98 protein-coding genes and 1 tRNA gene (1 of these 99 cut by a window edge) are annotated in these 114,829 nt (G+C 65.8%); 51 read left to right on the top strand and 48 right to left on the bottom strand.

Going from position 1 to position 114,829, the window contains the following annotated elements; genetic code table 11:
- A protein-coding gene (panB, locus tag KBW95_RS00495; protein WP_211523563.1) for a 3-methyl-2-oxobutanoate hydroxymethyltransferase crosses the window boundary here: on the bottom strand, positions 1-245 show its start. The gene continues 601 nt to the left of window position 1, outside the view; only the first 245 of its 846 coding nucleotides appear in the window; it begins with the start codon at positions 243-245; its stop codon lies off the left edge, out of view.
- A gap of 161 nt (positions 246-406) precedes the next feature.
- On the bottom strand, positions 407-769 hold the full coding sequence (locus KBW95_RS00490) for a hypothetical protein (protein WP_211523562.1): 363 nt from the start codon (positions 767-769) through the stop codon (positions 407-409).
- Positions 770-872: 103 nt separating this feature from the next.
- Here KBW95_RS00490 and KBW95_RS00485 point away from each other — a divergent pair, with 103 nt between their 5' ends.
- Entirely contained in the window at positions 873-1,208 is a 336-nt protein-coding gene (locus KBW95_RS00485) for a DMT family protein (protein WP_211523561.1), read from the top strand.
- A gap of 53 nt (positions 1,209-1,261) precedes the next feature.
- Here KBW95_RS00485 and folK read toward each other — a convergent pair whose 3' ends face one another.
- Genes folK through KBW95_RS00460 form a run of 5 tightly spaced genes read right to left on the bottom strand, consistent with a single transcriptional unit; the run spans position 1,262 to position 5,615 of the window.
- On the bottom strand, positions 1,262-1,735 hold the full coding sequence (gene folK, locus KBW95_RS00480) for a 2-amino-4-hydroxy-6-hydroxymethyldihydropteridine diphosphokinase (protein ID WP_211527239.1): 474 nt from the start codon (positions 1,733-1,735) through the stop codon (positions 1,262-1,264).
- Positions 1,732-3,114, bottom strand: coding sequence for a polynucleotide adenylyltransferase PcnB (gene pcnB / locus KBW95_RS00475; RefSeq protein ID WP_211523559.1), 1,383 nt, complete (start codon positions 3,112-3,114; stop codon positions 1,732-1,734). The genes folK and pcnB overlap by 4 nt, the downstream gene beginning before the upstream one ends.
- Positions 3,107-3,781, bottom strand: a complete 675-nt coding sequence (locus KBW95_RS00470; protein ID WP_211527238.1) for an HAD family phosphatase — start codon at positions 3,779-3,781, stop codon at positions 3,107-3,109. Before KBW95_RS00470 ends, pcnB begins: the two co-directional genes overlap by 8 nt.
- On the bottom strand, positions 3,778-4,461 hold the full coding sequence (hda, locus tag KBW95_RS00465) for a DnaA regulatory inactivator Hda (RefSeq protein ID WP_211523557.1): 684 nt from the start codon (positions 4,459-4,461) through the stop codon (positions 3,778-3,780). Before hda ends, KBW95_RS00470 begins: the two co-directional genes overlap by 4 nt.
- 56 nt (positions 4,462-4,517) lie before the next feature.
- Positions 4,518-5,615 carry an AI-2E family transporter gene (locus KBW95_RS00460; RefSeq protein ID WP_211523556.1) on the bottom strand — a complete coding sequence of 366 codons (1,098 nt, stop codon included), beginning with the start codon at positions 5,613-5,615 and terminating at the stop codon, positions 4,518-4,520.
- 113 nt (positions 5,616-5,728) lie between these two features.
- On the opposite strand from KBW95_RS00460, the gene purM reads away from it, so the two are divergent.
- The gene (gene purM / locus KBW95_RS00455) at positions 5,729-6,772 is read left to right on the top strand and encodes a phosphoribosylformylglycinamidine cyclo-ligase (RefSeq protein WP_211523555.1); all 1,044 of its coding nucleotides are present in this window, start codon (positions 5,729-5,731) and stop codon (positions 6,770-6,772) included.
- A gap of 86 nt (positions 6,773-6,858) precedes the next feature.
- On the opposite strand, the gene KBW95_RS00450 is transcribed toward purM, so the two are convergent.
- The 4 genes from KBW95_RS00450 to KBW95_RS00435 are packed head-to-tail and all read right to left on the bottom strand — an operon-like array spanning position 6,859 to position 11,459.
- Complete coding sequence (locus KBW95_RS00450; RefSeq protein ID WP_211527237.1) at positions 6,859-8,907, bottom strand: sodium:solute symporter family protein; 2,049 nt, start codon at positions 8,905-8,907, stop codon at positions 6,859-6,861.
- Entirely contained in the window at positions 8,904-9,227 is a 324-nt protein-coding gene (locus tag KBW95_RS00445; protein WP_211523553.1) for a DUF4212 domain-containing protein, read from the bottom strand. Before KBW95_RS00445 ends, KBW95_RS00450 begins: the two co-directional genes overlap by 4 nt.
- Positions 9,205-10,746 (bottom strand): sensor histidine kinase, encoded by a 1,542-nt coding sequence (locus tag KBW95_RS00440; protein ID WP_373888732.1) that lies wholly within the window; start codon positions 10,744-10,746, stop codon positions 9,205-9,207. Before KBW95_RS00440 ends, KBW95_RS00445 begins: the two co-directional genes overlap by 23 nt.
- Entirely contained in the window at positions 10,743-11,459 is a 717-nt protein-coding gene (locus KBW95_RS00435; RefSeq protein WP_211523552.1) for a response regulator transcription factor, read from the bottom strand. Before KBW95_RS00435 ends, KBW95_RS00440 begins: the two co-directional genes overlap by 4 nt.
- Positions 11,460-11,662: 203 nt before the next feature.
- On the opposite strand from KBW95_RS00435, the gene recA reads away from it, so the two are divergent.
- From recA to KBW95_RS00405, 6 genes are all read left to right on the top strand, one after another.
- Complete coding sequence (recA, locus tag KBW95_RS00430; RefSeq protein ID WP_211523551.1) at positions 11,663-12,739, top strand: recombinase RecA; 1,077 nt, start codon at positions 11,663-11,665, stop codon at positions 12,737-12,739.
- Between the two features lie 55 nt (positions 12,740-12,794).
- Positions 12,795-13,253, top strand: a complete 459-nt coding sequence (gene recX / locus KBW95_RS00425) for a recombination regulator RecX (RefSeq protein ID WP_211523550.1) — start codon at positions 12,795-12,797, stop codon at positions 13,251-13,253.
- 601 nt (positions 13,254-13,854) lie between these two features.
- A complete protein-coding gene (locus tag KBW95_RS00420) occupies positions 13,855-14,418 on the top strand; it encodes a DUF2889 domain-containing protein (protein WP_211523549.1) in 564 nt (187 codons plus the stop codon).
- A 72-nt stretch (positions 14,419-14,490) separates the two neighbouring features.
- Entirely contained in the window at positions 14,491-15,660 is a 1,170-nt protein-coding gene (gene sucC / locus KBW95_RS00415; protein ID WP_211523548.1) for an ADP-forming succinate--CoA ligase subunit beta, read from the top strand.
- An 18-nt stretch (positions 15,661-15,678) separates the two neighbouring features.
- Positions 15,679-16,560, top strand: a complete 882-nt coding sequence (gene sucD, locus KBW95_RS00410; RefSeq protein WP_209587196.1) for a succinate--CoA ligase subunit alpha — start codon at positions 15,679-15,681, stop codon at positions 16,558-16,560.
- A 319-nt stretch (positions 16,561-16,879) separates the two neighbouring features.
- A complete protein-coding gene (locus KBW95_RS00405) occupies positions 16,880-17,335 on the top strand; it encodes a prepilin-type N-terminal cleavage/methylation domain-containing protein (protein WP_373888737.1) in 456 nt (151 codons plus the stop codon).
- Between the two features lie 83 nt (positions 17,336-17,418).
- Here the strand turns inward: KBW95_RS00405 and KBW95_RS00400 are convergent, their stop codons facing one another.
- Together KBW95_RS00400 and KBW95_RS00395 are read right to left on the bottom strand one after the other, a co-directional pair.
- Complete coding sequence (locus KBW95_RS00400) at positions 17,419-19,473, bottom strand: S9 family peptidase (protein WP_211527235.1); 2,055 nt, start codon at positions 19,471-19,473, stop codon at positions 17,419-17,421.
- A gap of 168 nt (positions 19,474-19,641) precedes the next feature.
- Complete coding sequence (locus KBW95_RS00395) at positions 19,642-20,094, bottom strand: fasciclin domain-containing protein (protein ID WP_211527234.1); 453 nt, start codon at positions 20,092-20,094, stop codon at positions 19,642-19,644.
- A 129-nt stretch (positions 20,095-20,223) separates the two neighbouring features.
- Between KBW95_RS00395 and KBW95_RS00390 the strand changes: the two genes are divergently transcribed.
- Positions 20,224-21,183 carry a MerR family transcriptional regulator gene (locus KBW95_RS00390; RefSeq protein ID WP_229429458.1) on the top strand — a complete coding sequence of 320 codons (960 nt, stop codon included), beginning with the start codon at positions 20,224-20,226 and terminating at the stop codon, positions 21,181-21,183.
- Between the two features lie 275 nt (positions 21,184-21,458).
- Here the strand turns inward: KBW95_RS00390 and KBW95_RS00385 are convergent, their stop codons facing one another.
- From KBW95_RS00385 to moaC, 3 genes are all read right to left on the bottom strand, one after another.
- A complete protein-coding gene (locus KBW95_RS00385) occupies positions 21,459-21,881 on the bottom strand; it encodes a hypothetical protein (protein ID WP_211527233.1) in 423 nt (140 codons plus the stop codon).
- 11 nt (positions 21,882-21,892) lie between these two features.
- Positions 21,893-22,384 (bottom strand): type VI secretion system tube protein Hcp, encoded by a 492-nt coding sequence (locus KBW95_RS00380; RefSeq protein WP_211527232.1) that lies wholly within the window; start codon positions 22,382-22,384, stop codon positions 21,893-21,895.
- Between the two features lie 405 nt (positions 22,385-22,789).
- Complete coding sequence (gene moaC, locus KBW95_RS00375) at positions 22,790-23,296, bottom strand: cyclic pyranopterin monophosphate synthase MoaC (RefSeq protein ID WP_211527231.1); 507 nt, start codon at positions 23,294-23,296, stop codon at positions 22,790-22,792.
- Positions 23,297-23,421: 125 nt separating this feature from the next.
- Between moaC and KBW95_RS00370 the strand changes: the two genes are divergently transcribed.
- Positions 23,422-24,963, top strand: coding sequence for a M48 family metalloprotease (locus tag KBW95_RS00370; protein WP_211523543.1), 1,542 nt, complete (start codon positions 23,422-23,424; stop codon positions 24,961-24,963).
- 2 nt (positions 24,964-24,965) lie between these two features.
- Here the strand turns inward: KBW95_RS00370 and KBW95_RS00365 are convergent, their stop codons facing one another.
- The 3 genes from KBW95_RS00365 to KBW95_RS00355 are packed head-to-tail and all read right to left on the bottom strand — an operon-like array spanning position 24,966 to position 26,767.
- Entirely contained in the window at positions 24,966-25,553 is a 588-nt protein-coding gene (locus tag KBW95_RS00365; RefSeq protein WP_211523623.1) for a DUF2946 family protein, read from the bottom strand.
- A gap of 4 nt (positions 25,554-25,557) precedes the next feature.
- Positions 25,558-26,541, bottom strand: a complete 984-nt coding sequence (locus KBW95_RS00360; RefSeq protein WP_211527230.1) for a YheT family hydrolase — start codon at positions 26,539-26,541, stop codon at positions 25,558-25,560.
- A 31-nt stretch (positions 26,542-26,572) separates the two neighbouring features.
- Positions 26,573-26,767, bottom strand: a complete 195-nt coding sequence (locus KBW95_RS00355; RefSeq protein ID WP_020651840.1) for a zinc-finger domain-containing protein — start codon at positions 26,765-26,767, stop codon at positions 26,573-26,575.
- Positions 26,768-27,097: 330 nt separating this feature from the next.
- Between KBW95_RS00355 and KBW95_RS00350 the strand changes: the two genes are divergently transcribed.
- The 11 genes from KBW95_RS00350 (at position 27,098) to KBW95_RS00300 (ending at position 38,370) form a co-directional block, all read left to right on the top strand.
- On the top strand, positions 27,098-27,847 hold the full coding sequence (locus KBW95_RS00350; RefSeq protein ID WP_211527229.1) for an AzlC family ABC transporter permease: 750 nt from the start codon (positions 27,098-27,100) through the stop codon (positions 27,845-27,847).
- A complete protein-coding gene (locus tag KBW95_RS00345) occupies positions 27,840-28,184 on the top strand; it encodes an AzlD domain-containing protein (RefSeq protein WP_211523540.1) in 345 nt (114 codons plus the stop codon). Before KBW95_RS00350 ends, KBW95_RS00345 begins: the two co-directional genes overlap by 8 nt.
- Positions 28,185-28,222: 38 nt before the next feature.
- Positions 28,223-29,428: a phosphoglycerate kinase gene (locus KBW95_RS00340; protein ID WP_229429457.1), complete on the top strand. Its 1,206-nt coding sequence runs from the start codon at positions 28,223-28,225 to the stop codon at positions 29,426-29,428.
- A gap of 74 nt (positions 29,429-29,502) precedes the next feature.
- Positions 29,503-30,963: a pyruvate kinase gene (pyk, locus tag KBW95_RS00335; RefSeq protein ID WP_211523621.1), complete on the top strand. Its 1,461-nt coding sequence runs from the start codon at positions 29,503-29,505 to the stop codon at positions 30,961-30,963.
- A gap of 18 nt (positions 30,964-30,981) precedes the next feature.
- Positions 30,982-32,046 carry a class II fructose-bisphosphate aldolase gene (gene fba, locus KBW95_RS00330; RefSeq protein WP_211527228.1) on the top strand — a complete coding sequence of 355 codons (1,065 nt, stop codon included), beginning with the start codon at positions 30,982-30,984 and terminating at the stop codon, positions 32,044-32,046.
- Between the two features lie 323 nt (positions 32,047-32,369).
- Positions 32,370-33,266: a phosphoribosylaminoimidazolesuccinocarboxamide synthase gene (locus KBW95_RS00325; RefSeq protein ID WP_211527227.1), complete on the top strand. Its 897-nt coding sequence runs from the start codon at positions 32,370-32,372 to the stop codon at positions 33,264-33,266.
- Positions 33,267-33,269: 3 nt separating this feature from the next.
- Complete coding sequence (purE, locus tag KBW95_RS00320) at positions 33,270-33,767, top strand: 5-(carboxyamino)imidazole ribonucleotide mutase (protein ID WP_211527226.1); 498 nt, start codon at positions 33,270-33,272, stop codon at positions 33,765-33,767.
- Between the two features lie 2 nt (positions 33,768-33,769).
- Positions 33,770-34,966, top strand: a complete 1,197-nt coding sequence (locus KBW95_RS00315; RefSeq protein WP_211527225.1) for a 5-(carboxyamino)imidazole ribonucleotide synthase — start codon at positions 33,770-33,772, stop codon at positions 34,964-34,966.
- Between the two features lie 2 nt (positions 34,967-34,968).
- Positions 34,969-35,997: an L-threonylcarbamoyladenylate synthase gene (locus KBW95_RS00310; RefSeq protein ID WP_211523535.1), complete on the top strand. Its 1,029-nt coding sequence runs from the start codon at positions 34,969-34,971 to the stop codon at positions 35,995-35,997.
- A 271-nt stretch (positions 35,998-36,268) separates the two neighbouring features.
- A complete protein-coding gene (locus KBW95_RS00305) occupies positions 36,269-37,627 on the top strand; it encodes an SGNH/GDSL hydrolase family protein (protein ID WP_211523534.1) in 1,359 nt (452 codons plus the stop codon).
- A gap of 59 nt (positions 37,628-37,686) precedes the next feature.
- Positions 37,687-38,370: an OmpW family protein gene (locus KBW95_RS00300; protein WP_211523533.1), complete on the top strand. Its 684-nt coding sequence runs from the start codon at positions 37,687-37,689 to the stop codon at positions 38,368-38,370.
- A gap of 197 nt (positions 38,371-38,567) precedes the next feature.
- Here the strand turns inward: KBW95_RS00300 and KBW95_RS24775 are convergent, their stop codons facing one another.
- Complete coding sequence (locus KBW95_RS24775; protein ID WP_307727496.1) at positions 38,568-40,598, bottom strand: bifunctional diguanylate cyclase/phosphodiesterase; 2,031 nt, start codon at positions 40,596-40,598, stop codon at positions 38,568-38,570.
- 405 nt (positions 40,599-41,003) lie between these two features.
- Between KBW95_RS24775 and KBW95_RS00290 the strand changes: the two genes are divergently transcribed.
- A complete protein-coding gene (locus KBW95_RS00290) occupies positions 41,004-43,268 on the top strand; it encodes a hypothetical protein (RefSeq protein WP_211527224.1) in 2,265 nt (754 codons plus the stop codon).
- Positions 43,269-43,299: 31 nt separating this feature from the next.
- Here KBW95_RS00290 and KBW95_RS00285 read toward each other — a convergent pair whose 3' ends face one another.
- The 3 genes from KBW95_RS00285 to KBW95_RS00275 all read right to left on the bottom strand — a co-directional run bounded on the left by KBW95_RS00285 (position 43,300) and on the right by KBW95_RS00275 (position 46,045).
- Complete coding sequence (locus tag KBW95_RS00285; protein ID WP_211527223.1) at positions 43,300-44,088, bottom strand: nucleotidyltransferase domain-containing protein; 789 nt, start codon at positions 44,086-44,088, stop codon at positions 43,300-43,302.
- 98 nt (positions 44,089-44,186) lie between these two features.
- On the bottom strand, positions 44,187-45,386 hold the full coding sequence (locus KBW95_RS00280) for an acyl-CoA dehydrogenase (RefSeq protein WP_211523530.1): 1,200 nt from the start codon (positions 45,384-45,386) through the stop codon (positions 44,187-44,189).
- Positions 45,387-45,535: 149 nt separating this feature from the next.
- Positions 45,536-46,045, bottom strand: coding sequence for a flavin reductase family protein (locus KBW95_RS00275; RefSeq protein WP_211523529.1), 510 nt, complete (start codon positions 46,043-46,045; stop codon positions 45,536-45,538).
- Positions 46,046-46,250: 205 nt separating this feature from the next.
- On the opposite strand from KBW95_RS00275, the gene msrA reads away from it, so the two are divergent.
- Positions 46,251-46,793 carry a peptide-methionine (S)-S-oxide reductase MsrA gene (msrA, locus tag KBW95_RS00270; RefSeq protein ID WP_211523528.1) on the top strand — a complete coding sequence of 181 codons (543 nt, stop codon included), beginning with the start codon at positions 46,251-46,253 and terminating at the stop codon, positions 46,791-46,793.
- Between the two features lie 100 nt (positions 46,794-46,893).
- On the opposite strand, the gene KBW95_RS00265 is transcribed toward msrA, so the two are convergent.
- Complete coding sequence (locus KBW95_RS00265) at positions 46,894-48,105, bottom strand: cyclopropane-fatty-acyl-phospholipid synthase family protein (protein ID WP_211523527.1); 1,212 nt, start codon at positions 48,103-48,105, stop codon at positions 46,894-46,896.
- Positions 48,106-48,146: 41 nt separating this feature from the next.
- Complete coding sequence (gene pdxH / locus KBW95_RS00260) at positions 48,147-49,340, bottom strand: pyridoxamine 5'-phosphate oxidase (RefSeq protein ID WP_211527222.1); 1,194 nt, start codon at positions 49,338-49,340, stop codon at positions 48,147-48,149.
- Between the two features lie 89 nt (positions 49,341-49,429).
- Here pdxH and tcdA point away from each other — a divergent pair, with 89 nt between their 5' ends.
- From tcdA to cysK, 3 genes are read left to right on the top strand one after another with little or no spacing between them, the layout of a single operon-like run.
- Entirely contained in the window at positions 49,430-50,317 is an 888-nt protein-coding gene (tcdA, locus tag KBW95_RS00255) for a tRNA cyclic N6-threonylcarbamoyladenosine(37) synthase TcdA (RefSeq protein ID WP_211523525.1), read from the top strand.
- Between the two features lie 32 nt (positions 50,318-50,349).
- Positions 50,350-50,931 (top strand): FKBP-type peptidyl-prolyl cis-trans isomerase, encoded by a 582-nt coding sequence (locus tag KBW95_RS00250; RefSeq protein ID WP_211527221.1) that lies wholly within the window; start codon positions 50,350-50,352, stop codon positions 50,929-50,931.
- A gap of 32 nt (positions 50,932-50,963) precedes the next feature.
- A complete protein-coding gene (gene cysK / locus KBW95_RS00245; RefSeq protein WP_211523523.1) occupies positions 50,964-51,896 on the top strand; it encodes a cysteine synthase A in 933 nt (310 codons plus the stop codon).
- A 155-nt stretch (positions 51,897-52,051) separates the two neighbouring features.
- Here the strand turns inward: cysK and KBW95_RS00240 are convergent, their stop codons facing one another.
- Positions 52,052-53,032: a cation diffusion facilitator family transporter gene (locus tag KBW95_RS00240; RefSeq protein ID WP_211523522.1), complete on the bottom strand. Its 981-nt coding sequence runs from the start codon at positions 53,030-53,032 to the stop codon at positions 52,052-52,054.
- Entirely contained in the window at positions 53,029-53,376 is a 348-nt protein-coding gene (locus KBW95_RS00235; RefSeq protein WP_211523521.1) for a helix-turn-helix transcriptional regulator, read from the bottom strand. The genes KBW95_RS00240 and KBW95_RS00235 overlap by 4 nt, the downstream gene beginning before the upstream one ends.
- Positions 53,377-53,508: 132 nt before the next feature.
- On the opposite strand from KBW95_RS00235, the gene senA reads away from it, so the two are divergent.
- Positions 53,509-54,681 (top strand): selenoneine synthase SenA, encoded by a 1,173-nt coding sequence (gene senA / locus KBW95_RS00230; RefSeq protein ID WP_211527220.1) that lies wholly within the window; start codon positions 53,509-53,511, stop codon positions 54,679-54,681.
- On the opposite strand, the gene KBW95_RS00225 is transcribed toward senA, so the two are convergent.
- From KBW95_RS00225 to KBW95_RS00200, 6 genes are all read right to left on the bottom strand, one after another.
- The gene (locus KBW95_RS00225; RefSeq protein ID WP_211527219.1) at positions 54,678-55,430 is read right to left on the bottom strand and encodes an SDR family NAD(P)-dependent oxidoreductase; all 753 of its coding nucleotides are present in this window, start codon (positions 55,428-55,430) and stop codon (positions 54,678-54,680) included. The genes senA and KBW95_RS00225 overlap by 4 nt on opposite strands.
- 2 nt (positions 55,431-55,432) lie before the next feature.
- Positions 55,433-56,635 carry a family 1 glycosylhydrolase gene (locus KBW95_RS00220; protein ID WP_211523518.1) on the bottom strand — a complete coding sequence of 401 codons (1,203 nt, stop codon included), beginning with the start codon at positions 56,633-56,635 and terminating at the stop codon, positions 55,433-55,435.
- A 92-nt stretch (positions 56,636-56,727) separates the two neighbouring features.
- Positions 56,728-57,930: a family 1 glycosylhydrolase gene (locus KBW95_RS00215; protein ID WP_211523517.1), complete on the bottom strand. Its 1,203-nt coding sequence runs from the start codon at positions 57,928-57,930 to the stop codon at positions 56,728-56,730.
- Between the two features lie 134 nt (positions 57,931-58,064).
- Entirely contained in the window at positions 58,065-60,869 is a 2,805-nt protein-coding gene (locus KBW95_RS00210; RefSeq protein WP_211527218.1) for a pitrilysin family protein, read from the bottom strand.
- Between the two features lie 257 nt (positions 60,870-61,126).
- Complete coding sequence (locus KBW95_RS00205) at positions 61,127-62,023, bottom strand: metallophosphoesterase (RefSeq protein ID WP_211523515.1); 897 nt, start codon at positions 62,021-62,023, stop codon at positions 61,127-61,129.
- Positions 62,024-62,033: 10 nt separating this feature from the next.
- Positions 62,034-62,516, bottom strand: coding sequence for a CinA family protein (locus tag KBW95_RS00200; protein ID WP_211523514.1), 483 nt, complete (start codon positions 62,514-62,516; stop codon positions 62,034-62,036).
- A gap of 402 nt (positions 62,517-62,918) precedes the next feature.
- Here KBW95_RS00200 and KBW95_RS00195 point away from each other — a divergent pair, with 402 nt between their 5' ends.
- Both KBW95_RS00195 and KBW95_RS00190 read left to right on the top strand, forming a co-directional pair.
- On the top strand, positions 62,919-64,952 hold the full coding sequence (locus KBW95_RS00195) for an ATP-binding protein (protein WP_211527217.1): 2,034 nt from the start codon (positions 62,919-62,921) through the stop codon (positions 64,950-64,952).
- Positions 64,952-67,534: an EAL domain-containing protein gene (locus tag KBW95_RS00190; RefSeq protein WP_211523512.1), complete on the top strand. Its 2,583-nt coding sequence runs from the start codon at positions 64,952-64,954 to the stop codon at positions 67,532-67,534. The genes KBW95_RS00195 and KBW95_RS00190 overlap by 1 nt, the downstream gene beginning before the upstream one ends.
- A 59-nt stretch (positions 67,535-67,593) precedes the next feature.
- Here the strand turns inward: KBW95_RS00190 and thiL are convergent, their stop codons facing one another.
- Complete coding sequence (gene thiL, locus KBW95_RS00185) at positions 67,594-68,574, bottom strand: thiamine-phosphate kinase (protein ID WP_211527216.1); 981 nt, start codon at positions 68,572-68,574, stop codon at positions 67,594-67,596.
- Between the two features lie 220 nt (positions 68,575-68,794).
- Here thiL and KBW95_RS00180 point away from each other — a divergent pair, with 220 nt between their 5' ends.
- From KBW95_RS00180 to KBW95_RS00160, 5 genes are all read left to right on the top strand, one after another.
- Positions 68,795-71,107 carry an NADP-dependent malic enzyme gene (locus tag KBW95_RS00180; protein WP_211527215.1) on the top strand — a complete coding sequence of 771 codons (2,313 nt, stop codon included), beginning with the start codon at positions 68,795-68,797 and terminating at the stop codon, positions 71,105-71,107.
- 434 nt (positions 71,108-71,541) lie between these two features.
- On the top strand, positions 71,542-72,585 hold the full coding sequence (gene gmd, locus KBW95_RS00175; RefSeq protein ID WP_211527214.1) for a GDP-mannose 4,6-dehydratase: 1,044 nt from the start codon (positions 71,542-71,544) through the stop codon (positions 72,583-72,585).
- Position 72,586: 1 nt separating this feature from the next.
- Positions 72,587-73,528, top strand: a complete 942-nt coding sequence (locus tag KBW95_RS00170; RefSeq protein WP_211527213.1) for a GDP-mannose 4,6-dehydratase — start codon at positions 72,587-72,589, stop codon at positions 73,526-73,528.
- The gene (locus tag KBW95_RS00165; protein WP_373888731.1) at positions 73,495-74,679 is read left to right on the top strand and encodes a glycosyltransferase family 4 protein; all 1,185 of its coding nucleotides are present in this window, start codon (positions 73,495-73,497) and stop codon (positions 74,677-74,679) included. Before KBW95_RS00170 ends, KBW95_RS00165 begins: the two co-directional genes overlap by 34 nt.
- Positions 74,680-74,699: 20 nt before the next feature.
- The gene (locus KBW95_RS00160; RefSeq protein WP_211527212.1) at positions 74,700-75,845 is read left to right on the top strand and encodes a glycosyltransferase family 4 protein; all 1,146 of its coding nucleotides are present in this window, start codon (positions 74,700-74,702) and stop codon (positions 75,843-75,845) included.
- 119 nt (positions 75,846-75,964) lie between these two features.
- Here the strand turns inward: KBW95_RS00160 and KBW95_RS00155 are convergent, their stop codons facing one another.
- Positions 75,965-76,960: a two-component system response regulator gene (locus KBW95_RS00155; protein ID WP_211523506.1), complete on the bottom strand. Its 996-nt coding sequence runs from the start codon at positions 76,958-76,960 to the stop codon at positions 75,965-75,967.
- Between the two features lie 21 nt (positions 76,961-76,981).
- The gene (locus KBW95_RS00150; RefSeq protein ID WP_211527211.1) at positions 76,982-80,308 is read right to left on the bottom strand and encodes an MHYT domain-containing protein; all 3,327 of its coding nucleotides are present in this window, start codon (positions 80,306-80,308) and stop codon (positions 76,982-76,984) included.
- A 214-nt stretch (positions 80,309-80,522) separates the two neighbouring features.
- Between KBW95_RS00150 and KBW95_RS00145 the strand changes: the two genes are divergently transcribed.
- Together KBW95_RS00145 and KBW95_RS00140 are read left to right on the top strand one after the other, a co-directional pair.
- A complete protein-coding gene (locus KBW95_RS00145) occupies positions 80,523-81,326 on the top strand; it encodes an ABC transporter substrate-binding protein (RefSeq protein ID WP_229429456.1) in 804 nt (267 codons plus the stop codon).
- A gap of 408 nt (positions 81,327-81,734) precedes the next feature.
- A complete protein-coding gene (locus KBW95_RS00140) occupies positions 81,735-84,632 on the top strand; it encodes an EAL domain-containing protein (protein WP_229429454.1) in 2,898 nt (965 codons plus the stop codon).
- A 142-nt stretch (positions 84,633-84,774) separates the two neighbouring features.
- On the opposite strand, the gene KBW95_RS00135 is transcribed toward KBW95_RS00140, so the two are convergent.
- From KBW95_RS00135 to hutC, 8 genes are all read right to left on the bottom strand, one after another.
- Positions 84,775-84,859: transfer RNA gene (locus tag KBW95_RS00135), tRNA-Leu, on the bottom strand.
- A 143-nt stretch (positions 84,860-85,002) separates the two neighbouring features.
- The gene (locus tag KBW95_RS00130; protein WP_211523504.1) at positions 85,003-85,470 is read right to left on the bottom strand and encodes a hypothetical protein; all 468 of its coding nucleotides are present in this window, start codon (positions 85,468-85,470) and stop codon (positions 85,003-85,005) included.
- 247 nt (positions 85,471-85,717) lie between these two features.
- Positions 85,718-87,457 carry a glycosyltransferase family 39 protein gene (locus KBW95_RS00125; RefSeq protein WP_211523503.1) on the bottom strand — a complete coding sequence of 580 codons (1,740 nt, stop codon included), beginning with the start codon at positions 87,455-87,457 and terminating at the stop codon, positions 85,718-85,720.
- A 116-nt stretch (positions 87,458-87,573) separates the two neighbouring features.
- Positions 87,574-87,843, bottom strand: coding sequence for a type B 50S ribosomal protein L31 (locus KBW95_RS00120; protein WP_211523502.1), 270 nt, complete (start codon positions 87,841-87,843; stop codon positions 87,574-87,576).
- Between the two features lie 420 nt (positions 87,844-88,263).
- On the bottom strand, positions 88,264-89,526 hold the full coding sequence (gene rho, locus KBW95_RS00115; RefSeq protein ID WP_211518437.1) for a transcription termination factor Rho: 1,263 nt from the start codon (positions 89,524-89,526) through the stop codon (positions 88,264-88,266).
- A gap of 144 nt (positions 89,527-89,670) precedes the next feature.
- Positions 89,671-89,997 carry a thioredoxin TrxA gene (gene trxA / locus KBW95_RS00110; RefSeq protein WP_211523501.1) on the bottom strand — a complete coding sequence of 109 codons (327 nt, stop codon included), beginning with the start codon at positions 89,995-89,997 and terminating at the stop codon, positions 89,671-89,673.
- A gap of 221 nt (positions 89,998-90,218) precedes the next feature.
- Positions 90,219-90,620 carry a response regulator gene (locus KBW95_RS00105; RefSeq protein WP_211527210.1) on the bottom strand — a complete coding sequence of 134 codons (402 nt, stop codon included), beginning with the start codon at positions 90,618-90,620 and terminating at the stop codon, positions 90,219-90,221.
- Between the two features lie 90 nt (positions 90,621-90,710).
- Entirely contained in the window at positions 90,711-91,427 is a 717-nt protein-coding gene (gene hutC / locus KBW95_RS00100; protein WP_211523499.1) for a histidine utilization repressor, read from the bottom strand.
- A gap of 142 nt (positions 91,428-91,569) precedes the next feature.
- Between hutC and ada the strand changes: the two genes are divergently transcribed.
- The 9 genes from ada (at position 91,570) to hutI (ending at position 102,540) form a co-directional block, all read left to right on the top strand.
- The gene (ada, locus tag KBW95_RS00095; RefSeq protein WP_211527209.1) at positions 91,570-92,640 is read left to right on the top strand and encodes a bifunctional DNA-binding transcriptional regulator/O6-methylguanine-DNA methyltransferase Ada; all 1,071 of its coding nucleotides are present in this window, start codon (positions 91,570-91,572) and stop codon (positions 92,638-92,640) included.
- The gene (locus KBW95_RS00090; protein WP_211523616.1) at positions 92,640-93,326 is read left to right on the top strand and encodes a 2OG-Fe(II) oxygenase; all 687 of its coding nucleotides are present in this window, start codon (positions 92,640-92,642) and stop codon (positions 93,324-93,326) included. The genes ada and KBW95_RS00090 overlap by 1 nt, the downstream gene beginning before the upstream one ends.
- 69 nt (positions 93,327-93,395) lie before the next feature.
- Positions 93,396-95,054 carry an amidohydrolase gene (locus KBW95_RS00085; protein ID WP_211527208.1) on the top strand — a complete coding sequence of 553 codons (1,659 nt, stop codon included), beginning with the start codon at positions 93,396-93,398 and terminating at the stop codon, positions 95,052-95,054.
- A 231-nt stretch (positions 95,055-95,285) separates the two neighbouring features.
- A complete protein-coding gene (gene hutU, locus KBW95_RS00080; RefSeq protein ID WP_211523496.1) occupies positions 95,286-97,004 on the top strand; it encodes a urocanate hydratase in 1,719 nt (572 codons plus the stop codon).
- 11 nt (positions 97,005-97,015) lie between these two features.
- Positions 97,016-98,557: a histidine ammonia-lyase gene (hutH, locus tag KBW95_RS00075; protein WP_211527207.1), complete on the top strand. Its 1,542-nt coding sequence runs from the start codon at positions 97,016-97,018 to the stop codon at positions 98,555-98,557.
- Positions 98,558-98,578: 21 nt separating this feature from the next.
- Positions 98,579-99,379 carry an N-formylglutamate deformylase gene (gene hutG, locus KBW95_RS00070; protein ID WP_211527206.1) on the top strand — a complete coding sequence of 267 codons (801 nt, stop codon included), beginning with the start codon at positions 98,579-98,581 and terminating at the stop codon, positions 99,377-99,379.
- Positions 99,376-100,743, top strand: coding sequence for a formimidoylglutamate deiminase (locus KBW95_RS00065; RefSeq protein ID WP_211527205.1), 1,368 nt, complete (start codon positions 99,376-99,378; stop codon positions 100,741-100,743). Before hutG ends, KBW95_RS00065 begins: the two co-directional genes overlap by 4 nt.
- Positions 100,740-101,345 (top strand): HutD family protein, encoded by a 606-nt coding sequence (locus KBW95_RS00060; protein WP_211523492.1) that lies wholly within the window; start codon positions 100,740-100,742, stop codon positions 101,343-101,345. The genes KBW95_RS00065 and KBW95_RS00060 overlap by 4 nt, the downstream gene beginning before the upstream one ends.
- The gene (gene hutI, locus KBW95_RS00055) at positions 101,338-102,540 is read left to right on the top strand and encodes an imidazolonepropionase (RefSeq protein ID WP_211527204.1); all 1,203 of its coding nucleotides are present in this window, start codon (positions 101,338-101,340) and stop codon (positions 102,538-102,540) included. Before KBW95_RS00060 ends, hutI begins: the two co-directional genes overlap by 8 nt.
- 268 nt (positions 102,541-102,808) lie before the next feature.
- Here hutI and KBW95_RS00050 read toward each other — a convergent pair whose 3' ends face one another.
- The 4 genes from KBW95_RS00050 to KBW95_RS00035 all read right to left on the bottom strand — a co-directional run bounded on the left by KBW95_RS00050 (position 102,809) and on the right by KBW95_RS00035 (position 105,784).
- Positions 102,809-103,303 (bottom strand): GNAT family N-acetyltransferase, encoded by a 495-nt coding sequence (locus KBW95_RS00050; RefSeq protein WP_211527203.1) that lies wholly within the window; start codon positions 103,301-103,303, stop codon positions 102,809-102,811.
- Positions 103,300-104,238 (bottom strand): DMT family transporter, encoded by a 939-nt coding sequence (locus tag KBW95_RS00045; protein WP_211523489.1) that lies wholly within the window; start codon positions 104,236-104,238, stop codon positions 103,300-103,302. Before KBW95_RS00045 ends, KBW95_RS00050 begins: the two co-directional genes overlap by 4 nt.
- Before the next feature lie 88 nt (positions 104,239-104,326).
- Positions 104,327-104,773: a DUF962 domain-containing protein gene (locus KBW95_RS00040; RefSeq protein ID WP_211523488.1), complete on the bottom strand. Its 447-nt coding sequence runs from the start codon at positions 104,771-104,773 to the stop codon at positions 104,327-104,329.
- Between the two features lie 33 nt (positions 104,774-104,806).
- Positions 104,807-105,784 carry a LysR family transcriptional regulator gene (locus tag KBW95_RS00035; RefSeq protein ID WP_211523487.1) on the bottom strand — a complete coding sequence of 326 codons (978 nt, stop codon included), beginning with the start codon at positions 105,782-105,784 and terminating at the stop codon, positions 104,807-104,809.
- A 145-nt stretch (positions 105,785-105,929) separates the two neighbouring features.
- On the opposite strand from KBW95_RS00035, the gene KBW95_RS00030 reads away from it, so the two are divergent.
- From KBW95_RS00030 to KBW95_RS00005, 6 genes are all read left to right on the top strand, one after another.
- A complete protein-coding gene (locus KBW95_RS00030; RefSeq protein ID WP_211523486.1) occupies positions 105,930-106,145 on the top strand; it encodes a hypothetical protein in 216 nt (71 codons plus the stop codon).
- On the top strand, positions 106,142-106,987 hold the full coding sequence (locus KBW95_RS00025) for an alpha/beta hydrolase (RefSeq protein ID WP_211523485.1): 846 nt from the start codon (positions 106,142-106,144) through the stop codon (positions 106,985-106,987). The genes KBW95_RS00030 and KBW95_RS00025 overlap by 4 nt, the downstream gene beginning before the upstream one ends.
- Positions 106,988-107,289: 302 nt before the next feature.
- The gene (locus KBW95_RS00020; protein WP_211527202.1) at positions 107,290-108,498 is read left to right on the top strand and encodes an efflux RND transporter periplasmic adaptor subunit; all 1,209 of its coding nucleotides are present in this window, start codon (positions 107,290-107,292) and stop codon (positions 108,496-108,498) included.
- 3 nt (positions 108,499-108,501) lie between these two features.
- Positions 108,502-111,681, top strand: coding sequence for an efflux RND transporter permease subunit (locus KBW95_RS00015; protein ID WP_211527201.1), 3,180 nt, complete (start codon positions 108,502-108,504; stop codon positions 111,679-111,681).
- A gap of 1 nt (position 111,682) precedes the next feature.
- Positions 111,683-113,176, top strand: coding sequence for an efflux transporter outer membrane subunit (locus tag KBW95_RS00010; RefSeq protein ID WP_211527200.1), 1,494 nt, complete (start codon positions 111,683-111,685; stop codon positions 113,174-113,176).
- Positions 113,177-113,470: 294 nt separating this feature from the next.
- Positions 113,471-114,745, top strand: coding sequence for a glucan 1,4-alpha-maltotetraohydrolase domain-containing protein (locus KBW95_RS00005; RefSeq protein WP_211523481.1), 1,275 nt, complete (start codon positions 113,471-113,473; stop codon positions 114,743-114,745).
- Positions 114,746-114,829: the final 84 nt, after the last annotated feature.

Here is a 114,829-nt window from a genome sequence, read left to right as displayed (position 1 = left end):
TCGGCCACCGTCACCGGCAGGGTGGAGTCGAAGCCGGCGCAGACCATGCCCAGCGAATCGCCGATGAGCAGGACTTCGACGCCGCAGCGGTCCATCAGGGATGCGAAGCTGGCGTCATAGGCGGTCAGCATCGCGATCTTGTTGCCGGCTGCGCGCATGGCGAGCAGGGAGGGAACGGTCACGGCCTTGGCGACAGGCTTCGGCGTAACCGGGGCCTCGTTGCCACCCCCGAGATAAGCGCTCATAGATATCCTTTTGAAAACGAAACGTCCAGGCCGCGTAGTGTAATACCACGGACGCGAATGCGCAGGAAAGGTTCTAGAAAGAGGGTTCTAGGAATGGGAGATGACGCCGATAGGTGCCGGGGGTAAAGGGCTGTCAAGGCTTCGCCTCGCCACAAGAAGCGCTACTTGTACCCACGCGATTTCTGCACATTGGTGTCGCATGCCGAGCAGAGGAGCCGGGTGTTTGCTGGGGTATAGCCGCCCATGGCTTCCAATCGATCAAGCACAACGTACTTATCGGGAAGTGTGGTCATACACAAGGGGCAGGTGTTTTCTTGCTCGCTTCTTTTTAGTTCTTTCAGCTTGCGTCGATGCATAGGCTTGCCGCGCTCGTCGTAGGAAAGCTCCTTGTAGAGTTTTCTTCGCAGCGCCCATTGCAAGTCAATATCGCCACCACTCCGTGAAGCGAGGCTCTGCCGGACCTCCGCAATCAGCGGTGCAAAAAGACGTTCGAGTTCGTCTGAAGAGAGCTGCCTGTTTGCCATTTCTATCTCACGTGAAGATCACCAGGGTATATGCCGCGTGCGAGCTTCGCTCGTCTGCAATAATGTTGGTTCTTACCGACCCGTTGCTGTTAATTCAACTTTCATGCAAACCTTCCTGCTCCTTGCCGCCTCCAATATTTTCATGACCATCGCGTGGTACTGGCATCTCAAGGGAGGGATGCACAAGCCGCTGTTCACAGTGATTCTTGTAAGCTGGGGAATCGCGTTTGTCGAATACTGTCTTGCGGTGCCGGCGAACCGAATAGGCTTTGCAAGCGGATGGAGTGCCGGACAGCTCAAAGTGGTTCAGGAGGCTATCGCGCTTGTGGTCTTTGGCGTGTTCATGGTTACCGTCCTAGGTGAGCCCATCCATTGGCGACATCTTGCAGCGTTTGGCTGCATCATGGCGGCAGTGGGCTTCTTGTTTGTTGGACGTTAGCGTAAATCGCATCGTGCGAGCCCGTTGAAGGGCGCGGACGCGAAGCCGCATGCTCAGGCTATCCGGGTGATGAACTGGTCCGCCACCTGCGGCACGAAGCCGGCGGCTGGCCCGCGGCCGGGAATGGCCACGCTAGGAGCGATTTCCAGCAGCGGCGCCAGCACGAAGGCGCGTTCGTGCATGCGCGGATGAGGAACGCTCAAGGTCCCGGTGGCGATGGTCTCGTCGCCGTACAGCAGCAGGTCCAGGTCGAGCGTGCGCGGCGCGTTGCGGTGGGGCCGCTCGCGGCCGTGCGCCAGCTCGATCTCCTGCAGGGCTTCCAGCAAGGCTTGCGGCGCCAGCGTGGTGTCGATGCTGGCCACCGCATTGACGTAGTCGTCGCCGCTCGAATCGATCGGCGCGGTGCGGTACAGGCTGGAGCTGCCGAGCAGGGTGGCGCCCGGCAGGGCTTTCAAGCGCGCGATCGCGTCCAGGACGTTCGCCTGCGCATCGCCCAGGTTGGCCCCGATCCCGATGAAAGCGATCATTCCTCGCCGCCGCCCGCACTTTGCGCGGCTGCCGGCGCGCCTTCGCCACTGTTCTTGCGCGGGCCGCGGCGCGGACGGCGCTTCTTGGGCGCGCCGCCTTCGCGGTCGCGGTTGTTGGCCTCGGCCACCAGGCGTTCGCGCTCGCCGCCTTCGGCGTCGTAGAACTCGGTCCACCATTCGCCGATCTCGGCCGGCAGTTCGCCGGAGGCGCAGCGCAGCAGCAGGAAGTCGTAGCCGGCGCGGAAGCGCGGGTGTTCCAGCAGCTTGTACGGCGCGCGGCCGGTGCGGCGCTCGAAGCGCGGCTGCATGGCCCAGATGTCGCGCATGTCGGTGGCGATGCGGCGCTGCAGGGCCAGGTTCTCGGTCTGGGTCTCCAGCACGTCGTCGGCCGCCAGGTGCAGGGCCGGGATCGGCGATTCGCCGGCGGCGCGGTAGGCGTTCCACTTTTCCAGCACCTGGTGCCACAGCAGGGAAGCGAACAGGAAGCCCGGTGAGACGCCCTTGCCGGCCTTGACGCGGCCGTCGGTCGATTCCAGCGCCAGGGTGACGAACTTCATGCCGATCGGCTGCTCCAGCACCACGTCCAGCAGCGGCAGCAGGCCATGGTGCAGGCCGGCCGAACGCAGCTCCTTCAGGCAGGCCAGCGCGTGGCCCGACAGCAGCAGCTTGAGCATCTCGTCGAACACGCGCGCGGCCGGCACGTTGTCGATCAGCGGGGCCATCACGGGGATCGGGGCACGGGTGGTCGGCTCGATGGTGAAGCCCAGCTTGGCCGCGAAGCGGACCACGCGCAGCATGCGCACCGGGTCTTCGCGGTAGCGCGCTTCCGGCATGCCGATGATGCGCAGCAGCTTGGCGCGGATGTCCTCGATGCCGCCGTGGTAATCCAGCACGCTCTGCGTGGCCGGGTCGTAGTACATCGCGTTGATGGTGAAGTCGCGGCGCGCCGCGTCCTCGTGCTGCGGACCGAAGTTATTGTCGCGCAGGACGCGGCCATGCTCGTCCTTGGGCGCGTTGTCGCTGCCGTTGCCGCGGAAGGTGGTCACTTCCAGCAGGTCCTGGCCGAACATCACGTGCACGATCTGGAAGCGGCGGCCGATGATGAAGGCGCGCCGGAACAGGCGCTTGACCTGCTCGGGCGTGGCGTCGGTGGCGATGTCGAAATCCTTGGGCTTCACGCCCAGCAGCAGGTCGCGCACCGCGCCGCCCACCACGAAGGCCTTGAAGCCCGCTTCCTGCAGGGTCTGGGTCACCCGGACCGCATTCGCCGAGACGTTCTTCGGGTCGATCTTGTGCTCTTCCGGCCCCAGGATCACCGGTTCGGTCGGATTGCGCTCGTCTTTGACGCCGAGGATTTTGCGGATGAATTTTTTAATCATTGAATAGGCGAATGGTTGGCCAGCCCTGCGCCTGCGCATGGCTTGCGAGCGCGCTGCTCGGGTTGGTGGCGATCGGGTGGGAGACGATAGCCAGCAGCGGCAGGTCGTTGTGCGAATCGCTGTAGAAATGGCTGCGCTCGAAGCTTTCGAACGGACGGCCCATGCGCTCCAGCCAGGCGTGCATGTGGTGGATCTTGCCTGCGCCCGAGGTCGGGGTGCCGGCCAGCTTGCCCGTCAGGCGCCCTTGCGCATCGACTTCCGGCATGGCGGCGATGTGGTGCTCGACGCCGAAGGCGCGCGCGATCGGGGCGGTGATGTAGTGGTTGGTGGCGGTGATGATGGCCACCAGGTCGCCCGCCTCGATGTGCTCGCGCACCAGCTTCACGGCCTGTGGCAGGATGGCGGGCTCGATCACTTCGCGCATGTACTGGGCGCGCAGGGCGTCGAGGCGCTCGCGCGGGAAGCTCGCCAGGGTGCCGAGGGCGAATTCCAGGTACTCGACCGGGTCGAGCACGCCGGCCTGGTATTGGGCGAAGAACTCGTCGTTGCGCTGGCGGAAGGCGGCTTCGTCGACCGCGCCGACGCGCACCAGGAACTCGCCCCACTCGTAGTCCGAGTCGATCGGCAACAAGGTGTGGTCGAGATCGAAGATGGTAAGGTTTTTCATTCTTTCGTATCCGGCTGCTGGTTTTCCTGCAGCAATAAATCGCGCAACAAAGGCACGGTCACCGGGCGCTGGGTCTCGAGCGAATATTGGTCGAGGGCGTCCAGCATGGTCGCCAGGGAGCGCATGTCGCGCTTGAAATGCGACAACAAATAGGGTAACACGCTGGCCGACAAGGTCAAACCGCGCGCTTCCGCGGCCTGGGTCAGGGCGGCGATCTTCTCGTCGTCCGACAGGCCGTGGATCTGGTAGACCAGGCCCCAGCCCATGCGCGTGCGCAGGTCTTCGCGCACCTGCAGCAGGGCCGGCGGCACCGGGCCGGTGCAGACCATGTAGGCGCCGTGCTCGCGGATCTGGTTGAACAGGGCGAAGGCGTCGATCTGGCGCTGCGGGCTCAATTGGTCGCAATCGTCCAGCAGATAAAGGCTGATCTCCGGGGTGAAGACGAACTGGTCTTCCGGCGCGTCGGCCGCGATGTAGCGCGAGCCCGGGCTGGCGGCCAGGGCTTGCAGCAGGTGGGTCTTGCCCGTGCCGGTGTCGGCCCACAGGTAGGCGAAATGCTCGCGCGACGCGCGCTGCGCGAACTGGTGCATCAGGTGCGCCATTTCCGCGTTTTCTCCCACCTGGAAGGTGTCCAGGCTGTGCACCGGTTCGGCGCCCAGGTCAAGCACCAGCTGTTTCATGGTGTTGGTTGTTTGCAAACACAATCGAATGCGCACTATCTGCGCTGTTATAGTCGTCAAGCATTATAGAAGCTGCTGCGCAGGTAGTGGCTGCGCACGTGGCGGAAACCGACCATCAGCACGGCCGATGCCGGGAGCGCCAGCAGCACGCCGGCGAAGCCGAACAGCTCGCCGAAGGCCATCAGGGCGAAGATCACGGCCAGCGGATGCAGGCCGATGCGCTCGCCCACCAGGCGCGGGGTCAGGATGAAACTCTCGAGCAGCTGGCCGACCGTATAGATGATGGCCACCCAGATCACGGCGCTCCAGCCGGCGAACTGCAGCAGGGCCGCCACCAGGGCCAGCAGCATGCCCAGGCCGAAGCCGAGATAAGGCACGAAGCCCAGCACCCCGGTCAGTACGCCCACCGGCAGCGCCACATCCAGCCCGATCAGGGCCAGGGCCGCCGAGTAGTACACGGCCAGCACGATCATCACCAGCAGTTGGCCGCGCAGGTACTGGGCCAGCAGTTCGTCGCTCTCGCGCGCCATGCCGGTCACCTTGGGCAGGAAGCGGCGCGGGATGGCGCCCTGGATGCGCGCCAGCAGCTGGTGCCAGTCGAGCAGCAGGTAGAACACCACCACCGGCACCAGGGTGAGGGTGGCGATCCAGCCCAGCAGGGCGCTGCCGCCCACGCGCACCTTGGCCAGCACCGTGGCCCAGACGTCGTCGCCGCTGGCGGCCACCTGGCGGGTGAGGAGTTCGCGCAGGCCTTCGCTGTCGAGCTTTACATGGATGCCGTACTGGGCCAGCCAGGGCGAGAACATGGCGTCGAGCTTGGTGAAGAAGGCGGGGATCTTCGCCTGCAGCAGGGGAATCTCGGCGCGCAGCACCGGCACCACGATCAGCACCAGGGCCAGCACGCCCAGCACGAAGGCGGTCAGCACGATCGAGACCGCGACCACGCGCGGCATCAGGGGTTTGCTCAAGCCGCGTTTGCCCATCCGGGCGCTGCTCAGGCGGTCGACGGCGCCGCCCAGCATGTAGGCGAGGATGGCGGATGCGATGAAGGGCGAAAGGATCGGCCCCAGGGTGTACAGCAACAGCGCCAGTGCCAGCCAGAGCGCCAACCAGAATGCCGATTGTTTCTGCTCTGGAGTAAGGAAAAAGGGCATGCGGTGTTGTGATTATTCGTTAAACGGGTTGGATGGGGGCCGTTTTGTTAAAATAGCGGATTGACCAATTCTGGTCTGCGCCTTCTATTTTACCGCCTCCGCTGCCAAATACCATGAGCCAACCATCTAATGTTTCTCTCTCCTACCGCGACGCAGGTGTCGATATCGACGCCGGCGACGCCCTGGTCGAAGCAATCAAGCCGTTCGCCAAGCGCACCATGCGCGAGGGCGTACTGGGCGGCATCGGCGGCTTCGGCGCGCTGTTCGAGATCAGCAAGAAGTACAAGGAACCGGTCCTGGTATCGGGCACCGACGGCGTCGGCACCAAGCTGAAGCTGGCCTTCGAGCTGAATCGCCACGACACGGTCGGCATCGACCTGGTCGCCATGAGCGTGAACGACATCCTGGTGCAGGGCGCCGAGCCGCTGTTCTTCCTCGACTACTTCGCCTGCGGCAAGCTGGACGTGCCGACCGCCACCGATGTGGTGAAGGGCATCGCCCAGGGCTGCGAACAGGCCGGCTGCGCCCTCATCGGCGGCGAGACCGCCGAGATGCCGAGCATGTACCCGGACGGCGAATACGACCTGGCCGGCTTCGCCGTCGGCGCGGTCGAGAAGTCGCAGATCATCGACGGCAGCAAGATCGCACCTAGCGATGTGGTGCTGGGCCTGGCCTCGTCGGGCGCGCACTCGAACGGCTACTCGCTGGTGCGCAAGATCATCGAAGTCGCCAAGCCGGACCTGGAAGCCGACTTCCACGGCCGCAAGCTGGCCGACGTGCTGATGGCCCCGACCCGCATCTACGTCAAGCCGCTGCTGGCGCTGATGGCCTCGATGGAAGTGAAGGGCCTGGTGCACATCACCGGCGGCGGCCTGGTCGAGAACATCCCGCGCGTGCTGGGCGACCACCTGACCGCTGTCCTGGACGGCAAGTCGTGGACCCTGCCGCCGCTGTTCCAGTGGCTGCAGCAGCACGGCGGCGTGGCGGATGCGGAGATGCACCGCGTGTTCAACTGCGGTATCGGCATGACCGTGATCGTCTCGAAAGAGAACGCGGATGCGGCGATGGCGCAGCTGCAGGCGGCTGGCGAGACCGTGTACCGCATCGGCGAGATCCGTGCGCGCGCTGAAGGCCAGGCGCAGACGATCGTCGAATAAGCTGTTCTTCGGCTGATGAAAAACGGGCGCCTTGAGGGCGCCCGTTTTGTTTTGTTCGCGTCTTCGCACACCAATAACGCCCGCAATCACTCCGGCGTCCGAATGTAGTCCACCATCCCCTCGCTATTCCTGCTCGGCGCTGGCGTCATCAAGCTCACCACCACAATGGTCAGCAGCCCCGCCGGCACCCCGAACACCCCCGCCGCCATCGGCATGACCCCGAGCCAGGCCGCATCCACGCTGCCCCCCAATGTCGGGCTGGCGCGGAACATGTAATACAAACAGACCGCGAACCCCGCCGCCATCCCCGCGATCGCCCCGGTATGGTTGGCCCGCTTCCAGAACACCCCCAGCACCAGCACCGGGAACAAGGTCGAGCCGGCCAGCGAGAAGGCCGCGCCCACCAGCGACAGGATGTCGGCCGGCTTCTGCGAAGCCGCGTAAGCCGCGATGAAAGCCACCGCCAGCAGCAGCAGCTTGGAAATCGTCACCCGCTTCTGGGTCGACGCGCCCGGTTCCACGATCTTGTAATACACATCGTGCGACAGCGCATTGGAAATCGCCAGCAGCAGCCCGTCCGCCGTCGACAGCGCCGCCGCCAGCCCGCCCGCCGCGACCAGGCCGGAAATCACATAGGGCAGCCCGCCGATCTCCGGCGTGGCCAGCACCAGCACGTCGGCGTCGATCGCGATCTCGGCCAGCTGCACCACGCCGTCGCCGTTGATGTCGATGACGCTGATCAGCGGATTGGCCTTGTCCACGTTGGCCCAGTACGAGATCCAGGTCGGCAGCGTGGAAAAGTCGCTGCCCACCAGCGAGGTATAGATGTCGTACTTGGCCAGCACCGCCAGCGCGGGAATGGTCAGGTACACCAGCAGGATGAAGAACAGGGTCCAGAACACGCCGTTGCGGGTGTCGTTGACCGAGGGCGTGGTGTAGGCGCGCATCAGGATATGCGGCATGGCGGCGGTGCCGAACATCAGGCAGAACACCACGGCCAGGAAGTTGTTGCGCTGCCGGTCCGATTCCTCCTTGGTGGCGCCGGGGAAGGGCGTGGCGTGCGGCACCGGCGGGCGGGCCCGCGCTAGATTAGCGTCGCGCAGCTCGATCCACACCGTGCGCGCCTCGTCCGGCGAGTTCGGATAGGTGTTCAGTTCGCGCTCGGCCTGGCGCACCTCGTTCAGCGAGGCGTTGTGCGTGCGCGCTTCCACCAGCCGGCGCTGGGCCTCGACCTTGCCCGCCTCCCACGACGCCGGGAGCGCCTCCAGGCGCGCGCTGTACTCCTGGGCGCGGCGGTGGAACTCGGCGCGCACCTGTTCCTCGCGCGGATCCCGTTCCAGCTGATGCTCGCGCGCGGCCAGCTTGGGCAGCAGCGAACCGTAGGCGAGCTGCGGCACCGGGTTGTCGGCGTGCTTGGCCGACAGCCAGATGGTCGGGATCAGGAAGGCTACAAGCAGGATGATGTACTGCGCCACCTGGGTCCAGGTGATCGCGCGCATCCCGCCCAGGAAGGAACACACCAGGATGCTGGCCAGGCCGAGGAAGATCCCGACCGAGAAATCGACGCCGGTGAAGCGCGAGGCGATCAGGCCGACCGCATAGATCTGCGCCACCACGTAGGTGAACGAGACGACGATGGTGGCGCCCACCGCCACCGCGCGCACCGCCGCGCCGCGTCCGTCCGCACCGCCGCCGTAGCGCGCGGCCAGGAAGTCGGGGATGGTGTACTGGGCGAAGCGCCGCAGGTAGGGCGCGATCAGCAGCGCCACCAGGCAGTAGCCGCCGGTCCAGCCCATGATATAGGCCAGGCCGTCGAAGCCCTGCAGGTACAGGCCGCCGGCCAGGCTGATGAAGCTGGCCGCCGAGATCCAGTCGGCGGCGGTGGCCATGCCGTTGAACATGGCCGGCACCCGCCGTCCCGCCACGTAGTATTCGGTGACGTTCGAAGTGCGGCAGATCACGCCGATGATCGCGTACAGCAGGATGGTCGCGAACATGAACAAATGCCCGATCCACAGGCGCGGCATGCCTTCCTGCTCGAGCAGCGCCACCATCACCAGGAACAGGCCGAAGCAGCCGGTGTACCAGAGGTAGTAGCGCGCCAGCTTGTTGAAGTAGGAGGTCTTCGCGCTCACACAGCCTCCAGTGCCGCGCGGTAGCGGCGTTCCAGGCTTCGCATGCGCCAGGCGTACAGGCCGATGGTCGCCAGCGACAGCAGCGACACGCCCTGCGCGGCCATGTAGAAGGACAGCGGCCAGCCGAACACGCTGACGCCGGCCAGCTCGCGCGCGAAGAACACGGTGCCGAAGCCGGCCACCAGCCACAGCGCCAGCAGGACGGCCGTCATGCGCCGCGTGCGCCGCCAATGCGCCTCACGCGTCTCCAGCAGCCGCCGGCGCGCGGCCAGGGCGGCGTCTTGTTGGTCGGGTTGGTCAGGCGGCGTCGATGGCGTCATGGGCGGGAGGCGGGAAGGTCAGCCGGAACAGGCTGCCCGGGAATTTGTTGGCGTGGCTGCGCGGGTTGTTGAAGATGTCGATCTCGGCGCCGTGCTGCTGGGCGATCTCGCGCACGATGGCCAGCCCCAGGCCGCTGCCCTGGGTATTGCTGCCCAGGATGCGGTAGAAGCGCTCGAACACGCGCGCACGCTCGGCCGGCGCGATGCCGGGGCCGGTGTCCTCGACCTCGAGCAGGGCGCGCTCCTCCTCGCGGCGCACGCGCACGGTGACGCTGCCGCCCGCGGGAGTGTAGCGCAGCGCGTTGTCGATCAGGTTCGACAGCAGCTCGCGCAGCATCATCGGATTGCCGGCGATGGTGACCGCTTCATCGGGCGGCTCGAAGCCGAGGTCGATCTGGTGCGAGAACGAGGCCTGCACCCAGTCCTGCACCGTCTCGCGCGCCAGGCGCGGCAGGTCGACCTCGCTGAAGGCCAGGCCGGCATGCGGCTGGTTCTCGGCGCGGGCCAGGGCCAGCAGCTGGTTGACCAGGCGGGTGGCCGATTCCGAGCTCTTGGCCACCTGTTCGAGCGAGCGCCGGACCTCGTCCGGATCGATCTGGCGCAGCGCCAGCTCGGACTGCATGCGCATGCCTGCCAGCGGCGTCTTCATCTGGTGCGCGGCGTCGGCGATGAAGCGCTTCTGCATCTCGATGGTCTGGGCCAGGCGCTCGAGCATGTCGTTGAAGGAGCCGACCAGCGGCGAAATCTCTTCCGGCACCTGGCGCGGATCGATGGGCGACAGGTCGTCCTGCGGCCGTGCGCGGATGCGTTCCTGCAGGTCGGCCAGCGGCGTCAGGCCGCGCGACAGGGCGAACCAGACCAGGGCCAGGATCACCGGCAGGATGATGAACTGGGGCAGGATCACGCCCTTGATGATCTCATTGGCCAGGTGGGCGCGCTTGTCGAGCGTCTCGGCCACCTGGACCAGGGCCAGCTCGGGCTCGGTTTCCGGTCCCCCGCGCTCATGCAGCGGATCGAGGTTGATATAGGAGTAGGCGACCCGCACCGGAATGCCGTGGAAGCTGTCGTTGCGGAAGGCCACCGCGCCGCTGCGCGCCTCGTCGTCGTCGCCGGCCTTGGGGCGGGGCAGGTCGCGGTCGCCGTCGAGGTGCTGGCCGGCCGGGCCGGTGATCAAATAGTAGACGCTGTCGACGTCGTCGGCGCGCAGGATGTCGACCGCGCCGGGCGCCAGCTGGGCGGTGACGCTGCCTTCCACGCTGCGCACCTGCTGGCTGAGCACCGTCACCCGGTCTTCCAGCGCGTCGTCGAAAGGCTGGTTGGCGATCGACTTGGCCACCAGGTAGGTGATCGCGATGCTCATCGGCCACAGCAGCAGCAGCGGGGCCAGCATCCAGTCGAGGATCTCGCCGAACAGCGAATGGCGGATGTTCTCGTCGGGCTCGGGATTGGGCGGGACGTACAGCGGCTCGGCCAGCCCATGCCCGGGCTGGGAGTCGAAGCTGGCGTCGCGCTCGTTCACTTGCTGTCGGAAGCGCCCGGCGCAGCTGGGGCGGCCCGTGGCGCCTCGCTGAATTTCTCGAGGCAGTAGCCGAGCCCGCGCACGGTGGCGATGCGCACGCCGCCGACCTCGATCTTCTTGCGCAGGCGGTGCACGTAGACCTCGATCGCGTTGTTCGAGACTTCCTCGCCCCATTCGCACAGGTGGTCGACCAGCTGCTCCTTCGAGACCAGGCGGCCGGAACGGGCCAGCAGCACTTCCAGCAGGCCGAGTTCGCGCGCCGACAGGTCGAGCATCTGGTCGTTGATATAGGCGCTGCGGCCGACCTGGTCGTAGACCAGCGGGCCATGGCGCACCACGGCCGGGCCGCCGCCGGCGCCGCGCCGGGTGAGGGCGCGCACCCGCGCTTCCAGCTCGGACAGGGCGAAGGGCTTGGCCATGTAGTCGTCCGCACCCAGGTCCAGGCCCTCGACGCGCTGCTCGACCGAATCGGCGGCGGTGAGGATCAGCACCGGCAGGTGCGAGGCGCGCGAGCGCAGGCGGCGCAGCACTTCCAGTCCGGACATCTTGGGCAGGCCGAGGTCCAGGATGAGCAGGTCGAACTCCTGGGTGGAGAGCGCGGTGTCGGCATCCTGGCCGTTCTTGACGCAATCGATGGCATAGCCGGACTGGCGCAGGGAACGCGTCAGCCCATCGGCAAGTACGCTATCATCTTCGGCGAGCAGAATTCGCATGGGGCACCTCGGGAAACCGTTAGACCTTCAACAAGTTCGTATTGTGTTTGATTTGTCGCAACAATGCGAGTCTTGACTGCACAACAGCGGCGCTTTTCATCGCATTTTGTGCTTGCCAAAACCACTGGATTTTTATACAGTAGTGACTCTTGATTTGGGCCGCTTTGACCCTACCTTGCCTACTCCACGATTGAAAGTACACCATGGACGACAAAAAACTCGCAGTAAACGCCTCGGAAAAAGGCAAAGCGCTGGCAGCCGCCCTGGCGCAAATCGAAAAGCAGTTCGGCAAGGGCTCGGTCATGCGCATGGACACCAATGCGCCGGTCGAGGAAGTGCAGACTGTTTCCACCGGCTCGCTGGGCCTGGACATCGCGCTCGGCGTCGGTGGCCTGCCGCGCGGCCGTATCGTTGAAATCTACGGTCCGGAATCGTCGGGTAAGACGACCCTGACCCTGCAAACCATCGCCCAGATGCAAAAGCTGGGTGGCACCTGCGCCTTCATTGACGCCGAGCACGCGCTCGACGTGGGTTACGCGCAAAAGCTGGGCATCAACCTGGGCGAACTGCTGATCTCCCAGCCGGATACCGGCGAACAGGCCCTGGAAATCACCGACGCCCTGGTGCGTTCGGGTTCGGTCGACCTCGTGGTCATCGACTCGGTGGCGGCACTGACCCCGCGCGCCGAGATCGAAGGCGACATGGGCGACTCGCTGCCGGGCCTGCAGGCGCGACTGATGTCGCAGGCGCTGCGCAAGCTGACCGCCTCGATCAACCGCACCAACACCCTGGTGATCTTTATTAACCAGATCCGTATGAAGATCGGCGTCATGTTCGGCAGCCCGGAAACCACGACCGGCGGTAACGCGCTGAAGTTCTACGCATCCGTGCGTATGGACATCCGCCGTACCGGTTCGATCAAGTCGGGCGACGAGGTGATCGGTAACGAAACCAAGGTCAAGGTCGTCAAGAACAAGATCGCTCCTCCGTTCAAGGAAGCCCACTTCGACATCCTGTACGGAGAAGGCACCTCGCGCGAAGGCGAAATCCTGGATCTGGGCGCCGACAACAAGATCGTCGAGAAGTCGGGTTCCTGGTACAGCTACAACGGTGAACGCATTGGTCAAGGCAAGGACAATGCCCGCCTGTTCCTGAAGGAGCGTCCGGCCTTGGCCCGCGAGATCGAGAACAAGGTCCGTGCCGCCCTGGGCGTGCGCGAGCTGCCGCCGGTCTCGAGCGATGACGACAGCCGTCCGAAGCTCCAGGCTGTTGGTGAGTAATTGATTGGCAGGGCAGGCCGGCAGCACATCGCCGGCTTGTCCCGGCCGCCATCCCATGCCAGCACCCCAACTGAGCCTGAAGGCGCGCGCAATGCGCTACCTGTCACTGCGCGAGCACAGCCGGCTTGAACTGGGACGCAAACTGGCGCGTTATGCCGAGGAGGGCGACGACATCGAAGCTCTTCTGGACTTCCTTGAAAAGAACAACTGGCTGTCGCAAGAACGTTTCGCCGAATCCCTGATCAACAGGAAGGCCAGCCGTTTCGGCAACAGCCGCGTCATGGCCGAGCTGAAAAGTCATGGTGTCGACGGCGATGCGCTGTCCGACATCAAGGCCGAGCTGGCCGAGAGCGAAACCGCGCGTGCCCGTGAAGTCTGGCAGCGCAAGTTTGGCCGGGTCGCCACGGATGCGGCGGAGCGCGCCAAGCAGATGCGCTTCCTGCTCCAGCGCGGCTTTTCCCAGCGCGCCGCCCGCGCCGCCATGCAAGGCAGCCCGGACGACGACGAGCTGTAAGCAGAGGCAGCGCCGTAGCAAACACGGCGTAGCAAGCTCAGCGTAGCAAGCACAACGTAGCAAGCACAGCATTACCCAGGCGCCAGCGTGGAGCGCCATCCCCGATATGTCTCGGCATATTCCTCAACGGGCGATGGCGCTGCACGCTGGCGCTTTTTCATTCTCCCGGACCGCGACAGGACGGTAGGGTTGGCGGCTGCGCCGCCGATGCGTTCAAGCACCTTTTTCAATTGGGGCCGCATCTGTCCACTGACTTGCGTCGATTAGGTCCGGCGACGCAATCCGAGCTTTGCTCAGCAATATAAACAGTGCTTATCGCTGCCATCACTGTTGTCAATTCCTTATCAAGGGCGCCGTCCATGCCGTGAGTCCCTCTCCTTCACGCCGCACAGCAACATTGCCGACCCTGCAATACAGTGGCAGAAACCTCGTGCTCATCGGTGGAAAACCCCTCTGTTGCAGTGCAACTGGCAAGATGCTGTGATAAACTTTTGTGGTTTAAGCAGCGCCGCATGAGCGGTTGTTGCCGTGGAAGCCGCGGCAACGTGCATGAAGCACACCGGCTGCACCACTAACCGCCGCTCTGACGGCATTGGTTTTTATGCCCCTGTCTCCTCCCGTATCGCGCTCGCTCCGGCATACGCGCGCCATCACCGTCGAAGCCTATGCGCGCGACGATGGCTTGTGGGATCTCGACGCCAGCATCCGCGATGTCAAGACGCGTGACATCGCGCTCGCTTCAGGCGACCGCCCGGGCGGCGTTCCGGTGCACGACCTGAAGCTGCGCGTGACCATCGACCGCGACCTGACCATCGTCGACGCCGAAGCCGCGTCCGATTCCGTCCCGTATCCTGGTTTCTGCGATACGATCGCTCCCGCCTACAAGAAGCTGATCGGCTTGTCGCTGATGAAACACTTCCGGCTGCACCTGAAAGACCGCCTCTCCGGCGTGCTCGGCTGCACCCACCTGACCGAATTGGCCCAGGTGCTGCCTACCGCAGCGCTGCAGGCCTACGCCGACGACGTCTTCGAGACCCGCGGCGGCGCCGACGACAACTCGGCTGAACGGCCCTTCGAGCTCGACCGTTGCCATGCCCTGCGCAGCGACGGCCCCGCCGTGGCCAAGTACTATCCACGCTGGTCGATCAAAGCCGTGTCGGGTTAGCATTCAAGTCGTTATTTTTGTAGTCCAACCGTATTTCTACACAATCAGTAATAGAAAAGAAGGGAAGCCAGCATGAAAATCCATGAGTATCAGGGCAAAGAAATCCTCCGAAAGTTCGGAGTGACCGTTCCGCGCGGCATTCCGTGCATGAACGTGGAAGAGGCCGTCAAGGCCGCTGAAGAGCTGGGCGGCCCGGTGTGGGTCGTCAAGGCCCAGATCCACGCTGGCGGCCGCGGCAAGGGCGGCGGCGTGAAAGTCGCCAAGTCGCTGGAACAGGTCAAGGAATACGCCGACCAGATCATGGGCATGCAACTGGTGACCCACCAGACCAGCCCGGAAGGCCAGAAAGTGCGCCGCCTGCTGATCGAAGAAGGCGCGGACATCAAGAAAGAACTGTACGTCTCGCTGGTCACGGACCGCGTGACCCAGAAGGTCGTCCTGATGGCTTCGTCGGAAGGCGGCATGGACATCGAAGAAGTCGCCCACAGCAACCCGGAAAAGATCCACAACGTCGTGATCGAACCGTCGGTCGGCCTGACCGATGCGCAAGCTGACGACGTCGCCCGCAAGATCGGCGTGCCGGAAGGCTCGATCGCCGACGCGCGCGCCAACCTGCAAGGCCTGTACAAAGCCTACTGGGAAACCGATGCCTCGCTGGCCGAAATCAACCCGCTGATCCTGACCGGCTCGGGCAAGGTCATCGCCCTGGACGCCAAGTTCAACTTCGACTCGAACGCCCTGTTCCGTCACCCGGAAATCGTCGCCTACCGCGACCTGGACGAAGAAGATCCGGCTGAAGTCGAAGCATCGAAGTTCGATCTGGCTTACATCTCGCTCGACGGCAACATCGGCTGCCTGGTGAACGGCGCCGGCCTGGCCATGGCCACCATGGACACCATCAAGCTGTTCGGCGGCGAGCCGGCCAACTTCTTGGACGTCGGCGGCGGTGCAACCGCCGAGAAGGTCACCGAAGCATTCAAGATCATGCTGAAGAACCCGGGCCTGAAGGCCATCCTGGTCAACATCTTCGGCGGCATCATGCGCTGCGACGTGATCGCCGAAGGCGTGATCACCGCATCGAAGGCTGTGTCGCTGCAAGTGCCGCTGGTCGTCCGCATGAAGGGCACCAACGAAGACCTGGGCAAGAAGATGCTGGCTGATTCGGGCCTGCCGATCATTTCCGCAGACACCATGGAAGATGCAGCGAAGCAGGTCGTTGCCGCTGCCGCCGGTCAAGCCTAATTCGCGAAGGAAAACAAAATGTCGATTCTGATTAACAAAGACACCAAAGTCATCACCCAAGGTATCACCGGCAAGACCGGCCAGTTCCACACCCGCATGTGCCGCGACTACGCGAACGGCCGTGAAGCCTTCGTGGCCGGCGTGAACCCGAAGAAAGCCGGCGAAGATTTCGAAGGCATCCCGATCTACGCATCGGTCAAGGAAGCCAAGTCGGAAACCGGCGCCACCGTGTCGGTCATCTATGTTCCGCCGGCAGGCGCTGCAGCCGCCATCTGGGAAGCCGTTGAAGCCGAGCTGGACCTGGCAATCTGCATCACCGAAGGCATCCCGGTCCGCGACATGATGGAAGTCAAGGATCGTATGGCCAAGGCCGGTTCGAAGACCCTGCTGCTGGGCCCGAACTGCCCGGGTCTGATCACCCCGGACGAGATCAAGATCGGCATCATGCCGGGTCACATCCACAAGAAGGGCCGTATCGGCGTCGTGTCGCGTTCGGGCACCCTGACCTATGAAGCAGTCGGCCAGCTGACCGCCCTGGGCCTGGGCCAGTCGTCGGCAGTCGGTATCGGCGGCGACCCGATCAACGGTCTGAAGCACATCGACGTGATGCGCATGTTCAACGACGATCCGGACACCGACGCTGTCATCATGATCGGCGAGATCGGCGGCCCGGACGAGGCGAACGCTGCTCACTGGATCAAGGACAACATGAAGAAGCCGGTCGTCGGCTTCATCGCTGGCGTCACCGCGCCTCCGGGCAAGCGCATGGGCCACGCCGGCGCGCTGATCTCGGGCGGCGCCGACACCGCGCAAGCCAAGCTGGAAATCATGGAAGCCTGCGGCATCAAGGTCACCAAGAACCCGTCGGAAATGGCGCGCCTGCTGAAGGCCATGCTGTAATCCAGCGATCGAAGGAAGCACCATAAGGACGGGGAGCGCAAGCTCCCCGTTTTTTTTGGTCCATCGCGCGCGTTTTGTCCGGTCCGTGCCAGCTTTCGACATCAAAAACTGTCCACACGACAAAAATTGCCACAAGGAACTGACAATTTTTGTCACTCAATACGACAATTCTTGTCCTGGCACAGGGTTTTATTAACTCCGTATTAATAAAATCGACTATTTCCAGCCTGGCATACCGATTGCATATAGATGAGTGCGGCAACAACGCAGCACAAGATTCCTGACCCCACCACCGGAGATGAAAATGAACTTCAAGCAAATGCAAACCAAAAAAGCCCAAGGCGGCTTCACCCTGATCGAACTGATGATCGTCGTCGCGATCATCGGTATCCTGGCAGCCGTCGCTATCCCGGCTTACCAGAGCTACACCGTCAAGGCCAAAATCGGCGCAGCACTGGGTTCGGTGTCGTCGATCAAAACCGCAGTGGGCGTCTGCGCTCAAGAAAACGGCGGTACCCTGGACAACTGCGACAGCGGCGCGAGCGGTATCGTTGCTGAAGCTGATTTCGTCGCCACCAAGGAAGTCGCTGGCGTGGCAGTTGCCGACGGCGTCCTGACCGTCACCCTGGGCACCGGCATCGCAACCGGCGTCGACAGCGAAACCATCACCATGACCCCGGTCGTGAACGATGCGACCGTCGCATGGACCAACACCACCTCGATCACCGACAACGCCGCAGCGATGGACGCGATCACCAAGAACAACGCTCAGTAATTCTTGAGCGGCTCCTGACCGAGCCTGCACCATCAAAAACCCGCTCCTCGGAGCGGGTTTTTTCTTTGGCTCCGGCCCTTGGCTTATTGCTTGATATGGCTGTCCAGCCAGTCGATCACGGTGTGATGCCACTGCACCGAGTTTGCCGGCTTCAGCACCCAGTGATTCTCGTCCGGGAACACCAGCAGCTTGCTCTCGATGCCCTTGCGCTGCAGCGCCGTGAAGGTCGACAAGGCCTGCGCCGTCGGGATGCGGAAGTCCAGGTCGCCCTGGATCACCAGCATCGGCGTCTTCCACTTGTTCACGTGGTGCACCGGGTTGAAGCGCTCGTGGTTTTCCGGCACCTGGAAGTAGGGGCCGCCGCTCTCCCAGTCGGTGAACCACTGCTCCTCGGTCGAATACGCCATGCCGCGCGTATCGAACACGCCGTCGTGGTTGACGATGCAGCGGAAGCCGTCCGCCCAGTTGCCCGCGATCCAGTTCATCATGTAGCCGCCGTAGGACGCGCCCAGCGCGCAGCTGCGTTCGCGGTCCAGCCACGGGAACTTCTGCACCGCCGCTTCCAGGCCCTTCTGCAGGTCGACCAGCGGCTTGCCGCCCCAGTCGTTGCTGATCGAGTCCGTGAACTTCTGGCCGTAGCCGGTCGAGCCGTGGAAGTCGATGAACACGGTCGCATAGCCCGCGCCCGCGTACACCTGCGGATTCCAGCGGTAGCTCCAGCCGTTGCCGAAGCTGCCCTGCGGGCCGCCGTGCACCAGGAAGGCCACCGGATACTTCTTGCCTGGTTCCGCGTTCCACGGTTTCATCACGTGGCCGTAGACGGTGTCGCCATTGGCGCCCGTGAACGAGAACTGCTCGTACTCGCCCCAGCGCACGTCCTTCAGGCGCTCGCTGTTCACCTCCGTCAGCTGCTTCGGCTGCCCGCCCAGCTTCATGGTGTACAGCTGCGCGCCCGAGGCCAGGTTCGCCAGCGTGTAGGCCACCGTGTCGCCGCGCGTGTCGAAGGCGCCGATCGCGCCCTTGCCGGTCAGCGGCGCCACCTTGCCGCTGGCGATGTCGATGGAGAACAGGCGGTGCTGGCCGACGTCTTCCGCATCGACGATCAGGGCCTTGCCGTCCGCGCTCCACTGCAGGTTGCCGGCCGAGCGGTCCCAGTCGGCCGCCAGCGGACGCTTCTGGCCACTGGCCACGTCCATCAGCATGATCTGGAAGCGGTCCGCCTCGAAGCCGGGACGCGCCATCGCCAGGTAGGCGAGGGTGCGGCCGTCGGGCGAGAACACGCCCTTGGTATCCCAGGCCGGATTGTCCGCCGTCAGGTTGCGCGGCGCGGCGCCGCCCGCCGCCGGGACCGTGTACAGGTCGAAGTTGGTCGACCAGGCTTCGGTCTTGCCGGCGATGCGCACCGAGAACACCACGGTCTTGCCGTCCGGGCTGAAGCGGAATTCCTCGCGGTCGCCGAAAGGCTTGGACGGCACGTCGCCATCGAGCGCGCCCGACAGGCTGACCGGCGTGGCGCCTGCCTTGCCCGCTTTGTCCAGCGGCGCCGAGAACAGTACGTTATTGCGGTGATCAAGCCAGGTATCCCAGTGGCGCACGAACAGGCGGTCATAGACCTTGCCGGTGGCCTTGTCCTTTTCCTTCGCCGCGACGCGGTCCTTGGTGCAGGCCAGGTCGGCGCAGTCGCGGAACACCGCCATGCTGAAGGCCAGGCGGTCGCCGGTCGGCGCCACGCGGAAGCTGTCCACGTCGAGCGGGAAATTGGTCACCTGAACCGGCTTGCCGCCGCCGACCGGCTGGCGCCACACCTGGGACGAACCCGAGCGCGTCGACAGGAAATACACGGCGTCGCCCGACGGTGACCATTCCGGGTCGGCGCTGCTTGCGCTGTGGCTCGCCAGGCGCTTCGGCACGGGCTTGTCTGCGCGCAGGTCGACCAGCCACAGCTCGGTGTGGCCGCGGTTCTTCTTCATGTCCGTGCTGCGCACGGTGTAGACGACGCGCGTGGCGTCCGGCGACACGGCCGGGCTGCCGACCCGCTCCATGTTCACCAGGTCTTCGACGGTAAAGCCGCGCGGCGCGGCCATTGCGGTGCTAGCAGCCAGGGTGGCGGCCGCCATCGTCAGCAAATGCAATCTCATTCCATCCTCTTGGTCATGTTCGTGCCCGGCAGGGCGCCGCGCACGCAGGCCAGCAATTTACCACGCGACATGAAATTGGCTCATCGAGCAAAATCTTCAGCAATAAAAAAACCGCCGCGGCGCCGGGGGGCAGCGGCGGGCGGCGGACGAGGAAGAGTGCGGGTTTGCTTAGGGCATGATGACGGCGTCGATCACATGGATGACGCCGTTGTCGGCCATGATGTCGGTCTTGGTGACATGGGCGTTGTCGACCATGACCTTGTCGCCGCGCATGCCGACCTTGAAGGTGCTGCCTTCGACGGTCTTGACTTCGCCAGGCTTGACGTCGGCTGCTTTCACCGTGCCCGGCACGACGTGGTAGGTGAGGACCTTGGCCAGCGCTTGCTTATCCTTGAGCAGCGCATCGAGCTTCGCTTTGGGGATCTTTGCGAACGCCGCGTCGGTGGGAGCGAATACGGTGAACGGGCCCGGCCCCTTCAGGGTGTCGACCAGGCCGGCAGCCTGGACAGCGGTGACGAGCGTGTTGAACGAGCCTGCCGATTTCGCGGTGTCGACGATATCGGCGGCTTGGGCGCTCGTGAAGACAAATGCCAGAGGAAGTGCGGCAAGGACGGTTTTCATTGCATGCTCCTGAAGGTTGGTTGTGCAGCCGAACGGCTGCGTGCACTCAATGTAGGCCAAGCGAACGCGATTGTCTAAGGTTTGACGCTATAATCCGCCGTAATTGTGGTTCAATTTAGGGGCATTGCTATGGATTCTTCGATCAGGACGGGACAAGAGCGCATCATGTACCGCACGGGCGCAGCCGCGCGCCTGGCCGGGCTGCCGGTCGAGACCCTACGCGTATGGGAGCGCCGCTACGGCTTGTCGGAAGCCCAGCGCTCCGAGCGCGGACAGCGGCTCTATTCTGCGGAGCAGGTGGCGCGGCTCGGCCTGCTCAAGCAGCTGGTGGACCAGGGCCATTCGATTGGCGTGCTGGCCGGGCTGAGCCGGGAGCAGCTGCAATCGATGCTCGGCCACAACCTGCAGGCGCAGGCACAGCCGTCGGCGCCGGTTCGGGTTGTCCTGGTCAGCAACGTGCTTGGGCGGCGCCTGGCGGCCATGGGCCGCGAGGCGACCGGCCTCGACGTGCGCGCCCAGTGCGCCAGCCTCGAGCGGCTCGATGAACTGCCGGCCGATGCCGAGGCGGATGTGATGGTCATCGAAATGTCCGAACTGGACGACAGCGTCCTGCCGCTGGTGGCGGCGGCGCGCCAGCGCGTGAATGTGGCAGCGGCGGTCGTGCTGTACCGCTTCTGTCCCAGCGCCACGATCCGCGCCTTGCGCGCTCAGGGCTGTCTGGTGGTCCGCGTCCCGGCCGACCTGGGCGAGCTGGCGCTGCTGTGCCGCTCGGCACTAGGCGGCCAGCGCCTGCCGCTGAGCGAATCGGAACCGGCGATCACGCCGCGCCGCTTCGACGAGGATGCGCTGGTGACGATCACCACGGCCAGCGACCGCCTGAGCTGCGAATGCCCGCGCCACCTTTCCGACTTGCTAATGATGATCGGCAGCTTCGAGCGCTACAGCGTGCAGTGCGCCTCGCGCAATCCCGAGGATGCCGACTTGCACGCCTTACTGGCCAGGGCCTCGGGGCAGGCCCGGGTCATTCTCGAGGATGCGATGGAGCGGCTGGCGATTGCTGAAGGCTTGCCGCTGCCCAAAAGCACCTAAGGACACTTGATGACGACGCTAAACGGAAAGTCTCACAAGGAAATGCTGGCACAAATATTCCGGGCGACCAAAGGCGGAGGGGCCTTTAGTGCGCACCTAACGACGAGAACCCCGTAGCCTCAGCACCAGTGTTGTGGCCCCCCATGAACCGACGAACACGACGACCAGGATGTTGAACGCCTTCTCAACATACATACCTGGATTAAAGAAAAATATCAAAATATAGACAAGCAAAGCCGCTACGGAGGCGACGCCAAGCGAAATGAATGTACGCATTATGTGAAAGGCTCCGCGGTAGGGCAGTTAAAATACATTCCGGCTTTACTGCCGCCGGCACGCACAACTTCCTCGACAAAAGAGGCACAGTTATGTGGCAACACGCCCCATAACCATGGTTTCCCTATCAGTTCTTCCAGTTTCCCGTGCGCCCCCTGAGGATTTGGAAGTTTGATATTCCAGCGGCGAATCTCGCGTTTGCCGTTTTCTTTCAAATACCGCATGTACCCACTCTCATGCATGAACTTGGGCATTTTGTAAACACCAGCGATGTGGACGTACCAGCTATCGCCAATGTGCAGTAGCGTATGGCCGCAAGCGTTGACACCGTCGCCTGACACAACGACAGCACAGGTGTGCCGAAAGTCTGTCAAGTCGAGCGGGCAGAGAATCATGACATCGCCGTCATAGGGCGTGGACATTTCCCCTCCGTCTAGCACACTTTGTGGGCTGAACAATCCCAGCTGCCCGACGTATTGCCCTGTGTACCACCCCTGATGCTCTGGCGTATGTAGCTCCACTTAATCTTGGCGTACGCGAGTTGAACGCGCTCGCTGATTATCCCGCCTTCGCCACTATCTGGGGTAATGCTCGCAATCATCAAGTTTTCCAGTTCAATTTTGAAATACGGGATTGGCTTACCGTCACCATCGGCCCGCATGAACTCAAACACGGCTTTCGGCAGGGTTCTGCCGGTTGCACAAGTTTGCAGCAGAATGGGCGAAGCTAAGTCGGCAAGCTTCTTGAAGGCGATGGGGTAAAGATCTGCTCTGCCGGTGGTATGGCCCCCAGCGGTCGATACGACATCGGCTCTAGGCTGGTGGACTGCGTACAGTACGTTGTTTACTTCGATCCAATTGCGGTGGCGCTCATCTTCGGATTCCCCGTTTATCCCTTCTATTCTTAAATATGCGTCGCTCGCCATGCTTCCCTCCGATGCAAGTTGAACGACGATTCTTGCTCGGCTGAACAGGGACAAGGTTGGTAGAAGTCAGGAAAGCCAGCGAGGCGGATCAACAGGGCCGTTGCCGATAGTTGAACTTTACTAAAAAATTTCCAACTCGACCCTGCGTGCTCGGTCGATCCTGTTGTCTGGGTAGCCCTTCGGTTGTACAGAGCTTGCCAACTGCTGATTTTTGTCCGATTGATGCTATACGTCTGCCTATCGGGTCAAGCGTGAGAGAAGAAACATTTTCTTCGCCCACGGCGGCTTGAATTCGGTGAGAGCGCTCTTCCGCGAAAAGCAGCGCGCGTCGGTAGCGCAAGAAAATCGAGGCGATACCCGGAGACGCCTCATTCGGTACGCTCTACTGCTTAAAGCTCAACTTAATCACTCATCAAGCTCCGCCGTCCAGTCCCCGCTCTTGCCGCCGTGCTTTTCCATCACCCGCACATTGGTCATGACCATCCCGCGGTCGACCGCCTTGCACATGTCATAAATGGTCAGCAGGCCGACCTGCACCGCCGTCAGCGCCTCCATCTCGACCCCAGTCTTGCCAATGGTCTCGACCTGCGCGCGGCAATGCACGCTATTGGCACCCTCGTCGATCTCGAAATCCACCGCCACCTTGGTAATCGGCAGCGGATGGCACAGCGGCACCAGGTCGCTGGTGCGCTTCGAGGCCATGATGGCGGCGATGCGCGCGATGCCGATCACGTCGCCCTTCTTGGCCGTGCCCGACACCACCAGGGCCAGCGTCTCCGGCTTCATGCGGATGGTGCCGGCCGCCACGGCGATGCGGTGGGTGTCCTGCTTGGCGCCGACATCGACCATATGGGCCTGGCCGGTGGCGTCGAAGTGGGTCAGATGGTCTGCGGTCGGGTTCTCGGTCGTCATTGCAAGGTCGATAATCTGGGGTAACAAAGTGTATCGCAGGACAGCAAGTTGCGCGCGGATGGGGGTATGATAGCACCGTGAAACTACGCTCCCGACCAGCCAAAGCGCGCCCCTGGCGCCCCGCATTGACTGTCCTGGCCCTCTGCACGTCGGCCGCGTTCGCCATTGCGGCGCCGGCGGAACCGCTCCAGAAACCCGACAGCTCCCGCCTGCCCACCCTCGGCGACGCCGCGCGCGGCGACCTGTCGCCCGTGGTCGAGCGCAAGCTGGGCGAGGAAATCATGCGCGACATCCGGCGCGACCGTGATTACCTCGACGACGAAGTCATCCTCGAATACCTGAACAACTTCGGCAACGCCCTCGTCACCGTCGTGCCCGGCGCGCGCGGCGAGACCAATGCCGATTTCCAGTTCTTCGCCGTGCGCGATGCCGCCCTCAACGCCTTCGCGCTGCCCGGCGGTTTCATCGGCGCCCACTCGGGCCTGATCATCGCCGCCCAGACCGAATCCGAACTGGCCGGCGTCATGTCGCACGAGATCGGCCACGTATCGCAGCGCCACATCGCGCGCATGCTGGGCCAGCAGAAGCAGGACGTGCTGCTGCCGCTGGCGGCGATGATCCTGGCGGCGCTGGCCGCCAAGTCCAGCTCGGACGCGGCGATGGGCGTGCTGATGGGCGGACAGGGCCTGGCGATCCAGCGCCAGCTGAACTTCAGCCGCGACGCCGAGCGCGAGGCCGACCGGGTCGGCTTCCAGATCATGGAGAAGGGCGGCTACGACACCACCGGCATCGTGGCCTTTTTCCGCCGCCTGCAAAGCGCCAGCAAGCTGTATGGCGAACTGCCGGCCGGCTTGAGCAACCTGAGCAGCCACCCGCTGACCCAGGAGCGCATCAGCGACATGCAGGCGCGCATCCGCGAGATCCCCAAGAAGCAGCGCGTCGACAGCCTCGACTTCCATCTGGTGCGGGCGCGTACCCGGGTGCTGCAGGACCTGAGCGAGCAGGGACGGCGCGAAGCGAAGAGGGCTTTTGAAACCCAGCTCAAGGAAACCCACCGCCAGCAGCAGGCCGGCGCCCAGTACGGGCTGGCTTATTTGGCGCTGCGCCAGGGCGACCTGGCCGGCGCCCAGAGCTGGCTCGACAAGGCGCGCGCCACCGTCAAGCCGCGCGAAGGCGTGTTCACGACCGCGTCGAACGTGGGCGACGGGGCCAGCATCTTCGCCGGCCTGTCGATCGAGATCAAGATGGCGCAAGGCCAGCCGCCGGAAGTCTTGCAGCAGGCGGTGCAGGAAGCGGAGCAGGCGCGCCAGCGTTTCCCGCTGTCGCGCGCGATCGCGCACCAGTATGCCGACGTGCTGGTGGCGGCCGACAAACTGGACGAGGCGGCCCGCTACCTGCGCGACCAGGTGCAGCAGTACCGCGAGGAACCCAAGCTGCACGACCTGCTGGCCAAGACCTATGCCAAGCAGGGCAAGATCGCGCTGCAGCACATGTCGCTGGCCGAATCCTATGTGCTGGCCGGCGCGCTGCCGGCAGCGGTGGAGCAGCTCAATCTGGCGCGCAAGGCGAGCGATGTGTCGTTCTACGACCAGGCCGTGATCGATGCGCGCGAGCGCGAACTGCAGGCGCGCCAGAAGGCGGAGAAGGAAGAAGAGAAGGAGCGCTGAGCTCAGGCGCTCGGGATCGTCCGGTAGCCGAAGCGCTGCGGCGCATCCTGCGCGCCAAGGCGTTCGAGCGCGATCCGGCTGCCGTTCCACGGCAGCGCCAGTTCGCCGGCGCCCTTGTCCAGCCATGCCATCACCGCTTCGTCCGAGGCCGGTTCGCCATCCAGTTCCAGCATGCCCAGCACCTGCGCCATGTCGCGGTCGTCCAGCTGCGCGATCACCTCGCCGGCCTGGAACAGCAGCGCGCCGGAATCCAGCAGGAATACCCGTTCGACCTTCGCCAGCGCTTGCCCCGTCTGCAGCACCAGCCCCTGTTGCGGATCGGTGCGCGCGATGAAGGGCGTCGCTTCCAGGTTAACGTAGACGCGCTGCGGCCCGTTCTGGAAATACCAGTTGCCGTGCTCGTCGTGCAGGTAATTACGGTTGATGAAGCCCACCAGGGCCGGATTGGTCAGCCGGTCGCCCGGCGCGTTGGCGCGCTGGGCCGCTTCGTCGCGCATGCGCCAGCCGCCGCGCGCATCCAGCGCCAGCCAGCCGTAGCAGTGCGGCACGTTCGGCCACTTGGCCATTGCCTGTTTAACGATGTCGTCCATAGTGTCAGCCAGCATCGCACAGCTGCGCGGCATCCGGCGCGCGGGTGGCGGCAAGCTGGTCGAAGAAGTGGAGGATCTTTTGCGGCAGCCAGTCGATGCGGCCCGGGAAGGGACCTGCGGCGAAGCCGACGTGGCCGCCGTGCTCCGGATACTCCAGGGTCACCGCCTTCGATGCGCTCTGCGGCAGGTGGGCGCCCGGCAGGAAGGGATCGTTGCGCGCGTTCAGCACCAGGGTCGGCACCGTGATGGCGTCCAGCACGTGGCGGGCGCTGGCGCGGTGCCAGTAGTCGTCGGTGTCGCGGTAGCCGTGCAGCGGCGCGGTCACCACGTTGTCGAAGGCGTACAGGTCGCGCGCCCGCATCAGGGCCTCGCGGTCGAACAGGCCGGGGAACTGCTCCAGCTTGGCCAGGCACTTGGGCTTGAGCGTCTGCAGGAACATCCGCGTGTAGACCATATTGAAGCCGGACGACAGCGCTTCGCCGCCGCGCGCCAGGTCGAGCGGGGCCGAGATGGCGCAGGCGCCGTCGACGATTTCCGCGCCGTGGCCCGATTCGCCCAGCCAGCGCAGCAGGGCGTTGCCGCCCAGCGAAACGCCGGCGGCGTACAGGATGCCGGTGTGGTGCGCGCGCAGCTTGCGCACGATCCAGTCGACTTCGTGGGCATCGCCCGAGTGGTAGAAGCGGGGCGTCAGGTTCGGCTCGCCCGAGCAGCCGCGGAAATGCGGCACGGCGCCCGACCAGCCGCGCGCTTTCAGGGCGGCCATCAGGCTGCGGGCGTAATGGCTGTGCGAGGAGCCTTCCAGGCCGTGGAACAGCACTACCAGCGGCTTGCCGGGCTGGCCGTCCACGAAATCGACGTCGATGAAGTCGCCGTCATGGCTGTGCCAGCGCTCGCGCCGGTAGGCGAGCTCCGGCTTGGCGATGCAGGTCGCCGGATAGATCGTCTGCAAATGGCCGCCCGGCAGCCAGGAAGGGGCACGATAGTTCATGGGTGAGCGGCGCCAGGCGCCGCAGGGTGGGTCAATGGTGCTTCAGCACGGTGCCCGGCGCGAGGCGGTACTGGGTGCCGCAGTAGGGGCACTTGGCTTCGCCGTGGTGGTCGAAGTCGAGGAAGACGCGCGGGTGCGAGGACCACAGCGGCATTGCCGGATTCGGGCAATATGCCGGCAGGTCTTTGGCCTCGAGTTCCACCACAGGCATCGTCTTTTGGTTCATCTGGTTCTCTCCGTTAGGGAAGTTTTTGCAAAGGGGAACCTCGAAAAACCGTAGCGAGCGGCAGCAATGCTGGTTGAGAAGCGCAGCTGTACGAATGTACAGCGAGCATCGCAAACCGGCAGTGCAACGCGCAGTAGGTTTTTCGAGGTTCCCAAAGATACGATTTTAACGGATTCATACTCGTTGCCGGAATGGCCGCTAAAATAACAGGCTGATCACATTCGAGCCCGGGCGCAGCTGCGCCGTCTCCGGCTCCCCCTCCAAAATGCGTTTCACACCCAAGCGTTTCAAGTCCGCCGCGGGGGCCATGGCCCGTTGCAGGATTACCACATGAAGGACGGCGACCCACAGGGACTGTCTCCTGCCGGCCAGGACGCCGCCGACCGCGCGGCCTGGGATGAAGGTTTCAAGACCGGCCTGCCGACCCTGTTCGGCATCGCCGCCTGGGGCCTGGTGGTGGGCATCGCCATGGTCAAGAGCGGCCTGAGCGTGCCCCAGTCCATCGGTATGACCCTGCTGGTGTTCGCCGGTTCCGCCCAGCTCGCATCGCTGCCACTGATCGCCGCCCAGGCCCCGATCTGGGTCATCTTCGCTACCGCCCTGGTTGTCAACCTGCGTTTCGTGATCTTTTCCGCGCTGCTGGGGCCGCATTTCGCGCACCTGCCGTGGAAGCAGCGCATGCTGCTCGGCTATGTGTCCGGCGACCTCACCGTGGCCATGTTCCTGCAGCGCTATCCGAGCGCCGAGCCGGCGCCCGGCAAGCTGGCCTACCTGAAAGCGCTGGTGATTCCGAACTGGTTCGCCTGGCAGATCGGTTCCGTGATCGGCATCTTCCTCGGCAGCGCCGTCCCGAGCGAGTGGGGGCTGGGCTTTGCCGGCACCCTGGCCATCCTGTGCGTCATGGTACCCCTGATTATCAATAACGCCGCCCTGTGCGGCGTGGTCGTGGCCGGCGCGGTGGCCGTGCTCGCCTACGGGCTGCCCTACAAGCTGGGCCTGCTCCTGGCGGTGGTGGTCGGCATGGTGACCGCCATGTTTATCGAAGAAACCTTCACCAAGCGAAAGGCGCGTCATGGCTGACTGGGAAATCTGGGTGGTCATCGGCGTGCTGTGCGTCGCCACTTTCGCCACCCGCAGCTCGTTCTGGCTGATCGGGCACCGCATCACCATTCCGCCGCGGGTCCAGGAAATGCTGCGCTACGCCCCTGCCTGCGCGCTGGCGGCCATCATCGCACCCGACATCCTGATCGACGCCCAAGGCCAGACCGAGCTGGAATGGACAAATCCCAAGCTGCTGGCCGGCCTCGCGGCCCTGGGTTTCTACCTGTGGCGCCGGAACATGCTGTTGACGATCATATTCGGCATGGCCGTCTTTACACTGTTGCGTGTGTTACACATTTTCGGGCCCGTCGCCTAATGTACAATGACGTTTTTTCACTATCTCACCGCTGACCAATGGACGCCGTTCTCCGCTTCACCCGTCTGCAAGACCTGATCGACCGCGACGCGCTGAAAAACAAGCGTGTTTTCATCCGTGCTGACCTGAACGTGCCGCAAGATGATGCCGGCAATATCACCGAAGACACCCGCATCCGCGCCTCGGTGCCGGCGATCCAGGCCGCCCTCAAGGCCGGCGCCGCGGTGATGGTGACCTCGCACCTGGGCCGTCCGACCGAAGGCGAGTTCAAGCCGGAAGACAGCCTGGCGCCGGTCGCCAAGCGCCTGTCCGAGCTGCTGGGCCAGCCGGTCGAGCTGAAGCAGAACTGGGTCGACGGCGTCGAGGTCGCGCCGGGCCAGGTGGTCCTGCTGGAAAACTGCCGCGTCAACAAGGGCGAGAAGAAGAACAGCGACGAGCTGGCCCAGAAGATGGCCAAGCTGTGCGACGTCTATGTCAACGACGCTTTCGGCACTGCGCACCGCGCCGAAGCCACCACCCACGGCATCGCGAAATTCGCGCCCGTGGTCGCCGCCGGCCCGCTGCTGGCCGCCGAACTGGACGCCCTGGGCAAGGCCCTGGGCCAGCCGAAGCGTCCGCTGCTGGCCATCGTGGCCGGTTCCAAGGTCTCGAGCAAGCTGTCGATCCTGCAGAGCCTGGCAGAGAAGGTGGATAACCTGATCGTCGGCGGCGGCATCGCCAACACGTTCATGAAGGCCGTCGGCCTGAACATCGGCAAGTCGCTGGTCGAGAACGACCTGGTCGGCGAAGCGAAGCAGATCATCGACATGATGGCCAAGCGCGGCGCCCAGGTGCCTATCCCTGTCGACGTCGTGTGCGCCAAGGAATTCGCGCCGACCGCCGCCGCCACCGTCAAGGACGTGGCCGACGTGGCGGACGACGACATGATCCTGGACATCGGCCCGAAGACCGCCGCCATGCTGGCGGAGCAGGTCGCCAAGGCCGGCACCATCGTCTGGAACGGCCCGGTGGGCGTGTTCGAGTTCGACCAGTTCGCCGAAGGCACCAAGACCCTGGCCATGGCCATCGCCAAGTCGGAAGGCTTCTCGATCGCCGGCGGCGGCGACACCCTGGCCGCGATCGCCAAGTACGACATCAGCGACCAGATCGGCTACATCTCGACCGGCGGCGGCGCCTTCCTCGAGTTCCTCGAAGGGAAGACCTTGCCGGCAGTCGAGATCCTGCTCCAGCGTAACGCCCAATAAGTACCAGCGCAGCCTAGAAGGCTGCGCTTCTCTTTCAGAATCAAGGATTCCAACCCATGCAAGCTGCGCGCCCCCTGTACAACGCCACCAAGATCGTTGCCACCATCGGCCCGGCGTCGACCGACTTCGACATCCTCGTGAAAATGATCCGCGCCGGCGTCGACGTCGTGCGCCTGAATTTCTCGCACGGACGGGCCCAGGACCACATCGACCGCGCAGCGCTGGTGCGCCGCGCCGCCGCCGAGTGCGGCACCGAGGTGGCGATCATGGCCGACATGCAGGGGCCGAAGATCCGCGTCGGCAAGTTTGAAGAAGGCAAGATCTTCCTGAACAATGGCGACAAGTTCATCCTGGACGCGAAATGGGGCGAGAACGGCGAGCTGGGCAACCAGGAACGCGTCGGCCTCGACTACAAGGCCCTGCCGCGCGACGTCAAGCCCGGCGACAAGCTGCTGCTGAACGATGGCCTGATCGTGCTGGTCGTCGACAAGGTCAACGGCCACGAGATCTGCACCACCGTCAAGGTCGGCGGCGAGCTGTCGAACAACAAGGGCATCAACCGCCAGGGCGGCGGCCTGACCGCACCGGCCCTGACCGCCAAGGACATGGAAGACATCAAGACCGCGATGAGCTTCCAGGCCGACTACCTGGCGATCTCCTTCCCGAAGAACGCCACCGACATGGAAATGGCGCGCCAGCTGGCCAACATCGCCGGCGAACCCTACGGCCACAAGCCGATGATGATCGCCAAGATCGAACGCGCCGAAGCCATTCCGGTGCTGCAGGAAATCCTGGACGCCTCCGACGGCATCATGGTCGCCCGCGGCGACCTGGCGGTCGAAGTCGGCAACGCCGCCGTGCCGGCGCTGCAGAAGCGCATGATCCAGATGGCGCGCGCCTCCAACAAACTGGCCATCACCGCGACCCAGATGATGGAGTCGATGATCGTCAACGCCGTGCCGACCCGCGCCGAAGTCTCGGACGTGGCCAACGCCGTGCTGGACGGCACCGACGCCGTCATGACCTCGGCCGAGACCGCATCGGGCAAGTATCCGGTGGAAACGGTCGAGATGATGGCCGCGATCTGCCTGGAGGCGGAACAATCCGAATACAACAAGCGTGACGCCGATTTCCTCAACGTCCAGTTCACCCGCATCGACCAGTCGATCGCCTACGGCACCCTGTTCACCGCGCACCACCTGCGCGTGAAGGCCATCGTGGCGCTGACCGAATCGGGCTCGACCGCACTGTGGATGAGCCGTCACTCGATCGACACCCCCATCTTCGCACTGACCCCGCTGCAGGCGACGCAGCGCAAGGCGTCCCTGTACCGGAACGTGCGAGCATTCCATCTTCTGCAGGAAGGCGGGAGCCACGCCGTGCTGCGCCGCGCGGAAGAAGTCCTGATCAACGAAGGCATGGTCCGCAAGGGTGACCTGATCGTCGTGACCTGGGGCTCGCCGATGGGGCAGGCCGGCGGCACCAACGCGCTCAAGATCGTGCGCGTCGGCGAGCTGGACGAACTAGTTTCTTAATTGTTTGGGAGTAAACCCATGGCACTCGTATCAATGCGTCAACTGCTGGACCACGCCGCCGAACACGGTTACGGCCTGCCGGCATTCAACGTCAACAACCTGGAACAGGTGCAGGCCATCATGGCTGCCGCCGACGCGGTCAACGCGCCGGTGATCATGCAGGCCTCGGCCGGCGCGCGCAAGTACGCGGGCGAAGCCTTCCTGCGCCACCTGATCGACGCCGCCGTCGAAGCCTACCCGCACATCCCGGTCGTCATGCACCAGGACCACGGCCAGTCGCCGGCGGTCTGCATGGCCGCGATCCGTTCGGGCTTCACCTCGGTGATGATGGACGGCTCGCTCGAAGCCGACGGCAAGTCGGTGGCTTCGTATGAGTACAACGTCGAAGTCTCGAAGGAAGTCGTCAAGTTCGCGCACTCGATCGGCGTGACCGTCGAAGCCGAGCTGGGCGTGCTGGGCTCGCTGGAAACCATGAAGGGCGACAAGGAAGACGGCCACGGCGCGGACGGCACCATGACCCGCGAACAGCTGCTGACCGACGTGGCGCAAGCCGCCGACTTCGTGGCCAAGACCCAGTGCGACGCGCTGGCGATCGCCATCGGCACCTCGCACGGCGCCTACAAGTTCACCCGCAAGCCGACCGGCGACATCCTGGCGATCGACCGCATCAAGGAAATCCACGCCCGCATCCCGAACACCCACCTGGTGATGCACGGTTCGTCGTCGGTGCCGCAGGAACTGCTGGCCATCATCCGCGAATTCGGCGGCGACATGAAGGAAACCTATGGCGTGCCGGTCGAAGAGATCCAGGAAGGCATCAAGCACGGCGTGCGCAAGATCAACATCGACACCGACATCCGCCTGGCCATGACCGCTGCGATCCGCAAGTACATGTTCCAGAACCCGTCGAAGTTCGACCCGCGCGACTACCTGAAGCCGGCGCGCGAAGCCGCGATGGAAGTGTGCAAGGCCCGTTACCTGTCCTTCGGTTGCGAAGGCCAGGCAGGCAAGATCAAGGCTATCCCGCTGGACAAGATGGCCGAGCGCTACAAGGCTGGCGAACTGGCGCAGATCGTTCAGTAAGATGATGTAGGCGTGCCTGCAGTTGCTTTCCGGCGGCTGCGGACACGCTCAGCAAGATTCGTCCCGCACCCTCAAACGTCGTTCCCGCGTAGGCGGGAACCCAAGTTCGCAGCACAGCGGCAAGCTCACGCAGGATCGCAACGCAAGCAAACTTGGATCCCCGCCTTCGCGGGGATGACGGCGGTAGGTATATGCCCTGGCCTTCGGTCGGCGGCGGCGAGATGCGAATTGACGTAAAATTACGCATTCAGCAGGCCTTCCAGGCCTGAACACCCCCAAACCGGCGCCCCATTCGCCGGCACTGTTTCCCTGATATCCCTTCTATGAACAGCCTCTACGAATCCACTATCCAGTCCCTGCCACTGCTCGGCCGCGGCAAAGTGCGCGACAACTACGCCGTCGGCGACGACAAGATCCTGATCGTCACCACCGACCGCCTGTCGGCTTTCGACGTGGTCATGAACGAGCCGATCCCGGGCAAGGGCATGGTGCTGAACCAGATGAGCGACTTCTGGTTCGAGAAGCTCGGCCACATCGTGCCGAACCACCTGACCGGCGTGGCGCCGGAGTCCGTGGTCGCCCCGAACGAAGTGGAACAAGTGCGCGGCCGCGCCGTCGTGGCCAAGCGCCTCAAGCCGATCCTGGTGGAAGCCGTCGTGCGCGGCTACATCATCGGTTCCGGCTGGAAGGACTATCAGGCAAGCGGCGCCATCTGCGGCATCCAGCTGCCGGCCGGCCTGCGCCAGGCCGACAAGCTGCCCCAGCCGCTGTTCACCCCGGCCGCCAAGGCCGACATCGGCGAGCACGACGAGAACATCTCCTTCGAAGAGATGGAAAACCGCATCGGCAAGGAACTCGCCGCGAAAATGCGCGACGTCAGCATCGCGCTGTACACCGCCGCCGCCGAGTACGCCGCCACCCGCGGCATCATCATCGCCGACACCAAGTTCGAATTCGGCCTGGACGAGAACGGCGTCCTGCACCTGATGGACGAAGTCCTGACCGCCGACTCCTCGCGCTTCTGGCCGGCCGATTCCTACGCGCCGGGCATGTCGCCGCCGTCCTTCGACAAGCAGTTCGTGCGCGACTACCTGGAAACCCTGACCGACTGGCCGAAGACCGCACCGGCGCCGGCCCTGCCGCAGGAAGTGATCGAGAAAACCCAGGCCAAGTACTTCGAAGCCATCGAACGCCTGACCGGCGAGAAGCTGAAGGCCTGAACGATGAGTGAGCAGAACAAGCCGCTGGTCGGCGTGATCATGGGTTCCTCGTCGGATTGGGACGTGATGAAGAACGCCGTGGACGTCCTGAAGCAGTTCGGCGTACCCTTCGAGGCGCAGGTGATCTCCGCGCACCGCATGCCGGACGAGATGTTCACCTATGCCGAGACCGCGCGCGAACGCGGCCTGCGCGCCATCATCGCCGGGGCAGGGGGCGCCGCCCACCTGCCGGGCATGGTGGCCGCCAAGACCATCGTGCCGGTGCTCGGCGTGCCGGTGCCGTCGAAGTACCTGCGCGGCGAAGATTCGCTGCTGTCGATCGTGCAGATGCCGAAAGGCGTGCCGGTGTCGACCTTCGCCATCGGCGAAGCCGGCGCCGCCAACGCGGCCCTGACCGCGGTGGCGATGCTTGCCGCCACCGACGATGCATTGGCCCAGCGCCTGCTGGCCTTCCGCGCCGAGCAGACCGCGGCGGCCCAGGCCATGACTCTCCCCGCTTGAGTATGAACGATCCGTTTCTCCCATCCGCCAATCCGTCGGCCTGGCTCGGCGTGATGGGCGGCGGCCAGCTTGGCCGCATGTTCGCCCACGCCGCGCAGGCGATGGGCTACAAGGTCGCCGTGCTCGAGCCGGCGCAAGACTGCCCGGCAGGGCAGGTCGCCGAACGCCTGATCAACGCGGGCTACAGCGACGCCGCCGGCCTGGCCGAACTGGCGCGGCAATGCGTCGCCATCACCACCGAATTCGAGAACGTCCCGGCCGACAGCATGGCCTGGCTGGGCGAGCGCAGCTTCGTGGCGCCTGCCGCCTCCTGCGTGTCGATCGCCCAGGACCGCATCGCGGAAAAACGCTTCTTCGTCGAGTGCGCGCCGACCTCCGGCGTGATGCCGGCGCCGCACAAGACCATCGCCTCCCACGCGGACATCGAGGCCATCGGCGACGAACTGCTGCCGGGCATCCTCAAGACGGTGCGCATGGGCTACGACGGCAAGGGCCAGGTCCGCGTGCGTTCGCGCGAGGACGTGCGCGCGGCTTTCGACGAGTTGAAAGGCGTGACCTGCCTGCTGGAGAAGATGCTGCCGCTGGCCTATGAAGTCTCGGTCCTGACCGCGCGCGGCGCGGATGGCGTGTCGGTGGTCTACCCGATCGCCGAGAACGTGCACCGCGACGGCATCCTGTTCACCACCACCGTGCCGGGACCGAACGTGTCCGAGGCTTGCGCGCAGCAGGCCCAGGACGCGGCGCGCGCCATCGTCGCCCAGCTGGGCTATGTAGGCGTGCTGTGCATCGAGTTCTTCGTGCTTGCCGACGGCAGCCTGGTGGTCAACGAGATGGCCCCGCGTCCGCACAACAGCGGCCACTACACCATCGACGCCTGCGTCACCAGCCAGTTCGCGCAGCAGGTCCGTGCGATGGCGCGCCTGCCGCTGGGCGACGTGCGCCAGCATTCCCCAAGCGTGATGCTCAACATCCTGGGCGACGTCTGGTTCGAAGAGAACAGCGCGGGTGACGCAACTGAGGCGCGCGAGCCGGCCTGGGACAAGGTCCTGGCGCTGCCGGGCGCCAACCTGCACCTGTACGGCAAGGACGATCCGCGCCGCGGCCGCAAGATGGGCCACGTGACTTTCGTCGCGCCGACCCTGGCGCAGGCGCAGGACAGCCTGCGCCAGGCTTGCCTCATCCTGGGCATTCCGGAGTGACGATGGACCAGCAGCTCGACCACAGCGCGATCGACGCGGCCGCGCGCGCCCTGGAGCAGGGCGCGCTGGTCGCCTTCCCGACCGAGACCGTGTACGGCCTCGGCGCGGATGCCGAGAACCCGGCGGCCGTGGCGGCCATCTACGCCGCCAAGGGCCGCCCGCAAGACCACCCGGTGATCGTGCACCTGGCGCCGGGCGCGCCGCTCCACTACTGGGCCAGCGAGATTCCGCAGGAAGCCCATGCCCTGGCTGAAGCCTTCTGGCCCGGCCCGCTGACCATGATTCTCAAGCGCGCCGCCAACATCCCGGACGCCGTCAGCGGCGGCCAGGACACGGTCGGCCTGCGTTGCCCTTCGCATCCGGTGGCGATCGCGCTGCTGCGCGCCTTCAAGGGCGGCCGCGGCGGCGTGGCGGCGCCGTCGGCCAACAAGTTCGGCCATGTCAGCCCGACCCTGGCCCAGCACGTGCGCGACGAATTCGGCGCCGACGGCTCGGTGGCCATGGTGCTCGACGGCGGCGCTTCCCAGGTAGGCATCGAATCGACCATCGTCGACCTGTCGCGCTTGAAGACCCACGGCCCGGTGCTGCTGCGTCCCGGCCACATCAGCGCCGAGGCGATCGCCGCCGTGATCGACCAGCTGCCGGCCGCGCCCGACGCCGCCGCGCCGCGCGCCTCGGGCACCCTGGAATCGCATTACGCGCCGCACACTCCGGTGGCGATGCAGGACAGCGAGACCTTGCGCATCACCTTGGCGGACCTGGCCCGGGCCGGCCGCAAGGTGGCGCTGATCCACTACACCGACATGCCGGCGACCCACGCGGCGCTGCGCCTGCCGGCCACGCCGGATGGCTTTGCCCACGCACTGTACGCGGCGCTGCGCGCCATGGACGGGCAGGGCGCCGATGTCATCCTGGTCGAGGCCCCGCCGACGAATGGTTCGTGGCTGGGCGTGAACGACCGCCTGCGCCGCGCGGCCCACGGCTCCACCGGCATCGTGCACGGCCTGCTCAACCGCCAGCCCGGCGCCTGAGCTCCAACTGATCCATATCAAACACCTCAAAGACAAGGCGCAATACGCCTTGTCTTGACGGCACACGCGTGCGAAAAAGAGCTTCTTTCGCTACCGACGAGAACGCTATAATCCCCTCCCTTTTTTGCGCTTTCGACGCCTGTGGTGCGGGCTTGTAAAAATTACGAAATTGCAAGAATTTCGCTATACAAGCGAACTGAACACTGGCATATTAGTTGTGATACGAATAGCACGGGCGTTCGTTTCATAATAACCATCGTTAGGAGACACAATGCGTCAAACCAAACTCGCGCTTGCCTTGTTGTCGGCAGCGTTGCTGGCGGCCTGTGGCGGTAGCAGCCCGGCCGGCGGCGACCAAACCCAGAAGACCACGTTCAGCCAGCAAGTCTCGTTCGGCGACAGCCTGTCGGACGTGGGCACGTACTCGGTAGGCGCGGTCAAGGCCGCAGGCGGCGGCAAGTTCACCATCAACGGCGACAGCACCAGCACCAATCCTGAGCTGACCGGCAAGATCTGGCTTGACTTCATGGCCGCCCAGCTGGGCCTGCCGGCGCCTTGCGCCGCCCAGACCGGCCTCGAAGGCGACGCGAGCCTGGGTCTCAACGTGCCGATCACGAACCATGCGAATTGCTTCAACTACGCCCAGGGCGGCTCGCGCGTGAGCAACCCGGTCGGCCCGGGCAACAAGGCCACCGGCTCGCCGATCGGCGAAATGACCCTGCCGATGACCAACCAGATCGCCAACCACCTGGCCAAGACCGGCGGCAAGTTCAGCGGCACCGAACTGGTGACCGTCTTGTCCGGCGGTAACGACGTCCTGATGCAGATGGCCGCGATCCAGACCGCGGGCACCACCGCCGGCGCGCAGGCTTTCGCCACCTCGCTGACCATGCAGCTGGCGGCAGGCGCCACCAATCCGCAGACCGCCGCCGTGGCCATCGGCACGGCGATCGCCACCGAAAACGCACGCCCGGGGAAGACCGACGCCAGCGTGGTGCAGGCCGCCGTCATGGCCGCCGCCATCCAGCCGGGCAATGCGGCTGTCGCTTCGCAGGCCGTGTACGGTCCGATGGTCGTCAAGGCCCAGGCCGACGGCACCGCCGCCGGCACCAAGGCCGCCGGCGACTACGCGACCGCCAACGCCACCCGCATGGTGACCGAGCTCGGCGTCGAAGGCGCGAAAATGGCCGCCCTGGTGCGCAACGAGCTGGTCGGCAAGGGCGCGAAGTACGTGGTCGTGGCCAACCTGCCGGACGTCGCCAGCACCCCGGCCGCCAAGTCGCGCCCGGCCGAGATCCAGCAACTGGTGACCGCGATGATCAACGCCTTCAACACCCAGCTGAAGAACGGCCTGGGCGCCGACGATCCGCGCATCCTGTACGTCGACCTGTACTGGGTCAGCAACGACCAGGTGAAGAACCCGGCCCCGTACGGCCTGACCAACACCAGCACTCCGGCCTGCGGCGCGAATGCGCTGGGCTCGACCTCGCTGGTCTGCACCGCCAGCAATACCTCGGGCGGTGATGTGAGCCACTACATGTTTGCCGACACTGTCCACCCGACCCCGTTCGAGAACAACCTGATCGCACGCTACGTCCTGAAGGACATGGCCGTGAAGGGCTGGCTGTAAGGCTGCGGCAGGCCCGTCCCGGAAGAGGGCGGGCCATCACACAAGAACCAGGAGAAAAAATGAAAGTACGTTTCAAGAGCGTCGTGACGATGCTGGGTGTGGCTGCCGCGCTGGCATGCGCTTCGACCGCGTCGGCCCAGTCGAAAGGCCAGCTGACCGCCAAGTTCGGCATCAACCAGCTGACCCCGAAGGTCGAAAGCGGCGACATCAGCGCGCCGGCCCTGCCGGGCACCAAGGCCGACGTCGGCCGCGACACCCAGCCGGTGCTGATCTTCGCCTACGGCCTGACCGACAACATCTCGACCGAGCTGGCGCTGGGCACCCCATACAAGCACAAGATCTTCGGTGCGGGCGCGATCGCCGGCACCGGCGAGCTGGGCACGGTCGAGGCGCTGCCGCCGACCCTGTTCCTGCAGTACCGCTTCTTCGAGCCGAGCGCGACCTTCCGTCCCTTCGTGGGCGTCGGCGCGACCTACGCTTACTTCATGAAGGAGCGCGGCTCGTTCAAGATGACCGCGGTCACCAACCCGGGCAGCACCACGCCGACGACCTTCAGCATCGACAACAAGTTCACCTACACCGTGCAGGCTGGCGTGGCGATGAACTTCAACGAACGCTGGTTCGCGGACGTCACCGTCAACAAGGCGCGCCTGCGCACCAATGTCAGCTTCTCGACGGGCCAGACCCAGGCGATGAAGCTGGATCCGGTGTCGGTGGTGCTGGCGGTGGGTTACAAGTTCTGATCGCTGCAGGTGCTTAAAGAAAAACCCGCTTCGGCGGGTTTTTTTATTTTCGGGGCTGATCGACGAACTTAGGTTCCCGCCTTCGGGGGGATGACGTGCTAAAAGTGGTGGTAGCTCGTAACATCGCCACCGGCCTGGAGACCGTCATTCCCGCGAAGGCGGGAACCCAAGTTTGCATGCGTAGTGTTACAGCACGTTCAGTGCAAACTCCTCGCATACTGCGTAAACTGCTCCGCACTCAACGCCTGCTGATACAAGTGCCCCTGGTAGATATAGCACCCCGCATCCGACAGGAACTGCCGCTGCCCCGGCGTCTCCACCCCTTCCGCAATCACCTGCAGCCCCAGGCTGTCCCCGAGCGCAATGATCGAGCGCACGATCGAGGCGTCGTTCTGGTCGGTCAGCACGTCGCGCATGAAGCTGTGGTCGATCTTGAGCTGGTCCAGCGGCAGCTTGCGCAGGTAGGCCAGCGAGGAATAGCCGGTGCCGAAATCGTCCAGCGAGAACGACAGCCCGCGCCGCTTGAGCGTGGCCATGGTGTGGGCGGTCTGGGTGAAGTCGCTCACCACCAGGCTCTCGGTCAGCTCCAGCTTCAGGCTCGAAGGCTGCACCCCGGTGTGCTCGAAGATCCGCTGCAGCATCGGCACGAAATCCGGCTCGGTGAACTGGCGCGCGCTGACGTTGACCGACATCGTCAGCCCCGCTGTCTCCGGCGTGCTTTGCCAGCTCGCCAGCTCGGCGCAGGCGGTGCGCAGGGTCCAGCGGCCGATGTCGACGATCAGGCCGCTTTCCTCGGCGGCGCGGATGAACTCGGCGGGGAAGAGGATCTTGCCGTTCGGCAGGCGCCAGCGCAACAGGGCTTCGGCCCCGATCACGTGGCCGGCCCGGTCGAGCTGGGGCTGGTAGTGCAGCATGAATTCGTTGTTGCGCAGCGCCCGGCGCAGCCCGTTCTCGAGCTGGGCCCGCGCCGACCAGGCCGCCTGCACGGCCGGATCGTGGAAGCGGAACGTGTTGCGTCCCGAGGCCTTGGCCTGGTACATCGCCGCGTCCGCCTGGCGCAGGGTCGATTCCACCGTGTCGGTGGTGCCGCACAGGGTGGCCACGCCGACGCTGACCGAGAGCGTGTAGTTCAGCTCGCCGAGCTGGAAGGGCGCGGCCATCGCCGCCACCACCTTGGCCGCCACCGTCTCGGCCTGGGCCGCCGCGGCTTCGCGCGTGTCTTCGAGCGGCTGGATCAGGATCACGAATTCGTCGCCACCCAGGCGCGCCACCATGTCGGCTTCGCGCACGCAGTGCTCCAGGCGCCGCGCCACCGCCTGCAGCAGCATGTCGCCGGCCGCGTGGCCCTGGGTGTCGTTGAGGAACTTGAAATTGTCCAGGTCGCAGAACATCAGCGCCCCGCACTTGCGCGTACGCGCGCTGCCGAGCAGGGCGCGGCGCAGGTGGTCGAGCAGGTTGGCGCGGTTCGGCAGGTCGGTCAGCGGGTCGAAGAAGGCGAGGCGGAAGATCTTGGCTTCGTTGTGCTTGCGCTCGCTGATGTCGGTGCCAATCACCAGGATCTTCTGGCTGGCGCCGAAGGCGTCGTCGGGTGCCAGCAGGGTCCAGCGGGTGTCGGTTTCGACCTGCGAGCCGTCGCTGCGCACGTGGGTCAGCTCGCCGGCCCATTCGCCTTCGCCCAGGGTGTGTTCGTAGGCGCTCTGGTAGGCCGCCATGTCGTCGCACAGCAGCTCGCAGAAGCGCTTGCCGCGCGCCTCGTGCGCGCTCCAGCCGTACAGGCGCTCGGCGCCGTGGTTCCAGTAGGTGATGCGCGAATGCATGTCGATGGCGATGATCGCATCGCGCGCCCGCTGCAGGAAGGAGGCCTGTTCCATCACCATCATGTCCGCTTCCTTGATGCGCGTGAAGTCGGTCATGAAGCCTTCCAGATAACTGCCGTCGCCGTCCGGACCGAGCGCACCCTGTTCGCAGATCCATTTTTCGGCGCCGCAGGCGCAGCGGATCCGGTAGGTCAGCTGGAAATGCCGGTCCTCGGCGAGGGCGGCGGCGATGGTGCGCTGTACCCCGGCGCGGTCGTCGGGATGGATGATGCTGGCGAAAGACAGGCCGGGCTTGGCCATGAAGGCGGCGGCCGTGTAGCCGGTGAGCTTCTCGATGCCGTCGCTGATGAACTCCATGGTCCACTCGCCGTCGTTGCGGCAACGGTAGGCGGCGCCGGGAAGATTACTCAACAGCAGTTCGAGCGACAGTGAGTGCGCACTATCTGAAGCGGTCTGATCCAGAGCCGAAAGAGCGTTCATCATGTGTCGCGGACAGTGAAAAATTGAAACAGCCGGGTTATGGAGAACGAATAACCGATGGTAGCTCAAAAGACAGACAATGCAACGCACGCGATTGAAAATTGTTAAGAAATGTCGGGTGAGCGCAGCAGTTGGGTTCGTTGAACAGGAGTTCCATGCTCTTTGCATGAAAGCGGGCCATCCTGATTGCGATAGCAAATGCTCAAGCTATAATATTGCTTCTATTGCAATATCAGGGTGCACTGTGCGGTCCCCTGGACCGAAGCCGCCTTCTTTCCTTCGTCTTGGCCCGCTTGATCCGTGCATACCTGTTCAGCCCGACTACTCCCCCATCTGTTGCTCGCCATCGCGCTGCCGGTACTTGCCCCCGCTGCGCACGGGCAGGGTGATCCGGCCACGCAGGGCGGCCTGCGCGCAGTACGCATCGCCCAGGCCGACGCGCCGCGCATCGATGGCGTCCTGGATGACCCGGCCTGGCAGCGTGCTCCCGTCTACGACAGCTTCCACAAGCACGAGCCGCGCGACGGCCATCCGCTGCCGCCCGCCTTGCGCACCACGGTGCAGCTCCTGATCGACGAGCACGCGCTGGTGTTCGCGGTCCGCGCCTGGGACACGCCGGCCGCCAAGCTGCGCGGCTCGCTGGCGCGGCGCGACAAGGTCGACCTGGACCAGGATTTCATCGGCCTCTGGATCGACCCGGTCGGGCATGGACGCGCCGCCCAGTTCGTGCGCATCAACACGGCGGGCGTGGTCAGCGACGGCATACACCGGGCCGACGATGACGAATCCGACCTGGGCCCGGACTTCCCGCTCGAGGCGGCGGTCAAGCTGCTGCCGGATGGCTACAGCATGGAAGTGCGCTGGCCCTTGTCGAACCTGCGCTTCCCGTATGCCGGCGGCCGCACCTGGCAGATGATGGTCGAGCGCAGCGTGCCGCATGCGGACGGCACGCTGCTGCTGACCGCGCCCCTGAAGACCGATGCGCTGAATTACCTGGTCTCGCTGCGCGAGATCGAGGGCATGGGCAGCACGGTGGAGTCGGTGCGCGACCGCCGCTTCGTCGAACTCCGTCCGGAACTCACGCTGCGCGCCGCGCGCGACGGCACGGAGGGCCGGCGCGAACGTGGCCTGCGCCTGGATGCCGGGCTGGAAGTCAACGTCCGCCCGCGCGCCGACTGGGTATTCAACGGCATCCTCCATCCCGATTACTCGCAGACCGAGGTCGACCAGCCGGTGTCCGCGGGCGCCAGCAACATCGCCCTCAGCCTGCCGGAGAAGCGCGGCTTCTTCCTCGAAAGCTCCGACGTGCTCGGCCTGCCGCTGCCGGCCTTCTATTCGCGCACCGTGTTCGATCCGAAGTGGGGGGCGCGCGCCACCTGGCGTGCGGCGCACCTGGACGCCACCGCGATGAGCCTGCGCGACGAACCCGGCGGGCTGGTGCTGCGCGGCCGTCCCTACGCTACCCTGGAATACGAGCAAGCCCACCGTTCCACGGCGAACCTGTGGCGCGCGCGCTGGCATGGCGAGGGATTGCTGCTGGGGGCCTTCGTGTCGCAGCGCGACTACCATGCCTTCGGCAGGAATGACGTGCTCGGCCTCGATGCCCAGTGGCGCGGTGCCAGTGCCGGCGGCGCGCAGCGGCAAGCCGCGCTGCTGGCCATGCATTCGCGGACCAGCGCCGGCTTCGACGAGGCGCTGGCGCCGGTGCGCACGCCGTCCCGCGATGGCGGCTACCTGTGGGGCAAGTTCGTGCACAGCTCGGGCGACTGGTGGAACGAAGCGGAGGTCGAGGCGATCGGCCCCGGCTTCGTGAACGACAACGGCTTCCTGCCGCAAGCGGGCATCGCCAAGCTCGACCTGGACATCAACCGGATCCTCGGCCGGCAGGAAGCGCTGGCGCTCCATGAATTCGAGGCCCATCTGGGCCTGCACGAGATGCGCACCCTGCGCGACCGCGCCAGCGGGCAGCCCGGCAACGAAGTGGTCGAGCGCAAGATCCGTCCCGGCTTCTGGCTGTCGGCGCCGGGGCAGACGCGCTTCTGGACCCAGCTTGGGCTCGACCGCCAGCGCGCCCGGCAGGGTGGGCGGCTGCACCGCACGCCGGCGCTGCACGTCGGCCTCGAGACGGTGCCGGCGGCATGGGTGCCGAAGCTCGCCGCCGAAGTCTCGCTCGGGCGCCAGCTCGACGCGGATGCCGACCGGGTCGGGCGCGGCGGCAATGTCATTCTCGACGTCGGCCTGCGTTTTCCCCTCAGGCGGGGTTGGGCGCTGGAACTCGACCACCATGTCAACCGCGCCTGGGTACGGGGCACGCTCGGCCACGATGCCTTTACGGACACCGCCTGGCGCTGGCTGGCGATGCTGCATTTCAGCCCGCGCGATTCCCTGCGCGTGCTGGCCCAGAACACCTGGGCCGCACGCCGCGACGACGGCATCACCCGGCTGCCGGCCTGGAACGAGCGCCAGGTCCACCGTTCGGTACTGTACCGCTACCGCTGGAAGCACGGACGGACCATCTCGGCCGGCTATGTCGATGACCGGATGCCGCTGGAGCGCAGCAGCACCAGGGCGCTTACAGTGCAGCTGCAGTGGGAGATCTGAGGCGTCTCCCGGCGCGTCCCCGACTGGTCCCTCAGCCCCAGGTTTCGCGCAGCACGTCGCGGAACAGCTGCGACAGCAGCGGCGCCACGGCGTCACGGTGCGCGCGGTCGATCCGCAGCGACTCCTGGCGCGCCAGCTCCACTTCGATGAAGCGCTGGATGGGCGCGACCTGGGGCGCCAGGCCCATCTCGGGCGAGCGGCGCTTGCGCTCGAGCAGCTCGTCGATGGCCTCGCGCAGGCCCGGTTCGCCCTCGATGGTGGGCAGCAGCCGGGAGAACTCGATCGGCGCCGGACGCTGTGTCTCGAGCAGCCAGCGTACCGACAGCAGGGGACGCAACACGTAGAAGTACTTCTTCAGCGGCACCATGTCCGCCTGGAGGTAGCCCCGGTAGTTGGTCTTGGCCATGCTGCGGTAGTGGTGCACGCCGCGCTCGACGGAATACACCTGCGGCAGGAGTTCGCGTGCGCGCGCATGAAAGCTGCCGGCCGACTCGTAGACCAGCGGCGACTGGATCCACTCGACGAAGCCGGGATTGGATTTCCAGAACAGGCGCAGGGCCTTGCGCAGGTCCCAGCCATTGACGTCCATGTCGTCCACGATCGGGTACTCGATGACGTCGCGCTGTTCTTCCAGGCTGACCGACAGGTACCAGTCCGGGCGGTGTACATAGATGAAGCGCCCGTCGTAGTCGCTGTTGGGCGAAGCGAAGCCCCAGGCGCGGCTGCCCGACTCGACGGCCAGGAGGACGCGGACTTCGTGCTCTTGCTCGGCCGTGCGAAGGCGGCTGCGGATTTCTTGCTGTTTGTCGTGCGGGATCATGGTGGCACCTGGATCGTGAAAACAATCCGGCGCCCGGCGCCGCAGACGGTGATCGGTCACAACCGGCCGCCTCGGCAGCCGGTTGCGCCGGGGGAAAATCAGAACGCGGCGATGCCGGTCTGTGCGCGTCCGAGGATCAGCGCGTGGATGTCGTGCGTGCCTTCGTAGGTGTTGACCACCTCGAGGTTGACCATGTGGCGGATGATGCCGAACTCGTCCGAGATACCGTTACCGCCCAGCATGTCGCGCGCGACGCGGGCGATATCCAGCGACTTGCCGCAGGAATTGCGCTTCATGATCGAGGTGATCTCGACGGCAGCAGTGCCTTCGTCCTTCATGCGTCCCAGGCGCAGGCAGCCCTGCAGGCCGAGGGTGATCTCGGTCTGCATGTCGGCCAGCTTCTTCTGCACCAGCTGGTTGGCCGCGAGCGGCTTGCCGAACTGCTTGCGGTCCATGGTGTATTGGCGCGCGGTGTGCCAGCAGGCTTCTGCCGCGCCCAGCGCGCCCCAGGCGATGCCGTAGCGGGCCGAGTTCAGGCAGGTGAACGGACCCTTGAGGCCGCGCACTTCCGGGAAGGCGTTCTCTTCCGGGCAGAACACTTCGTCCATGACGATTTCGCCGGTGATCGAGGCGCGCAGGCCGAACTTGCCGTGGATGGCCGGAGCCGACAGGCCTTTCCAGCCCTTTTCCAGCACGAAGCCGCGGATCGCGCCTTCGTCGTCCTTGGCCCAGACCACGAACACGTCGGCGACCGGCGAGTTGGTGATCCACATCTTGGAGCCGCTCAGCGAGTAGCCGCCCTCGACCTTGCGGGCGCGGGTGACCATCGAGGCCGGGTCGGAACCGTGGTTCGGCTCGGTCAGGCCGAAGCAGCCGATCCATTCGCCGGTGGCCAGCTTGGGCAGGTATTTCTGCTTGGTTTCCTCGTTGCCGAACTCGTAGATCGGCACCATGACCAGCGAGGACTGCACGCTCATCATCGAACGGTAGCCGGAGTCGACGCGCTCGACTTCGCGCGCGATCAGGCCGTAGGCCACGTAGTTCAGGCCCGGGCCGCCGTACTGTTCCGGAATCGTCGGGCCGAGCAGGCCGAGTTCGCCCATCTCGCGGAAGATCGAGGTGTCCATCTGCTCGTGGCGGAAGGCTTCCAGGACGCGCGGCTGCAGCTTGTCCTGGCAGTAGGCCGCGGCGGCGTCGCGCACCATGCGCTCGTCGTCGGTCAGCTGGCTGTTCAGGAGGAGCGGATCATCCCAGTGAAATTGGGCCTTGGCTTTTTTGGGCGAATCGGAATGGTTCATTGCAAAATCCTGTCTCTGGTTTCTTGGTCGAATGCGGGATGAGTCGCGCCTAAGCTGCCCATTATAGGGAAGTCGGCGCGATCGCATCTTTTGAAAGTGCGACAGGATTTTTTAGATTTGTCCGACCGGCAACCCCGGCCGGGTAGGGCTCAGCGGTGCGGCGTGACGCCGAATTTGCCGCCGTGAAAGATTAGCGAAGGCTGGGGATGGACCTGGCATTCCTCGACCTCGCCCACGAAGATGACGTGGTCGCCTTCCGGATAGCGGCTGCGGTTGTGGCATTCGAACCAGGCCGACACACCCTTCAGGATAGGCTGGCCGGTGCGCGACAGCTCGTACTCGACGCCTTCGAAGGGATTGTCGCGGCGGCGCGAGAAACGCATCGCCAGCTCTTCCTGGCCGGCCGAGAGCACATTGATGACGTAGTGGGAATTGCCGCTGAAGATGGGCAGGCTGTTGGCGCCTGCGCCCAGGCTCCACAGGACGAGCGGCGGCTCCAGCGAGACCGAATTGAAGGAGCTGGCGGTCAGGCCACGGAAACTGCCGTCTTCCAGGCGCGTCGTGATGACGGTGACGCCGGTTGCGAATTGCGACAGTGCGTGACGAAAATGCGTCGAATCGAAGCCGCGCGCGGTGGCGCGGGGAGAGCGTGTGTTCATTGGAGCCTTGGATGTTGGCGCCATTATGCCATTGCCGGGGCATCTCTTGCCGCGCAAGCCCGTTTCGGGACAACAAAATGCCCCAAGCCATGGTTTTGGGTAAGGCCGGCAGTCCCCGCCTGTTGCGCGCGAGAGGCACTCTGCAGGGTCCGCGGCTTTGCGTTACATTAGGCGCTGTCGATAACGTCAAGCGCAAAGGTGAGCTATGAACGAGCAAACGGGAACCGAGGTCGCCATCCTGGGCGGCGGCTGCTTCTGGTGCCTGGAAGCGGTTTATCTCGAGGTGCGCGGCGTCACCCGCGTGGAATCGGGCTACATGGGCGGCCAGGTGCAGAATCCGACCTACGAGCAGGTGTGCACCGGCCAGACCGGCCATGCCGAAGTGGTGCGCCTGGAATTCGACCCGTCGGTGATTTCCTACCGCGACATCCTGGAAATCTTCTTCACGATCCACGATCCGACCACGCCGGACCGGCAGGGGAATGACGTCGGCACGCAGTACCGGTCGGCGATCTTCTTCACCTCGCCCGAGCAGGAGGCGACCGCGCGCCAGGTGATGGCCGAGATGGCCGCGGTGTGGGATGCGCCCATCGTGACCCAGATCGTGCCGCAGGAGACCTGGTACAAGGCCGAGGGGTACCACCAGAATTATTTTGCCCAGCATCCGCTGCAGGGGTATTGCGCGTTTGTGGTGGCGCCCAAGGTGCAGAAGTTTCGCAAGACGTTTGCGGAGCGGCTGAAGGCCTGAGCGCTAGCCGGTAACGACTCCCGGCCTTCGCCGGGACGACGTTGGTATGGGACGGCGGCTAAAATAGCGCTGCGGCTTCGGTGCTGCCCCCCGCGGAGTCCTACACGTACATATACCGCCGCGACCAGGGAATATCCCCCGGTTTCCCTCCCGCCTTCCCGCATACGATCTGGTAGAGACTGATGCGGTCGTGCGCGAAGGCGTAGGCGCAGCCGGCCAGGTAGACGTGCCAGATGCGGAAGCGCCTGGGATCTGTCAGCTTGCGGATCGCTTCCGCATTCCCTTCGAAGTTCTCGGTCCAGATGGCGCAGGTGCGCGCGTAGTGGCGGCGCAGGTTTTCCACGTCGCGCACTTCCAGTCCGCCTTCCTGCATGGCCCGGATCACCGTCGACAAATGAGCCAGCTCGCCGTGCGGGAACACGTATTCGTCGATGAACTGGCCGCCGCCATAGGGTGTGGCGCCATTGTCGACATTGGTGGTGGTGATGCCGTGGTTCATGATCACGCCCCCCGGCGCCAGCAGCCGGCACACGCGCGCAAAATATTCCGGCAGGTGCTGCACCCCCACGTGCTCGAACATGCCGACGCTGGTGATGCGGTCAAACGTGCCCTCGACGTCGCGGTAGTCCTGCAGCCGGATCTCGATGCGGTCCTGCAGGCCGGCCTGGCGGACACGCTCGCGCGCCAGCCGCGCCTGGTTCTCGGACAGGGTGATGCCCACGCAGCGCGCGCCGAACTGCCCGGCCGCGCGCAGCGCCAGCGCGCCCCAGCCGCAGCCGATGTCGAGCAGGGTCTGGCCCGGCTGCACGCCGAGCTTGCGCAGGATGTGGTCGACTTTCTTGGTCTGCGCCGTGGCCAGGTCCTCGTCGCCGTTTTCGAAATAGGCGCAGGAATACACCATGTTCGGGTCGAGCCAGGCGGCGTAGAACTCGTTGGAGACGTCGTAGTGGTAGCGGATCGCCTCGGCGTCCTTCTCGCGTGTGTGCTGGGAGCCGATCTTGAAGCCGCCCAGGCGGCTGCGCGGCTTGTCGGGCATGGCGCCGGAGGCGGCCAGGGCATTGCCGACGTCGATGATGTCGGCGGCCCGGCCCTTCACCTCGATCGCGCCTTCCACGTAGGCGCGTCCGAGCTTGTACAGGGAAGGGGAGGTGAGGTAGCGCAGCGCCGATTTGTCCGGCACGCGGATGGTGACGCGCGGGACTTCGGAGGACAGCTCGATGTGCTCGCCATTCCACAGTTCCACGCGCAGCGGAACGGAGAGCTTGTTGCGCAGGCCTGCGCTCCAGGCAGAAAGCTTGATCTGGTCGAACACGGTCACCTCCGAAGTGGCGGCCGGCCCCGACTGCTGCCGGCCTACGGTTGCAAACGCTGGCGCGTCCAGCTGCCGTCCGCCTGCCGCTCGTACACGATGCGGTCATGGAAGCGCGAGCGCCGGCCTTGCCAGAATTCGATGCGGTCGGGGATCAGCCGGAAACCGCCCCAGTTCGCGGGGCGTGGCGGATCCTCGCCTGCCTGCCGAGCCACCGTTTCGTAGTTCTCCTCGAGCGCGGCGCGGCTGGCGATCGGGGCGCTTTGGTGCGAAGCGATGGCCGACAGCCGGCTCTTGAGAGGACGGCTGCGGAAATACCGGTCGCTTTCTTCGTCCAGGGTGCGCTCCACTCGTCCTTCGATGCGCACCTGGCGTTCCAGTTCACTCCAAAAGAATAACAATGCTGCAAATTTATTATCGCGCAAATCCTGGGCTTTTTTGCTGTCGTAATTGGTGTACCAGGTGAACCCGCGCTCGTCGAACTGCTTCACCAGCACGATACGCGAACTCGGGCGGCCTTCGCTTGATACGGTCGCCACCGACATCGCGTTCGGCTCGTTGACTTCGGCCTTGAGCGCCTGCTCGAACCACTGGGTGAATTGCAGCATCGGGTCGTCCAGCACGTCCTCTTCCGTAAGGCTTGCCTGGCCGTAATCCTTGCGCAGGTCGGCCACCGACTGGCCGACCGAAGGCTTGTCCGTTTCTCCGCCCAGGCCGCGGCGCTGCTTCATGGCGGCGCCCAGGCGCGCCATCTGCTCGGACGAGAACAGGCGCATGGCCATCGGCGCGATCACGCTTTCCTCGCGTTCCATGTGCGCGGTGTAGCGCTGCACGAAGCGCTGCACGGCGCTGGCCGACAGGGCGGCGGCGCCGCCTTCGGCGACCAGGTTGAGCTGCTCGTGCAGGTCCTGCCACAGCGCGTCCATGTCCTTGTGGTCCTGCAGAATCACCGGCGCCAGCGCCTGCAGGGTGGCGGCGTCTTCGCCCTGGGCCACGGCGCGCAGCATCGGGATCAGGTCCTGCTCCTCGTCCTCGTGGTGCAGGTGGGCGGCCTTGTCGAAATACTTCAGCACCGCGCTCGCGGCCTGGCGCGCCTGCTCGTCGGCGCCGTGTTCCGGCAGGTGGACCAGCAGCTTGTCCAGGGTCGCCAGCTGCTTGCGGATGCGGCCATGGCAATGCTTGAGCACGGCGATCGGCTGGTCGAAATCGGGAGCGGTGTCGTGCAGGAGGGTGGTCATATGGCTTTTTGTTGACACGCGAAAAGAATTTAATTGACTGAGAGTTATTTTAGTGCAGTTGTGAAAGTTCCGTCCGTTAAAATGGGAGGATGAACACGATCAAACCCCATGAGTTCGCGGCAGCACTGGAAGAAGAAGTCGACTTTGCGCGCCGCTTCGGAGGCATAGCTCGCCTGTACGGCGAGCGTGCACTGGAACGTTTCCGCGCGGCGCACGTTTGCGTGATCGGCGTGGGCGGCGTCGGCTCCTGGATCGTCGAGGCGCTGGCGCGCAGCGCGATCGGCCACCTGACCCTGATCGACCTCGACAACGTCGCCGAGTCGAACATCAACCGCCAGATCCAGGCGCTGTCCTCGACCGTGGGCCTGCCCAAGATCGAGGCCCTGCAGCGCCGCATCGCCGAGATCAATCCGTTCTGCAAGGTGACCCTGGTCGAGGATTTCATCGATCCGGAGAATATCGAGAGCATGGTCGCCGGCAAGGGTTTTGATTACGTGGTCGACGCCATCGACAGCGTCAAGCCGAAGGCGGCCCTGATCGCCTGGTGCAGCGCCAACAAGATGCCGCTGGTGGTCATCGGCGGCGCCGGCGGCCAGCTCGATCCGACCAAGGTCGAGATCCGCGACCTGGCGCGCACCGAGCAGGAACCGCTGCTCAAGAAAGTGCGCAAGATCCTGCGCGCGCAATACGGCTTCGCGCGTGGCGAGAAGAACAAGTACCACATCGACGCGGTGTTCTCGATGGAGCCGCTGCGCTACCCGGAAGCGGGCGACGCCTGCGCCATCGATCCCAACAGCGTCACCGGGCTGAACTGCGCGGGCTTCGGCTCCAGCATGGTGGTCACGGCCACCTTCGGCATGGTGGCCGCCGGCCACCTGCTGCGCAAGCTGGCCGACGCCGCCAATGCGCGGCCGCAAACGGAGGCGGAAGCTGTTGTAGTGCAAACTGTGCAACCCGAGGAGGCCTTGCTATCATAGGATCAGTTTGAATCCTTTTGATGGAAGAGCCCATGATTCGTCGATCCGCCTTCATCGCGCTGCTGCTCGCCGCCGCCAGCGTCCACGCTCAGCAGAGCGCTCAGCAGCAGCAGGAGGCCGGCAAGCCGGCCACCCAGCCGCCGCCGGAGCAGCAGCAGCCGGCATCCCCGCCGGCAATGCCGGCCACGCCAGCCACCACGGCAACCGAGGCGCAGCCGGCCCAGCCGGTCCAGCCGACCGAGCCCGTCGTCCCTGCAACCCCCGCACCCCAGGTCGAGATCGTCGACCGCGTGGTCGGCAAGGGCAAGGAAGCCACGCTCGGCAGCAACGTCGCCGTCAACTACACCGGCTGGCTGCACAAGCCGCTGGCGCCCAAGCAGCGCGGCCGCAAGTTCGATTCCTCGCTCGACGCCGGCCGTACGCCGATCGAATTCCAGCTGGGCGCGGGCCGCGTCATCAAGGGCTGGGAGCAGGGCGTGGCCGGCATGAAGGTGGGCGGCAAGCGCACCCTGATCATCCCGAGCGCCCTGGCCTACGGCAAGCGCGGCGCGGGCGGCGTGATCCCGCCGGATGCGGACCTGATCTTCGACGTGGAACTGATGGATGTGAAGTAACTCATATGTGACTCGACAACCGGAGGCCGTGCATGAGAATTGCAAACGACGTGACTGAGCTGATTGGCAACACCCCGTTGGTACGTATTCGCAAGCTGGCCGCCGGCAGCGGCGCCGAGATCCTCGGCAAGCTCGAGTTCCATAATCCCGCGCACAGCGTCAAGGACCGCATCGGCCTGGCCATGATCGAGGCGGCCGAGGCGGCGGGGCTGATCGGCCCCGACACCACCATCGTCGAACCCACCAGCGGCAACACCGGCATCGCGCTCGCGATGGTGTGCGCCGCGCGCGGCTACCGCTGCAAGCTGGTGATGCCCGAGACCATGAGCAACGAGCGCCGCATGCTGCTGCGCGCCTACGGGGCCGAGCTGGTGCTCACTCCCGGCAGCGAAGGCATGCTGGGCGCGATCCGGCGCGCCGAGGAACTCGTGGCGGCCGATCCGCGCAACTTCATGCCCCAGCAGTTCAACAATCCCGCCAACCCCGAGGTGCACCGCCGCACCACCGCCGAGGAGATCTGGCGCGATACCGACGGCAAGGTCGACATCCTGGTCGCGGGCGTGGGCACGGGCGGGACGATCACCGGCGTGAGCGAGGTGATCAAGGGGCGCAAGCCGGGCTTCCAGGCGATCGCGGTGGAGCCGGAGGCTTCGCCCATGCTGTCCAAGGGAACCAAGGGGCCGCACCCGATCCAGGGCATCGGCGCGGGTTTCGTACCGCAGGTGCTGAATACCCATGCCTATGACGAAGTCATCACGGTGAAGAACGACGACGCCTTCGAGACGGCGCGCGCGGCGGCCAGGGAAGAGGGGCTGCTGGTGGGGATTTCGTCGGGGGCGGCGCTGTGGGTGGCCATCCAGGTGGCGCGCAGGCCGGAGAATGCGGGGAAGATGATCGTGACGATCATTCCTTCGTTTGGGGAGAGGTATTTGAGTACGGCTTTGTATGCGAATCTGGCGGGTTGAGGGCCGAAGGTCTGTTGGCAAACTTGGGTCCCCGCCTTCGCGGGGATGACGTTTTAACGTACGAGTCCGAAGACGTTATATCGACTCTCACGCACCTTCCACCAACGTCATCCCCGCGAAGGCGGGGATCCAAGTCCGTAGCGTCCCGCTAGCGCTCAATGCGCATGCACCCTCAACGCACAATGATGGTGGGTAGTCCCTTCCTCCACCTGCAGCGTGCAGTGGTGAATCCCGAAATCTTCCCGTAAATGCTCGACGATATCGTCGAGCACCGCATCCCCCGGATACCCCCCAGGCATCACCACGTGCGCCGTGAGCGCCGTCTCGGTGGTGCTCATCGCCCAGATGTGCAGGTCGTGCACCTCGCTCACCCCCGGCCACTTGGCCAGGAAGCCCTTCACCTTGACCGCGTCCACCGAGGGCGGCACCGCCGCCATCGACAGCTGCACCGACTCGCGCAGCAGCGACCAGGTGCCGGCCACGATCACGACCACGATCACCAGGCTCACCGCCGGGTCGATCCAGGTCCAGCCGGTCGACATGATCACCAGCCCCGACACCACCACGCCCAGCGAGAGCGCGGCATCGGCCGCCATGTGCAGGTAGGCGCCGCGCACATTGAGGTCGTCCTTGGCGCCCTTCATGAACAGCCAGGCCGAGAAGCCGTTGATCGCCACGCCGATGGCCGCGATGATCGACACCGTCGAACCGGCCACCGGCGCCGGTTCGGCGAAGCGCTGCACCGCTTCCCAGGCGATGGCGCCGCAAGCTACCAGCAGCAGCACCGCATTGGCCAGCGCCGCCAGGATGGTCGAGCCGCGCAGGCCGTAGGTGTAGCGGCCGTGCGGCTTGCTCCTGGTGAGCACCGCCGCGCCCCAGGCCAGCAGCAGGCCCAGCACGTCGGACAGGTTGTGGCCAGCGTCGGCCATCAGCGCCGTCGAGTGCGCGATGAAGCCGTAGATGAATTCGATCGCCACGAACAGCGTGTTGACGCCGATCGCCAGCGCGAAGGCGCGGCCATTGCTGTTGGGATCGGGCATGTGGTGATGATGGTGGCCGAGGCCGTGATGGTGGCCGTGGTGCTCATGACCGTGATCGTGGTCGTGGTCATGGTCGTGGCTATGCTGGTGCTTCATGGATCGATTCCGTTTGCGGGTTCGGCGATGTGCTCGAACATGTTGGTGAGCAGGCCGCTGATGTGAGCGTCGGCGGCGGAGTAAAACACCTGCTTGCCCTGGCGCTCGGCCTTGACGATGCGGGCGGCGCGCAGCAGGCGCAGGTGGTGGCTGACCAGGGAGCTGGACAAGGCGAGCAGGCCGGCGATGTCGCCCACCGCGGTCGGCTGGGCCAGGCAGGCCAGCACGATGCGCAGGCGGGTGGGGTCGCCCAGCAGGTGGAACAGGTCCGCCAGCTGGTCGACGGCTTCCGGCGACGGCGCTTCCGCCAGGCCCGGATGGCCGGGTTCGAGGAGTGAGTTCATATTCAACATGTGAAGAATTGTTCACATGTTAGATCAAGCCGTGAGAAGCGGCAAGGGCGTGCTTGGAATTTGCCGGACCCCGGCCGATAATGGGAGTCCCTGGGGCGCCACGACCCCGCCTGAAAGCCTGCCATGAACGCCTCGTTTCGAACCGCCGCACCGGATGCGCTGGCCCTGGCGCTGCAAGACGCCCGCGTGCGCAGCCTGGCCTTCTTCGAGCAATTTGCCGGGGCCGGCATGGACGACCCTTTCAATGTGCCCTTGCTGCCCATCGTGAACCCGCCTTTGTGGGAACTCGGGCACATCGCCTGGTTCGCCGAGTGGTACCTCCTGCGCGGCGCAAGCTCGAGCGCGCTTGATGCGGCCTTGCGGCCCTCGCTGCTGGCCGGGAGCGACGCCTGGTTCGATTCCAACACCGTCGCGCACGACACCCGCTGGTCGCTGGACCTGCCGCCGGCCGGCGAGATCAAGGCGTATTGCCGCGCCGTGCTCGACGGTGTGCTGGCAAGATTGGACAGCGAAGCGCACAGCGACGACGCCCTCTATTTTTACCGCCTGGTCCTGGCGCACGAAGACATGCATGGCGAAGCCTTCGCCTACACCTTGCAGACCCTGGGCCGGCCCTGGCCAGGCAGCGAGCCTGCCGTGCCGTCCGCCGCGGCGGCCGAGCTGAGTTTCGGCAGCGGCATGATCGAACTGGGCAGCCGGCCCGGCAGCGGCTTCGTCTTCGACAATGAAAAGTGGGCGCAGCCTTGCGAGCTGGCGCCTTTCCGCATCGATGCGACCTTGGTGAGCAATGCCGACTACAGCCGCTTCATTGCCGCCGGCGGCTACCGGGAGCCGCGCTTCTGGAGCGAAGCGGGCCGGACCTGGCTGGCGCAGCAGCAAGCGGACGCGCCGCGCGGCTGGCGGCGCGAGGGCGACGCCTGGTATGCCTTGCGCTTCGGCCGGCCTTGTCGGCTCCTGGAGTCCGAGCCGGTGCGCCATGTCAGCCTGTACGAGGCGCAGGCGTATTGCGCCTGGGCCGGACGTCGCCTGCCCAGCGAGGCCGAATGGGTGCGCGCGGCGGCCCATCCGGGCATGCGCTGGGGCGATCTGTGGGAGTGGACGGCATCGCCCTTCACCGCCTTCCCGGGATTCGCGCCGGATTCCTACCGAGAGTATTCGGCGCCTTACTTCGACACCCACCAGGTGCTGCGCGGCGCCTCCTTCGCGACGCCGGAACGCCTGCGTTCGACCGCCTTCCGCAATTTCTACTCGCCGCAGCGCAGCGACATGTTCGTGGGTTTCCGCACCTGCGCCTAGTGCGCGTGGCTGCCGAGGATAGGCAGGCGCCCGCCGTCGGCAGTGAGCACTGCGCCGGTCACCGGCTGCGAACGCGCACTCGCCAGGAACAGCACCAGTTCCGCCACCTCGCCGGATGACGCCACCTCGCTCGGGTCGAGCTTCTCCTCGCCCGAGCGCACATCCGGGTTATTCCACAGCATGGGCGTATCGACCGCGCCCAGGCGCAGCGCATTCACCCGTATCTTGCGCGCATGGCATTCGAGCGCGAGCGCACGCGTGAAGGCTTCGAGCCCACCCTTGCTGGCCGAGTAGGCGGTGCTGTGCGCATCGGTTGCGATCGCATGCACCGAGGAGATGTTGACGATGCTGGAGCCCGGCGGCATGGCCGGCAGCGCGTGCTTCGCCAGCAGGAAGGGCCCCTTCAGGTTGACCGCCATCGTCTTGTCCCAGTCGGCCTCGCTCATGTCGGCCAGGGCGCCGGTATGCATGATCGCGGCGTTGTTGACCAGCACATCCACCCGGCCCCAGCGCGCGGCCGCTTCGGCCACGGCGGCCTGGACCGCGCCGCCGTCGCTCACGTCGGTGCGCCTGTAAAAGCAGTCCGCCGCGCCCTGCAGCTGCAGGGCGGTCTGCACCTCCTGGCCGCGGGTGTCGTCCAGCCCGAGGATCACGACGCGCGCGCCTTCGCGGGCGAAGCGCAAGGCCACCTCGCGGCCGATGCCAGAGGTGGCGCCGCTGACGATGACGACCTTGCCCGGCATCTCCATGGCTAGCGCAGGCAGATGAAATCGTTGCTGATCCGGTGCTTCCAGGTGTGGATCAGGTCGCGGTAGGCCTCGCCCACCGGTCGCACGCGGCGTTCCAGGTCGCACAGGCCGTAGCGGTTGACGTTGCCGGCATCGACAGCGAGCGAGCTGTCCCAGTCGACCTGGTCGACCAGGCTGTACCAGGTGAAGCCGAGGATGGGCACGCCGTCGGACTTCAGGCGCAGCAGGTTCGACCACTGCTTTTCGAGCCAGGAACGGGCGTCCTTCTCGCCGTTGCCGGCGTCGCGGTTGTTGGTCTCGGTGTGCATCACGGGGATGCGGTAGCGGTCGTAGTACTGCTGGGTGATGACATAGTAGCCGAACATCTCGCACACGAAGGTACTGCCGTCCGGGTAGACGATGTGCTCGTTGGTGGCGTAGTAGTCGTTGCCCATGATGCAGACCGGCTTGACGCTGCGGTCGAGGAAGAAATGGTATTCGTCGCGGGTCATGCCATTGTCGAGCAGGAACTCGTACATCCTGGCGTAGACATCGTGGCCGTAGGTCAGGTCCAGGGCCAGGAAGCGCATGTCGTTCATGTGCCGCGCCACGTTTACGGCATCCGGCCCGCAGGGGTGGAAGTATTCCGAGGATTCGCTCTGGATGAACCTCGCCGTGGGCTGGACCTTCAGGATCGCTTCGGTCGCCAGGATATTGGCCTTGGCCAGGTGTTTGATGGCGGTGACGAAGGCGCGGTCGGAACGCAGGCGCTCGTTCCACAGGCCTTCGTGGGCCGAGAACTTGGCGGTGACGTAGATCTCGTTGATCGGCGTGTACAGCTCGACCCAGGGAAAACGCTGGGCGAAGGCGCCCGCGTATTCGGCGAAGAAGTGCGCGAACTCGGGATTCTGGAAATTGCCGAGCCAGTCGGGCAGGCCGAAATGGCAGAGGTCGACGATGGGCTTGATGCGCAGGCGCTGGACTTCGGCGAAGAAGGCGTCCGGGAATTCCCAGTCGTAGCGGCCCGGACCCAGGTGCACCTTGTAGTAGGGCGGGCCGCAGCGCAGCGCGTCGATCCCGAGCGCGCGCACCAGGCACAGGTCGTCCTTCCAGCGCAGGTAGTGGCCGGTCTTTTCCATCTCGTCGATGCGCTGGTCGGCGCCGTCGCGCCCCGCGATGACCGGATAGCTGCCTTCGATTCCCGTCGCAAACAAGAACCTCTGCATCGTCCGCCTCCTTCCGATGCCGATCCTGCCGGCAGGCGTTCATCATCCCGCCAAACAGGCCTCCTTGCAAGCGCCGCCTGAGCTCAGCAAATTTAATGCAGGCAGATGAAATCGTTGCGCACCCGGTGCCGCCAGGTATGGATCAGGTCGCGGTAGGCCTCGCCGATCGGGCGCACACGCCGCTCCAGGTCGCACAGGCCGTACTGGTTGACGGTCCCTGCGTCGATGGTGAGGGCGCTGTCCCAGTCCACCTGGTCGACCAGGCTGTACCAGGTGAATCCGAGGATGGGCACGCCGTCTGTCTTGAGCCGCACCAGGTTCGACCACTGCTTCTCGAGCCAGGCGCAGGCATCCTTCTCGCCCGTGCCCGCGTCGCGGTTGTTGGTCTCGGTGTGCATCACGGGGATGCGGTAGCGGTGGTAATACTGCTGGGTGATCACGTAGTAGCCGAACAGTTCGCAGGAACCGGTGCTGCCGTCCGGGTGGATCACGTGTTCATTGGTGGCGTAGTAGTCGTTGCCCATGATGCAGACGGGCTTGACGTTGCGGTTGAGGAAGAAGTGATAGTCCTCGCGCTTCATGCCGTTGTCGAACAGGTATTCGTACATCCGTCCGGAGACGTCGTGGCCGTAGGTGAGGTCCAGGGCCAGGAAGCGCAGTTCGTTCATGTGGCGCGCCATTTCCATGGCTTCGGGGCCGCTGGGGTGGAAGTACTCCGACGATTCGCTCTGGATGAACTTGGCGTTGGGCTGGACGTGCATGATCGCCTCGGTGGCCAGGATGTTCGCCCTGGCCAGGTTGCGGATCGCGTTCACGAAAGCGCGGTCGGTCTTCATGCGCTCGTTCCACAGGCCTTCGTGGGCCGAGAACTTGGCGGTGATGTAGATCTCGTTGATCGGCGTGTACAGCTCCACCCAGGGATAGCGTCTGGCGAAGGCCTCGGCGTACTCCGTGAAGAACTGGGGGAACTCGGGATTCTGGAAGTTGCCCAGCCAGTCGGGCAAGCCGAAATGGCAGAGGTCGACGATGGGCTTGATGCCGCGCTGGCGGATTTCGGCGAAGACCTCGTCGGTGAAATCCCAGTCGTAGCTCCCGGGGCCCTGGTGCACCTTGTAGTAGGGAGGTCCGTAGCGCAGGGCGTCGATGCCCAGGGTGCTGACCAGGGTAAGGTCTTCCTTCCAGTGCCGGTAATGCCCGGTCTTTTCCATTTCGTCGATGCGCAAGGAGCCGCCGTTGCGCCCGGTGACGACCGGGTAGCTGCCTTCGATCCCGGTCGCGAACAAGAAGCTTTGCATGAGGTGCCCCCTGACACCGGCGGCGTCAATGCGCGCCGGTGAATTCATCATCCTGCCAAAGACGCGGCCTTGCAAGCAGAAAGCGAGGGCATTTGTAATCCTTTGTAAGCCTTAGGCATCGGCGCAACGGTCTGCTATTTTCCCTCCTTCTTGAGGATGAGCTGTCCGTCGTCGTCGCGCACTTCCGGCGCGCCCAGTTCGAGCGGCTGCAGCTGCGGCATGACTTTCTTGCGGTCGCCGACGGCGACCACGATCATCTTCTCCGGCGCGAGCCAGGTGCGCGCGGCCTGCTGCACCTGGGCCGCATCGACCTGCGCGAAGCGGCGCGGCAGGCCGGCGTACCAGTCAAGCGGCAGCCCGTACACGAACAGCTCGGCCAGGCTGGCGCCGACTTCGCCGCTGGTCTCGAACTGGCCGGGCAGCGACAGCAGCTGGGCGTCGCGCGCCGCCGCCAGCTCGTCAGGAGGCAGCGGTTGCTCGCGCATGGCGCGCACTTCGCGGAAGATCTCGCGCACCGAGGCGCCGGTGGCGGCGCGCTCCACGTTGCCCGCGATGATGAAGGGGCCGGGCGTGCGGTCGAGGCGGAAGGCCGAATAGACGCCGTAGGTATAGCCCTTGGTCTCGCGCAGGTTGTTGTTGAGCCTGCTGGAGAACATGCCGCCCAGCGCGCCGTTCATGACTTGCAGGGCCGCGTAGTCCGGCGTGTCGCGCGCGGCGCCGATGCTGGTGACGCGCAGCGCCGTCTGGCCGGCGCCGGGCTGGTCGACCAGCACCAGGCGCGCGCGGGTGGTGGAGGCATCGCCCGCCGCGGCCGGCGGCGCGGCTTGGCCCTGCCAGGCGCCGAAGCGCGCCTCGGCCAGCGCGCGCAGCTCGTCCAAGGTGATGTGGCCGGTGACTACCAGGGCCGCGTTCGAGGGCACGTAGTGGCGGCGCCAGAACGCATGGATATCGTCGCGGGTGGTGGCGCGGATCGCCGGCTCGGTGCCGAGCTGGCCGTAGCCCTTGGCGTGGCGCGCGCCGTACAGCGCGCCGGCGGCGGCGACCGCGGCCACCATGTCCGGCTCGTCGCGCTGCTGGATCAGTTCACCCAGCCGGTCGGCGCGCTGGCGCTCGACTTCGGCATTCGGGAAGGCCGGTCGCTGCACCACGTCGGCCATGATCTCGAGGGCCTGGGCGAAGGTGGAGCGCAGCGCCAGCAGCGAGACGCTGGAGGCGTCGGCGCTGGTGCCGCTGTCCATGAAGGCGCCCAGCTGGGCCAGCTCGTCGGCGATCTGGGGCGCGCTGCGGGTGGCCGTGCCTTCCTCCAGCATCTGGGCCGTGAAGCCGGCCAGGCCGGGCAGGCGCACCGGATTGGCCGCGCTGCCGCTGCGCACCACCAGCTGGGCCGAGACCAGGGGCAGGGCCGGGTTGTGGTGGTGGATCACGGTCAGGCCGTTGGCCAGCTTGAAGGACTCGCCTTTCGGCAGCGTGAAGGCGGGCGCGGGCCCGGCCTTGGGCGGCTTGGCGCGCCAGGGTTCATCGGCGTTGATGTGCTGCTGGGCCGCCGGCTTGGGAGCGGCTTTCTTCTTGGGTGCGCGCGGGTCGTCGATCACGGGCGTGCCCGGGATGCCGGTGACCACCGCGCGTGCGTCCTGCTTGAGCCAGGCCTGCACGGCGCGCCGCACGGCGGCGGCGTCCACGCTGCGCAGGCGTTCGAGGTCCTTGGGCAGGTAGCCCGGATCGCCGGTGTACTGGTTGTAGTGGTTGAGCTGGTCTGCCAGGCCGTCGCCGCCGAGCTTTTCGATCGAAGACAGCAGGGCGGTCTCGATGCTGTTGCGGGCGCGCTCGACTTCGCGCTCGGACGGACCCGTGTCGCGCAGCTGGGCCAGTTCGGCGTCGATCGCTTCTTCCAGTTCGCGCGCCGTGTGGCCGGCGCGCGCGGTGACGTCGATCACGAAGGTCGAGGTGAGGCCATAGGAATTCTGGGTGGCGTCGACGTCCTGCGCGATCTGGCGCTCGTAGACCAGCGATTTATACAGCCGGCTCGACTTGCCGCCGCCCAGGATGTGGGCGGCCACGGCCAGCTCGATGTCGCCCGGCTGGTAGGCCGGGGGCGTGAGCCAGCCCATGAACACGCGCGGCAGCTCCACGCGGTCGGGCACGACCACGCGCCGCTCGCTGGTGATCGGCGGCGTCGCCACGTTCGGGCGCGCCACCGGCGGGCTGCGCCGGAAGCTGCCGAAGTAGCGCTCGACCAGCGCGCGCGTCTTGGCCTTGTCGATGTCGCCGGCGATCACCAGGCTGGCGTTGTTGGGGCCGTAGTAGCTCGCGAAGAACTGGCGCACGTCTTCCAGGCGCGCGTTCTGGATGTCGGCGTGCGAGCCGATGACCGAGGCGTAGTAGGGGTGGCCCTTGGGGAAGAGGGCGTGCGACAGGGCTTCCTCGACGATGCCGTAGGGTTCGCTCTCGACGCTCTCGCGGCGCTCGTTGCGCACCACGTCCTGTTGGTTGGTCAAGGCCTTCTGGTCGAGCACGTCGAGCAGGTAGCCCATGCGGTCGGCGTGCACCCACAGCGCCAGCTCCAGCTGGTTGGCGGGCACGGTGTCGTAGTAGTTGGTGCGGTCGAGGTCCGTGCTGCCGTTGCTGTCGGTGGCGCCCGCGCCTTCGAGCAGGCGGTCGGCCAGGCCGCGCGGGATGTGGCGGGTGGCGGCGAACATCATGTGCTCGAACAGGTGGGCGAAACCGGTCAGGCCCGGGACTTCATTGGCCGGGCCCACGTGGTACCACAGGTTGACGGCGACGATGGGCAGGCGCCGGTCTTCGACCAGGATCACCTGCAAGCCATTGGGGAGAACGTATTTATCGTAGGCGACCACGGGCAGAGGAATAGGGGGTTGGGACATGGCGGGGGCGGATAGGGAGGCCAGCAGCAGTGCGGCCAGGATGACGAGCACTCTCATGCGGATCTCCGTGCGGCGCGGGGCCGCCATGATAATTCAAAAGGAGGCGGCTGGTAGATTTGGAAGCGGCGCTACGGCTGAATTTCCAAAGCACGCGGCCGTAAAACCGTCGTACCCGCCATTGGCGGCTCCGACTCCCCGCGAAGGCGGGGATCCAAGTTTGCGCGCGTAACGTTCAAGTTTAACCCGGACGGCGGCTCGACGAACTTGGGTTCCCGCCTTCGCGGGAACGACGGGCTGGGGCTGGTGGTGAGAGATCAATGGCATTCGGTTCGCCCATGATCCATCACCGCCCCCGCCGGCACCTTCTCCGGCGCCGCAGGCAGGAATGTCCACTCATACGCCCCGTCGAGCAGCCGCAGCTGCAGCACCCCGTCGAAACTCGCCTCGCGCACCTCGCTGTTGGGCGGGAATCGCAGGAAGGGCGTCGCATACGCCCCCCCGGTGCCGACCACGAACTGCCGGATCCCGCGCGCCCGGTCCAGCCCTCCCTGCGCATCCTGCGGCGCGAAGCGTTCGTAATCGTGGTCGTGGCCGGACAGGACCAGCTCTGCCCCGGCGTCGAACAGAATCTGCCACGCATCCTGCAGTCTTCCCGGCTCGCGGTGCCCGCCGGATGAATACAGCGGGTGGTGCCAGAACGCCAGCGTGCAGCGCGTCGGGGCGCGCGCCAGTTCCGTGCGCAGCCAGTCCAGCTGGGCGGCCTGCGCCGCGCCCTTGAGGTTGCTGTTGAGCGAGATCACCAGCCAGCCGCCCAGCCGCAGGCTGTAGTAGCCGCGCCCGGCGCGCTCGCCGAAGTAGGCGAAGTAGGGCGCGCCCTTGTCGGTGTGGTATTCGTGGTTGCCGGGCGTGGGCCAGGTGCGTTCGCGGAAGCGTCCCCAGGTCGGGGCGTAGCAGTCGGCGAACTCGCGCGCCGCGCCGTGCGGGTAGGTGTGGTCGCCCAGCGTCAATACGGCGGCGTCGGGATCGCCGGCCAGCCGCGTTTCCACCAGGGCGGCGGTGGCGGCCGCGCCCGACCAGCGTGGATCGGGATGGGCGCAGCGGGCGATGTCGCCCGCCGCATACAGCGTGTAAGCCGTTGCCGGGACGGCGGCCGCCGTCAGCGGCAGGGCCGCCAGCGTGGCGAAAAGCGCATGGCGCAGCCTGTCCGGCATCCGGCGCGCCTTATTCAATGAAGCGCAGCAGTCCCCGGAGAGCGTGCGCGACGGTCTGCTCGCGCACGGCGTGGCGGTCGCCCGAGAACACCAGGCGCTCGGTATAGGTGGTGTCGCCGCGCGACCAGCCGAAGCAGACGGTCCCGACCGGCTTGCCCGGCACGGCGCCGGTCGGGCCGGCGATGCCGGTGGTCGAGACGGCCACGTCGGCGTTGCTGTTGGCCAGCGCGCCCTCGGCCATCTTGCCCGCGACTTCCTCGCTGACCGAGCCGAACTGGGCGATCATCGCCGCCGGCACGTCCAGCAATTCGGTCTTGGACGCATTCGAATAAGTCACGAAGCCGCACTCGAACCAGCCGGTGGAGCCGGCAACCTCGGTGATGGCCTGCGAGACTCCGCCGCCGGTGCAGGACTCGGCAGTGACCAGCAGCAGCCGTTTGGCCTCCAGGGCCCGCCCAACCTGGGTGGCAAGATCGATGAGTTCGTTCGTCACGTGCGTCTCCTTTCGTTTCTTGACGGGGCGGTCCGGCGGCGGCGCCCCGGTGCGGCGGACGGGGTCGTCGGCCTGGAAACCATTCTAGCGCGCCGCAGGCCGTCATGGCATGGCGCTCCGGGTAAAATTTGCAATTCGAATACCGCTAGCCCCTCGGCGGCGCGGCCGCATCCGCTTGGCACAATAAAATGTTCCGTGCGACATGATGCCCGGCCGTGCTGCTATGCTGGACGCCTGCTGGGCGCGCCTCGGGGAGGGCGTCCTTTCCCCGTTTTTTGTAGGACCTGAGAATGCCGCACGCCTTGATCGCGCGAAGCCAAGCCGGGCCGCCACGGCCGTGAAGATCCCTGTCGCTGTCCCGTCGCGGTCCGCGCGCAGGCCCATGCTCGTCCTGGAGGGAGCATGAGCCGCCAGGGATCGATCCGCAAGAAGCTGGCCACGGCGGTCATGGCGACCACCTTCGCCGCGCTGCTGGTCTCGATCGCGATCGTGGTCGGCTACGACCTGCGCAGCTACCACCGCGCGCTCCTCAACGACCTCACCACCCAGGCCGAACTGGTGGGCCACATGACCTCGGCCGCGCTGACCTTCGACGATCCGCGCCTGGCCAACGAGAACCTGGCCCTGCTGCGCACCCGTCCCCTGGTGCGCGCCGCCGCCATCTACGACGCCGGGGGCGAGCTGTTCGCGTCGTATGCGGCCGCCGGGGAGGGCCGTCCCGCCCCCCAGCGCCTGGACGAAGCGACCGCGAAGAGCGCCGAGGGCGAGCTGGTGGTCCGGCAGCGCATCGCCGAGAACGGCGAGCAGCTGGGCACCGTGGTGCTGCGCGCCGAGAGCGGGCTGGCGCAGCGCTTCATCGACTACCTGGCGATCGGCATCGGCGTCACCCTGCTGGCCATGGCCGTGGCCTGGCTGCTGATGTGGCGCCTGGGGAAACGCCTGACCGCGCCCTTGAGCGCGATCACCGGCATCGCGCGCGAAGTGGTGGCCACGCGCGACTACTCGCGCCGCGCGCCGCGCAACAGCGACGACGAGGCGGGCGAGCTGGCCGACTCCTTCAACGCCATGCTGACCGAGATCGAGCAGCGTACCCGCGAGCTGGAGGATTCCAACAGCGCCATCGTGCGCGAGGCCCAGGAGCGCACCCGCGCCCAGCAGGAAGTGATGCGCCTGAACGAACAGCTCGAGCAGCACGTCGACGAGCGCACCATGCAGCTGGCCCTGGCCAACGCCGAGCTGGCCAACGCGATCGAGGAAGCGCGCAACGCCAACCAGGCCAAGTCGGCCTTCCTCTCGTCCATGAGCCACGAGCTGCGCACCCCGCTCAACGCCATCCTCGGCTTCGCCCAGATCCTGACCTCCGACACCCTGCCGTCCACCCTGGAGCAGAAGAAGGAATTCGCAAACCACATCCTCAAGTCCGGGCGCCACCTGCTCACCCTGATCAACGAGATCCTCGACCTGGCCAAGGTGGAGTCGGGCACCGTGACCCTGTCGATGGAGCCGGTGGCGCTGAGCGACACCCTGCTCGAATGCCGCACCATGGTCGAGCCGATCGCCTCCGGCCGCGGCGTGCGGGTGCTGTTCCCGGACGTGGCCGGGGCGGTGGTGCTGGCCGACCGTACGCGCCTGAAGCAGGTGCTGCTCAACCTGCTCTCCAACGCGGTCAAGTACAACCGCGAATCGGGCGCGGTGGTGCTGACCTGCGAGCAGACCGCGCCCGCGCGCCTGCGCCTGTCGGTCCAGGACACCGGCCAGGGCCTGTCGGCCGAGCAGGTGGCCAGCCTGTTCCAGCCCTTCAACCGCCTGGGCCAGGAGGGCGGGAGCCAGGAAGGCACCGGCATCGGCCTGGTGGTGACCAAGCGCCTGGTGGAGCTGATGGGCGGCCAGATCGGCGTCAGCAGCAGCCCCGGCGTGGGCAGCGTGTTCTGGATCGAGCTGGCCACCACCGCGCCGCTGGCCTCGGCCCTGCCGGAGGGCGGCCAGGAGGTGCGTGCGGCGGCGCCGGCCGCGCCGATGGAGGGCGAGCCGCACCTGCTGCTCTACGTCGAGGACAACCCGGCCAACCTGCGCCTGGTCGAAGAGATCGTGCGCTTCCGCCCCGACCTGCGCCTGCTGTCGGCGCCCGACGGCCACATCGGCCTGCAGCTGGCGCGCGCACACCGCCCCGAAGTGATCCTGATGGACCTGAACCTGCCCGGAATGAGCGGGATCGAAGTGCTGCGCCAGCTGCGCACCGATCCCGAGACCGCGGCGATTCCCGTGATCGCCCTCACCGCCAACGCCATGCCGCGCGATATCGAGCGCGGGATCGCGGCGGGCTTCCACCGCTACCTGACCAAACCGATCGACATCGACAAGTTCACCGAAGCGATCGACAGTACGCTGGCGCACCTGCATGGACGCGGGGCCCAGGCCGAAAGGAAGGAAGTTTGATGATTTCCCTGTCCGACATCCGGCGCGCCCACATCCTCGTCGTCGACGACGAGCCTGTGAACGTGCAGCTGCTCGAGTACCTGCTCAAGACCACCGGCTACGAGAACGTGTTCAGCACCAACGACCCGCGCCAGGTGGTGTCGCTGCACCTGAAGCACCGCTTCGACCTGATCATCCTCGACCTGCACATGCCCGGCATGGACGGCTTCGACGTGATGGAGGCGCTCAAGCCGCTCGAGAGCGATTCGTGGCTGCCGGTGCTGGTGGTGACGGCGGAGCCGGACAAGAAGCTGGCGGCGCTGGAAGCGGGGGCGCGCGACTTCATCGGCAAGCCCTTCGACACGGTCGAGGTGATGACCCGCATCCGCAACCTGCTGGAAGTGCGCCTGCTGCACCGCGAATCGCGCGACTACGGCTCCCAGCTCGAGCGCGAGGTGCGCGAGCGCACCGCCGAGCTGGCGCGCTTCCGCGGCGCGATGGACGCCACCCCGGATGCGATCTTCCTGATCGACACCGCCAGCATGGCGACGGTCGACGTATCGGACGGCGCCTGCCGCATGCTGGGCTTCTCGCGCGACGCGCTGATGCGCATCGATCCGGTGGCCCTCGGCCTGGCGTCGCGTACGCAGATCGAACGGCTGATGGGGCACACCGGGCATGCCGAGGGGGAGGGCAAGGAAACCGACATCGTCGAGACCGAGCTGCTGCGCGCCGGCGGCGAGGGCTCGGTGCCGGTCGAGATCAGCTGGAAGCTGCAGGACCTGGGCCACAGCCGCATCCTGATCGCGGTGGTGCGCGACATCAGCGAGCGCCTGCACGCGGCCGAGCGCCTGCGCCACGCGGCCAGCTACGACGCCCTGACCGGCCTGCCCAACCGCACCCTGTTCTTCGAGAACCTGGGCGCGGCCATCGACCTGGCCAAGGACAAGCGCTGGCGGGTGGCGGTGCTGTGCATCACGCTCGACCGCTTCAAGGTGATCAACGATTCGCTCGGCACCGCGCTGGGCGACGAGCTGCTGCGCCAGTTCAGCACCCGCCTGGTGCGCAGCGTGAAGATGCGCGAGCTGGTCGGACGCCTGGGCGGCGACGAGTTCGCGCTGATCCTGACCATGCAGCGCGACCAGCAGGAAGCGGTGAACGTGGCTAACGAGATCCGCGAGACCTTGCGCGCGCCCTTCGACCTGGACGGCCAGCAGGCCGCGCTCACGGCCAGCATCGGCATCGCCATGTACCCGGACGACACCAGCGATCCGGGCGCCCTGGTCAAGTACGCCGACGCCGCCATGGTGCGCGCCAAGGAAGCGGGGCGCGACGGCTACCGCTTCTTCACGGCCGGGATGAACGTGCAGGTGCTGGCGCGCCTGGACCTGGAACTGGCCCTGCGCGGCGCGCTCGAGGACGGGCAGTTCGTGCTGCACTACCAGCCCAAGCTGGAGCTCAACACCGGGCGCATCTCCGGCGTCGAAGCGCTGCTGCGCTGGCACCGGCCGGGTTATGGGCTGGTGTATCCGGCGGAGTTCGTGCCGGTGATGGAAGAGACCGGGCTGGTGGTGCGGGTCGGCGAATGGATCATCGACGAGGCCTGCCGCCAGATGGCGGAATGGAACGAGGCCGGGGTGCGCGACGTGCGGGTGGCGGTGAACGTGTCGAGCCGCCAGTTCGCCGAGGGCGACCTGGAAGCCACAATCCGCGCGGCGCTCGAGCGCCATGGAGTGGAAGCGCACCAGCTGGAGCTGGAGCTGACCGAGAGCGCGCTGATGGTCAATGCCGAGCACACCACCGAGGTGCTGCTGAGCCTCAAGCAGCTGGGCATCCGGGTGGCGATCGACGATTTCGGCACCGGCTATTCGAGCCTGGCCTACCTGAAGCGCTTCCCGATCGACAAGCTCAAGATCGACATCGCCTTCGTGCGCGACATCATCAACAACCCGGACGACGCGGCGATCGCGCTGGCCATCATCAGCATGGCGCACAGCCTGCACATGCAGGTGATCGCCGAGGGCGTGGAATCGCGCGCCCAGATGGCGTATTTGCGGCGCCACCATTGCGACGAGATCCAGGGCTTCCACTTCTCGCGCGCGCTGCCGGCCCCGGAGCTGGGCCAGCTGGTGCTGGACAACCGCGCCCAGCCCGACAAGATGCCGGCGACCGAGGACAAGGTCCAGACCCTGCTGGTGGTGGACGACGACGTGAATGTGCTGACGGCCCTGCACCGCCTGTTCCGGCGCGACGGCTACCGCGTGCTGACGGCGGCCACGCCGACCGAGGCCTTCGAGCTGCTGGCGCTGTACCGGGTGCAGGTGATCCTGTGCGACCAGCGCATGCCGGTGATGAGCGGGACCGAGTTCCTCAGCAAGGTCAAGGAGATGTATCCGGAGACGATACGCATCATCCTGTCCGGCTATACGGGCGTGGAGACGGTGCTGGATTCGATCAACCGCGGGGCGATCTACCGGTTCTATACGAAGCCGTGGAACGATGCCCAGCTGAGGGACAATATCCGGCATGCGTTTCGCCATTACTGGCTGACGTATGGGCCGTTTGATGACCGGAAGGTGCCGAGGGAAGGAAATGAGCAGTGAGACGTCATTCGTCGGCCCGCTCCCTCAGCCGAGTCCCGGGACGACGCTGGTTGAGGTGACTATGGGCTGGTAAAGTGGTCCCAGCCACGCAAGCCCACATCCAGAGGCGCTCCGTCCGCATCCACCAGCCGCAGTCCCGCCTCCGCCTCGATCCTGCCCACCCGCGTCACCGCCGTCCCGCTCTCCCTTCCCGCCTCCAGCACCGCCTCGCGATGCTCCGCCGGCGCCGTGAAGCACAGCTCATAATCGTCCCCGCCCGCCGCCGTGAAGCGCCTGCGCAGCGCAAGCGCCTGCCGCGCCAGCACCGGCCCCGCCGGCAGCGCATCGACATCCAGGGTCGCGCCCACCTGCGAGGCGGCGAGAATATGCCCCAGGTCCCCCACCAGCCCGTCCGAGATATCCAGCGCCGCATGTGCCAAAGGCGGGGCAATGGGCCCGCGCGCCAGCGCCAGTCCCAGCGCCACGCGCGGCGACGGCATGTGCATCCTCAGCGCCGCCTGCTCGTGCAGGGAAGGATCGAGCTCCAGCTCCTTCCAGTACCCCGCCAGCGCCAGGCGCGCATCGCCCAGGGTCCCGGAAATCCAGATGTCGTCGCCGGGCCGCGCCGCCGCGCGCCGCAGCGCGTGGCCGGGCCTCAGCTCGCCGAACACCGTGATGCAGATATTCAGCGGCCCCTTGGTCGTATCCCCGCCGATCAGCTCGCAGTCGAAGGCATCGGCCAGCGCGAACAGCCCGGACGAAAACCCTTCCAGCCAGGCCGGATCGGCCTTGGGCAAGGCCAGCGCCAGGGTAAAGGCAACAGGCCGCGCGCCCATGGCCGCCAGGTCCGACAGGTTCACGGCCAGGCTCTTGTGGCCGAGCATGCGGGGATCGGCGCCGGCGAAGAAATGGCGGTCTTCCACCAGCATGTCCGAGGAGATCGCGATCTGGCGTCCGGGAGCAGGGGCCAGCAGGGCGCAGTCGTCGCCGATGCCCAGCACCGCGCGTCCAGGCCGGCGGCGCTGGAAATAAGTCTTGATGAGGTCGAATTCGGAAAGCATGGCCGCGATTGTACCGCCGCCTCGAACACGCCTGCGATACCAGGACCGGTATGGAAAACTTGCACCCGGTAATCGCTGCATCGGATTTGCCGATGAGCAGTCGGAATATATTTGCTCAGATTATGAATGCCGGCTTGACTTGTTGAAAATACGTAGCCCTTGACAACTTTGCCTCTGCTAGAATTGGAGGTTCCCCTCTAGTATCAGGAAGGCTGCCCAGATGGACTCGTCATCGGACAAGAAAGAAGAATTACGTCAACAACTGCGTACGGCAGCACTCGAATATCACCAGATTCCCCGCCCCGGCAAGATCAGCGTGACCCCCACGAAGGGCCTGCTGAACCAGCGCGACCTGGCCCTGGCTTACTCGCCGGGGGTGGCCGCGCCTTGCGAAGAGATCGTCAAGGATCCGGCGAACTCCTATAAGTACACCGCGCGCGGCAACCTGGTCGCCGTCATCTCCAACGGCACCGCCGTCCTCGGCCTGGGCAATATCGGCCCGCTGGCTTCCAAGCCGGTCATGGAAGGCAAGGGCGTGCTGTTCAAGAAATTCGCCGCCATCGATGTCTTCGACATCGAAATCAACGAAAACGACCCGGACAAGCTGGTCGACATCATCGCCTCGCTCGAGCCCACTTTCGGGGGCATCAACCTCGAGGACATCAAGGCGCCGGAGTGCTTCTACATCGAGCGTAAACTCCGCGAGCGCATGAAGATCCCGGTCTTCCACGATGACCAGCATGGCACCGCGATCATCGTCGGCGCCGCGATCATCAACGGCCTGAAGGTCGTCAACAAGAACATCAAGGAATGCAAGCTGGTCGTGTCGGGCGCCGGCGCGGCCGCGCTGGCCTGCCTGGACCTGATCGTCGACCTGGGCTTCCCGATCGAGAACATCTTCGTCACCGACCTGGCGGGCGTGGTCTACAAGGGCCGCACCGAGCTGATGGACCCGGACAAGGAACGCTTCGCCCAGGACACCCCGCACCGCTCGCTGGCGGAAGTCATCCCCGGCGCCGACATCTTCCTCGGCCTGTCGGCCGGCGGCGTGCTGAAGCAGGACATGGTCGCCAGGATGGCGCCGAACCCGCTGATCCTGGCCCTGGCCAACCCGAACCCGGAAATCCTGCCGGAAGACGTGAAGGCCGTCCGCAGCGACGCCATCATCGCCACCGGCCGCTCGGACTACCCGAACCAGGTCAACAACGTCCTGTGCTTCCCCTACATGTTCCGCGGCGCCCTGGACTGCGGTGCGACCACCATCACCCGCGAAATGGAAATCGCGGTGGTGCATGCGATCGCCGATCTGGCCCACGCCGAGCAGTCGGACATCGTGGCCTCGGCCTACGGCATCACCAACCTGTCCTTCGGCCCGGAATACCTGATCCCGATGCCTTTCGATCCGCGCCTGCTGACCCACATCGCTCCGGCGGTGGCCAAGGCGGCGATGGACGGCGGCGTCGCCACCCGCCCGATCGCGGACCTGGCTGCCTATGCCGACAGCCTGCAGCAGTTCGTGTACCGCAGCGGCACCTTCATGAAGCCGCTGTTCCAGATCGCCAAGAGCGCCCCGGCGGAGCTCAAGCGCATCGTCTACGCCGAAGGCGAGGACGAACGCGTGCTGCGCGCGGTGCAGGTGGTGGTGGACGAGAAGCTGGCGCGCCCGATCCTGGTCGGCCGTCCGGCGGTGCTGGAAAAGCGCATCGAGAAGTTCGGCCTGCGCCTCAAGCTGGGCCAGCACGTCGACGTCATCAACCCGGACTTCGACGAACGCTACCGCGACTACTGGCAGACCTACTACCAGATCGGCATGCGCAAGGGCGTGACCATCGACATGGCCAAGCTGGAAATGCGCCGCCGCCACACCCTGATCGGCGCCATGATGGTGCACAAGGGCGATGCGGACGGCCTGATCTGCGGCACCTACGGCACCACCCAGATGCACCTGCAGTACATCGACCAGGTGCTGGGCAAGCGCGCCGGTTCCAACGTCTATGCGGCGATGAACTTCCTGATCACCCAGGACCGCCAGCTGGCCATCGTCGACACCCACGTCAACGAGAACCCGAACGCTGCGGAACTGGCCGAGATCACGGTCATGGCCGCCGAGGAGATGGAACGCTTCGGCATGTGCCCGCGCGCGGCCCTGCTGTCGCACTCGAACTTCGGCACCGCCAACAGCGAGTCGGCGCAGAAGATGCGCGCCGTCCTGCCGCTGGTGCAGCAGATGAAGCCCGACCTGGAAATCGACGGCGAGATGCATGGCGACACCGCGATCGAAGCCAAGGTGCGCGTCAAGATCATGCCGGATTCGAAGCTGACCGGCGACGCCAACCTGCTGGTGATGCCGAACATCGACGCCGCCAACATCTCCTACAACCTGGTCAAGAGCGCCGCCGGCAACGGCATCGCGATCGGCCCGGTGCTGCTGGGCTGCGCCCGTCCGGTCCACATCCTGACGCCCTCGTCGACCGTGCGCCGCATCGTCAACATGACCGCGCTGGCCGTGGTCGACGCCGTCTCCCAGCGTTAATCCCCCGGCCGGCCAGGGCCGCGCCTGGTGCATTTTGTTGCAGTGCATCAGGCGCGGGCCTGGCCGGCCGCGCCTCCTTCCCTCTTCCCGCCGCACGCCTTGCTGCCTGTGTTTGCAGCAATATTTCTGGGCTTCACTCTGCCGGCGAATAGCCGCCACCCCGCTTTCCTTTAAGTAAACCCTATTTGTTTATTGCGCTGCATCAAGCGATATGTCGCGTGCACGTCGCAAGTCGTCGGATTTTTGTCGCGCTCACAATACACCCGTAACAATCGGTAAGCGCATGGGGTAACCTAAGGATTCAAAGGGCATAATGTACAGATGAGTGTTGTTTTATTAACACGATTTCTATTGTGCAAGGGTCTCGCGACCTTCCTTGCTAGAATCGGCTCGACAGCGTCCGCACCCGTGAGACAACCACGAGAACAACGAATATGCACACTACGAAAAGAGCCCTCATCACCGGGATTACCGGCCAGGACGGCGCCTACCTGGCGCAGCTGCTCCTCGAAAAAGGCTATCACGTCACCGGGACCTTCCGCCGCTGCAGTTCGGTCAATTTCTGGCGTATCGAGGAGCTGGGCATCGCCTCGCACCCGAACCTGCAGCTGGTCGAGTACGACCTGACCGACCTGTCCTCGAGCGTGCGCCTGGTCGAAAACAGCCGTCCCGACGAGGTGTACAACCTGGCGGCCCAGAGCTTCGTCGGCGTCTCCTTCGAGCAGCCGGTGGCCACCGCCTCGATCACCGGCATCGGCGCCGTCAACCTGCTCGAAGCGATCCGCATCGTCAACCCGAAGATCCGCTTCTACCAGGCGTCGACCTCGGAAATGTTCGGCAAGGTGCAGGCCATCCCCCAGCTCGAGAGCACCCCTTTCTACCCGCGCAGCCCCTATGGCGTCGCCAAGCTGTACGCGCACTGGATGACGGTCAACTATCGCGAGTCCTATGGCATGTTCGGCTGCTCGGGCATCCTGTTCAACCACGAATCGCCGCTGCGCGGACGTGAATTCGTCACCCGCAAGATCACCGATTCGGTGGCCAAGATCGTGCTGAACAAGCTCGACGTGCTGGAGCTGGGCAACCTGGACGCCAAGCGCGACTGGGGCTATGCCAAGGAATACGTCGAAGGCATGTGGCGCATTCTCCAGGCCGACCAGCCCGACACCTTCGTGCTGGCCACCGGCCGCACCGAGACCGTGCGCGACTTCGTGGCCATGGCCTTCAAGGGCGCCAACATCGCGATCGAGTGGAGCGGCAGCGGCGAGGAGGAAGCCGGCCACTGCGCCCGCACCGGCAAGCAGCTGGTGCGCGTGTCGCCCAAATTCTATCGTCCGGCCGAGGTCGATCTCCTGATCGGCGACGCCGGCAAGGCCAGGCGCGAGCTGGGATGGGAGCCGAAGACCACCCTCGAAGAGCTGTGCCAGATGATGGTCGACGCCGACCTGCGTCGCAACGAACTGGGATTCTCCTTCTGATATGGAACGCGTGGCCACGGACGACATTCCCGTCTTTCTCGGCGGGCGCGAAGGCGAGGGGCGGCGCGCCCTGATCACCGGCCTGCGCGGCTTTACCGCGCGCTACCTGGCGCAGGAACTCACTGCCGCCGGCTACCGCGTCTACGGCACCGTGATGCCGGGCGAGGAACTCGGCCCGGACATCTATCCGGTCGACCTGCTCGACCGCGCCGCCCTGGCCGAAGTGATCGACAAGGTCCAGCCCGACATGGTAGCCCACCTGGCCGCCATCGCCTTCGTGGCCCATGCCAACGCCGACATGATCTACCGCGTCAACGTGGTCGGCACGCGCAACCTGCTGGAGGCGCTGGCCGCCGGCCGGCACCGTCCGACCAGCGTGCTGCTGGCCTCCTCGGCCAACATCTACGGCAACGCCAGCGTCCCCGTCCTCGACGAGAACGTGCCGCCGTCCCCGGCCAACGACTACGCCGTCAGCAAGCTGGCCATGGAATACATGGCGCGCCTGTGGATGGACAAGCTGCCGATCACGATCGCGCGTCCCTTCAACTACACCGGCATCGGGCAGACCGAAAATTTCCTGCTGCCGAAGATCGTGTCGCATTTCCGCCGCGGCGAGCGCCGCATCGAACTCGGCAACCTGGCGATCGCGCGCGATTTTTCCGACGTGCGCATGGTGGCGCGCAGCTACCGCCGCCTGCTGGCCGTTGCGCCCAGCAACGAAGTCTTCAATGTCTGCTCGGGCAGCTCGCATTCGCTGGCCGAGCTGATCGAGATGATGAGCGGGATCGCCGGCTACCGCATCGACGTGCAGGTCAATCCGGCCTTCGTGCGCGCCAACGACGTGCTCCAGCTGACCGGCAGCAACAGCAAGCTGACCGCCGCGATCGGCCACCTCAACCCGACTCCCTTGTGCGATACGCTGCGCTGGATGTACGAAGCCTGATCGCTGGCAGCCTTAGCGTAGGACTCGGAACGACCAAGATCGAACCGGGGCTCACTGGCGGCCACCTGGACGGCATCGGGGTCTACACCCGGGCGCTGCTGCAGAACCTGCCGCGCACCGGCTGCACCGTACAGCCGTTCTCGTGGCCGCGTCCCGGCCTGCGCCGCGCTGGGCAGGGCGGCCAGGGCATCAGCATCGGCACGCCGATGCCGCAATCCTTCGAGAAAGCCTCGTTCATCGACCTGGCTACACCCGGCGCGCACCGCGTGCACATGCCGGTCGACGTGTTCCACGCGACCGACTACCGCATCGTGCGCATGGATTGCCCGGTGGTCGCCTCCCTGCACGACGCGCTGCCGATCAAGTATCCCGAATGGTGCAACCCGCGCCTGCGCGGCGTGAAGAACTGGCTCCAGCGCAAGGCCGCCGCCAAGGCCGACCATGTGATCGCGCTCTCGCACTTCGCGATCGACGAACTGGTGGAGTGCTTCGGCGTCGACGAGCGCCGTGTGTCGGTGGTGCCTTGCGGGGTGGACGACGAATGGCTGGAGACGCCCGATCCGGCCGCCGTGGCCGCCACCCTTACGGCCAATAAACTGCAACCCGGTTATTTCCTGACTGTCGGCACGCTGCAGCCGCGCAAGAACATCGGGCGCCTGATCGACGCCTGGCTGATGCTGCCCCCAAGCATGCGCGCCGAACGCGCGCTGGTGATCGTGGGCGTGCGCGGCGCGCGCAGCGAGGAACTGGTGGCGCGCATCGCAAGCCTGCAGGCAAGCGGCGAGAACCTGGTCTGGCTGAATAGCCTGAGCGATCACCAGGCCCTGCGCCATGTGTACGCGGGGGCGGGCGTGTTCGTGTTTCCTTCGCTGTACGAAGGCTTCGGCATTCCCGTCGTGGAAGCCTTCGCCTCGAAGCTGCCGGTAGTGGCCTCGAACGCCAGCTCGCTGCCGGAAGTAACGCAGGGAGCGGCCCTCGACGTCGACCCATTGAGCGCGGGCGAGATCATGGAAGCCATGCGTACCCTGGCCCAGGATGGCGCCGTGCGTGCGCGCTGCATCGCCGCCGGCCGCGTGCGCGCGGAGCAACTCACCTGGCAGAACACCGCACGATTGACCCTCGATGTCTATCGTGCGGTGGTATCCCGTTAATCCGCAGTAATCTTAAGCCCATGCGTGTCCTTCACTTCTACAAAACGTATTTCCCGGACTCGATGGGTGGCATTGAACAGGTCATCCGTCAGATGTGCGTCAGTACCGGCCGCGTGGGCGTCAGCAACACGGTGCTGTCGCTGTCGCGGCACGACCGGCTGGTGCCCTTCGAGTTCGAGGGGCACATGGTCCATCGCGTGCCGCAGAATGCGGAAATCGCGTCCAACGCCATCTCGCTGCAATCCATCGGCGCGCTGGCGCGCATGGCGCAAGAGGCGGACGTGGTGCACTACCACTTCCCCTGGCCCTTCATGGACCTGGCGCATTTCATGGCGCGGGTGAACAAGCCGACGGTGCTCACCTACCACTCCGACATCGTGCGCCAGCGCCACCTGCTGCGCCTGTACGCGCCGCTCAGGGACCGCTTCCTGAACACCGTCGACGCCATCGTCGCGGCCTCGCCGAATTACCTTGCCTCGTCGCCGGTGCTGGACCGCTACCGCGACAAGACCAGCGTCATTACCTATGGCCTGGACAAGAGCACCTATCCGCAGGCGGACCCGGCCCGCCTGGCGCACTGGCGCGCGCGCCTGGGCCCGAAGTTCTTCCTGTTCGTGGGCGTGCTGCGCTACTACAAGGGCCTGCACATCCTGCTGGAAGCGGCGGCCGGCCTGGACTACCCGATCGTGATCGTGGGCGCGGGCCCGATCGAGCACGAGCTCAAGCAGCAGGCCGCGCGCCTGAAGCTGAAGAACGTGGTCTTCCTGGGCGCGCTGGACGACGCCGACAAGGTGGCGCTGCTCACCTTGTCGTATGCGCTGTCCTTCCCCTCGCACCTGCGCTCGGAAGCCTTCGGCATTTCGCTGCTGGAAGGCGCCATGTACGGCAAGCCGATGATCTCCTGCGAGATCGGCACCGGCACCACCTACATCAACATCGACGGGGACACCGGCATCGTGGTGCCGCCGTCCGATCCGCAGGCGTTGCGCGTGGCGATGCAAAGGCTGTGGGAGAACCCCGAGATGGCGCGCCAGATGGGGCGGCGCGCCGAGATGCGCTACCAGGAATTGTTCACGTCCGAGAAGATGGCCGCGAACTACCTGTCGCTCTACGAATCGCTGGCGCCGCGGCGCGTGCGGGTACGCCTGGCGCGCGCGCAGGCCTGATCCGCCAGCCGGACCAAGCGTAGGGTGGACGGCTTGCCGTCCACGCGCTCAACGGCGCCGGCACAGCGGCGAATGATCAACCGGTACGTATCGCCGCGTGGACGGGAGACCCGTCCACCCTACTGTTGTTCCGCCCAGCGCAGCCTGATCGCCCGGATCGCCGGCATCTGTTCGATGAACAGGTCCACCAGCACCGGATCGAAATGCTTTCCCTTTTGCTGGCGCAGGAAGTCGATCGCTTCTTCCTCGCTCCACGCCTTCTTGTAGGGACGCACCGAGGTGAGGGCGTCGAACACGTCGGCGATCGCGCAGATGCGCCCTTCGAGCGGAATGGCGTCGCCCTTCAGGCCGTTGGGATAGCCGCTGCCGTCATACTTCTCGTGGTGGGTCAGCGCGATGTTGCGCGCCAGCCCCAGCATGCCTCCGCTATGCTCGCCGATGATCTCGGCGCCGATGTTCACGTGGCTCTGCATCACCTTCCATTCTTCCGCGTCGAGCGGGCCGGGCTTCTGCAGCACGCGGTCGGGGATGCCGATCTTGCCGACGTCGTGCATTGGCGCCGCGTGCAGCAGGTCGTCGGCTTCCTGTTCGGTCATGCCGGCCGCGATGCCGAGCACGCGCGAAAAGTGGCTCATGCGGATCACGTGCAGGCCGGTCTCGTTGTCCTTGTATTCGGACGCCAGGCCGAGGCGCTGCACGATCTCCAGGCGGCTCGCGCGCAATTCCTCCATGCGCACCAGCGACAGGTGGGTGCGCACGCGGGCGCGCACGATCGGCGGGCTGACTGGCTTGGTGATGTAGTCCACCGCGCCGGCCTCGAAGCCTTCGACCTCGTCGTCGGTGTCGGTGAGGGCGGTCACGAAGATCACGGGGATCGCGGCGGTGCCCGGATGCGCCTTGAGCGCCGCGCACACTTCATAGCCCGACATCCCGGGCATCATCACGTCCAGCAGGATCAGGTCGGGCTGTTCCTGGCGCGCCAGGTCGAGCGCGCGTGCGCCGTCCTTGGCGAACAGCAGGCGGTAGTGGTCCTGCAGGATCTGGCGCAGCAGCGCCAGGTTGCTGGCCTCGTCGTCGACCGCGAGGATCAGCGGTTTGTTGGTCGGTTGGGTCATGCCGAAAATTCCTGGATTACTTTATTCCCTGATCGCGGCCAGCACGCTTTCGAGCTGCTGCATGGCGAGGTCGAAATCGAAGTCGCCGATGGCGGTGCGCACCTGGGCCACGCGCGGGGCGCAGGCATGGCCGGCCAGGGCGGACGACAGGCCGGCCAGCGCGCCGTCGTCGAGCGCGCCGCGGCGCAGGGCCTCGAGCAGCACGCCGGCCGCACGGCGCGCGCGCGCCAGGTCGACCGTCTGTTCCGCCGCCTCTTGAAGCGGCTGGGCGCCGTTCGCGCCGCCGGTCCGGATGGCGGCGAGCGCCTCGGCGACGGCCCTGGCCGAGGCTTCGAGCGCGGCCGCCGCCTTCTGTTCGTCGGTCGGCAGCGCATTGGTCGCATGTTCGAGCTGTCCGAGGGCGTCGGACAGCTGTTCCAGGCCCACGTTGGCCGCCACGCCGCGCACCTTGTGGGCCAGCATGCGCAGTTCCTGGTGCTCGCCGCCGGCGGCGTGCAGGCGCAGCGTCTTGTCCAGTTCCGCATACTGGCGGCTGAAGTGGTCGAGCGCTTCCAGATAGGTGTCTTCCTTGCCGCCCCAGCGATGCAGGCCGGCGTGGCGGTTCCATACTTCGCGCACCATGCCCGGGATGCTTGCCGCCGCGCTGTCCGCGCACTGCTGGGCGATGCCGAGCACGCGCGCGATCTCGTGCGACAGCGCGAACCAGTCGACCGGCTTGCTGGCGAAACCGTCCATGCCGGCTTCCACGCTGGCGCTGCGGTGCTCGGCCAGCACGCTGGCGGTCATCGCGATCACCGGCACGCGCCGGCGGCTACCGGCTGCTTCGTGGGCGCGGATCGCGCGCGTGGCCGACAGGCCGTCGAGCAGCGGCATCTGGAAGTCCATCAGGATCACGTCGAAGTCCTGCTTCGTCGCCAGCTCCACCACGGCGGCGCCGTCGCCGACGCCGGTCATGATGTGGCCGCGGCGCGCCATCAGGAGCTGCAGCAGCTCCAGGTTCTGCGGCACGTCGTCCGCCGCCAGCACGCGCAGCGGCGGCAGCACCGCGGCGCTGCGCACGCGCGGCGCCTGCTGGGCGAAGCGCGCCAGCACCAGCGGCACGCGCACGTGGAAGGTGGTGCCCTTGCCGACTTCGCTCTCGGCCCAGATCCGGCCGCCCATCAGCTCGACCAGCTGCTTGCAAATGGTGGTGCCCAGACCCGTGCCGCCGAAGCGCCGGGTCATCGAGGCATCGGCCTGGGTGAAGGGATCGAAGATCGCGGCCAGGCGGTCCTGGGCGATGCCGATGCCGGTGTCGACCACCGCGATGCACAGCTGGTCGCCTTCGGCGCGCACCTTCAGGGTGACCGAGCCCTTGGCGGTGAACTTGATCGCGTTGTCGATCAGGTTGGTGAGCACCTGGCGCATGCGCAGTTCGTCGCCGCGCAGGCCGGTCGGCAGCGCCGGGTCGTACTGGATGTCCAGGTGCAGGCCCTTGGCGCGCGCGTTCGCCGCCAGGGTCGAGGACAGCTCGTCGATCAGCGACAGCAGGTTGTAGTCGTTCTGCTCAAGCTCGACCGCGCCTTTTTCCAGCTTGGCGGTGTCGAGGATCTCGTTCAGCAGGCGCAGCAGGGACTTGCCGGCGTTGCGGATGGTGTCCAGGTGGCGCCGCTGCTGGGCGTTCAGTTCGCCGTCCAGCAGCACGTCGGTGAAGCCCAGGATCGAGTTCATCGGCGTGCGGATCTCGTGGCTCATGTTGGCGACAAATGTAGCGCGCGCCGCGGCGGCCTGCTCGGCCTTGTCCTTGGCTTCACGCAGCGCTTCTTCCATCTGGCGGCGCTCGGTGATGTCGAGGATGACGCCGTCCAGCCAGCGCACTTCGCCTGCATCGTCGCGCACGCCGGTGCCGTTCTCCCACAGCCAGCGCACGCTGCCGTCGGCGTTCAGCACGCGGTATTCGACCAGGTAGTGCAGGTCCCCGCGCATCGCGGCAGCGATTGCGTCGTTGACGCGCACGCGGTCGGCGGCGTGGATCAGGCTGTCGAAGGTGCGGCGCGGGGGCATGCCAATGAATTCACGCGCTGGATAGCCCGTCACACGTTCTATGGCATCGCTGATGAAAACCATGGGCCAGCCCGGTTCGAGCGTGCAGCGGAAGGAGATACCGGGGATGTTGCCGATCAGTGAGCGGAACTGCTGTTCGCTGGCGCGCAGCGCCTGTTCCATCGCGCGGCGTTCGCTGATGTCGGTGACGAAGCCGACGAACAAATCCTGGTCGCCCAGCTTCGCGTGGCCGATCGAGCGCCGCACCGGCACCAGGCTGCCGTCCTTGCGCTTGGCCATGACCTCGCTGCTGCGCGCGAAGGAATCGAGGCTGCCCTGGCGCAGGATGCCGAGCAGGCCGTCCTTCTCCGCGTTTTCCTGGTCGGCGATCAGGAGGTCGATATGGCGGCCGATGATTTCGTCGCGGCGCCAGCCGAAGATGCGTTCGGCCGAGGCGTTGAATTCGTTGATGTGGCCCTTGCGGTCGATGGTGACCACGCCGTCGACGGTGGTGGTGAGCAGGGCGCGCATCCAGGCTTCGCTGCGCGAGAGGTCGAGGAACATCTGGCGGTAGCGCAGCAGGCCGTTGGCGGCCAGCACGAACAAGGTGAAGGCAACGGTGATCACCGTGATCGCCAGCGCCAGGAAGTCGCTGTTGACGTGCCCCTGGCTGCCCGGCGCGACGCGGCCGATGAAGCGCGCGGCCGCCATGCCGGTGTAGTGCATGCCGGCGATGGCGCAGCCCATCACGACCGCGGCCAGCAGCAAGCGGCGCGATTCGGACATCGACTGGAAGCGCGACAGGCCCGAGCGCACGCCCAGCGCCAAGGTGGCCAGCACCACCGCGACCACGATCGACAGGCCGAACATCAGCGGATCGTAGTGCAGGCTCAGGCTCATGCGCATGCCCGCCATGCCGGAATAATGCATCGCGCCGATGCCGGCGCCGACCAGCACGCCGCCGGCCAGCAGGCCGCCGAAGCCCAGGCGCGGACGCGCAATCAGGGACAGCGCCACGAAGGAGGCGGCGATGCTGGGCAGGGCGGACAGGATGGTGGTCAGCTCGTCGTAGTCGACCCGCGTGCACAGGTTAAAGGCCAGCATGCCGATGAAGTGCATCGCCCACACGCCGGCGCCCAGCGCCAGGCTGCCGGTGGCCAGCATGATCGTGCGCTGCGCGCGGCTGGCGCTGGCCTGGCCCGCCATCTGCAGGCCCATCCAGGAAGAAAAGATCGCGACCAGCAGCGACAGTACGACCAGGCGCGGTTCGTAGATGCCATAGGTCAGCAGGGACGAGTCGTCCGGAACTGAAAATATTTGCAACATAGGAAGGCGGGCGGCTTGCACGATGCCCATTGGATGAGCTGGTCAGTATCGCATTTTCGTTTCGGAAAGTCTTCTTGATCATCGGAATGAAGCCGTGTCAAACGCGGGACTGTGGCGGGCGCGCCACCTTCCGCGCTATGCACTGTGGGAAATCCGGGCCGGCTGGTATGCTTGGTTGGCAGTCTTCCAAAAGGTAGAGAACCAGGGTGCGCATTTGAACAGAACCGTTATCGCCGTCACTGCGCTGGCGCTGCAGGCGGCGCAAGCGATGGCCGCCGCGGCTCCCGGCAGTGCGCCGGAGGCGGGCGCGCGTCTGTACATCACGACCGAGCAATCGGGGACGTCCAGCATGCTCGACAAGGGGCGTGTGGTCGGCGTCGCCACCGACAAGGTGCGCGAGGCGATGCAGCGCGCCGGCGTGGCGCACACCATCGACCTGCTGCCCTGGAAGCGTGCCTATGCCGCGGCGCTGCAGCGTCCGGACGCCTGTGTTTACTCCACCACCCGTACTCCCGAGCGCGAGCGCCTGTTCAAGTGGGCCGGCCCGACCGACGTCGGCCAGTGGGTCCTGATGGGGCGCGCCGACCGCGAATGGAACCTGGACAACCTGGAGCAGGCGCGCAAGCTGCGCATCGGCACCTACCACGGCGATGCCCGCGACCAGTTCCTGCGCGAACGCGGCTTCCAGGTGGACGCCGCCTCGAACGACCTCATGAATCCTCGCAAGCTGATGCTGGGCCGCATCGACCTGTGGGCGGCCAGCGTGCGTTCCAGCGAGACCGTGCTGAGCCGCTACGGCTGGGACAAGCAGATCGTGCCGGTGCTCGTGTTTAACCGGATCGAAGTCTACCTGGCCTGCAATCGCGCGGTGCCGGATGCGGTGATCGACCGGCTCAACGTGGCGTTCGCCGAGATCGCCAGGGATGGCACCGGGAGGCGCATCGAGCGCGCATACGACAACTCGGGGACGGCGGGGAATGCGACGGCGGCGGTGAATACGCCGGCGGGCAAGCGCTGAGCGTTCCAGGCCGGCTCCCTCCACATCGACTCCTCCCATCCGCGCACATTCCAGTCCCGCGCCGGCCGCCGGGCGGAGGCAGCACGCCAGCCTTCTGCGTTTTCCACCACGCTCTGGTAGTCTTGCACCGTCGCTATGATGACGAAATATCAGTTTACCGATTAACAAGCGCGCCGGATCAGCCATCCGGACTGGGACGGACACGCAGTCTTCGAGGAAGGTCATGCAGATGTCGATGTGGATCGCTGCGGTGGAGGGACGGAAAGCGGGAAGGGGGCATGGGCCGCTGTGCTTGATAAAGCCATCTAGCCCGTTCGCATGAGCCGCATGCCGCCATCGTCCCCCGGTCTATCCTGCCACCCCGGCCGCCCATGGTCTTGTGTGCGCGCGCTCGTCGGCAAACTGCTGTTGTCCCTCCTGTTGGCAGTCTCCTCCCTCAGTGCGTCGGCGGCCCCGGAAAAGGAACTGCGGGTCGGTGTCTACAGCAACCAACCCAAGCTGTTCGTCGACGACAAGGGCCAGGCTTCGGGCATCCTGGTCGAGCTGTTGCAGGAAGCCGCCAAGGACGAGAACTGGCGTCTGCACTTCGTTCCCTGCGAATGGGCGGGCTGCCTCGCCATGCTCGAGCGGGGCGACATCGACCTGCTGCCCGACGTCGCCTATTCCCCCGAGCGTGCCAGGCGCTTTGCCTTCCACAATGTCCCGGCACTGATCAGCTGGTCCCAGCTCTACGGCGGCGAGGTCAAGGCCGTTTCCCTCCTCGACCTGAAAGACAAGCGGGTGGCGGTATTGGAGGGATCGGTGCAGGCGGCATTCCTGCAAAACCTGACGGACACTTTCGGGTTGAATACCAGCTTCGTGCAGACGTCCTCGTACGACCAGGCCTTCCAGCTGGTACGCGAGGGCAAGGTGGACCTGGCCGCCGCCAACAAGTACTACGGCGACCTGCGGGCGTCCCACTTCGGCCTGCACGATACTCCCATCGTGTTCCAGCCGGCGCGCCTGTTCTATGCCGCCCGGCCCGGCGCCCAGGGCGACGTGCAGGCGGCGCTCGACCGCCGTCTTGCGGCATGGCAAGCCGATCCTGAATCCGTGTATTTCGGCATCCTGAAGCGCTGGCAGCTGCAGGCGCCCGCGCAGGCCATCGGCGCGCGCTTTTTCTGGCTGCTGGGACTGGCCGCGGTGCTGCTGTCGGCTGCGTCGGCTGCGGCACTGCGCTTTCGCCGCCAGGCGCGGACGCGGGCGCGCGAATTGCGCGACACCGAGAACAAGCTCTCGGCCATCCTGGACAGCGTCGATTCGCCCGTCTACATCAAGGATGCCGATTTCCGTTACCTGTACGCGAACGGGGCGCTGTGCCGCCTGGTGGACCGGCCGGCCGCCGAAATCATCGGCAAGGACGACTTCGAGCTGTTTGGCCCTGAACTGGCCGCCACCCTGCGTGCGCATGACGCCCTGGTAATGGAGGACAAGGAGCGCAGGGTGTTCGAAGAGGCGGGGCCCAGCATGAAGGACGGGCAGCGCATCTATCTGTCGACCAAGGTGTCGCTGGCGCTGGAAAGCGGCGCGGCGCGCTACCTGTGCGGCATCTCGAGCGATATCACGGCCCGCAAGCAGATGGAGGAATCGAACCGCCTGGCCGCCACCGTGTTCCAGTCGCACGAGGGCATGCTGGTGCTGGGGCCGGACCATGCGATCGTCGACGCCAACCAGGCGATGTGTGCGATGAGCGGCTATGTGCTGTCCGAGCTGCTGGAGTCGCGCACTCTGCCTTTCCTGCTCACCCGGGACGGACGCGGCCTGGACGCCCCTTTCTGGGACCTGCTGGCGGCCCAGCACAAATGGCAGGGAGATGCATGGGGCCAGCGCAAGACCGGCGGCCTGTACCCGGCCCTGCTGTCGGTGAGCGCCGTACCCGACCAGGCGGGGCGCATCGCCAACTACGTGTGCACGGTGTCGGACATCACGGAACTGAAACAGACCCAGGAGCGTAACCTGCGGCTGGCCTTTTACGACGAACTCACCGGCTTGCCCAACCGCAGGCTGCTGTTCGAGCGCATCCAGGCCTGCCTGGCGGCCAGCGGCGACGCGGCCCAGGCCGGCGCCTTGCTCTTCCTCGATCTCGACAACTTCAAGGACCTGAACGATACCCGTGGCCATATCGCCGGCGACCAGCTGCTGCAGCAGGTGGCGCGGCGCCTGGAAGCTTGCGTGCGCGCCAATGACACCGTAGCCCGCCTCGGCGGCGACGAATTCGTCGTCATGCTCGACGCGATCGGCGCCAGCGAAGAGGAGGCTCGGCTGCACGCCGAGATGCTGGCGGAGAAAGTGCTGGCGGCCTTGGGCGCGCCCTACGATATCGGCGGCATGGCGCATCACGCCAGCTGCAGCATCGGCATCACCCTGTGCACGCACCGCGACGAATCGCTCGACATGCTCATGAAGCGCGGCGACCTGGCCATGTACCAGGCCAAGGCCGACGGGCGCAACACCTTGCGCTTTTTCGAGCCCTGGATGGAGCAGCGCATCCGGCAGCGCATCCAGCTCGAGGCCGAATTGCGCCACGCGCTGCACGCCGGACAGCTGGAACTGTTCTACCAGCCACAGGTCGAGGAAAGCCGTGTCGTCGGCGCCGAGGCCTTGCTGCGCTGGCGGCATCCCGAGCGGGGGCTGATCGGCCCCGTCGAGTTCATCGGCGTGGCCGAGCACACGGACCTGATCCTGCCGATCGGCGGCTGGGTGCTGCGCGCGGCCTGCGAGCAGCTGGTCCGCTGGAGCAGGACGCCGCACAGCGCCCACCTGACAGTCGCAGTCAACATCAGCATCCGCCAGCTGATGGAGGACAGCTTTGTGCGGGACACGCTGGAGGTCATCGCCGCCACCGGCGCCGATCCGTCGCGGCTGAAGCTGGAATTGACGGAATCGATGGTCATCGATCGCGTCGAGGAGACCATCGACAAGATGGAGCAGTTGCGCCGCCGCGGCGTCTGCTTCTCGCTCGACGACTTTGGCACCGGTTATTCGTCCCTGGCCTACCTCAAGCGGCTGCCGCTCGAGCAGCTGAAGATCGACCGTTCCTTCGTGCGCGATATCCTGGTCGATCCGAACGACGCCTCGATCGCGCGCAGCGTGGTCGCGCTGGCCCAGGCGCTCGGGCTGTCGATCATCGCCGAAGGGGTCGAGACCGAAGCCCAGCATGCCATGCTCAGGGAGCTTGGCTGCCACCGTTATCAAGGCTATTTATTTGGCAAGCCTGCGCCTGCGGAGGCGCTGGATGCGATGCTGGTCGAGGGATTGCCGCAGTAGCGACGCGGTACTGGCTCGCCATGGCGATCTGCCACGCGGGCTATGGGCTGGCGTTCGATGCTGCGGTGCAGGGCAACAAAAAACCCACGCTCTCTCGATGAGAAACGCGGGTTCTGGTGTGGTGCATATTGCTACAAGGATTTGGTGCCTCCGGCCGGAATCGAACCGGCACGCCTTTCGGCGCTTGATTTTGAGTCAAGTGCGTCTACCAATTCCGCCACAGAGGCCCAATAGCAGGCGCGCATCTTAGCACATGCCTTGCGCGACTGACCAGTACGAGCGTGAATTTTGACCGTGGCGCATGGCCATACGGCGTGCTCGTACTGGGCGCCGGCCCCCGGCAGGCGCTCAGCAGGCACTTGGCGGGCACTTAGCGGGCAATCCTGTGCTGGAGCAGGCGCAGGCTGCCGACCGGCCCGATCACTTCCAGCGCATGCGGCAGCACCGCCACCGTGATCGCGCCTTCCTGCTGGCGCAGCCAGGGGCGCGGGCGGTAGTAGCTGATGCGTTCGCTGTCGTCCGCGCTCTTGCGGTAGCCCAGGGCGGACATGGCTTCGTCGAGCGTATTGATCATGTAGCGGGCGTCGAAACGGGTCTGCATCTCGAAGCGCCCCGGCCCCAGCATGCAGACCGGCAGCACGCCGCCGAGCAGCGCCGGCAGCACGATGTAGGCCAGGGGCGTCCCGGGGTCAATCAGGTGCAGCGCCAGCATCAGCAGGGGCAGCCCGGCCAGCAGGGTCAGGGCCCAGGGCAGCGATTGCCGCCAGGTAGCGAGGCGGCGCAGGTAACCCGGCCGTTGATGGACGCGCACAATTTCAGAAAACGTAACGCTTTTCATGATCGTCTCCTTGCTGCGTGCTTGAGGACCCGGGTCAGGGCCCGGTCGGGATCATCCGGCGGCTACGACCAAATCATTGTGACCATCGCCGCTGGGTACGAATTGAGACCGCTCAAACGCGCCAATTGTTGGAGATAGGTTCTCATATCGCGCCATGGAGGCGCGCACTGGTGGCGCGATTCAACAAGTGTGGACGAAAAAAAAGCCGCACGGACGAGCCGTGCGGCCTGGGTATGGATGAGAACGCTCAGCGGTCGCGGCGGAACAGGCGGAAGCGCTCGTCGCGGTCCGAGGCGCGCCGGCCTTCCCACAGGGGGACCGGATTGCGCACTTCGTACTTGCGCATCATCTCGCGGTCGTCGCGCGTCTTCACGCTGTCGCGCAGCAGCACGTAATCGCATGCGCCGCTGGCCATGGTGGCGAAGGGCAGGCGGCCGTAGAAGGCCAGCGAGGCGCGCTGGGCCGGGCCGACGTTCGTGTCGATGCAGCTGCCGCCGGCGCCGTTGCCGGCGTCGGCCGGCAGGCGTGCGGCGATCTGCTGGGCCACGCCGGCGTAGCTCTTGCTGTAGTTGAGGTCGGGCAGGAACAGGGTCATCAGGAGCACCCACAGCAGGATCAGGCCGCCAGAGGACAGCACCACGGCGCGCCACAGCACCGAAGGCTGGCGCGACAGGCGCCACTGCACCAGCATGATCCAGCCGATGCTGGCGGCGGCCGCCACCACGAAGGCGACGATGCCGACTTCCGGCTTGAAGCCCGGCACCAGCTTGAGCGCGTTCTTGGCCAGCTGGGCCGGCCAGCCGGTCAGCTTGGCGATCCAGAACAGCCACACGAAGGCGCCCAGGATGGTCAGCACCATCACCGAGAACCAGTCGATGGCGTTGATCGCGCCGCGCTTCATGGTCGGCAGGCCGAAGGCGGCCATCAGGGCCAGCGGCGGCAGCATCTTGAGGAAGTCGCCGTTCTCCGGCGCCGGGTCGCACAGCTGGAGGGCGGCCAGGGTGGCGAAGAAGAATACCGGCAGCACGATGTGCAGGAGCTTCTGCTGGCGGCGCCAGGCCCACACGGCCCACAGCGCGAACGGCCAGGCGGGCCAGAAGAACCAGACGCCGATGCGGAAGAAAGCCTTCAGCGAAACCAGGCTGGGCAGGCCGATCTGCTCCCCGTTCCAGGCCAGCCAGTCGCCCACCGGCGACATGCCGTAGGGCTGGGCCAGCGAGGCCGGCAGGATCCACACCAGGGTCAGGCCGAACGCCACGCCCAGCGCGATCGCCAGGTGGCGCAGGGTGGCCGCGACCGGCAGCTTGAGGTAGCGGGTGCAGGCGAACAGCGCCAGCACCAGGGCCAGCGGCGCCAGGAAGCCGCGCGTCAGGGTCAGGGCGCCCAGCGACAGGCCGACCAGCACGGCGTTGCGGGTGCTGGTGTGCTCGACGTAGCGCACCGCGCGGTACAGGAAATAGGCGAGCAGGGCGCCCTGCAGGGTGGGCGCCAGGGTCAGGTGGCTTTGCAGCAGCAGGCCAAGGGAGCCGAGGTAGATCAGGACCGCGGTGTCGCCCAGAGTGCGGCCGTAGTCGTCCGGTTCGGGCTGGCCGCCGAAGGCCAGGCGCAGCGGCTGGGCCTCGGCGCGGCGGCCCAGGTGGAAGGCGGTGTACCAGAGCGACATGGCGCCCATCACGAAGATGCCGATGGTCGAGACGCGCGCGGCCAGCACGTCGCCCAGGATCCAGCCGAACAGCTTGATGCACAGCGCACCCAGCCAGAAGGCCAGCGGGCCCTCCTCGGGGCTGGGCAGGCCGGAGACGTTCGGATACAGCCAGTCATTGAGGCCGCCATGCGCCATGGTCCACATGATGCCGAAGCTGCCGGCGTCCTCCTTCCACAGATCGCGGCCGATCAGCCCGGGCAGGATGTACAGCATGCCCAGCGCGAGCAGGGCCCAGCGGGGCAGCGCCAGGGTGGCGGCGGCGGGAAGGCGGACTGGTTTCATCGATAAGTCTGATGTTTGGGAAATAAGCGCGTAGTATAGCCGCGAAAAAAAAAGAAGCCGGGGAGGCCGGCTTCTTTTCTGGTAACCCGGATCGCTCCGGGCGGGTGCCCGGCAGATTAGCCGTTGGCGACCGAGGTCTTCGAGCCGACCGAACCGAACTTCTGGCGGAACTTCTCGACGCGGCCAGCGGTGTCGACGATCTTGTGCTTACCGGTGTAGAACGGGTGCGATTCAGCCGACACCTCGATCTTGACCAGCGGGTAGTCTTTACCTTCGAAGTTGATGGTTTCGCGGGTAGCGATGGTCGAACGGGTGATGAACTTGAAATCGCACGACAGATCGTGGAACACGACTTCGCGGTAATCCGGATGGATATCGGTCTTCATAATATTGCCTCTGATTAGTTTGGTAGCCAAAAGGCACTTCGTCGGTCGCACTGCTTCTTGACCCGATTGCCGATCACTTGCCAGGGGTTGACTGAACCGGCGATTATAAGGCGGTTTGGCGATCGAGGCAACCGAGGTGCGGGTCAGTGTTGCAATAGAGAAAACAGGGTCATGATCATGCCGCCGAAGCCGAGGCAATATGGTATCGAACCGCGTTTCGAGGATGGTCAGGCGGCGGTCCAGCTGGTAGGGGGCGTGGGGATCGATACCGTTTGGCATGATGGCGTTCTCGGCTGTGGGTGAACGTTAGATCATTGTTGGTGGTGGGGGTTCACGCACGCCGCACCGCATCCTTTCACCGCGCCCCAAAAGAAAAGGGCGACCCTCAGGCCGCCCTTCACGCGATCGCTACGCCGGCGTTTAGCCGCCGCGGCGCATCATGTCGAAGAACTCGACATTGTTCTTGGTCGCGCGCATCTTGTCGAGGATGAACTCCATCGCCTCGATCTCGTCCATCGAGTACAGCAGCTTGCGCAGGATCCAGATCTTCTGCAGCTGGTCCGGCTTGATCAGCAGTTCTTCGCGGCGGGTACCCGACTTGTTCAGGTTGATCGCCGGGTAGACGCGCTTCTCGGCCAGGCGGCGCTCCAGGTGCACTTCCATGTTGCCGGTGCCCTTGAATTCTTCGTAGATCACGTCGTCCATGCGCGAACCGGTTTCGATCAGCGCGGTCGCGACGATGGTCAGCGAGCCGCCTTCTTCGACGTTACGGGCGGCGCCGAAGAAGCGCTTCGGACGCTGCAGCGCGTTGGCGTCCACACCGCCGGTCAGGACCTTGCCCGATGCCGGGATCACGGTGTTGTAGGCGCGGGCCAGGCGGGTGATCGAGTCCAGCAGGATCACGACGTCCTTCTTCATCTCGACCAGGCGCTTGGCCTTTTCCAGCACCATCTCGGCGACCTGCACGTGGCGGGTGGCCGGTTCGTCGAAGGTCGAGGCGACCACTTCGCCGCGCACCGAACGCTGCATCTCGGTCACTTCCTCGGGACGCTCGTCGATCAGCAGGACGATCAGGGTCACGTCCGGGTGGTTCGCGGTGATCGCGTGCGCGATGTGCTGCAGCATGACCGACTTGCCCGACTTCGGCGAGGCGACCAGCAGGCCGCGCTGGCCCTTGCCGATCGGCGAGATCAGGTCGACGATGCGGCCGGTGATGTTCTCGGCGCCGTTCATGTCGCGCTCCAGGCGCAGCGGCTCCTGCGGGTGCAGCGGGGTCAGGTTCTCGAACAGGATGCGGTGCTTCGAGGCTTCCGGCGATTCGCCGTTGACCTTGTCGACCTTGACCAGCGCGAAGTAACGCTCGCCATCCTTCGGCGTACGCACTTCCCCTTCGATCGAGTCACCCGTATGCAAGTTGAAGCGGCGGATCTGCGACGGCGAGATGTAGATGTCGTCGGTCGATGCCATGTAGCTCGCGTCCGGCGAGCGCAGGAATCCGAAGCCGTCCGGCAGCACCTCGAGCGCGCCGTCGCCGAAGATCTGTTCTCCGCCTTTCGCGCGCTTCTTCAGGATCGCGAACATCAGTTCCTGTTTGCGCAGGCGTGCTGCGTTGTCGATGTCGAGGCCGATAGCCATCTCCAGCAGGGCGGAGACGTGCATTGCCTTCAGTTCAGATAAATGCATGTTTGTATGGGTGTCCCGTGATGGGAAATTAAGGTAGGGGAGGGAGCTGCGTGGCTGGTTTAATCAAGCCGGAAGGACCAGGTAGTCCTTCCGTCCAGGATGACGGTGGCGCGGGCGCGCCGCCGCCGCTTGTCTCTTTTTTTCTTAAATATTGCTGTCGATGAATGCGGTCAGCTGGCCTTTGGCCATGGCGCCCACTTTCTGGGCAGCGGCAACACCATTCTTGAACAGGATCAGCGTCGGAATGCCGCGGATGCCGAACTTGGCCGGAATGGCCTGGTTCGCGTCGACGTCCAGCTTGGCAATCGTGACCTTGCCTTCGTATTCCTTGGCGACTTCTTCCAGGATCGGTGCAATCATCTTGCACGGGCCGCACCACTCGGCCCAGAAGTCCACCAGGACCGGGCGCTCGGACTTGAGCACGTCGGTGTCGAAGGATGCGTCGCTGATATGTTTGATGTTTTCGCTCATGGTTTCCTCAGATGAGGTAAGGATCAATTAACGCCTGGAGACAGAACGATGTCTCAGCCGGCTGCCGTGCACTGCTTAGAGTTACCGTATTGCTGCTACACAATGGTGGAGACACTGTGTGCATATTTCAATAAGGAAGAACGGCTAGGGGATGTCAGGCGGGGAATGAGGCGAATAATACCCCATTTTTTTAAAAAGTGTTTAGCAGTTTGTACAAAATCTCAACATTCCACGGCGCGCCGCAATTGCTCGGCGCCGATCGGCTTGCGGAAGGCCCCGGCGACCTGCAGACCGAGGGCGCGCGCCAGGTCGGTGGCGGCCTCGCGCAGTCCGTCGTCGTAGCCGGTGATGAGCACCACCTTGCCGCGGAAACCCTGGCCGGCGGCGGCCTGCAGGAACTCGATGCCATCCATATCGGGTAGCACCAGGTCGCAGATCATGACGTCCGGACGGTGCTCGTCCAGGCGCGCCAGCGCGTCCCGGGCATCGGCCTCGGTGGCGACATGGTAGCGCCCGACCTCGCCCAGCATCTCTTCCAGCACGCCCAGCACGAAGCGGTCGTCGTCGAGCACCAGCACGCGCTTGGGGGCGTCGCTCGGTACAGGGGCGTCGGTTCGGCTCATGGAAATGGTCGCGGCTGAGGAAGGAGGGCCATTATGGCCAGGATTTTGAACAAATGGCCAGTCCTGCCGCATTTTTTGCCGCAAGTGGCCTTATACGCTGCCGGTAAAGCGCGACAAGTGGCCTGGATGCCACATCGTGGCGACCGAAGCCACCCTTCCGGCAGAGGTGGTGCGGCGGTGCAGCACCAGGCAGCAGCTGTCCACCGGCACCGCCAGCACCGCGGCCACCTCCGGCTGGGCCGGATGGGCTTCGATGGTATAGGTGGCGCCCTGCAGCGGGGCGGCCTGCATCAGGTGTTCGTTCGGAGTGATGACGGTGAAGTCCTGCTCCAGGTAGGCGGGGGCGCAGTCCGGGTTGACCCAGCGGTCTTCCAGCTGGATCGGCACGTCGTTCTCGAAGTGCACGATCAGCGAGTGGAACAGGGGCGCGCCCGGCTCCAGCTCGAACTCGGCGGCCAGTTCGTCGTCGGCTTCCTCCTGGCGCAGCAGGCGCACGCTGGCGCGGTGCAGCTTGCCGCGTTCGCGGATCTCGTCGGCGATGTTGCGGATCTCGACCAGGGTGGCCTGGTACTTCTGCGGCGCCACGTAGGTGCCCGAACCCTGGCGCCGCACCAGCACCTGCTCGGCGGTGAGCTCGCGAACGGCGCGGTTGACGGTCATGCGCGACACGCCGAACTGGCGCACCAGGGCCTGCTCGGAGGGCACGAGGTCGCCTTCCTTCCAGCGTCCGGCGGCGATCTCGCCGACCAGGTAATCCTTGATGCGCTGGAAAATGGGGGTACTGTCTTGCGCGGTCTGTTCTTCCAAACTACTCTCCCGGAGCCGATAATGACAGGCCGGGGCGGCGCTGCCGTCACCCGGGATTTTAACCTGATTCGAAAGCAAGACCCGGAGTGCCTCCCCTGGCGCCAGGCGCTAGGATGGAGCCATTCGCTATTCGGAGCATGCCATGACCGCCGCCATTCCCACCCAAGCATTCGATACGGACGAAGCCCGCTGGGACGCCGTCCAGCGCCGCGACCGCGCCGCCGACGGCCGTTTCGTGTATTCGGTGCGCAGCACCGGCGTCTACTGCCGCCCGTCCTGCCCCTCGCGCGGGGCCTTGCGCGCCAACGTCGCCTTCCATGCCGGCTGCGCCGAGGCGGAAGCCGCGGGCTTCCGCGCCTGCCTGCGCTGCAAGCCGGACCAGGCGCCGCTGGCTGAGCGCCAGGCGCAAGCGGTGGCGCGCGCCTGCCGCCTGATCGAGGCCTCGGAAGAAGAACCGGATCTCGACAGCCTGGCGCAGGCGGCCGGCATGAGCCGCTTCCATTTCCACCGCGTGTTCAAGGCCCATACCGGTATCACGCCCAAGGCCTATGCGGCGGCCCAGCGCGCGGCGCGCGTGCGCGCCCAGCTGCCGGAGGCATCCAGCGTGACCGACGCGATCTACGACGCCGGCTTCGGATCGAGCGGACGCTTCTACGCCGCCTCGACCGGCCTGCTCGGCATGAAACCCGCCAGCTACCGCTCGGGCGGGCAGGGCGAGAGCATCCGCTTCGCGGTGGCCCAGTGCTCGCTGGGCGCGATCCTGGTGGCGGCGACGGAGCGGGGCATTTGCGCGGTGCTGATCGGCGACGAGCCCGAGCCCCTGGTGCACGACCTGCAGGAGCGCTTCCCGCGCGCGGAGCTGATCGGCGCCGAGCCCGGATTCGAGCGGACCGTGGCGCAGGTGATCGGGCTGGTCGAGGCCCCGCGCGTCGGCCTGGAGCTGCCGCTCGATGTGCGCGGCACCGCCTTCCAGCAGCGCGTGTGGCAGGCGCTGCGCGAGATCCCGGCCGGCCAGACCGTCAGCTATGCCGAACTGGCGGAACGCGTGGGCCTGAAGGATGGCGCACGCGCCGTGGCCGGAGCCTGCGCCGCCAATCCCGTCGCGGTGGCGATTCCCTGCCATCGCGTGGTGCGTACCGACGGTTCGCTGTCCGGCTACCGCTGGGGCATCGAACGCAAGCGCGTGCTGCTGGACCGCGAGGCGGGCCAGTGATGCAGGTGGATTGGGATGCCGTGGCCGCGCAGCTCGACGACCATGGCTGCGCCGTCATGCCCGGGCTGCTGTCCGGCGACGAATGCGCGTGGTACGCCTCGCTATACGATGGCGCCGGCCAGTTCCGCAGCCGCGTGGTGATGGAGCGCCACGGCTTCGGACGCGGCGAATACCAATACTTTGCGTATCCGCTGCCGGGCGCGCTGGACTGGATGCGCACCCAGCTGTATCCGCCGCTGGCGCGCATCGCCAACCGCTGGCAGGCCGCGCTCGGTCTCGAAGAGCGCTTTCCGGATGCGCACGGGGACTTCCTGGCGCGCTGCCATGATGCCGGCCAGCTGCGCCCGACGCCGCTGCTGCTGCGCTACCGCGAAGGTGACTACAACTGCCTGCACCAGGACCTGTATGGCGAGCATGTGTTCCCGCTGCAGGTGGCGGTTCTGCTGTCCCGGCCCGGCGAGGACTTCGAGGGTGGCGAGTTCGTATTGACGGAACAGCGTCCGCGCATGCAGTCGCGCGCCGAAGTCGTGGCGCTCGGGCAGGGAGACGCCGTGGTCTTCCCCGTCAACCATCGGCCGGTGCAGGGCACGCGCGGTATTTACCGCGTGGCCATGCGCCATGGTGTGAGCCGGCTGCGGCGCGGAAATCGTCATACATTGGGCATCATCTTTCACGACGCGGCTTAGCTTTGCTATACACTTCTCCGAGCCGTGCCCACGAGGCGCGGTACACCTATTTCACGGAGAAGAAAAAGCATGCGCATCCGCCCGATTTCCCTGTTTGTCCTGGCTGCCCTCGGCAGCCTGCCGGCCCTGGCCGACACCGTCATCGACAACGCCAACGGCTACACGCTGAACGCCAAGGGCGACCTGGTGCAGTTCACCGCGCTGGCCTTCGACGACCAAGGGAAAATCATTGCGGTAGGCAGCGGCGCCGACGTGGCGGCAAAGGCGAAGAACGCCCGCCGCATCGACATGCAGGGCCGCACCGTGCTGCCGGGCCTGATCGACGCCCATGGCCACGTGTTCGGCCTGGGCCAGCAGCTGACCCAGCTCGACCTGTTCAGCTCCACTTCGCTGGAAGGGGCGATCAAGTCGATCGGCGACTACGCGCGCGCCAATGCTAACCATGCCTGGATCCGCGGCCGCGGCTGGAACCAGGAGAACTGGAAGCTGGGCCGCTTCCCGCTTGCTTCCGAACTGGACGCCGTGGTGAGCGACCGTCCGGTATGGCTGGAGCGGGTCGACGGCCACGCCGGCTGGGCCAACAGCCGCGCGCTGAAGCTGGCCGGCATCACCAAGTCCACGCCCGATCCGGTGGGCGGCAAGATCATGCGCGACGCGAACGGCGAAGCCACCGGCGTGCTGGTCGATGCGGCCCAGGAACTGGTGGCCAAGGTGCTGCCGCGGCAGACCGAGGCCGAAGGCCGGGTGATGCTGGACCGCGCACTGCAGGAGATCGCACGCGTGGGACTGACCAGCGTGCACGACGCGGGCATCGGCGTGGCCGAAGACCGCCTGTACCGCGCCTATGCCGACCAGGGCAAGCTGACGGCGCGCGTGTACGCCATGATCGGCGGCACCGACAAGGATTTCGACGAGCTGGCGAAGAACGGGCCTTTGAAGGATTACGGCAAGGGCATGTACGCGCTGCGTTCAGTCAAATTGTATTCTGACGGCGCGCTGGGCAGCCGCGGCGCGGCCCTGATTAAGCCGTACAGCGACGAGCCGCATTCGCACGGACTGCTGTTCTTCAAGACGGCGCAGATGGATGCGATGATGGCCAAGGCGATGCGCAAGGGCTACCAGGTCAACGTGCACGCCATCGGGGACGCGGGCAACCACCAGATCCTGGACATCTACAAGAAAGAGCTGGGCGTCACAAAAAGCGCGGCGCAGCGCCACCGCATTGAGCACGCGCAGGTCGTGACCCTGGAAGACATCCCGCGCTTCAAGACCTTGGGCATTATTCCGTCGATGCAGCCGACGCATGCAACCTCGGACAAGAACATGGCCGAGACCCGCGTGGGGCCGGAGCGCATCAAGGGCGCGTATGCGTGGCGCAGCTTCCTGCACCAGGGGTCGAAGATCGCCTGCGGGTCGGATTTCCCGGTGGAGGCGCCGAATCCCTTCTTTGGCATCCATGCAGCGGTGACACGCCAGGATGCGCAGGGGCAGCCGGTGGCGGGGTGGTATCCGAACCAGGCGATGTCGCTGAAGGAGGCGTTCAGGTGCTTCACCCTGGATGCGGCATATGCGGGGCATCAGGAGAACTCGCTGGGGTCGTTGGAGGCGGGGAAGCAGGCGGACTTTATTGTGATCGATCGGGATTTGTTCAGGATGCCGACGTATGACATCCACAAGACGGGGGTGTTGGAGACGTGGGTGGCGGGCAAGCAGGTCTTCAAGAAGTAATGTAGTGGTACGCGACGAACTTGGGTCCCGGCCTTCGCCGGGACGACGGTCTTAAGGCTACGTACATTGAAACGTCATCCCGGCGAAGGCCGGGATCCAAGTTTGCACGCACACCACTACAAAAACAGCATGCCAAAATGATTTGACTTAGTTGTATAGACAACTTAGACTTCAGTGCAGCACGCAGCGTGCGCCCATGCGCACGCCCCGACCTTTCACGAAGGAGCCGCCATGACCACTGAATCGAACCGTCTCGACGACCCGCGCGTCGACCCGTCCCGCGTGATCCGAGCCCCGCGCGGCACCGAACTGGCTTGCAAGAGCTGGCTGACCGAAGCCGCCTACCGCATGATCCAGAACAACCTCGACGCCGAGGTCGCGGAAAACCCGCAAAGCCTGGTGGTCTACGGCGGCATCGGCCGCGCGGCCCGCAACTGGGAGTGCTACGACCAGATCCTCGCCTCCCTGAAGGAACTGGAGGACGACCAGACCCTCCTGATCCAGTCCGGCAAGCCGGTCGGCGTGTTCCAGACCCATCCGGACGCCCCGCGCGTGCTGCTGGCGAACTCCAACCTGGTGCCGAAATGGGCTACCTGGGAACACTTCAATGAACTGGACCGCAAGGGCCTGTTCATGTACGGCCAGATGACCGCCGGCAGCTGGATCTACATCGGCACCCAGGGCATCGTCCAGGGCACCTACGAGACCTTCGCCGAAGCCGGCCGCCAGCACTTCGGCGGCGACATGGCCGGCCGCTGGATCCTGACCGCCGGCCTGGGCGGCATGGGCGGCGCCCAGCCCCTGGCTGCTACTTTTGCGGGCGCGGTCTCGCTGAACATCGAATGCCAGCAGAGCAGCATCGACTTCCGCCTGCGCACCCGCTACCTGGACAAGCAGGCCAAGGACATCGACGAAGCCCTGGCCATGATCAAGGAATACACCGGGCGCCGCGAAGCGGTCTCGATCGGCCTGCTGGGCAATGCCGCCGAGATCCTGCCGGAGCTGGTGCAGCGCGCCCAAGGTGGACGAATGGGCGGCCTCGTCCCCGACCTGGTCACCGACCAGACCTCGGCCCACGACCTGATCAACGGCTACCTGCCGCTCGGCTGGACCGTGGAAGAATGGAAGGCCGCCCAGCAGAATCCGGCCGAGCATGCGCGCCTGAAGGCCGCCGCGGCCAAGTCCTGCGCCATCCACGTGCGCGCCATCCTCGACTTCAAGGCCATGGGTTCCTACGCGGTCGACTACGGCAACAACATCCGCCAGGTGGCCAAGGACGAGGGCGTCGAGGATGCCTTCGCCTTCCCGGGCTTCGTGCCGGCCTACATCCGTCCCCAGTTCTGCGAAGGCCGCGGCCCGTTCCGCTGGGTGGCCCTGTCGGGCGATCCGGAAGACATCTATAAAACCGACGCCAAGATCAAGGAACTGTTCCCGCAGCACGCGCGCGTGCACCGCTGGCTCGACATGGCGCGCGAGCGCATCGCCTTCCAGGGCCTGCCGGCGCGTATCTGCTGGCTGGGCCTGGGCGAGCGCCACCTCGCCGGCCTGGCCTTCAACGAGATGGTCCGTACCGGCGAACTGAAGGCGCCGATCGTCATCGGCCGCGACCACCTGGACACCGGCTCGGTCGCCAGCCCCAACCGCGAAACCGAAGCGATGCGCGACGGCACCGACGCGGTGTCCGACTGGCCGCTCCTGAACGCCATGCTGAACACCGCCGGCGGCGCCACCTGGGTGTCGCTCCACCACGGCGGCGGCGTGGGCATGGGCTATTCGCAGCACTCCGGCGTGGTGATCGTTGCCGACGGCACCGACGCCGCCGCCAAGCGCCTGGCGCGCGTGCTGGTGAACGACAGCGGCTCGGGCGTGATGCGCCACGCCGACGCCGGCTACGAAAGCGCGATTGAAACGGCCAAGCGCAATGGCCTGAACCTCCCGATGATCAAGTAAGGCAGCACACCATGAACCACCATCACGCACTCACCCTGAAACCCGGCCAGATGGCGCTTGCCGACCTGCGCGCCGTCTGGGCCGCCCACGTGCCGCTGACCCTGGCCGATGAGGCCTGGACCGCGATCAAGGCCTCGGCCGAAACCGTGAAGGCCATCGTCGCCAAGGGCGACCCGGCCTACGGCATCAACACCGGCTTCGGCATCCTGGCCAAGGCCCACATCCCGCACGACCAGCTGGCGGCCCTGCAGCGTAACCTGATCCTGTCGCACGCGGTCGGCACCGGCGAACTCCTGTCGGACACCATCGTCCGCCTGATCCTGCTGACCAAGATCGGCAGCCTGGCGCGCGGCTACTCGGGCGTGCGCCCGGCGATCATCGAGACCCTGATCAAGATGTACAACGCGGGCATCATGCCGGCGATCCCGTCCCAGGGCTCGGTCGGCGCCTCGGGCGACCTGGCGCCGCTGGCCCACATGACCCTGCCGATGCTGGGCGTGGGCCAGGTGCGCGTGAACGGCGAACTGCTGGACGCCGTCGACGCCCTGCGCGCCGCCGGCATCGAGCAGATCGAGCTGGAAGCGAAAGAGGGCCTGGCGCTGATCAACGGCACCCAGGTCTCGACCGCGCTGGCCCTGCACGGCCTGTTCATGGCCGAGCGCCTGCTGGAAGCGGGCATGGTCACCGGCGCGCTGTCGGTCGATGCCGCCCGCGGTTCGGACGCGCCCTTCGACCCGCGCATCCACGCCGTGCGCGGCCAGCCGGGCCAGATCGCCGCCGCCAACATCTACCGCCAGCTGGTGGCGGGCAGCGCCATTCGCGCCTCGCACCTGGTGGGCGACGAGCGCGTGCAGGACCCGTACAGCCTGCGCTGCCAGCCGCAGGTGATGGGCGCCGTGATGGACCTGATCGCCAACGCCGGCCGCACCCTGCTGATCGAGGCCAACGCCGTCACCGACAACCCGCTGCTGTTCGAAAGCGGCACGATTATTTCCGGCGGGAATTTCCATGCCGAGCCGGTGGCCTTCGCCGCCGACACCCTGGCGCTGGCGATCGCCGAGATCGGCGCGCTGGCCGAGCGCCGCATCGCGCTGCTGATCGACGCCAACCTGTCCGGCCTGCCGGCCTTCCTGGTGCGCGAGCCGGGCCTGAACTCGGGCTTCATGATCGCCCACGTGACGGCGGCCGCGCTGGCCTCGGAAAACAAGTCGCACGCCCACCCGGCCAGCGTCGACAGCCTGCCGACTTCGGCCAACCAGGAAGACCACGTCAGCATGGCAACCTTCGCGGCGCGCCGTCTCGACCAGATGGCGCACAATACGTCTGTTATCGTGGCGATCGAACTGCTGGCGGCGGCCCAGGGCATCGAATTCCACCGTCCGCTGACCAGCTCCGCCATCCTGGAGCAGGTGCACGCCGCGCTGCGCCAGCACGTGGCGCCCTACGATGCCGACCGCTTCTTCGCGCCGGACATCGAGGCCGCGCGCAAGATGGTCGTCAGCGGCGCGCTGTCGGCGTCGAGCAAGGAGCTGTTTACGGTGCTGCACCCGTAATCCACAACCACAGGAGTCGTAATGGAGTTCCGGTTCAAGGCAGGTAGGGTCCCCATGCTGGTGTCGATGCCCCATGTGGGCACCGACATCCCCGACGAGGTCGCCGCGCGGCTTGCGCCCTGCGCGCAGGCGCGCGCCGACACCGACTGGCATTTGCCGGAGCTGTATGGCTTCCTCGAGGAGATGGGCGTGTCGGTGCTGTCGGCGCGCTGGTCGCGCTACCTGATCGACCTGAACCGGCCTCCGGAAAACACCAACCTGTATCCGGGCATGAGCACCACCGGCCTGTGCCCGGTCGACACCTTCGGCGACGAAAAGCTGTACCGGGAAGGGCAGGAGCCCGACGAAGCCGAGGTGCAGCGGCGCCTGGAAGCCTACTGGCGCCCGTATCACAATCAGCTGCGCGCCGAGCTTGACCGGTTGAAGGCCGAATTCGGCAGCGTGGTGCTGTGGGACGCGCATTCCATCGCATCGAGGGTGCCGCGCTTCTTCGAAGGCAAGCTGCCGGACCTGAACTTCGGCACCGCGGACGGCAAGTCCTGCGCCAGGGGACTGGAAGACGCCATCGTGGACGTGGCGCGCGCCCAGGACCGCTTCAGCGTCGCCGTCAACGGCCGCTTCAAGGGCGGGCACATCACCCGTCACTATGGCCAGCCGCAAGAGAAGGTGCACGCCATCCAGCTCGAGATGTGCCAGTGCCTGTACATGAACGAGGCGCCGCCCTTCGCATACCGCCCGGATGTGGCGGCCGAGGTGCAGCCCCTGCTGCGCGCCATGATCCAGGGCGCGGTGGACTGGGTGCAGAAGAGAGGTGATGCGTGAGAGCTTTATTCGCCCGCCACGCGCTGCTGCCGGAAGGCTGGCGGCGCGACGTCCTGGTCGAGTGGGACATCCACGGCGACCTGACCCATATCGTTCCTGAATCGCCTGCGCCGCTGGGCGTGGCGCGCGCCGACTACGTCCTGCCGGGGATGGTCAATTTGCACTCGCACGCCTTCCAGCGCGCGCTGGGCGGCCTGACTGAGCGCGCCGGCTACGGCCCTGACAGCTTCTGGACCTGGCGCGATCTGATGTACCGCTTCGCCGCCAGCATCACGCCGGAGCAGATCGAGGCCATCGCCGCCCAGCTCTTCGTCGAGTGCCTGCGTCATGGCTACACCTCGGTGTGCGAATTCCACTACCTGCAGCGTGCCCCGGACGGCCAGCCCTACGCGCGCGTGGCGGAGACCGCCGAGCGCGTCGCCGCCGGCGCCCAGGCGTCCGGCATGGGATTGACCCTGCTGCCGGTGCTGTACAGCCATGCCGGCTTCGGCGAAAAGCCTTTGACACCAGCCCAGGGACGCTTCCGCACCGGCGTGGACGACGTGCTTGGCATCGTCGAGGCGCTCGCGCCGCTGCGCGGCGGCCAGGTCGAAGTCGGCGCCGCGCCGCACTCGCTGCGCGCGGCTTCCATCGCCCAGGTGCGCGAACTGGCGGCCGCGCTGCCGCAAGAACGCCCGCTGCACATCCACATCGCCGAGCAGCAGGGCGAGGTCGACCAATGCCTGGCCTATGTGGGCAAGCGCCCGGTCGAATACCTGATGGACCAGGTCGCACTCGATGCGCGCTGGTGCCTGGTGCACGCCACCCACCTGAACGACAGCGAGGTGCAGGCCCTGGCGCGGAGCGGCGCGATCGCCGGCCTGTGCCCGACCACCGAGGCGAACCTGGGCGACGGCCTGTTTCCGCTCGAAGCCTTCATCGCAGCCGGCGGCGCCTTTGGCGTGGGCAGCGACAGCCACGTCTCGCAAAGCCCGGTGGAAGAACTGCGCTGGCTGGAATACGGCCAGCGACTGATCCACCAGCGCCGCAACGTCGCCGTCACACAAAAGCAGCGCGACGTGGGCGAATTCCTGTGGCAAGCTGCATTGCAGGGTGGCGCCAGGGCGGCCGGACGCCGCGTGGGCGCGCTGGAGGAGGGCAGGCGCGCCGACCTGCTGGTACTCGACGGCAGCCATCCGAACCTGGATGGCGTGCAGGATGCGGACGTGCTCGGACGCTTCCTGTTCTGCGGTAACGACAACCTGGTGCGCGACGTGCTGTGCGGCGGGCGCTGGGTGGTGCAAGGTGGACGCCACATGGCGCAGGATGCGATCGCACAGCGCTATCGCCTAGCTGTCAAACAGTTGCGGGAGGGGAGCCAATGACCGTCTTGATTCCGTTTGCAGGGCTGTCGCCGGTGCCGTGGAAGAACGGCGGCGGCAGCACCATCGAGATCGCGATCGGGCCGCCGGATGCGGGCTTCGAGAACTTCGACTGGCGCGTCAGCCTGGCGACCATCGCCGAGGATGGCGCGTTTTCGCAGTTCCCCGGCGTGGACCGCACCCTGGCCCTGGTCGAGGGCCACGGCATGACCCTGCAGATCGACGGCGAGCCGAGCCTGATTTGCGAAGCCGAGCCGGTGGCCCAGTTCGACGGCAGCTCGGAAGTCTTCGCAAAACTCAGCCGGGGCGTGACGACGGATTTCAACGTCATGACGCGCAGCGAGCGCTGCTACCACCAGTTCGGACGCCGCCGCCTGAGCGGCGATTCGCGCTTCGTGACGCGCGCCGACGTCACCGTGCTGTTCCTGGCCGAGGGCGACAGCCTGGAACTGTCCAACGACGAGGAGCGCATCGGCCTGGTGCGCTACGACGCCGTGGTGCTGGACCCGGACAAGACCTGGAACCTGGAAGCGGGGCAGGCGACCATCTTCATCGTCGACGTGTACTACCACTCCGACGAAGACGACGAGGAAATGTATGAGTGAGATGGACCTGCTGTTCACCAACGTCCACCTGGCCACGATGGCGGGCGGCTACGGCGAACAGCGCGACGCCGCGCTGGCGGTGAAGGACGGGCGCATCGCCTGGATCGGACCGCGCGCGCAGGCGCCGCGCGCGGTGCAGGAGCACGACTGCGGCGGCGCCTGGATGACGCCGGGGCTGGTCGACTGCCACACCCACATCGTCCACGCCGGCAACCGCAGCAACGAATGGGAAGCGCGCCTGAACGGCGCCACCTATGAGGACATCGCACGCCAGGGCGGGGGCATCATGTCGACGGTGCGCGCCACGCGCGAAGCCGATGTCGACGCGCTGGTCGCGGCCAGCCTGCCGCGCGTGCAGGCCATGCTGCGCGAAGGCGTGACCACGCTCGAGATCAAATCCGGCTACGGGCTGGAGCTGGAGTCCGAGACGCGCATGCTGCAAGCGGCGCGCCGCATCGGCGAGCTGCTGCCGGTGCGGGTGGCGACCACCTTCCTGGGCGCGCACGCGCTGCCGCCGGAATTCGCCGGCCGCGCCGACGACTACGTGACCGAAGTTTGCGAGCGCATGCTGCCGCAGCTGGCCGGGCAGGGACTGGTCGATGCGGTGGACGCCTTCTGCGAGCGGATCGGCTTCAGCAATGCGCAGACCGAACGCATCTTCGCCGCCGCGCGCAAGCTCGGCCTGCCGGTCAAGCTGCACGCCGAACAGCTGTCGGACCAGCAGGGCGCCGCGCTGGTGGCGCGCTTTGGCGGACTCTCCGCCGACCATCTCGAATACCTGTCGCCGGAAGGGATCGCCGCCATGGCGAATGCGGGCACGGTGGCCGTGCTGCTGCCGGGAGCTTATTACTTCCTGCGCGAGACCGTGCAGCCGCCGGTGGCCGCATTGCGCGAAGCCGGCGTGCCGATGGCGGTGTCGACGGACTGCAATCCCGGCACCTCGCCCATGACCTCGCTGCTGCTGGCGATGAACATGGCCTGCACCTTGTGGCGCCTGACGCCGCAGGAAGCCTTGCTCGGCACGACTGCCAATGCGGCGCGCGCGCTGGGGCTGCAGAAGGAGATCGGGACGCTGGAAGTGGGCAAGCAGGCCGATTTGGCCCTGTGGGATATCGCACGTCCCGCCGACCTGGCGTATGCGATCGGATTCAATCCCTGCAAGGCTGTCTACAAGGCAGGCGTGCTGCGTCCGTAGCGCCTTGGGTGGGCGATCTCCGTCCACCCCACATCACATTCCCCGTCTTTAAGAATGCTTACTTGATCACGCTCAAAGCAGGCATTTCCACGTGGGTAATGATTACCTAAACGGTAATAGGGCGGTAACCAAATGTAAAGCTTAATGGATCGTTAAGGAGGCACGTCTATAGTGCATTCAGTGATTCCCATCTCCCCTCCCCATTTTGCCAAAAATGGGTTCGCCCACGGCGCCAACGGCCCCGTGGGTTTTTCTTTGCGTGGAGCGTTTAGCGGCGTTCGGCCAGCGCGGTGAGGGTGTCGCCGGTGACGCGGCAGATGCGCCAGTCCGGCAGGATGTCGGCGCCCATCGCCTTATAGAACTGGATCGCCGGCTCGTTCCAATCCAGCACCGACCACTCGAAGCGGCCGCAATTGCGCTCCACGGCGATTTGCGCCAGGCGCTTGAGCATCTGGGTGCCGTAGCCCTTGCCGCGGTGCGACTGGAGCACGTAGAGGTCTTCCAGGTACAGGCCCTTCTTGGTCAGGAAGGTCGAGAAGTTATGGAAGAACAGCGCGAAGGCCACCACTTTCCCGTTCTCTTCGCCGATGATGGCCTCGCAGGACGGACGGACGCCGAACAGGCCGTCGTGCAGCATGGCTTCGGTGGCGACCACCAGGTGTTCGAGTTTCTCGAACACGGCCAGCTCCACGATCATGCCGTAGATGTGGGCGACGTCCGAAGGCTGGGCGGGGCGGATGGAGAAGACGGATTCAGTGCTCATGGGGTTTCGATGGCGTTGTTCAGGTTAGCGGATTGCACCTTTTTGGCTGCGGGTGCGCGCAGGGCCCAGGCCACGCTGGCCAGGCAGACGATCATGCCGAGGAATTCGACCGGGCCGGGACGGTAGTCTTCGAGCTGGATCGAGAGCAGCACCGACAGCACCGGCGTGACCACGCCGATGTACACGGCCTTCTGCGGTCCGATGCGGCTGATCAGGGTGAAGTAGGCGAAGAAGGCGATCACCGAGCCGAAGATCGACAGGTAGACGAGTCCCATCCAGTAGCTGGGCGCGGTGGGCAGCACGAAGGCGTCGCCGTTGACGACGCACCAGACGGCCACCATCGATGCGCCCCACAGCATGGACCAGGCCATGGACAGCGGCAGGTTGGCGCACTGCTCCTTGACCTTGCCGACCACGATGCTGCCGGCCGAACTGGCGAGGGTGGCGGCCAGGGCCAGGATCACACCGGCCAGGAATTCGCCGCCGCCGCCGGATTGCAGGTCGCGCCAGGCGTCGGCGATCGAATGATAGAACAGCAAGGCCACGCCCACGGTCGCGGCCACGCCGCAGGCGAGGGTGCGGCGGCTGATGCCGGTCCCGAAGAAGATGCGGCTCCACATGGGCGTCCAGAACACCATCAGCGCGAACATCACGGCCACCAGGCCCGAGACCACGTGCAGCTCGGACTCGTAAGTACAGACGTAGGAAATGCCGAAGGTCAGGAAGCCCTGCAGCGCCATCCAGCCCTGGGTGCGCCAGGGCAGCAGCAGGCGGTCGCGGCGCACGAGGCAGACGGCGAACAGCGCGGCGGCGGCAAGGAAAAATCGATAGGCGACCGAGACGGAAGGAGCGACGTGCCCCAGCTGCAAGGTGATGGCCCAGAAGGTGGAGCCCCAGATCAGGCAGGCGACGGTGAACAGGACGGGAGAAGGCATTCGCGGAAGTATACGTGCTCCGCGGCTTTCTCGCATGCATCTCGCTGGGGAGGCACCGCCGCCGCCAGCGCGATGTGGTGTGGATGATTCAGTAGGCCAGGCGCATCCGGCGATACAGGAAGCTCAGGACGAACAATGGCCCGATCAGCAGGAAGCGCAGGTCGTCGAAGAACGATGGCTTCTTCCCTTCTATCTTGTGGCCGATGAACTGCCCGATCCAGGCCACGACGAAGACCGCGATCGATACCGGCAGCACGGTCATCCCGGGCAGCAGCGCGAGCAGGGCCAGCATGATGAGGCTCATCGCACCCATGCCCATGGCGAAGGGACGCGACAGCTTGAGGTAATACACCATCGATCCCAGCACCACCGCCAGCGCCACCACCGGATGGATCGCCCACAGGATGCCCAGCAGGCTGAAGACGATCGCCGGAATGCAGACGAAGTGAATCAGCTCGTTGGTCGGGTTCTGGTGGCTCTCCGCATACTTCGCCAGCAGGATGTCGATCTGGCGCGGTTGCGATGCATGTTCCATGGTGGTCTCCGGCATTATCGTTATGCGCCGATTCTACACCGACTGTCCCAGCCGGAAAGCATCCGGCGGCAGGGGCGGTGGGTTCAAGGCGCTGTCGGCCGGCTGCAGGCGCAGATGCGGATTGTTGGCGAACAGCTCGGACACCCATTCCACGAACACGCGCACCTTGGCCGACAGGTGGCGGTTCTGCGGATACACGATGTGGATCGGCAGCGGGTCGGAGCGCCAATCCGGCAGCAGGCGCACCACGCGGCCCGTGGCCAGGTGCCCGGTCAGCAGGTAGTCGGCCATGAAGATGATGCCCAGTCCCGACAGGCCGGCCTCGATGTAGGCGTTGGAGTCGTTCAGCGCGATCACGCCCGGCAGCGCCAGCTCGATGCGCTCGCCGTCGCGGGTGAAGTCCCAGTTGTAGATCTTGCCGGTCTTGGCGGAGAAATAATTCACGCAGCGGTGGCGTTCCAGGTCGCGCGGATGTTCCGGCATGCCGAAGCGCTCGATGTAGGCGGGCGATGCGCAGGTGACGAAATTGACCACGCCGACCCGGCGTGCGATCAGGCTCAGGTCGACCAGCTCGCCGCCGCGCACGGCGCAGTCCACGCCTTCCTCGACCAGGTCGACAGGGCGGTCGCTGCTGCCCAGCTCCATGGTGATGTCGGGGTAGCGCTCGAAAAAATCGGGCAGGGCGGGCAGCAGGATTTCTGAGGACAGGCCGGTGGGCGCATCGACCCGCAGCCGGCCGCTCGGGCTGAGGCGGTGGCGCGAGAGCGATTCCTCGGCGTCGCGCACGTCCGACAGGATCCGCACGCAACGCTCATAATAGGCGGCGCCGTCCGAGGTCACCGTCACCTGGCGCGTCGTGCGGTGCAGCAGCTTGGCCGAGAGGGTGGTTTCGAGCGACTGCACCAGGGTCGATACCGTCGCCTTGGGCAGCTGCAGGGCGTCGGCCGCCTTGGTGAAGCTGCCGCAATCGACCACCTGCACGAAGACTTCCATGGCCTGTAACTTGTTCATTTCCTGTCCTCCGGATGACAGAACGGTGTCATTGTTCAACAATCCGAACAATCAATTCGGCATTGCCATCTTTATCCGATTGTAGATGATGTCTATTATGTGTGCATCGCAACAAATAAATACGCAACGTTTAACGGAGCTGGTCATGAGCATTCGGGACGGAATCTTCACCACGGTCGCAGTCGCTGTCAGCGGAATCGCGCTGGCGGGCCTGCTGGGCACCGACGCCTACTCGCGCGCCGCCGGCCTGGAAGCCCGCGGCCTGCATGCGTTGACCGCCCAGGTGCAGATGGCCTGCGCCGGCGAGTGCAATGGCCAGGAAAACATTGTTCAACTTGGTGAACAAGAGGCTGCCCGATGAGCGCGGTGCCGGACAATCTGGCTGTGAAGGTGCGCGAGCTCGACGTCGGCGGCGCCACCGGCCCGCTCGGCGCACGTCTCTACGTGGCGGGACCCGCCCCCAAGCGCGACACGCTGGTGGTGTTCTTCCACGGCGGCGGCTTCATCGCCGACGACATGGACGATGCGGACGAGTTCCTGCGCATGCTCGCCGAAAGCGACCACCAGCCGCTGGTGCTGGCCTCGCGCTACACCCTGGCCACCGTGAGCCCTTTCCCGGCTGCGGTCGAGGATGCGCATGCGGTCCTGCTGTGGGCCAAGAAGAACAAGACCAAGCTCGGCTGGACCGGCAAGCAGCTGGTGGTGTCCGGCATCGAAGCGGGAGCCAACCTGGCGGCGGTGTGCGGCCTGATGTCGCGCGACCGCGGCGGCCCGTCCCTGGCAGGCCAGCTCTTGATCATGCCGATGCTCGATCCCGGCCTGACCACCTGCTCGATGCGCCAGATGACCCTGTGCCCGGACCGCGAGAAAGTGACCGCCGTGTGCGCCGAAGCCTACCGCGGCTACCTGCCGAACGCCGCTGATCGCGCCCATCCGTACGCGTCGCCGCTGCAGTCGAGCCGGCTGAAGAACCTGCCGCCGGCGCTGATCCTGTCGGCCGAAGACGACCCATTGCGCGACGAGGCTGAACAATACGGCGCCAAATTGATTAACGCAGGTGTGCGCACCACGGTGCGCCGCCTGCCCCCGGCCCAGCTGACCGACCCGAACGGCCGCACCGAATGCGCGTGCAAGGTGCATGCGATGGGCGAGATCAGCATCTTCCTCTCGGGACTCGAGGGACAAGGAGGCGCGCCCGTCTAGCGCGGCTACCATAAGGGGCACCGACCCCGATTCCAGAGAACCGCGCACATGCCTTACCGAGTGTAGGGCAGGGGTAGCGCTTTACCTGCGGTTTGCAGGCAATGATTTCGATGAAGGGAGTTCGCCATGACCAACATGCGCATATGCACCGAAAGGTGTCGACGCTAGCTAGCGTTCCGACTTAATCCACTGAATGACGTTCAACCGTGCCCACGGGCGCGGGAGGGCCTCTTTTTGCCTGCGTTTCCGTACTAGCGGGGCCGCGCAAGCTTTTATCAAGTACTAAATAAGAAAGGTTAATCATGAATAGCCAACAAGGATGGACGGGCAAAGTTCGCATCATGGTCGCCGCACTCGCGGTGGCCGGCCTGGCAGGCGCCGGCCTCACGGGCTGCGCCGACGCCAACAGCAATGACGCCCCGGCGGCGCCTCCCGCACCGCCGGTGTCGGCCGCGGTGGTGCTCGAGAAGCCGGTGCTGGAGACCCAGGAATTCTCGGGCCGCCTGGAAGCGATCGAGGTGGTCGAAATCCGCCCGCGCGTGTCGGGCTACATCACGGCCGTGAACTTCAAGCCGGGCGCCGAAGTGAAGAAGGGCGACCTGCTGTTCGTGATCGACCCGCGCCCCTACCAGGCCGAAGCCGACCGCGCCGGCGCCGCCGCAGCGGCAGCCAAGGCCCGTGCCGACCTGGCGCGCCTGGAACTGCAGCGCGCCGAGCGCCTGCTGGCGGATAAAGCCATCGCCCAGCGCGAATTCGACGAGCGCGCCGCCAGCCAGAAGGAACTGGACGCCAGCGCCCGCGCCGCCCAGGCCCAGTACGAAGCGGCGAAGCTGAACCTCGCCTACACCCGCGTGCTGTCGCCGATCGACGGCCGCGTGTCGAAGGCCGAGATCACCCTGGGCAACCTGGTCGACGCGTCGGCCGTGCTGACCTCGGTCGTGTCGCTGGACCGCATCTACGCCAGCTTCGACGGCGACGAAGACACCTACCTGCGCGTCAGCCGCCGCGCCCACGCCGGCCAGGCGGTCGACGTGAAGGTTGGCCTGGCCAACGAAGACGGGTTCCCGCACAGCGGCAAGCTCGAATTCGTCGACAACCGCCTCGACAGCCAGAGCGGCAGCGTGCGCATGCGCGCCACCCTGGCCAATGCCGACCGCCAGCTGGCGCCCGGCCTGTTCGCCCGCGTGCAAATCGCCGGCGGCGAAGCGCGTCCGCAGATCCTGATCAACGACCGCGCCGTCAACACCGACCAGGACCGCAAGTTCGTGTTTGTGGTTGGCAAGGACAACAAGGCCGAGTACCGCGCCGTCAAGCTGGGCCCGACCATCGACGGCCTGCGCATCGTGCGCGAAGGCCTGAAGCCGGGCGAGAAGATCGTCGTCAACGGACTGCAGCGCGTGCGTCCCGGCGCGCCGATCGCCCCGCAAGTCGTGCCGATGACCGCGACAGCCAAGGCGGGCGGCAGCAAGGACACCAAACTGGCCATGGCGGACGCCGGCGCCAAGGAGTAATGTATGAATTTCCCTAAATTCTTTGTCGACAAACCGATCTTCGCGGCGGTGCTGTCGGTGCTCATCTTCGTCGGCGGCCTGATCTCGATCTTCAAGCTGCCGGTGTCGGAGTATCCGGAAGTGGTGCCGCCTTCGGTGGTGGTGCGCGCCCAGTATCCGGGCGCGAACCCGAAAGTGATCGCCGAAACGGTGGCCACGCCGCTGGAAGAGCAGATCAACGGCGTCGAGGACATGCTTTACATGTCCTCGCAAAACACCTCGGACGGCGCGCTGGCGCTGACCGTGACCTTCAAGATCGGCACCGACGTCGAGCAGGCCGAGACCGCGGTGCAGAACCGCGTGCAGCGCGCCCTGCCGCGCCTGCCGGAAGAGGTGCGCCAGATCGGCGTCACCACGGTGAAGGCCTCGCCCAACCTGACCATGGTGGTCCACCTGAACTCGCCCGACGGCAGCTACGACGACCTGTACCTGCGCAACTACGCGGTGCTGAACGTGAAGGACCAGCTGGCCCGCATCAAGGGCATGGGCGAGGTGCAGATCTTCGGTTCGGGCGACTACGCCATGCGCGTCTGGCTCGACCCGCAGAAGGTCGCCGCCCGCAACCTGACCGCCGGCGACGTGGTCGCCGCGATCCGCGAGCAGAATGTGCAGGTTGCGGCCGGCGTGGTCGGCCAGGGCCCCGCCAAGGACGCCGACTTCCAGCTGACCCTGAATACCCAGGGCCGCCTGCAGTCGACCGAGGACTTCGGCAACATCGTCCTCAAGACCAACACCGACGGCGGCACCACCCTGCTCAAGGACGTGGCGCGCATCGAACTGGGTTCCAGCTCGTATGCGCTGCGCTCGCTGCTGAACAACAAGTCGGCGGTCGCGATCCCGATCTTCGCCGCGCCTGGCGCGAACGACCTGCAGCTATCGAGCGATGTGCGCGCCAGGATGGAAGAACTGTCCAAGGACTTCCCGAAAGGCGTCGCCTACAGCATCGTCTACGACCCGACCCAGTTCGTGCGCGAATCGATCGACTCCGTCATCCACACCCTGCTGGAGGCCGTGGCCCTGGTGGCGCTGGTGGTGATCGTATTCCTGCAGACCTGGCGCGCGTCCGTCATCCCGCTGCTGGCCGTGCCGGTCTCGGTGGTGGGCACCTTCGCCGTGATGCTGGGCTTCGGCTTCTCGATCAACACCCTGTCGCTGTTCGGCCTGGTGCTGGCGATCGGCATCGTGGTCGACGACGCCATCGTGGTGGTGGAGAACGTCGAGCGCAACATCGCCAATGGCCTGTCGCCGCGCGACGCCACCATCCAGGCGATGAAGGAAGTCAGCGGCCCGATCATCGCGATCGCGCTGGTGCTGTGCGCCGTGTTCGTGCCGATCGCCTTCGTGTCGGGCCTGACCGGCCAGTTCTACCGCCAGTTCGCCCTGACCATCGCGATCTCGACCGTGATCTCGGCCTTTGCCTCGCTGACCCTGGCCCCGGCCCTGGCGGCCTCGCTGCTGCAGCCGCACAATGCGCCGAAGGACCGCCTGACCCGCATGATCGACGCCGTGTTCGGCCGCTTCTTCGCCGCCTTCAACCGCTTCTTCAGCCGTTCGTCGCACCAGTATGAAGTGGGCGTGAAGGGCGTCCTGCGCCGCAAGACCGCAGCGCTGGGCGTCTACCTGGCGCTGGCCGTGGCGGCTGTGTTCATGTTCAAGGCCGTGCCGCCAGGCTTCGTGCCGCAGCAGGACAAGGCCTACCTGATCGGCTTCGCCCAGCTGCCGGACGCCGCTTCGCTGGACCGCACCGACGCCGTGATCCGCAAGATGTCCGCGATCGCCAAGGAGATCCCGGGCGTGGAATCCTCGGTCGCCTTCCCGGGCCTGTCGATCAACGGCTTCACCAACGCGCCGAACGCCGGCATCGTGTTCACCACCCTGGCGCCCTTCGACCAGCGCAAGGGCAAGGCCATGAGCGCCGACGCCATCGCGGCCGAGATCAACAAGCGCATGGGCGCCGTCGAAGACGCCTTCGTGCTGGTGCTGTCGCCTCCGCCGGTCAACGGCCTGGGCACCACCGGCGGCTTCAAGCTGATGGTCGAAGACCGCGGCAACCTCGGCTACGATGAACTGAACAAGGCGATGCAGGCGCTGCAGGCCAAGGCCTGGCAGACCCCGGAACTGGCGGGCGTGTTCTCCAGCTTCCAGATCAACGTGCCGCAGCTGTTCGCCGACATCGACCGCGTGAAAGCCAAGCAGCTGGGCGTGTCGCTGGCCGAGATCAACCAGGCCTTGCAGGTCAACCTGGGCTCGATGTACGTGAACGACTTCAACCAGTTCGGCCGCACCTACCAAGTGCGTGTGCAGGCGGATGCGCAGTTCCGCTCGCATCCGGAACAGATCGAGCAGCTCAAGGTCCGCAACGACAAGGGCGAGATGATTCCGCTGTCCTCGCTCATGCGCATCAAGGACGCCTACGGTCCGGACCGCGTGCAGCGCTACAACGGCTATGTCGCCGCTGAGCTGAACGGCGGACCGGCGCCGGGCGTGTCCTCGGGCCAGGCCCAGGCCGCGATGGAGAAGATCGCCGCGGAAGTGCTGCCGAAGGGGATCAGCTACGAATGGACCGAGCTGACCTACCAGGACATCCTGGCCGGTAACACCATGATCTACGTGTTCCCGCTGTGCGTGCTGCTGGTGTTCCTGGTGCTGGCCGCCCAGTACGAGAGCTGGACCCTGCCGCTGTCGGTGATCCTGATCGTGCCGATGTCGATCCTGTGCGCGCTGATCGGCGTGAAGCTGACCGGTGGCGACAACAACGTCTTCACCCAGATCGCCCTGTTCGTGCTGGTGGGCCTGGCCTCGAAGAACGCGATCCTGATCGTGGAATTCGCCCGCGAACTGGAAGACCACGGCCGCAGCGTGATCGACGCCGCGCTGGAAGCTTCCCGCCTGCGCCTGCGTCCGATCCTGATGACCTCGATCGCCTTCATCGCCGGCGTGATCCCGCTGGTGTTCTCGAGCGGCGCCGGCGCGGAGATGCGCCACGCCATCGGTATTGCGGTGTTCTCGGGCATGCTGGGAGTGACCTTCTTCGGCCTGTTCCTGACCCCGCTGTTCTACGTGCTGCTGCGCATGCTGGCCAAGCGTTTCGAAAAGCCTGCTCATGCCCACGCGGCTGCGCATGGCACGGAAGGAGTGCATTAAGATGAATAAGATGATTGCAAGGGGCGTGGCCCCGCTGCTAGCGGCTTTGATCCTGACGGCTTGCGCCACCCCGGAATTCAAGCAGCCGCAGATCGCCACCCCGACAGCATTCCGCGAGTCGCAAACGCCGCAGCCCGCTGCCGAAGTGGCCGGCATCGAAGGCTCGCGCTGGAAGCCGGCGCAGCCGGCCGAACAGCAGCCGCGCGGCCAGTGGTGGCTGGCCTTCAACGATTCGGCGCTGACCGCCCTGATCGACGAGGCCACGGCCAACAACGCCAACCTGGCCGTGGCGGCCGCCCGCGTCAAGCAGGCGCGCGCCATCGCCGGCATCGCCAACGCCGACCGCCTGCCGCAAGTGGGCGTGGGTGTCGGCGCCCAGCGCGCCCGCCCGGCGCCGCTGGAAGCGAACCTGCCGCAGGGCACGCCGACCCCGGCCCAGACCAGCTACAGCGCCAGCCTCACGGCCAGCTACGAGGTCGACCTGTTCGGCCGCGTGGCGGCCGGCGTCTCGGCGGCGCGCAGCGATGCGGTGGCCTCGGAAGCCAACTTCCGTTCTGTGCTGCTGTCGCTGCAGGCGGACGTGGCCCAGACCTACTTCCGCCTGCGCGCCCTGGATGCGGAGCTCGAGACCGTGAACCGTACCGTCGGCCTGCGCGAGGAAAGCGTCAAGGTCACCCAGCGCCGCTTCGACCTGGGCGACATTGGCGAGTTCGATTTGTCGCGCGCCCGCACCGAGCTGGCCACGGCGCGCGCCGAAGCCATCGGCCTGCAGCGCCAGCGCGCCACCACCGAGCACCAGCTCGCGGTCCTGCTGGGCAAGCCGGCGGCGGATTACGTGGCAGGTCCGAGCCCGCTGCTGGACTCGACCCTGATGCCGACCATTCCGGCCGGCCTGCCGTCCTCGCTGCTGGAGCGCCGTCCCGACATCGTGGCGGCCCAGCGTACGATGGAAGCGGCGAACGCCCGCATCGGCGTGGCGCGCGGCGCGATGTTCCCGGCGCTGACCTTGAGCGCGGCCGGTGGCGGCATCGGCGGCACCTTCTCCGAGGTGTTCAAGTGGAGCAGCCGCTCCTGGGTCACGGGCGCGCTGCTGGCGATGCCCCTGATCGACGGCGGCCGCAACCGCAACAACGTGATCCGCAGCGAAGCGGCGCTCGAGGAATCGGTGGGCACCTATCGCCAGAACGTCCTGAACGCCTTCGCCGAAGTCGAGGACAACCTGGCCGGCCTGCGTATCCTGGCAGGACAGGGCGAGCAGATCGACGCGGCCCTGGTCTCGGCGCGCCGCTCGGCCGACCTGGCGCAGAAGCTCTACGACGCCGGACGCTCCAGCTACCTCGAGCTTCTGGACGCCCAGCGCAACCTGGCCGCGGTCGAACGCACCGCGGTCCAGCTGCGCGGCAATCGCGCGGTGACGACGGTGGCGCTGATCCGGGCACTGGGCGGCGGCTGGGACGGCGCCGGTGTGGAAGGGAAGACCCTGGCCCAGAACTGATCGATTTTCTTTCCCTTGGGAGTTTTGCCCTTGCGGCGGTGCGCGACAGCGCCCGCCGCTTTTTTTGCATTCGGACGTTGGTGCAGAAGTCGCAATTAAGTAGCGAAACTACATAAAACCGTTGAATTCGTTTGACACCGTTGTGCGGTAAACGCGATTATCGCGCTGGCAACCGCGCCGTAATGACAGTTGTGAAGTAGTTTTTCTACCTAATGTTCGTGTAATAAAGAAACCTGTAGTTTCTGCTTTTTTTGAAGGAATCCACACCAACCGCACCACACTCTCGGAGGAGACATGAAGAAAAAAACGCGCCTCAGCGCCATGCTTGCAATGACCACATTGGCCCTGTCAATCCAGGCCAGCGCCGCCACCCCGCCGGCCCAATCCGGCAACAGCCAGGCTGTTCTGCTGCAGGGCTTCCACTGGAACTCTGCCCGCTACAGCAACCCGAACTGGTACAACACCCTGCTCAACAACGTGTCCGACCTCAAGGGCATGGGCATCACCCACGTCTGGTTCCCGCCGCCTTCGGATTCCGGGGCGGTCGAAGGCTATATGCCGCGCCAGCTGAACAACCTGAATTCGAAGTACGGCAGCTCGGCCGAGCTGACCAACGTGGTGCGCGCCTTCACCAACAACGGCATCAAGGCAGTGGCTGATGTCGTCGTCAACCACCGCGTGGGCACCACCGGCTGGTCCGACCTCACCAATCCCAACTGGACCACCTGGGCCATCGTCAACAACGATGAATGCAACTGCGGCCTGGGTAACGCCGACACCGGCGACGGCTTCAGCGCCGCGCGCGACCTCGATCACCGCAACGTGGGCGAGGTCCAGAACGGCATCACCACCTGGCTCAATTCCACGATCAAGCCGGTGGGCTTCAGCGGCCTGCGCTTTGATTATGTGAAGGGCTTCGGCGCCAGCTATGCGGGGCAGTACGCGAACGCCTTCGGGGCCGAGTTCTGCGTGGGCGAGCTGTGGACGGACCTGAACCTGAACGACGTCAACCCGCACCGCCAGGCAATCATGAACTGGATCAACGGCACCAACAACAGCTGCGGCGCCTTCGACTTCACCACCAAGGGCCTGCTCAACGATGCGCTCGCGAACGGCAATTACTGGCGCCTGAAGGATTCGGCCGGCAAGCCGCAGGGCGCGCTGGGCTGGTGGCCGGCGATGTCGGTGACCTTCGTCGACAACCACGACACCGGTCCGTCGGAGAGCTGCAGCACTGGCCAGAACCACTGGCCGGTGCCGTGCGGCGCGGTGATGCAGGGCTATGCCTACATCCTCAGCCATCCGGGCATCCCGACGGTGTACTACCCGCACATCTACAACTGGGGACTGAAGACGCCGATCGCCGCGCTGATGGCGGCGCGCAAGGCGGCGGGGGTGCATTCGACGTCGGCAGTGGCGATCCAGCAGGCGACGCAGGGGCTGTATGCGGCCATCATTACGGGCAGCACGCGGCAGCTGGCGATGAAGATCGGGCCGAACAGCTGGAGCCCGGGGGCAGGGTGGACCTTGCAGACGTCGGGGACGAATTACGCGGTGTGGATGAAGTAATTGCGTGAGATTGAGTCAGCGTAAAAACGTCGTGCCCGCGCACGGCCGGGCCCCACGTTGTGGGGGCGCCCCGAAACCAAAAAA

It is taken from the genome of Massilia sp. ZL223 (genome assembly GCF_018119395.1).
Taxonomy (GTDB): Bacteria; Pseudomonadota; Gammaproteobacteria; order Burkholderiales; family Burkholderiaceae_D; genus Telluria.
This window is presented reverse-complemented; position numbering and strand designations above follow the sequence as displayed.

What these genes read in the sequence shown, in the direction of transcription:
- KBW95_RS00490 (WP_211523562.1), bottom strand. Translation starts at nt 769, where the DNA reads ATGGCAAACAGGCAGCTCTCTTCAGACGAACTCGAACGTCTTTTTGCA.
- KBW95_RS00485 (WP_211523561.1), top strand. Translation starts at nt 873, where the DNA reads ATGCAAACCTTCCTGCTCCTTGCCGCCTCCAATATTTTCATGACCATC.
- folK (WP_211527239.1), bottom strand. Translation starts at nt 1,735, where the DNA reads ATGATCGCTTTCATCGGGATCGGGGCCAACCTGGGCGATGCGCAGGCG.
- pcnB (WP_211523559.1), bottom strand. Translation starts at nt 3,114, where the DNA reads ATGATTAAAAAATTCATCCGCAAAATCCTCGGCGTCAAAGACGAGCGC.
- KBW95_RS00470 (WP_211527238.1), bottom strand. Translation starts at nt 3,781, where the DNA reads ATGAAAAACCTTACCATCTTCGATCTCGACCACACCTTGTTGCCGATC.
- hda (WP_211523557.1), bottom strand. Translation starts at nt 4,461, where the DNA reads ATGAAACAGCTGGTGCTTGACCTGGGCGCCGAACCGGTGCACAGCCTG.
- KBW95_RS00460 (WP_211523556.1), bottom strand. Translation starts at nt 5,615, where the DNA reads ATGCCCTTTTTCCTTACTCCAGAGCAGAAACAATCGGCATTCTGGTTG.
- purM (WP_211523555.1), top strand. Translation starts at nt 5,729, where the DNA reads ATGAGCCAACCATCTAATGTTTCTCTCTCCTACCGCGACGCAGGTGTC.
- KBW95_RS00445 (WP_211523553.1), bottom strand. Translation starts at nt 9,227, where the DNA reads ATGACGCCATCGACGCCGCCTGACCAACCCGACCAACAAGACGCCGCC.
- KBW95_RS00435 (WP_211523552.1), bottom strand. Translation starts at nt 11,459, where the DNA reads ATGCGAATTCTGCTCGCCGAAGATGATAGCGTACTTGCCGATGGGCTG.
- recA (WP_211523551.1), top strand. Translation starts at nt 11,663, where the DNA reads ATGGACGACAAAAAACTCGCAGTAAACGCCTCGGAAAAAGGCAAAGCG.
- recX (WP_211523550.1), top strand. Translation starts at nt 12,795, where the DNA reads ATGCCAGCACCCCAACTGAGCCTGAAGGCGCGCGCAATGCGCTACCTG.
- KBW95_RS00420 (WP_211523549.1), top strand. Translation starts at nt 13,855, where the DNA reads ATGCCCCTGTCTCCTCCCGTATCGCGCTCGCTCCGGCATACGCGCGCC.
- sucC (WP_211523548.1), top strand. Translation starts at nt 14,491, where the DNA reads ATGAAAATCCATGAGTATCAGGGCAAAGAAATCCTCCGAAAGTTCGGA.
- sucD (WP_209587196.1), top strand. Translation starts at nt 15,679, where the DNA reads ATGTCGATTCTGATTAACAAAGACACCAAAGTCATCACCCAAGGTATC.
- KBW95_RS00405 (WP_373888737.1), top strand. Translation starts at nt 16,880, where the DNA reads ATGCAAACCAAAAAAGCCCAAGGCGGCTTCACCCTGATCGAACTGATG.
- KBW95_RS00400 (WP_211527235.1), bottom strand. Translation starts at nt 19,473, where the DNA reads ATGAGATTGCATTTGCTGACGATGGCGGCCGCCACCCTGGCTGCTAGC.
- KBW95_RS00395 (WP_211527234.1), bottom strand. Translation starts at nt 20,094, where the DNA reads ATGAAAACCGTCCTTGCCGCACTTCCTCTGGCATTTGTCTTCACGAGC.
- KBW95_RS00390 (WP_229429458.1), top strand. Translation starts at nt 20,224, where the DNA reads ATGGATTCTTCGATCAGGACGGGACAAGAGCGCATCATGTACCGCACG.
- KBW95_RS00385 (WP_211527233.1), bottom strand. Translation starts at nt 21,881, where the DNA reads ATGTCCACGCCCTATGACGGCGATGTCATGATTCTCTGCCCGCTCGAC.
- KBW95_RS00380 (WP_211527232.1), bottom strand. Translation starts at nt 22,384, where the DNA reads ATGGCGAGCGACGCATATTTAAGAATAGAAGGGATAAACGGGGAATCC.
- moaC (WP_211527231.1), bottom strand. Translation starts at nt 23,296, where the DNA reads ATGACGACCGAGAACCCGACCGCAGACCATCTGACCCACTTCGACGCC.
- KBW95_RS00365 (WP_211523623.1), bottom strand. Translation starts at nt 25,553, where the DNA reads ATGGACGACATCGTTAAACAGGCAATGGCCAAGTGGCCGAACGTGCCG.
- KBW95_RS00360 (WP_211527230.1), bottom strand. Translation starts at nt 26,541, where the DNA reads ATGAACTATCGTGCCCCTTCCTGGCTGCCGGGCGGCCATTTGCAGACG.
- KBW95_RS00355 (WP_020651840.1), bottom strand. Translation starts at nt 26,767, where the DNA reads ATGAACCAAAAGACGATGCCTGTGGTGGAACTCGAGGCCAAAGACCTG.
- KBW95_RS00350 (WP_211527229.1), top strand. Translation starts at nt 27,098, where the DNA reads ATGAAGGACGGCGACCCACAGGGACTGTCTCCTGCCGGCCAGGACGCC.
- KBW95_RS00345 (WP_211523540.1), top strand. Translation starts at nt 27,840, where the DNA reads ATGGCTGACTGGGAAATCTGGGTGGTCATCGGCGTGCTGTGCGTCGCC.
- KBW95_RS00340 (WP_229429457.1), top strand. Translation starts at nt 28,223, where the DNA reads ATGGACGCCGTTCTCCGCTTCACCCGTCTGCAAGACCTGATCGACCGC.
- fba (WP_211527228.1), top strand. Translation starts at nt 30,982, where the DNA reads ATGGCACTCGTATCAATGCGTCAACTGCTGGACCACGCCGCCGAACAC.
- KBW95_RS00325 (WP_211527227.1), top strand. Translation starts at nt 32,370, where the DNA reads ATGAACAGCCTCTACGAATCCACTATCCAGTCCCTGCCACTGCTCGGC.
- purE (WP_211527226.1), top strand. Translation starts at nt 33,270, where the DNA reads ATGAGTGAGCAGAACAAGCCGCTGGTCGGCGTGATCATGGGTTCCTCG.
- KBW95_RS00315 (WP_211527225.1), top strand. Translation starts at nt 33,770, where the DNA reads ATGAACGATCCGTTTCTCCCATCCGCCAATCCGTCGGCCTGGCTCGGC.
- KBW95_RS00310 (WP_211523535.1), top strand. Translation starts at nt 34,969, where the DNA reads ATGGACCAGCAGCTCGACCACAGCGCGATCGACGCGGCCGCGCGCGCC.
- KBW95_RS00305 (WP_211523534.1), top strand. Translation starts at nt 36,269, where the DNA reads ATGCGTCAAACCAAACTCGCGCTTGCCTTGTTGTCGGCAGCGTTGCTG.
- KBW95_RS00300 (WP_211523533.1), top strand. Translation starts at nt 37,687, where the DNA reads ATGAAAGTACGTTTCAAGAGCGTCGTGACGATGCTGGGTGTGGCTGCC.
- KBW95_RS00285 (WP_211527223.1), bottom strand. Translation starts at nt 44,088, where the DNA reads ATGATCCCGCACGACAAACAGCAAGAAATCCGCAGCCGCCTTCGCACG.
- KBW95_RS00280 (WP_211523530.1), bottom strand. Translation starts at nt 45,386, where the DNA reads ATGAACCATTCCGATTCGCCCAAAAAAGCCAAGGCCCAATTTCACTGG.
- KBW95_RS00275 (WP_211523529.1), bottom strand. Translation starts at nt 46,045, where the DNA reads ATGAACACACGCTCTCCCCGCGCCACCGCGCGCGGCTTCGATTCGACG.
- msrA (WP_211523528.1), top strand. Translation starts at nt 46,251, where the DNA reads ATGAACGAGCAAACGGGAACCGAGGTCGCCATCCTGGGCGGCGGCTGC.
- pdxH (WP_211527222.1), bottom strand. Translation starts at nt 49,340, where the DNA reads ATGACCACCCTCCTGCACGACACCGCTCCCGATTTCGACCAGCCGATC.
- tcdA (WP_211523525.1), top strand. Translation starts at nt 49,430, where the DNA reads ATGAACACGATCAAACCCCATGAGTTCGCGGCAGCACTGGAAGAAGAA.
- KBW95_RS00250 (WP_211527221.1), top strand. Translation starts at nt 50,350, where the DNA reads ATGATTCGTCGATCCGCCTTCATCGCGCTGCTGCTCGCCGCCGCCAGC.
- cysK (WP_211523523.1), top strand. Translation starts at nt 50,964, where the DNA reads ATGAGAATTGCAAACGACGTGACTGAGCTGATTGGCAACACCCCGTTG.
- KBW95_RS00240 (WP_211523522.1), bottom strand. Translation starts at nt 53,032, where the DNA reads ATGAAGCACCAGCATAGCCACGACCATGACCACGACCACGATCACGGT.
- KBW95_RS00235 (WP_211523521.1), bottom strand. Translation starts at nt 53,376, where the DNA reads ATGAACTCACTCCTCGAACCCGGCCATCCGGGCCTGGCGGAAGCGCCG.
- senA (WP_211527220.1), top strand. Translation starts at nt 53,509, where the DNA reads ATGAACGCCTCGTTTCGAACCGCCGCACCGGATGCGCTGGCCCTGGCG.
- KBW95_RS00225 (WP_211527219.1), bottom strand. Translation starts at nt 55,430, where the DNA reads ATGGAGATGCCGGGCAAGGTCGTCATCGTCAGCGGCGCCACCTCTGGC.
- KBW95_RS00220 (WP_211523518.1), bottom strand. Translation starts at nt 56,635, where the DNA reads ATGCAGAGGTTCTTGTTTGCGACGGGAATCGAAGGCAGCTATCCGGTC.
- KBW95_RS00215 (WP_211523517.1), bottom strand. Translation starts at nt 57,930, where the DNA reads ATGCAAAGCTTCTTGTTCGCGACCGGGATCGAAGGCAGCTACCCGGTC.
- KBW95_RS00210 (WP_211527218.1), bottom strand. Translation starts at nt 60,869, where the DNA reads ATGAGAGTGCTCGTCATCCTGGCCGCACTGCTGCTGGCCTCCCTATCC.
- KBW95_RS00205 (WP_211523515.1), bottom strand. Translation starts at nt 62,023, where the DNA reads ATGCCGGACAGGCTGCGCCATGCGCTTTTCGCCACGCTGGCGGCCCTG.
- KBW95_RS00195 (WP_211527217.1), top strand. Translation starts at nt 62,919, where the DNA reads ATGAGCCGCCAGGGATCGATCCGCAAGAAGCTGGCCACGGCGGTCATG.
- KBW95_RS00190 (WP_211523512.1), top strand. Translation starts at nt 64,952, where the DNA reads ATGATTTCCCTGTCCGACATCCGGCGCGCCCACATCCTCGTCGTCGAC.
- thiL (WP_211527216.1), bottom strand. Translation starts at nt 68,574, where the DNA reads ATGCTTTCCGAATTCGACCTCATCAAGACTTATTTCCAGCGCCGCCGG.
- KBW95_RS00180 (WP_211527215.1), top strand. Translation starts at nt 68,795, where the DNA reads ATGGACTCGTCATCGGACAAGAAAGAAGAATTACGTCAACAACTGCGT.
- gmd (WP_211527214.1), top strand. Translation starts at nt 71,542, where the DNA reads ATGCACACTACGAAAAGAGCCCTCATCACCGGGATTACCGGCCAGGAC.
- KBW95_RS00170 (WP_211527213.1), top strand. Translation starts at nt 72,587, where the DNA reads ATGGAACGCGTGGCCACGGACGACATTCCCGTCTTTCTCGGCGGGCGC.
- KBW95_RS00160 (WP_211527212.1), top strand. Translation starts at nt 74,700, where the DNA reads ATGCGTGTCCTTCACTTCTACAAAACGTATTTCCCGGACTCGATGGGT.
- KBW95_RS00155 (WP_211523506.1), bottom strand. Translation starts at nt 76,960, where the DNA reads ATGACCCAACCGACCAACAAACCGCTGATCCTCGCGGTCGACGACGAG.
- KBW95_RS00150 (WP_211527211.1), bottom strand. Translation starts at nt 80,308, where the DNA reads ATGTTGCAAATATTTTCAGTTCCGGACGACTCGTCCCTGCTGACCTAT.
- KBW95_RS00130 (WP_211523504.1), bottom strand. Translation starts at nt 85,470, where the DNA reads ATGAAAAGCGTTACGTTTTCTGAAATTGTGCGCGTCCATCAACGGCCG.
- KBW95_RS00125 (WP_211523503.1), bottom strand. Translation starts at nt 87,457, where the DNA reads ATGAAACCAGTCCGCCTTCCCGCCGCCGCCACCCTGGCGCTGCCCCGC.
- KBW95_RS00120 (WP_211523502.1), bottom strand. Translation starts at nt 87,843, where the DNA reads ATGAAGACCGATATCCATCCGGATTACCGCGAAGTCGTGTTCCACGAT.
- rho (WP_211518437.1), bottom strand. Translation starts at nt 89,526, where the DNA reads ATGCATTTATCTGAACTGAAGGCAATGCACGTCTCCGCCCTGCTGGAG.
- trxA (WP_211523501.1), bottom strand. Translation starts at nt 89,997, where the DNA reads ATGAGCGAAAACATCAAACATATCAGCGACGCATCCTTCGACACCGAC.
- KBW95_RS00105 (WP_211527210.1), bottom strand. Translation starts at nt 90,620, where the DNA reads ATGAGCCGAACCGACGCCCCTGTACCGAGCGACGCCCCCAAGCGCGTG.
- ada (WP_211527209.1), top strand. Translation starts at nt 91,570, where the DNA reads ATGACCGCCGCCATTCCCACCCAAGCATTCGATACGGACGAAGCCCGC.
- KBW95_RS00090 (WP_211523616.1), top strand. Translation starts at nt 92,640, where the DNA reads ATGCAGGTGGATTGGGATGCCGTGGCCGCGCAGCTCGACGACCATGGC.
- KBW95_RS00085 (WP_211527208.1), top strand. Translation starts at nt 93,396, where the DNA reads ATGCGCATCCGCCCGATTTCCCTGTTTGTCCTGGCTGCCCTCGGCAGC.
- hutU (WP_211523496.1), top strand. Translation starts at nt 95,286, where the DNA reads ATGACCACTGAATCGAACCGTCTCGACGACCCGCGCGTCGACCCGTCC.
- hutH (WP_211527207.1), top strand. Translation starts at nt 97,016, where the DNA reads ATGAACCACCATCACGCACTCACCCTGAAACCCGGCCAGATGGCGCTT.
- hutG (WP_211527206.1), top strand. Translation starts at nt 98,579, where the DNA reads ATGGAGTTCCGGTTCAAGGCAGGTAGGGTCCCCATGCTGGTGTCGATG.
- KBW95_RS00060 (WP_211523492.1), top strand. Translation starts at nt 100,740, where the DNA reads ATGACCGTCTTGATTCCGTTTGCAGGGCTGTCGCCGGTGCCGTGGAAG.
- hutI (WP_211527204.1), top strand. Translation starts at nt 101,338, where the DNA reads ATGAGTGAGATGGACCTGCTGTTCACCAACGTCCACCTGGCCACGATG.
- KBW95_RS00050 (WP_211527203.1), bottom strand. Translation starts at nt 103,303, where the DNA reads ATGAGCACTGAATCCGTCTTCTCCATCCGCCCCGCCCAGCCTTCGGAC.
- KBW95_RS00045 (WP_211523489.1), bottom strand. Translation starts at nt 104,238, where the DNA reads ATGCCTTCTCCCGTCCTGTTCACCGTCGCCTGCCTGATCTGGGGCTCC.
- KBW95_RS00040 (WP_211523488.1), bottom strand. Translation starts at nt 104,773, where the DNA reads ATGGAACATGCATCGCAACCGCGCCAGATCGACATCCTGCTGGCGAAG.
- KBW95_RS00035 (WP_211523487.1), bottom strand. Translation starts at nt 105,784, where the DNA reads ATGAACAAGTTACAGGCCATGGAAGTCTTCGTGCAGGTGGTCGATTGC.
- KBW95_RS00030 (WP_211523486.1), top strand. Translation starts at nt 105,930, where the DNA reads ATGAGCATTCGGGACGGAATCTTCACCACGGTCGCAGTCGCTGTCAGC.
- KBW95_RS00025 (WP_211523485.1), top strand. Translation starts at nt 106,142, where the DNA reads ATGAGCGCGGTGCCGGACAATCTGGCTGTGAAGGTGCGCGAGCTCGAC.
- KBW95_RS00020 (WP_211527202.1), top strand. Translation starts at nt 107,290, where the DNA reads ATGAATAGCCAACAAGGATGGACGGGCAAAGTTCGCATCATGGTCGCC.
- KBW95_RS00015 (WP_211527201.1), top strand. Translation starts at nt 108,502, where the DNA reads ATGAATTTCCCTAAATTCTTTGTCGACAAACCGATCTTCGCGGCGGTG.
- KBW95_RS00010 (WP_211527200.1), top strand. Translation starts at nt 111,683, where the DNA reads ATGAATAAGATGATTGCAAGGGGCGTGGCCCCGCTGCTAGCGGCTTTG.
- KBW95_RS00005 (WP_211523481.1), top strand. Translation starts at nt 113,471, where the DNA reads ATGAAGAAAAAAACGCGCCTCAGCGCCATGCTTGCAATGACCACATTG.